Here is a 111,618-nt window from a genome sequence, read left to right as displayed (position 1 = left end):
GTCGGCGCGGACGAGGCAGTGGGCTCCGGCCTCGCCAATCTCTCCGTACCTGCGGACGAACTCGACGGCGCCGTACGGGACTTGGCGGGCGCCCTGCTGGCCGCACCCCGTGACGCCGTCATCGAGACCAAGGCGCTGCTGAGCGGCGCGTCGGCCCGTACGTACGAGGACCAGCGCACCGCCGAGCGTGCCGCCCAGGGCCGCCGGCTGCGCGATCTGGCCGGACTGAGCGACTGACCCCGTTACGACACCCGTTGCGCGCGGTGCTTGACCGCGCGCAGCCGGACCTCGGCGGGGAGCGCCGCCAGACCCGCCGACGCGCGGGCGTGCTCCAGTGCCTCCCCGGTGAGGTCGGCGACCGCGGCGGCGGGCTGGGCGTGGGCTTCGAGGAGGAGGCCGATGCGGGCCTCGGGGGCCGTACGGCGCCCCGTCAGCGTGACGCTCGCACGGTCCACTCCGGGCAGCGCCTCCGCCTCGCTCGCCAGCACCCCCTCCAGCGCGCGACCGCGCAGCCGCGCCCCGTCGCCGTCCCCGCTGTTCACCAGGACCTCGGAGAGCCGCGAGCGCCGCAACTGGGCCAGAAGCCACCACAGCGCCAGCAGGACGACGACCGCGAGCGCCGCGATGACCGCAGGCCACCACCAGCCCTCGTCGCGCCACCTGGTCCGGTCCGCCGTGCTCAGCAGAACGTCGTGACGCCCGTCCCACGGCCACCACGACGGCACCGACCAGCTGAGACCGGTCGCCAGGACCGCGCCGCCGACGACGAGCAGGACAAGTCCCGCGAGACCGAGCAGCACCCGGTTGACCGACTTCAGCATCGCGTCCTCACCCCTACTTCTTCTTGGCCGGCCGATTGACGTGCACGGAGAGCCCCGGCGGTTTCGCGAGACCCAGATCCGTGATGCCCGCGCCCAGCGCGGTGTCCAAGTCGGCCCGTACGTCGTCGAGTTCACGGAAGTGCGACACCGCGCGCACCGAGACCTTCGACCGCTTCAGGTTGATACGGACCGACTGCACCCCGGCGACCTCCATCGCCCGGTCGCGCAGTACCAGCGCCGCCGCCTCCCGGTCGAGTCCGGCCCTCACGGCCTCCGTGGTGCGCCGCATCGGCAGCACTGAGCGGAGTCCCGGCGTCGCCGCCAGGAGGATCAGCCACAGTCCCAGCGCGGCCGCGACGCCCGCACCGACCAGGACCCAGGTGTCGTCCAGCGGCCGGGTCGCCAGATCGTCGACGGCCGTCTTGCGCCAGTGCATCGCCGGGCGTCCCGCCCGGACCGCGGAGATGTCGTACAGCAGCACCCCCGCGGCGCCGATCACCACGAGGGCGAGCAGCAGGGCGGGGGTGCGGCGCGGGGACCAGAAGCGGTGGGCCTTGACGCCTCCGGGGCCCACCGGTCCGTACGCCGCCGAAGAGGCGGACTGGTCGAGGCCCGGCGAACCGGCCGTCTCCGGCGTCCGCTCGATGACCGGCAGCCGCTGCGTGCCGGCCTCGCCGGGCGCAGGTTCGTACTCGCTCATCGGATCCTCCCCAGGTCCGCCCCGCGTGTCTGCGCGGAGTGCAGCCGCTCGACCTCCACCGTCACTTCGGGCACTTCCATGCCCGCCAACGCCTTGACGCGCAGGGCGACTTGACGGCGCACCGCGCCGCACTGGCCGCCGATGTCCGACGGATAACCGAGCTCCAGACTGACGCGTACCCGCGCACGGTCGTCCTGCACCGTCACGGTGGCATGAGGTGGTGCGCCGGCGGCAGGCACCGCACCGCCGAGCGCCTCACGCGCCGCCTGGGCGGCGATCTTCGAGACGACCCGGTCGGCGATCCGGGTCGCTCCGCGGTCCGCGGGCTCCACGGAGCCGGTCATCGCCGCCGGTCGCTGTCGCGGCCGTCGCGGTTGCGGAAGAAGTCGCCGGCTTCGAGGTCGCCGTCGAGGAACTTGCCCGCCACGAAGCCGATCGCACCGAGTGCGGCCACGAGCAGGAATGCCCCGAAGCCGCCGAAGTACCCGGCGAAGCCGAGTGCCATGCCGGCCATCAGGCCGACCACAGCCATACTCATCGTGCGCTCCTCTACTGGCCGTTACTGCAGACGGGGTTCGGGCTCTTCGTCCTCTTCGTCGGGCAGCTTCACGTCGCTGACCGCGATGTTGACCTCGACGACTTCGAGGCCCGTCATACGCTCGACCGCCGCGATGACGTTCTCGCGCACGTCGCGTGCGGTGTCGGCGATCGAGACGCCGTACTCGACGACGATCTCCAGGTCGAGCGCGGTCTGGACCTCGCCCACCTCGGCCTTCACGCCGCGCGAGACGGACTTGCCGCCGCCGGGCACACGGTCGCGCACCGCTCCGAACGTACGGGAGATGCCGCTGCCCATGGCGTGGACGCCCACGACGTCACGGGCCGCGAGACCGGCGATCTTCTCGACCACGCCGTCCGCGATGGTGGTGCGGCCGCGGGAGGCGGGGTCTCCGCCGCCCCTCTTGGTCACCGGGGTCTTCTTGGGCTCTTCGCCCACGGGCTCCTTCTGCACTGCGGTGTCGCTCATCGCCGTCCGTCCCTTTCCGATTCCGAGCGGTAGTGGACTCCGCTGCCCACATTAAGTGCGCTTGCCCGGTCCCGCGCCGCAGATGCGGCAGGCTGGAGCAATGACGGACAGCTGGACGCAGGCGGTACGGACCAGGCTCGGCCTCGGCAGACTGCTGCCGCTCGGCGGGGCGGCGGACGGGGCATGGATCACGGAGCGGGCGGCCGCGGCGGCGCTGCGGGCCGCGGCGGCGGAGGTGCCGGGGGCGGTGACGGGTGTGCTCCGAGTGGCCCTGGACGATCCGGAGTCGGCCGGGCCCCCGCACTTCCCGGCACCGCCGAGCGCGCTGCCGGTGGGGCCGCTGAGGGTCTCCGGGGAAGTGGAGGTGCTGGTGGGCGAAGTGCTTCCGATGGCGGTCGGCCGTCTGCGTGACGCGTTGCTCGCGGCGGCGGACGGGATGGGGCTGGAGGTGGCCGCGGCGGATCTGCGGGTGGCGGGTCTCCTGGACGCGGCCCCCGCCCCGGTGACTCCCGCGGAGCCACCGGCGCGGGCGGAGGCCACGGGCGCGGCGGCCGAGGCGGCACAGGCGGTCCCGGGGGTCGCGTACCTCACGGGTGTGCTGGGCCGCCCGGTGCAGAGCGCCGCGGACCACGTACGGATCGAGATCGCGGTGTCCGCCGGGCACCGGGCGCTGGATGTGGCGCGGGCGGTACGGGCGGCGGTGGGTGGGGAGTTGCCGGTGGTGGTGCTGGTCACGGCGGCGGACGTCGCCTGACCCGCCCCTCAGAAGCCGTGGCGTGAGCCGCCGTCTACCGGGAGCATCAGGCCCGTCAGGTAGGACGCCGCCGGCGACAGCAGGAACGCCGCCGTCCTGCCGAACTCCTCCGGGCGGCCGTAGCGGCGCAGCGGGATGCGGGACTCGTTCGCGGCGCGCGCCGCGTCCGCGTCGCCGCCCAGCGCGTCCAGTTCCCGTACCCGGTCCGTGTCGATGCGGGCCGGCAGCAGGCCGATCACGCGGATGCCGCGCGGGCCCAGCTCGTTCGCCAGGGACTTGGCGAAGCCGGCCAGGCCCGGGCGCAGGCCGTTGGAGATCGTCAGTCCGGTGATCGGCTCGTGCACCGAGCCCGAGAGTACGAAGCCGATCACGCCGCCGTCGGAGAGTTCCGCCGCGGCCGTGCGGGCGAGACGTACCGCGCCGAGGAACACCGACTCGAACGCCGTCTGCCACTGCTCGTCCGTGTTGTCCGCCGCCGATCCGGCCGCCGGGCCGCCGACGCTGATGAGGATGCCGTCGAAGCGGCCGAAGCGCTCGCGGGCGAGGGCGATCAGGCGCGCGGCCACGGCCGGGTCGGCGTTGTCGGCGGCCACGCCCAGTGCGTTCGGGCCGAGTTCGGCGGCGGCGTCCGCCGCCTTCTTCTCGTCGCGACCGGTGATGATCACCTTCGCGCCGTCCGCGGCGAGCTCACGCGCCGAGGCGAAACCCAGGCCCCGGGTCGCTCCGGTGACGATGTAGACGCGGTCCTTCAGTCCAAGATCCATGGACCTATCCTGCCTCCTCGTCACCGGCCAGTGCGAGCGCCGTGTTGACCAGGCCGATATGGCTGAACGCCTGCGGGAAGTTGCCGAGCTGGCGGCCGGCCACCGGGTCGTACTCCTCCGCCAGCAGGCCCACGTCGTTGCGCAGGGCGAGGAGCTGCTCGAAGAGTTCCCTGGCCTCCTTGACCCGCCCCGTCAGCCGCAGCGCGTCCGCCAGCCAGAACGAGCAGACCAGGAAGGTCCCTTCGTCGCCCGGCAGCCCGTCCACCGCGGGTCCGGCCGCCGCGCTGTAGCGGCGCACCAGGCCGCCGTGGCCGAGTTCGTCCCGTACCGCGTCGACCGTGCCGATCACCCGGGGGTCGTCCGGCGGGAGGAAGCCGACCTGGGGGATGAGGAGCGTCGCGGCGTCCAGCTCGGTCGAGCCGTAGGACTGGGTGAAAGTGTTGCGTTCCGGGTCGTACCCCTTCTCGCAGACCTCTCGGTGCACCTCGTCGCGCATCCGACGCCAGCGCTCCGCGTCGCCGCGCAGCTTGGGGTCGGCTTCGAGGGTGCGTACGGCACGGTCCGCGGCGACCCAGGCCATCACCTTGGAGTGGACGAAGTGGCGGCGCGGGCCGCGTACTTCCCACAGGCCCTCGTCCGGCTCGCGCCAGCGCGACTCCAGGAAGCCGAGCACGCTCAGCTGCAGCGACCAGGCGTGCGCGTTGGACTGGAGGCCCGAACTGCGCGCCAGATAAAGGGAGTCGATGACTTCGCCGTAGACGTCGAGCTGCAGCTGGTCGACGGCCCCGTTGCCGCTGCGGACCGGGGCGGAGGACTCGTAGCCGCGCAGCCAGCCGAGTTCCGTCTCCGGCAGGCGCCGCTCGCCCGAGAGCCCGTACATGATCTGCAGGTCCGCCGGATTGCCCGCGACCGCCCGCAGCAGCCAGTCGCGCCAGGCCGCCGCCTCGTCCTGGTAGCCGCAGGCCAGGAGCGCGCCCAGCGTGAGGGTGGAGTCGCGCAGCCAGCAGAAGCGGTAGTCCCAGTTGCGGACACCGCCGATCTCCTCGGGGAGGGACGTGGTCGGCGCGGCGACGATCCCGCCGGTCGGTCGGTACGTGAGCGCCTTGAGGGTGATCAGGGAGCGGACGACGGCCTCGCGGTACGGGCCCTCGTAACGGCACGTGGCCGACCACTCCCGCCAGTCCTCCAGGGACTGGTCGAGGGCCTCGTACGCATCGATCAGCTTGGGCCGAGGCTCGTGCGAGGGGTGCCAGGTCAGCACGAACGCCACCCGCTCGCCCGCGGCGACGGTGAAGGACGACCGGGTCGCGTACTGCTGCCCCCACGTCTTGACCTCCGGGACGCTGCGCAGCCATACGGAGTCGGGGCCCGCGACCGCCACCCGGTGGCCGTCGGAGCGGCGCACCCAGGGCACCACCGAGCCGTAGTCGAAGCGCAGGCGCAGGGTGCTGCTCATGGCGACCTCGCCGCTCACGCCCTCCACGATGCGCACGACGTCGGGCGCCTGGTCGCGCTGCGGCATGAAGTCGAGGACCCTGACCGTGCCCGTCCTGGTCTCCCAGAGCGACTCCAGGACGAGGGAGTCGCCGATGTAGCGGCGGGAGGTGCAGGCGGTCGCGTCGGCGGGGGCGATCCGCCAGTGGCCGTTGTCCTCGGTCCCGAGCAGGGCTGCGAAACAGGCGGCCGAGTCGAAGCGGGGCAGGCACAGCCAGTCGATCGAGCCGTTCCTGCCGACCAGGGCCGCGGTCTGCAGATCACCGATCAGGGCGTAGTCCTCGATGCGTAGCGTCACGCATTGGCCTGTTCCCGCAAGATTGCCGCGCTAAGCGGTCGCGGGTGCGGGCTCCGGTGTGGTCTTCGCCTCCGTGGCGGCCCTGTCGCGCTTTTCGCGGCGTACGAGAATCACCCAGCCGACGGGCACCCCTGCGGTGAACAGCCACCACTGGACGGCGTACGCCATGTGCGGGCCGATGTCCGAGTGCTCGGGCTCGGGGATCAGCTCGGGGGTGTCGCCCTTGGACTCCGGGGCGGTCTGCTCGATGTACCCGCCGAGCAGCTGCTCGCCCAGGACCTGCGACATCTGCTTGCTGTTGATCAGCATGACCTGGCGCGGCGGCAGGCCCTTGAGGTCCTTGATCCCGCTGGCCGCTGTCGTCTGGTCGGCCATCAGCCGCCCGGTGACGGTGATTTGGCCCTTCGGGGCGGCCGGGACCTTGGGGAAGGTGATCTGGCTGCCGTTGTCGGGGATCCAGCCGCGGTTGATCAGGACGGTCTTGCCGTCCGTCAGGTCGAAGGGGGTCAGGACGTGGTAGCCGACCGTGCCGTCGGAGGAGGTCCTGCGGCGTACGACGACCTCGTGCGCGGTGTCGTACGTCCCCGTCGCCGTCACCCGGCGCCAGTACTGGTCGTACGGGATGGTGTGCCCCGGCGAGGTCAGCTTGTCGACCGGGACCGGCGTCGCCTTGAGGTTGTCCGCGATGAGGGCGTTCTGCGCGACCTTGTGCTGGTGGCGGTGGAGCTGCCAGAAGCCGAGCTTGACCATCGTCGGCATGAGCAGCAGGGCGATGAAGGTGACGATCACCCATTGCCGGGTCAGCAGGAAGCGGTACACGTCTTTGACGGTACCTGGGCATGAAATGGCCCCCGATCGGGGGGTCCCGTCGGGGGCTGTCAGAACGGCGCGGCGTCAGACCTTGTCGACGATGCCCACCTTCCCCTCCGCGCGGGCGCAGTGGCCGCCGCAGTACCAGTGGCCCTCGACCTCGACGCCCTGGCCGATGACCCGGACGCGGCAGTGCTCACAGATGGGCGCCATGCGGTGAATGGCGCAGGAGAAGCAGTCGAAGACGTGCACCGCGCCCTGCGCGTGCACCTCGAAGGACATGCCGTAGTCGTTTCCGCAAACCTCACAACGTGCCATGCGCCACAGGGTGCTGCTTGTAGGACCGCAGTGGTGTGCGGCACGCCCGGCGGCTCACCCGTCTGCAGGTGCGACGTCCCTCAGCAGCTGGCTGTACGCGGCCTCGTCCACGACCGGAGTGCCGTACGACTTGGCCTTGACCGTCTTGGACGTCGCCGAGTCCGGGTCGTTGGTCACCAGCAGGCTGGTCAGCCGCGAGACGCTCGTGGCGACATGCAGTCCGGCCTCGGTCGTGCGGTCCTCCAGGAGCTCGCGGTCGACGGAGGTGTCGCCGGAGAAGGCGATCCGCATGCCCTGCCGCAGCGGCCGCTCCCGGTCGTAGCGCCCCGGGTTCGGGTACGGGCAGGGGGGCCGCTTCTTCGACTGGCGCCAGGTGCCGCCGCTGTTGCCGTACGAGGACTGGTACCCGACGCGGGGTGCGGCGGGGGAGTCAGACCACTCGGTGAGCGGCAGGCACTCCAGGAGCGGGAGGCGGGCACCGCGCTGCGCGGCCGCGTGCAGGGAGGGGCGGAACGCCTCGGCGAGGACGCGGGCGTCGTCCAGCGCGTTGTGCGCGTTGCGCTGCTCGACGCCGAAGTGCGCGGCGAGGGACTCCAGCTTGTGGTTGGGCAGCGGGAGCGCCAGCTCCTTGGAGAGCGCGATCGTGCACAGCCGCTGGCGCACGGGGGCGGTGACCGCGGCGCGCGCGTACTCCCGGGAGATCATCGACCAGTCGAAGATCGCGTTGTGCGCGACCAGGACGCGGCCGTCCAGGCGCTCGGAGAACGCGGAGGCGATCTCCGGGAAGAGCGGAGCGCTGCGCAGCATGTCGCTGGTCAGCCCGTGGATCCAGACGGGGCCCGGGTCACGCTCCGGGTTGATCAGCGTGTACCAGTGGTCCTCGACATTGCCCTGGGCGTCCAGCCGGTAGACGGCGGCAGAGATTATCCGGTCGTCCCGTGCGAGGCCGGTGGTCTCCACGTCGACCACCGCGTACCCCTGCGGGTAGGCGGGCGGCCACGCTGTCGCTGCGGTCTGGCGGTCGTCGAGCATGGTCACAGAGGATACGGGCCAAGACTGACAACTCCTGAATCGTGGTGGCCGTCAGCCGGCGAGCAGGCTCTCCACCAGGGCTCGTACGGAGACGGAGAAGAGCCGTTCGGGGTCGGCGGGACGGGCCAGCGCGCGGGCCAGCGCCGGGTCGTGCTCGGAGACGGTGTCGGTCCACAGGTCGCTCTCGCCGGGGGACTGGACGGGGGCGCGCTCGCGATTGCGCTCCACCAGCAGGTACCCGACGACCTGGAACTGCACGGCCCGCACCGTCTCGGCGGCCCGCACCCCGCGCAGCCCCGCCGCGTGCACCTCGTGGACCAGGGCCTGCTGGGCGGGGAGGAACATCCGCTCGGTCAGGCCGCGTTCATGGACCATCGCGATCAGATGCGGGCGGGCGCGCAGCTCGCGGCGGAGCGTGCGGGCCACGGAGACGATGCGCTCGGCGGGGGCGGAACCGCGTGGGACGATCGCGCCCATCTCCTCGACCGTGCGCTCGACGAGGGCGTCCAGGAGCTGCTCGCGGTTGCCCACGTGCCAGTAGATCGAGGTGACCGCCGTGCCGAGCTCGGCGGCCAGCTTGCGCATGGACAGGCCGCTCGGGCCGTGCTGCTTCACGAGGTCCGCGGCAGCGTCCAGGACCTCTTCGCGGGTCAGTGATGTGCGGGGCATGAGTCCTCAACTTCCGTCCGTGCACGGCTCTTTACCCTTCATCGCGCTCGGTGTAACCCTGTTACAGACCCCCGGACATCCGTAATGAAGGGCGGTACGACATGGCACGCGTACGGTACGGAGCGCGCACCGAGGCCGAGATCGCGGCGGCGCGCACAGCGAGCTCGAAGCTCCCCGACATCTGGTCCACCGGTGTGGTGGCCGTCTGGGAGAGCGACCCCGACGCGGTGGCAGCGGTTCTTCCGCCGCCGCTGAAGCCGGCGGAGCGGCCCCTGGTGCGGGCCAACATCAGCAAGGTCGATCTGCCCGGCTACCCGCTCGGCGCCGGGTCGGTGGCGGTCGCCGCCGTCCACGACGGGCAGGAGGGCTGGTATCCGCTCGTCATGCCGATGACGCACGAGCGGGCGCTGATCGGCGGGCGCGAGGTCTTCGGCGAGCCGAAGAAGCTGGGCGAGGTGACGGTCGACCGCGACGGTCTGGTCGTACGGGCGGCGCTCGCCCGGCACGGCATCGCCTTCGTGGAGGTGCGGGGTGCCGTGGAGGGGCCGCTGCCGCTGCCCGAGCCGAAGGAGAAGGTCGACTTCTACTTCAAGTTCCTTCCCGCGGTGGACGGTTCGGGCTTCGACGCCGATCCGGTCCTGGTGCACTGCACGCGGAACGAGAAGGTCAGGAAGCTGGAGAAGATAACCGGCGACGTGGTGCTGCGCGAGTCGATGTACGACCCCATCGCCGACCTCCCGGTGCGCAAGGTCGTCGAGATCACCATCGGCGAGAAGACCACCGACCAGAAGGGCAAGGTCGTCGAGCGGGTGAGCGCGCAGGCCCTGCTGCCGTACATCCACCAGCGCTACGACGACCCGCAGCAGATCCTCGACGGACCGCCCGAGGGGAGCGTCTGATGCGCCTCGAAGCCGGGCAGACCGCCGTCGTCACGGGGGCGGCGAGCGGGATCGGGCTCGCGATGGCCCGCAAGTTTGCGTCGGAAGGGCTGAAGGTTGTCCTCGCGGATGTCGAGGAGGGAGCCCTGGAGAAGGCTGCGGCCGGGCTCAGGGAGGACGGTGCTCAGGTCCTGGCGCAGGTCGTCGACGTCAGCGAGCGCGACTCCGTGCTGGGGCTCGCGGATGCCGCGTACGACACCTTCGGCGCTGTGCACGTCCTGTGCAACAACGCGGGGGTCGGCTCCGGCGCCGAGGGCCGGATGTGGCAGCACGAGCCCAACGACTGGAAGTGGGCCTTCTCCGTCAATGTGTGGGGCGTCTTCCACGGCATCCAGGCCTTCGTGCCGCGCATGATCGAGGGCGGCGAGCCGGGCCATGTCGTCAACACCTCGTCGGGGGACGGCGGAATCGCACCGCTGCCGACCGCGTCCGTGTACGCGGTGACCAAGGCGGCCGTCGTGACGATGACCGAGTCGCTGTACGCGCATCTGAAGGCGGAGGGCGTCCAGGTGGGCGCGTCCGTGCTCTTCCCCGGGCCGCACATGCTCCGCACCGGGCTGTGGGAGTCGCACAGGAACCGGCCCGAGCGGTACGCGAAGGAGCGGCCGCGCAAGACCCCGTACCGCAGCCTCGACAAGTGGGAGGCGGCGATGAAGGAGGCCGGGCAGGAGGTGCAGTTCACGCCGGTCGAGGAGGTCGCCGAGCTGGTCGCTGAGGGGATCGGGGAGGGCCGCTTCTGGCTGCTGCCCGAGAGCGAGCACAGCGACCGGCAGATCCGGGCGAGGTCGCAGTCGATGCTGGACCGCGCCAATCCGTCGTACCTCGAGAACTTCATCCTGGACTGAGCTGAGGGGACAGAGCGATGACGAACACAGACCCGTACCTGATCATCTCCTCCGACTGCCACGCCGGACTGCCGACCGAGCAGTACCGGCCCTACCTGGACGCCCGGTTCCACCGGGACTTCGACGAATTCCTCGCGGGGCGGGAGCGCCGGCGCGAGGAGATGACCCGTCTCGGCGTACGCAACGAGGCCTTCGCCAACAAGTGGTTCGCCGACAACGAGGAAGGGCTGAAAGGCGGTTGGGACGCCGCCCAGCGCCTGAAGGAGCTCGACGGCGACGGGGTGGCGGCCGAGGTCGTCTTCCCCGACGCGGACGCCGTGGACAGCCAGACCGCGGCCCCCTTCGGGGTCGGGCTCGGGCTTTCGGGCGACCAGGACCCGGACCTCGGCATGGCGGGCGCGCAGGCGCACAACCGGTGGCTCGCGGAATTCGTGGGCCAGAACCCCGAACGGCACTGCGGTGTCGCCCTGTTGCCCATCACGGGCGAGGTCGACCGGGTGGTCGCCGAAGTGCACCGGGCCAAGGAGTCCGGGCTCGGGGCGCTGATGATCCCCTCGATGTGGGTGGACAAGGCCCCGTACCACGACCGGCGTTACGACCCCGTCTGGGCGGCCGCCGCCGAGACACAGATGCCGATCGTCACGCACTCGGGCGCCGCACCGCGCCATGAGTACGGCGACCACCTGGGCATCTACGTCAGCGAGGTCACCTGGTGGCCCGCCCGCCCCCTCTGGTTCCTGCTCTGGTCCGGGGTCTTCGAGCGCCACCCCGGCCTGAAGTTCGGCGTCGCCGAGTCCGGCTGCTGGTGGCTGCCCAACCAGCTCTGGTTCATGGACCGGCTGTACCTGGGCGCGCACGGCGGCAAGAAGCTCTCGCCGTTCGCCGAGCTGAAGCGGCCGCCGAGCGAGTACCTCGACCGCCAGGTCTTCATCTGCGCCACCAACACCAAGCGGCGCGAGCTCGCCCAGCGCTACGAGATCGGCGTCGACAACATCCTCTGGGGCAGCGACTTCCCGCACCCCGAGGGCACCTGGCCCAAGACCCGCGAGTGGCTGAAGAACACCTTCCACGACATCCCCGTCGACGAGACCCGGCGCATGCTCGGACTCGCGGCGGCCGACGTTTTCGGCTTCGACACCCAGAAGCTCGCCCCCCTCGCACAGCGCATCGGACCGACCCCGGCCGACCTGGGGCAGCCCGAGGACCAGACGGCCGTCACGGCCTCCTGGGCCAAGTCCCGTGAAGTGGGCCGCCATTGGCTCACCGACCACGACTTCCCGCAGATGGGAGTCCTGTGATGGACCGCTACACGGTCATCTCCGCCGACTGCCACGCAGGCGCCGATCTCCTCGACTACAAGCCCTATCTGGAGAAGCGCCACCACGACGACTTCGACGCCTGGGCGGCCACCTACGTCAACCCGTACGAGGACCTCCTCGCCGACACCGCCGACCGCAACTGGAACTCCGAGCGCCGCATCGCCGAACTCGAAGAGGACGGCATCGTCGCCGAGGTCGTCTTCCCCAACACCATCCCGCCGTTCTTCCCCAGCGCCTCCCTCATGGCGCCGGCCCCGTCCCAGCAGGAGTACGAACAGCGCTGGGCCGGCCTGCGCGCCCACAACCGCTGGCTCGCCGACTTCTGCGAACAGGCCCCGGGCCGCCGCGCGGGCGTCGCGCAGATCCTCCTCAACGACGTGGACGAGGCGGTACGGGAAGTGCGCCGCGTCCACGCCGCAGGCCTCACCGGCGGCGTCCTGCTGCCGGGCGCACCGCCGGGATCCGGCATCCCGGAGCTCTACTCGGCGACGTACGACCCCCTCTGGGCGGTCTGCGCCGAACTCGGCGTGCCCGTCAACCACCACGGCGGCTCGGCATCCCCGCCGCTCGGCGACGAACCGGCCGCCCGCGCGGTCTTCATGGTCGAGACGACCTGGTTCTCGCACCGGGCGCTCTGGCACCTCATCTTCGGCGGCGCCTTCCGCCGCCACCCGGACCTCAAACTGGTCCTCACCGAACAGGGCTCGGGCTGGATCCCCCGGGTCCTGGACATGCTGGACTACTACCACGGCCGCCTCGTCGCGGCCGAGTCCCGCGCCACCACCGCGGAGTCCAAGTTCGGTGCGGGGCTTGCCGATTCGATGGGGAAGGGGCCCAGCGAGGTCTGGCGCGACAACTGCTTCGTCGGGGCCAGTTTCATGCGTCCCCACGAGGTGCCGCTGCGCGAGACGATCGGCCTCGACAAGATCATGTGGGGGAGCGACTACCCGCACGACGAGGGCACGCACCCGTACACCCGCGAGGGCCTGCGGATCGCGTACGCCGGTCTGCCGCGCGAGGAGGTCGCCGCGATGGTCGGCGGCAACACGGCGCGGGTGTACGGATTCGACCTCGGCCTCCTGGACCCGATCGCGGCGAAGGTCGGCCCCACCGTCGAGGAGATCGCCGAACCGCTGACGGAGATCCCGGCGGACGCGACCAGTCCCGCCTTCGCCCGGGGAGGGTCGGTGCGCGTCTGGTGAGCGGGCGGGTGAGACCCTCCCCGGGTGACTGAAGAAACGCACGACGAAGCCCACAACGGCGGCCTCGGAGCCCGGCTCAACTGGCTCCGGGCCGCCGTGCTCGGCGCCAACGACGGCATCGTCTCCACGGCGGGCATCGTCGTCGGCGTCGCCGGTGCGACCGGTTCGCGCAACGCGCTGCTGACGGCCGGACTCGCAGGACTGCTCGCCGGATCGATGTCGATGGCAGCGGGGGAGTACGTCTCGGTCTCCACCCAGCGGGACTCCGAGAAGGCCGCCCTGGCGCAGGAGAGGCGCGAGCTGAGGGAGGCGCCGGAGGCCGAACTCATCGAGCTGACCGGGCTGTTGGAGGGCAAGGGGCTCAGTGCGGAGGTCGCCCGCGAGGCCGCCGTGCAGCTCACCGAGCGCGACGCGCTGCGCGCCCACGCGGAGGTCGAGCTCGGCATCGACCCCGACGACCTGACCAACCCCTGGCACGCTGCGCTCGCCAGCTTCCTCGCCTTCACCGCGGGCGCACTGCTGCCGCTGCTCGCGATGGTGCTGCCGCCCGCCTCCGTACGCCTGTACGTGACGGTCCTGTCGGTGCTCGGGGCGCTGGCGCTCGCGGGGTGGGGCAGTGCGCGGCTCGGGGCGGCCCCGGTGCGCCCGGCGGTCCTGCGGAATGTGTGCGGCGGGGCGCTGGCCATGGCGGTCACGTACGGGGCGGGCGCACTGCTGGGCGCGACAGGCGTTTGAATACTAGTCGGTAACAACATCTAGCCGGAGCGGATCTGCTGCCTCTACGGTGCTCGCATGGAGCCGAACCTGCCCGATGTCGTGCTGTGGTCGATCCCGGCCTTCGTCCTGCTCACCGTGGTCGAAATGGTGAGCGTCCGCTTCCATCCGGACGAGGATGCGGCGGGGTACGAGAAGAAGGACGCCGCCACCAGCGTCGGCATGGGGCTCGGCAGCCTGGTCTTCGACTTCGTGTGGAAGATCCCGATCGTCGCGGTCTACACGGCGGTGTACGAGCTCACCCCGCTGCGCATACCCGTGCTGTGGTGGACGGTCCCGCTGATGCTGCTCGGCCAGGACTTCTTCTACTACTGGTCGCACCGGGGCCACCATGTGATCCGGATCCTGTGGGCGTGCCACGTGGTGCACCACTCCAGCCGGAAGTTCAACCTGACGACGGCGCTGCGGCAGCCGTGGACGTCTCTGACGGTCTGGCCCTTCTACGTCCCGCTGATCGCGCTGGGTGTGCACCCGGCGGCGCTCGCGTTCTGCTCGTCGGCCAACCTCGTCTACCAGTTCTGGGTGCACACGGAGCGGATCGACAAGCTGCCGCGGCCCTTCGAGTACGTACTGAACACGCCGTCGCACCATCGGGTGCACCATGCGTCCCAAGGGGGGTATCTGGACCGGAACTTCGGGGGGATTCTCATCTTGTGGGACCGGTGGTTCGGGTCGTTCACGGCGGAGACGGAGCGGCCGGTGTTCGGGCTGACGAAGAACATCGCGACGCACAACCCTCTGCGGGTGGCGACGCATGAGTACGCGGCGATCTTGCGGGATGTGCGGGCGGCGAGCTCTTGGGGGGAGCGGGCGGGGCGGGTGTTCCGGGGGCCCGGGTGGGCGCCTGCGGCTGCGCCGGTCCCTGAGCCGGAGCGGGTTGCGTGACCCGGGTCGGGGGTGTGCCCACCCGTTCCGCCCTGCGGAACGACTGCCCACTGGTGGTATTCGGCGCGGCTGTTCTGGTTGATCTGGGATCCCTGCTTGCCGGGTGGGATCCCGGACACCTCATCACCAAGCCGCTGCTCATGCCGCTGCTCGCCTTCCACGCCTACACCCGTGGCGCCCCGAAGATCCTCCTCGCCGCCCTCCTCCTCGGCTGGGGCGGCGACGTCTTCCTCCTCTCCTCCGCCGACCCCGCCTTCCTCGTCGGCATGGCCTGTTTCGCGGGCGGGCACGTCTGCTATCTCGTCGCCTTCGGACGCGGCCGTACGTCACCCCTCCTCGGTGCCGCCTATGCCGCAGCCCTCGTCGCCACCGTCGCCGCGCTCTGGCCCGACCTCCCCGCCGACCTCCGTATCCCCGTCGCCGGCTACTCGCTCCTCCTCACCGCCATGGCGTACCGCTCCAGCCGCCTCGGCCTGTGGGGCGGCATCGGCGGGGCGCTCTTCCTGCTCTCCGACACCCTCATCGCCACCGGTGTCGCCGACTGGCCCCAGCTGCCCCGGCCCGACTTCTGGGTGATGGCGACCTACATCGCGGCCCAGACCCTGCTGGCCAGGGCCCTGCTCGCGGAAGCGGGGACCCCTGCGCAGGCGTACCGTGAGAGCCGTACATCTGTCTGATCAGCAAGGACTCGCACCATGCGCGCCACCACCATCCACGCCCCCCTCGACATGCGCGTCGAGGAGGTGCCGGACCCCGTCGTCCAGCAGCCCACCGACGCTGTCGTCCGCGTCCTGCGCGCCTGCATCTGCGGCAGCGACCTCTGGGCGTACCGGGGCGTGGCCGCCCGGAAGCCCGGACAGCGGATCGGGCACGAGTTCCTCGGCATCGTCGAGGAGGCGGGCTCCGGCGTGACCGGGTTCGCCGCCGGTGACCTCGTCGTGGCGCCCTTCGTCTGGTCCGACGGCACGTGCGACTTCTGTGCCGAGGGCCTCACCACCTCCTGCCCGCAGGGCGGATTCTGGGGCTCGCCCGGATCCGACGGCGGCCAGGGCGAGGCCGTCCGCGTGCCCTTCGCCGACGGCACGCTGGTGAAGCTGCCCGCCGACGCCGCCTCCGACGAGCACATGCTGACCGCTCTCCTCGCCCTCTCCGACGTCATGGGCACCGGCCACCACGCCGCGCTCGGCGCCGGTGTCGTCAAGGGCTCCACGGTCGCGGTCGTCGGCGACGGCGCGGTCGGGCTCTGCGGTGTGCTGGCCGCCAAGCGCCTGGGCGCCGAGCGCATCATCGCGATGGGCCGCCACACGGACCGCACCGACATCGCCAAGCTCTTCGGCGCCACCGACGTCGTCGCGGCGCGCGGCGACGAAGCGGTCGCCGCCGTACGGGAGTTGACCCGCGGCCAGGGCGCCCACTCCGTCATCGAGGCCGTCGGCACCGAGCAGTCGATGCGCACCGCCGTGGCGATCACCCGCGACGGCGGCGCCGTCGGCTACGTCGGCGTCCCGCACGGCAGCGGCACCGGCCTGGACCTCAGCGACATGTTCGACCGCAACGTCGCCCTGCGCGGCGGGGTCGCGCCCGTCCGTACGTACATCCCCGAGCTGCTCCCCGACGTGCTGGACGGCACGATCGACCCGTCGCCGGTCTTCGACCTCACGGTCGGGCTCGACGGGGTGCCGGACGGCTACAAGGCGATGGACGAGCGCACGGCGCTGAAGGTCCTCGTCAAGCCGTAAGTCAGAGCCAGACGGGGGAGTCGGCCCCCAGGAGGCCCGGCGGACGCGACCAGCCCGCCGGGCCTCCGTCGTAGGCGACGGGCGACGGGGCGTGCCGCAAACGCCCCAACGGGCTGTCGGTCTCGGCCAGTTGGGGTGTGTACGAGTCAGGGGAAGCCCCGGCTCCCGGCGCCAGCTCCCGTAGCCAGTGGGCCGTACGGGCCAGCGAGAGGCGCAGCCGCCGCGTGCCGCCGTGCGCGTCCTGCTCGGTCAGTGCACGCAGCACCGCCGCGGCCAGCAGATACCCCGTGCCGTGGTCGAGGGCCTGCGCTGGCAGCGCGCCCGGCTTCCCCTCGGAGCCCTCCAACTCTGCGATCCCCGTGCCCACTTGGACCAGACTGTCGAAGCCGCGCCGCTCGCGCCACGGCCCGTAGTCGCCCCACGCGGAGAGCTGGGCCGTGACCAGTCCCGGCCGCTGGAGGTCGTACACGTCCAGCGCTCCCGGCCGGTATCCGGTCACCAGGACGTCCGCCGCATCAAGGAGGTCGGCGAAGGTACGCCGGTCCGCGTGCCGGCGAAGGTCCAGCGTCGCCGAGCGCTTCCCGAAGCCCGTGTCCGCGTGCTGGTCGGGGAGTTCGGGCGACTGCGGCGCGTCGATCCGCAGGACGTCGGCGCCGAGGAGCCCCAGCGTGCGGGTGGCGACCGGCCCCGCGATGACCCGGGTCAGATCGAGGACCTTGAGCCGCTCGCCGCGCGGCTTCGGCGGGGCCTCGTCCAGCAACTCTGGTACAACCAGAGGCCGTTCAGCCACAGCGACGCACTGCGGATGCGCCGCCCACTCCTCGGGTGTACGCAGCGCCACCGCCAGCCCCCCGGCCGCGTACACCGTCTCCTCCACCTCCAGGGCCCGCCGCCCCGCCAGCTCGGCCTCCACCTTCTCCTCGGGGACGCCCAACGCGGCCAGCAGCGCCGCCCTGTGGTGCGGATAGTTGGCATGGGTGCGGACCCAGCCGTCGGCCGTACGCCAGAACCGGGACAGCGGCGCGAAGTTCACCGGTTTCCGGCCGTCCACGAGGAGATGCCGCTCGCTGGTGAAGGCCGTGGCGACCGCGCCGTCGTCCACCCGTACGCGAGGAGAACCGGCCCGCTCGGCGGCGGCCAGCGCGCACGCCGCCACCGTGGAACGGGCCAGCTCCATGACCGGGAGCCGCGAGGGCAGCAGCCCGGCGGGGTCCCCGTACTCGATCCGCGGGATCAGCGCGGGATCGCCGCCGACCGCCGCCCAGGCCTGTTCCGTACCGGAGGAGATGTGTGCGTGCGTCATGCGGGCAGCGTAAAGGGGCCGCGAGGGAGTGCATCCCCCGCGGCCCCTCGACGTACGTGCTACTTGGTGACCGCGTTCAGGGCGTTGACCAGACCCGCCCCGTAGAACCCGTTGTAGAACTTGCCGCCCTCGCAGACCGCGTCGACCTTGCCGTCCTTGTTGATGTCGTACGGCACCGGGCAGGCCAGCCCGTCGGCCTCCACCTTCAGCAGCGCCTTGACCAGCGCCGCAGAGGCGTGCGGATGCGTGGACTTGATCAGCGCCGCGACGCCCGCGACATGCGGGGACGCCATCGAGGTGCCGGCCATGTACGCCCAGCCGCCGCCCGGGACCGGGCCGAGGATCAGACCGCTGGTCGCCGGAGCGTCCGGGGTCTGGTAGGCGGTGGAGTCGCCGCCGGGGGCCGCGACGTCGATGACCCCGAGGCCGTAGTTGGAGAACGACGACTTCAGGTTTTTCGCGCCGGTCGCCGCGACCGTCACGACACCCGGCAACTGGGTCGGGATGTCATAGCACTTGGACGGGTCGATCGTCCGGCTGACCGCGGTCGAGTCGTTCGGGCTGACCGGGTCGGTGATCGAGTCCGCGGCGAAGTCGTAGTTCTCGTTGCCCGCCGCCGCGACATTGACCGTGCCCTTGGACTCCGCGTACGAGGAGGCCCGGGTGATGGCCGTGACGAGCGCCTTCTGGTCCGGGTCGTCCTTGCAGTTGAAGTACCAGGGGTCGGTGTAATAGCTGTTGTTGGTCACGTCCACACCGTGGTCGGCGGCCCACATGAAGCCGCACACCACCGACTCGGTGTAGAAGTAACTGCCGCCCTGGGTGGACACCTTGATGCCCGCGACCTTCACGCCCGGTGCGACACCGGTGATCCCGACGCCGTTCTTCGCACCGGCTATCTCACCCGCCACATGCGTACCGTGCGGGGAGCCGCCGGTCGCCCACGGCCGCCACGCGCCGTCCGTGGTGTCGGCCTTGCCGGTGACACAGCTCGCCGAGGCAGCGCGGTCGAAGTTCGGCGCGATGTCCGGGTGGGTGTCGTCGACACCCGTGTCGATCACCGCGACCGTGACCTTGCTGCTGCCGAGCGACTTCTCGTGCGCCTTGTCGGCCGAGATGGCCTTCAGGTCCCACTGCAGGGGCTCCAGCGGGTCCTGACCGGCAGCGGCGTCGGCCGTCGCGGCCTTCAGCTGCTCGGCGGTCAGCGCCTGCGGGGCGCCGACGTCCGTCGTCGACTGGGCGGGCAGCGGCGCGGTGCGGGTGGCACCGGCCGACTCCACGCCCCGTACGGTACGGATCGTCTTCGCGAAGTCGGGGTTCGACGAGTGGACGACGATCACGCCGATCTTGTCGTACGTCTCCACGATCGAACCGCCGGCCGCCTTCACGGCCCGCTCGACCTGGTGCGTCTGGCCGTACCCCTTGCGGACGTTGACCACATAGCTGAGCGAGGGCCCGTCCGTGGCGGCGGCCTTCACCGTGGTGCTGTCGGCCGTGCTGGCCGAGGCCGTCGACGGCAGGAAGGCGAGGGCCGAGACCACGGCCATGCCGACCGGGATCGCGAGGGCGCGCCGCCGGGTGCGCGAGGTGCGCAGCGTCATGGATGCTCCACTTTCGTTGGCAGGTGCGGAGTTGCGGACAGGAGCAGTGCAGGGCTACTTCTTGACCGCGTCCAGCGCGTCCACGATCCCGTAGCCGTTGTACCCGTTCACACGCTTTCCGCCCTTGCAGGTGGTCGCGTCGATCAGCTGGCCCGTCGCGTCATAGACCTGGTCCGGGCAGCCCGGGTTGTCGGCCTCGGCCTTGAGCAGCGCCTGGAGCGCCACCGGACCGGCCCACGGGTGGGCGGACTTCAGCAGTGCGGCGACGGCGGCGACGTGCGGGCTGGCCATCGAGGTGCCCTGCAGATAGCCGTACGTGTTGCCAGGGAGCGTGGCGAGGATCCGGCCGTTCTTGTCCGGGGTGTCCGGGATCTGGTACTTGTCGCCGCCCGGCGCGGTGACGTCGATGACGCCCTTGCCGTAGCTCGAGTAGTACGACTTCACGTTCTGCACGCCCGTCGCCGCGACCGTGACCACACCCGGCAGCTGGGTGGGGACGTCGAAGCACTGGTGCGGGTCGACGGTCCGCGTCACCGCGGTCGAGTCGTCCGGGCTGGAGTCGTCGATCAGCGCGTCCGAGTCGAGGTCGTCGTTCGAGTTGCCCGCGGAGGCGACATTGAGCGTGCCCTTGGACTGGGCGTACAGCGAGGCGCGGTTGACCGCGTCGTAGATCGCCTTCTGGTCCGGGTCGCTGACGCAGTTGTAGAGCCACGGGTCGACGTAGTAGCTGTTGTTGGTGACCTCGATGCCCTTGTCCGCCGCGAAGACGAAGGCGCAGACCACGTTCTCCGGGTAGAAGAGGCCGTTGACCGGATCGCTGACCTTGATGGCCGCGACCTTCACGCCCGGCGCGACACCGGCCACACCGATGCCGTTGCGCGCGGCGGCTATCTCGCCCGCGACGTGCGTGCCGTGGTAGTCCTCGGCCGGGTTGTACGGACGCCAGGCGCCCGGCGAGGTGTCGGCGACGCCGCCGACACAGTTCGCGGACTGCGAGGCGGAGAAGTTGGCCGCCAGATCGGGGTGGGTGTCGTCGACACCCGTGTCGATCACACCGACGGTGACCTTGGAGCTGCCCGGGTTGATCTTCGCGGCCTTGTCGGCGCCGATCGCCCTGAGGTCCCACTGGTTGCTCTCCAGGGGCTCCACGCCCGAGGCCGCGCTCGTGGTGGCCTTCGCCGCTGCCGCCGAGATGTACTCGGGGGAGCCCTCGTCGGTCGTCGCCGCCGAGGTGAGCGGGGTGGTGCGGGTGGCACCGGCCGACTGCACGCCCCGTACCGCACGGATCTGCTGCCCGAACTCCGGGTTGGCCGAGTGGACGACGATCACGCCGATCTTCTCGTACGCGATGACGACGGTCCCTCCGGCCCGGGATATCGCCTGCTTCACCGAGGAGATGGTGCGGTGGTCGGCCTTCGTGTTCACCACGTACGCCAGATTCGGACCGTCGGCGGCCACCGGGGAGACCTGGGGCGCGGCCGACGCCGAGGCGCCCGGCAGGATCCCGAGCGAGGCCGTGAGAGCCAGTCCGGCGGGCAGTGCGAGGGCACGCAGCCGTCTGGAGCGCAGATGAGCCATGGGTTCTCCACATCATCCGGTTCAACTGCTCATCCGCGGGTCGCGGTTGAGCTTGTACATGACGTGTGAAGTTATCGCTGATCATCAACATCGGGCAATGAATCCCTAAAGAAAATCAGGACGCCGTGAACCGCGTCGTCGCGCTCTCCGTGCCGTTGTCAGGGGGAACCGCTCTCTCGACTCTCCCTCTGTGAGGCCCTGTTGACCCCCCGCACCCCAGTACCCGCGCAGCAAGGAGAACCCGTGGCTACCGAAGTACCGCCGCCCCGAGGCGGGGCGGAGACCGGCCCCGCACAGCCCACGACAGAGCAGTTCATCGAGGTGCAGGAGAGCGCGGAGTTCGGTGAACTGCGCCGCGCCCACCGCTCCTTCGCCTTCCCGCTGACCCTCGGCTTCATCGTCTGGTACCTGCTGTACGTCCTGCTGTCGAACTACGCCGGCGGCTTCATGGACACCAAGGTCGTCGGCAACATCAACGTCGCCCTCGTCTTCGGGCTCGCCCAGTTCCTCACCACCTTCCTCATCGCCTGGTTCTACTCGCGCTACGCCACCGCCAAGCTCGACCCGAAGGGCGCGGCGATCAAGTCCCGTATGGAGGCCGACGTATGAGCCCCGCCGTCCACCACCAGGCCGCCCACTTCATCGCCGCGTCCGCCACCGAGAAGCACCGGCCGCTGATCATCACGCTCTTCGCGGTCTTTGTCGTCGCGACGCTCGTGATCACCGTCTGGGCCGGCCGCCAGACCAAGACCGCCACCGACTTCTACGCGGGCGGGCGGCAGTTCACCGCCTTCCAGAACGGCCTCGCGGTCTCCGGCGACTACATGTCCGCCGCGTCCTTCCTCGGCATCGCGGGCGCCATCGCGCTCTTCGGCTACGACGGCTTCCTCTACTCCATCGGCTTCCTGGTCGCCTGGCTGGTCGCCCTGCTCCTCGTCGCCGAACCGCTCCGCAACTCGGGCCGCTACACGATGGGCGACGTCCTCGCGTACCGCATGAGGCAGCGCCCGGTCCGTACCGCCGCCGGCGCCTCCACCATCGTCGTCTCGATCTTCTATCTGCTGGCGCAGATGGCGGGCGCGGGCGTCCTGGTCTCCCTGCTGCTCGGCATCACCACGGACGCGGGCAAGATCCTCATCGTCGCCCTCGTCGGCGTCCTGATGATCGTGTACGTCACCATCGGCGGGATGAAGGGCACCACCTGGGTGCAGATGGTCAAGGCGGTGCTGCTCATCTCCGGCACCATCCTCATCACCTTCCTGATCCTGCTGAAGTTCAACTTCAACATCTCCGACCTGCTGGGCACGGCCGCCAAGAACAGCGGCAAGGGCACCGACTTCCTCAACCCCGGCCTCAAGTACGGCAAGACGGGCACCACCAAGCTCGACTTCATCTCGCTGGGCATCGCCCTGGTGCTGGGCACCGCGGGCCTGCCGCACATCCTGATCCGCTTCTACACGGTCCCGACCGCCAAGGCCGCCCGTAAGTCCGTGAACTGGGCGATCGGCATCATCGGCGCCTTCTACCTGATGACCATCGTGCTCGGCTTCGGCGCCGCGGCCATCCTCAAGCCCGCCGACATCATCGCCTCGAACCCCGCAGGCAATACGGCGGCGCCACTCGCGGCCCTGGAGATCGGCGGCGGCGCCGACTCGACGGGCGGCGCGATCCTCCTCGCGGTGATCTCCGCGGTCGCCTTCGCCACGATCCTCGCGGTGGTCGCAGGCCTCACCCTCGCCTCGTCCTCGTCGTTCGCGCACGACATCTACGCCAACGTCATCCGCAAGGGCAAGGCCACGGAGAAGGAGGAGATGCGCGCGGCCCGCTGGTCGACGGTCGCCATCGGCGCGGTCGCCATCGTGCTCGGTGCCTTCGCCCGCGACCTGAACGTCGCAGGCCTCGTCGCCCTCGCCTTCGCGGTCGCCGCGTCCGCCAACCTCCCGACGATCCTCTACAGCCTCTTCTGGAAGCGGTTCACCACCCAGGGAGCCCTGTGGTCGATCTACGGAGGACTCGTCTCCTCCGTGGTCCTGGTGCTCTTCTCCCCGGTGGTCTCCGGCAACCCGAAGACCTCCATGTTCAAGGGAGTCGACTTCCACTGGTTCCCGCTGGAGAACCCGGGCCTCATCTCGATCCCGCTGGGCTTCCTGCTCGGCATCGTCGGCTCGCTGCTCTCCAAGGAGGAGCCGGACAAGGGCAAGTACGCCGAACTGGAGGTCAAGTCCCTCACCGGTGTGGGCGCCCACTGAGCGCACGGGCCGCGTCGTAGGGTCCTACGACGCGGCCTCGCCGCACCTCGTGGCAATCTGCCCCCCTCAATGTCGGTCCTCTCGCGTAGGCTCGGTGTGTATACACAATCCAGCGATGGGGGAGGGGACCCAAAGTGCTGATCGACACCTACGGTCGGGTCGCCACCGACCTGCGCGTTTCCCTGACGGACCGCTGCAATCTGCGGTGCACGTACTGCATGCCGGAAGAGGGACTGCAGTGGCTCGGCAAGCCTGATCTGCTCACCGACGACGAGATCGTCCGGCTCGTACGCATCGCCGTGACCGACCTCGGCATCACCGAAGTCCGCTTCACCGGCGGCGAACCGCTGCTCCGTCCCGGCCTGGTCGGGATCGTCGAGCAGTGCGCACAGCTCACCCCCCGCCCCCGGATGTCGCTCACCACCAACGGCATCGGGCTCAAGCGCACCGCGGCCGCGCTCAAGTCGGCCGGCCTGGACCGGGTCAACGTCTCGCTCGACACCCTGCGCCCCGACGTGTTCAAGACGCTCACCCGCCGCGACCGCCACCGCGACGTCCTCGAAGGACTCGAAGCGGCACGGGACGCGGGCCTCACCCCGGTGAAGGTCAACACCGTGCTGATGCCGGGGCTCAACGCCGACGAGGCCCCCGAACTCCTCGCCTGGGCCGTGGAGAACGCGTACGAGCTGCGCTTCATCGAGCAGATGCCGCTCGACGCCCAGCACGGCTGGAAGCGCGACGGAATGATCACTGCGGGTGACATCCTGGAGTCTCTGCGTACGCGCTTCACCCTGACCGAAGAGGGCGACGACGAGCGCGGTTCCGCGCCCGCCGAGCGCTGGGTCGTGGACGGCGGCCCGCACCGGGTCGGCGTCATCGCCTCCGTCACGCGCCCGTTCTGCGGAGCCTGCGACCGCACCCGCCTCACCGCCGACGGCCAGGTGCGCACCTGCCTCTTCGCCCGCGAGGAGTCCGACCTGCGGGCCGCGCTGCGTTCGGGGGCGCCGGACGAGGAGATCGCCCGCCTGTGGAAGGTGGCGATGTGGGGCAAGAAGGCCGGATCCGGCCTCGACGACCCGTCGTTCCTCCAGCCCGACCGCCCGATGTCGGCGATCGGCGGCTAGTCGCCCGCGGGCTGTTCCCGCTCCCACTCCACGAGCGTCACGACGTCCTTCAGGAAGCCGCGTACGCCGAGGAACTGGGAGAGGTGCTCCCGGTGTTCGTCACACGCGAGCCACGTCTTGCGGCGCTCCGGCGTGTGCAGCTTCGGGTTGTTCCACACCAGCACCCAGACGGCGTCGGTGCGGCAGCCCTTGGCAGAACAGACGGGTGTTTCGTCACTCAAAACGGTTCCAAACAAAGGCGACGCCGAGCAGCCACGGGGGGAGCTGCCCGGCGTCGGTCCGTCGCTCCGACGGGGGATGCGGAGCGCTTTTGAAGTATGTCATGGGGGACCGGCGCCACGGCACCGGAACTGCATGATTGATCTGAGCTTTTCTTGAGCTTTGCGGACCGTAGATTGATCAAGTCTGTCCGTACGGCCGCTCGTCCGACCCGTCGGCCTGTCGTTCCGCCGAAGGTTCCGCGACGCCCTCCAGCGGAGACGCGCCCAGCGCGGGACGGGACGGTGCGGGGATGAAGGTCGAGGGCAGCGACGGCACGTTCTCGCGGCCCGCGTTGGCGATCACCACGGCGACGTACGGAAGGAGCGCACCGAGGACCAGCGTCGCGATCGCGACCGGCCGCTCGATGTTCCAGAGGATCACGGTCAGGACCACCGAGAGCGTCCTGATCGACATGGAGATGACATAACGGCGCTGCCTGCCCCGTACGTCGTCGGCGAGGCCCTGCCTGGCCCCGGTGATCCGGAAGACCTCAGTGCTGCTCTGCTTCCGCATCACGTTTCCACCACCCGATTCCTGCGCCGGACTCTCCCCGGACCGGACGCTCCCACGGTACGCCGCCCCTGCGCCGCCTTCGAGACCGGGGCACGCCCCGCCTGGGCGGATGTACCCCGGCGTACCGCGTATGGCGCCCTCCGACATGCGCCGTACGGCCTACGGACGGAGACTGATCGCACATGCGCACACAGAAGCCGCATGAGGAGGCGACATGAGTTGGTTGTGGGCAATCATCGTGGGACTGGTGCTCGGACTGATCGCCAAGGCGATCATCCCGGGCAAGCAGCAGATCCCCCTGTGGCTGACGGCGGTGTTCGGCATCCTCGGCAGCGTGCTGGGCAACTGGGCCGCCACCGGGATGGGTGTCAACGACACCGGTGGCATCGACTGGACCAGGCATCTGCTCCAGCTGGTGGGCGCAGTGATCGTCGTTGCTCTCGGTGACGCCGCATGGTCCGCGGTCAGAGGCAAAAAACAGACAGGCTGAACGCGAGTACGCAACGAGGGGCGGCCGGGAGATCATCCCGGCCGCCCCTCGTTGCGTTGCTGTCCGCGTACTAGACGCCCGCGACCTCGACCGCGGCCAGGTTCTTCTTGCCCCGGCGCAGCACCAGCCAGCGTCCGTGCAGCAGCTCACCGGCCGCCGGTACGGCGTCCTCGCCGGCCACCTTCACGTTGTTCACGTACGCCCCGCCCTCCTTGACGGCGCGGCGGGCGGCCGACTTGCTGGGCACCAGACCCGTCTCGACGAGCAGGTCCACGACCGGCTGGAGGCCCTCGACCTTGGCGTGCGGCAGCTCGGAGAGCGAGGAGACGAGCGTCGCCTCGTCGAGCTCCGTCAGCTCGCCCTGGCCGAAGAGAGCCTTGGACGCGGCGATGACCGCGGCGCACTGATCGCCGCCGTGCACCATCGTCGTGAGCTCCTCGGCCAGCGCCCGCTGGGCGGCGCGCGCCTGAGGACGCTCCTCGGTCAGCTTCTCCAGCTCCTCGATCTCCTCGCGGGACTTGAAGCTGAAGATGCGCAGGAACTTGGAGACATCCCGGTCGTCGGCGTTCAGCCAGAACTGGTAGAAGGCGTACGGAGTGGTCCGCTCCGCGTCCAGCCAGACCGTGCCGGACTCCGTCTTGCCGAACTTCGTGCCGTCCGCCTTGGTGATCAGCGGCGTCGCCAGCGCGTGCACATCGGCTTCGGGCTCGACCCGGTGGATCAGGTCGGTGCCCGCGGTCAGATTGCCCCACTGGTCGCTGCCACCGGTCTGCAGCGTGCAGCCGTACCGGCGGTTGAGCTCCAGGAAGTCCATGCCCTGCAGGATCTGGTAGCTGAACTCGGTGTAGCTGATGCCCGCGTCGGAGTTGAGGCGCCGTGCGACGGCCTCCTTCGCGATCATCTTGTTGACCCGGAAGTACTTGCCGATGTCCCGCAGGAAGCTGATGGCCGACAGACCCGACGTCCAGTCCAGGTTGTTGACCATGGTCGCGGCGTACGGGCCCTCGAAGTCCAGGAACCGCTCGATCTGCCCGCGCAGCCGGCCCACCCAGGCGGCGACGGTCTCGGGGTCGTTGAGCGTGCGCTCCGAGTTGGGCTTCGGGTCGCCGATCAGCCCCGTGGCACCGCCGACCAGACCCAGCGGACGGTTGCCCGCCAGCTGGATCCGGCGCATGGTCAGGATCTGCACCAGATTGCCGAGGTGCAGGCTGGAGGCGGTCGGGTCGAAACCGCAATAGAACGTGACAGGACCGTCCGCGAACGCCTTGCGCAGTGCGTCCTCGTCAGTAGAGAGGGCGATCAGCCCGCGCCACTGCAGTTCGTCGACGATGTCCGTCACGGTTCTCTTGTCTCCTCGGATGTTGCTTACAGACTCCTACGAGGTTATACGCCCTGGCTGACCGAACTCATATTGAAATCCGGGACCCTCAGCGCGGGCATCGCGGCCCGGGTGAACCAGTCGCCCCACTCGCGCGGCAGCGTCTTCTCCGTGACTCCGGCCTCGGTGGCGCGCGACAGCAGATCGACGGGGGACTCGTTGAACCGGAAGTTGTTCACCTCGCCCACGACCTCGCCGTTCTCGACGAGGTAGACGCCGTCCCTGGTCAGCCCGGTGAGCAGCAGCGTCGCCGGGTCCACCTCGCGGATGTACCAGAGGCAGGTCAGCAGCAGCCCGCGCTCGGTGCCCGCCACCATCTCGTCCAGGGACTTCGTGCCGCCCCCGTCCAGGATCAGGTTGGAGATCGCGGGCGCCACCGGCATCTTGGTCAGGCCGGCGCTGTGCCGGGTGGTGACCAGGCGCTCCAGCGTTCCCTCGCGGATCCAGTCCGTGGCGGTCAGCGGCAGACCGTTGTCGAAGACGGACGCGTCGTCGCCCGAGGAGTGCGTGAGCACGAAGGGCGAGGACTCGAGCCCCGGCTCGTTCGGGTCGCTGCGCAGGGTCAGCGGGAGCGGGGAGAGCTGCTCGCCGAGACGCGTGCCGCCGCCAGGCTTGGAGAACACGGTCCGGCCCTCGGCGGCGTCCCGGGCCGCGGACGACCACAGCTGGTAGATCAGCAGGTCGGCGACGGCGGTGGGCGGCAGCAGCGTCTCGTACCGCCCGGCGGGCAGCTCGATACGGCGCTCGGCCCAGCCGAGCCGCTGCGCCAGCTCGGCGTCGAGCGCGGCGGGGTCGACGTCCTTGAAGTCCCGGGTCGCCCGGCCCGCCCAGGCGGAGCGCTTGCGGTCCGGGGACTTGGCGTTGAGCTCCAGGGTGCCGTTGGGCTGGTCGTGGCGCAGGCGCAGGCCCGTCGACGTACCGAGATAGCTGGAGGTCATCTCGTGGTTGGCGAACCCGTAGAGCTCGCGTCCGCCGGCCCGGGCGCGGGCGAAGGACTCGCCGAGCGCGGGCGCGAAGTCGGTGAAGACGGCGGAGGAGGTCTCGGCGGGGGCGTCGGTGAAGTCGGGGGAGACGGGCACCCCGGTGACCAGCGGCTGCGCGTCCTCGGCCGGCGCGCCACCGCGGGCGGCGGCCTCGGCTGCCCGTACGAGCGGCTCGAGATCGTCGGCGGTGACGGCGGACCGCGAGACGACACCGGACGCGGTGCCCTCCTTGCCGTCGACGGTCGCGATGACGGTCAGGGTGCGGCCGCGGGTGACGCCGTTGGTGGTGAGGGCGTTGCCCGCCCAGCGGAGGTTGGCGCTGGACTGCTCGTCGGCGATGACGACGCAGCCGTCGGCGGTGGAGAGCGAGAGCGCGCGCTCGACGATCTCGTAGGGCTTGGTGCTACGGCTCATCGGCGTGCCTCCTGCGGGCTGCTCGGACGGTGCGTCGGGATGGGCGCGGAAACGGCCCGCGTACGAGGGTGCTCGCGCCTCATCGGCCCGCCTCCTGCGTCGTGTTGAGACTGTGCTTTCCCGGGGGGCGACCCCCGGACCCCCAGCCGGGGGGTGTCGCGGCCGAAGCCGCACAGGGGTGCTGGCGGCTCATCGACCGGCCTCCTGCGTCGTATTGAGGATGTTGACGCCCCTGAAGAGGGCGGACGGGCAGCCGTGCGAGACCGCCGCGACCTGGCCCGGCTGGGCCTTGCCGCAGTTGAACGCGCCGCCCAGGACGTACGTCGAGGGGCCGCCGACCTTCTCCATCGATCCCCAGAAGTCGGTGGTCGTCGCCTGGTAGGCGACGTCCCGCAGCTGACCTGCGAGCTTGCCGTTCTCGATGCGGAAGAAGCGCTGACCCGTGAACTGGAAGTTGTAGCGCTGCATGTCGATCGACCACGACCGGTCGCCGACCACGTAGATGCCCCGCTCGACCCCGCCGATCAGATCCTCCGTGGAGAGCCCGCCGGGATCCGGCTGCAGCGACACATTGGCCATCCGCTGCACCGGCACATGCCCGGGGGAGTCCGCGTAGGCGCACCCGTTGGACCGCTCGAACCCCGTCAACTTGGCGATCCTGCGGTCGAGTTGATAGCCGACCAGCGTCCCGTCCTTCACCAGGTCCCAGGACTGCGCGGCCACGCCCTCGTCGTCGTACCCGATGGTCGCGAGCCCGTGCTCGGCCGTCCGGTCGCCGGTCACGTTCATGACGGGGGAGCCGTACGCCAGCTTGCCCAGCTGGTCGAAGGTGGCGAAGGAGGTTCCCGCGTACGCCGCCTCGTACCCCAGCGCGCGGTCCAGCTCCGTGGCGTGGCCGATCGACTCGTGGATCGTCAGCCAGAGGTTCGACGGGTCGACGACCAGGTCGTACGTCCCCGCCTCCACGCTCGGCGCCCGCATCTTCTCCGCGAGCAGCTCCGGGATGCGCTCCAGCTCGGAGTTCCAGTCCCAGCCGGTCCCCGTCAGGTACTCCCAGCCGCGCCCGACCGGCGGCGCGATCGTCCGCATCGAGTCGAACTCGCCCGTGGTCTCGTCGACCGCCACGGCCGTCAGCTGCGGGTGCAGCCGTACGCGCTGCTGCGTGGTGACGGTGCCTGCGGTGTCCGCGTAGAACTTGTTCTCCAGGACCGTCATCAGCGAGGCGTCCACGTGCGCGACGCCGTCGGCCGCGAGCAGCCGTGCCGACCAGTCGGCCAGCAGCCCCGTCTTCTCCTCGTCGGGCACGGAGAACGGGTCGATCTCGTACGACGAGACCCAGGTCTTCTCCGAGTGGACCGGCTCCGCCGCCAGCTCCACCCGCTCGTCCGAACCCGCCGCCTTGATCACCTTCGCGGAGAGCTTGGCCATGGCTACGGCCTGCCCCGCCACCCGGGCGGCCGCGTCCATGGACAGATCGACACCGGAGGCGAACCCCCAGCTGCCGCCGTGCACCACCCGCACCGCGTACCCGAGGTCGGTGCCGTCGGAGGAACCCGCGGGCTTGGCGTCGCGCAGCCGCCAGGACGCGCTGCGCACCCGCTCGAATCGGAAGTCGGCATGATCCACGCCGAGCGCGCGGGCCCGGGCGAGCGCCGCGTCGGCGAGGGCCCGCAGCGGCAGTGCCGTAAAGGCTGCGTCGATGGAATGGGGCACGGATGTCTCCTGTTCGTCACGACCGGTCGACCGCATCATGTCCTGTTCACAGGCCCATTGCCCAGGCCCTTTCTGTAGGGACCCGACAGGGACCGCAGGCAGGCCCTGTGGGAGGCCGATTCCCCGTAAGTGGGACGAGACCGATAGTTTGCGTGAGTACCAGACCGCTATCGAAAGGGTGATCCGTTGAGCCGCTCGGTTCTCGTCACCGGAGGAAACCGGGGCATCGGCCTCGCCATCGCCCGCGCTTTCGCCGACGCAGGCGACCAGGTCGCGATCACGTACCGCTCGGGCGAGCCTCCAGAGGGCTTCCTTGCGGTGAAGTGCGACATCACCGACACCGAGCAGGTGGAGCAGGCCTACAAGGAGATCGAGGAGAAGCACGGTCCCGTGGAGGTGCTGGTGGCCAACGCCGGCGTCACCAAGGACCAGCTCCTCATGCGGATGTCCGAAGAGGACTTCACCGCCGTACTCGACACGAACCTCACCGGTACCTTCCGGGTCGTGAAGCGCGCCAACCGCGGCATGCTGCGCGCCAAGAAGGGCCGCGTCGTCCTCATCTCCTCGGTGGTCGGGCTCCTCGGCTCCGCGGGCCAGGCGAACTACGCCGCGTCCAAGGCCGGTCTGGTCGGCTTCGCCCGCTCGCTCGCCCGCGAGCTGGGCTCCCGCAACATCACCTTCAACGTCGTCGCGCCCGGCTTCGTGGACACCGACATGACGAAGGTTCTCACCGACGACCAGCGCAAGGGCATCGTCGCCCAGGTGCCGCTCGGCCGTTACGCGCAGCCGGAGGAGATCGCCGCCACGGTGCGGTTCCTCGCCTCCGACGACGCGTCGTACATCACTGGAGCCGTCATCCCCGTTGACGGCGGATTGGGCATGGGTCACTGATCACATGAGTGGAATCCTCGAAGGCAAGCGCATCCTCATCACGGGAGTGCTGACGGAGTCCTCCATCGCTTTCCACACCGCGAAGCTGGCCCAGGAGCAGGGCGCGGAGATCATCCTCACGGCCTGGCCGCGTCCGACCCTCACCGAGCGCATCGCCAAGAAGCTGCCCCGGCCCGACGACGTCAAGGTCCTGGAGCTGGACGTCTCCAACGACGAGCACCTCGCCCGTCTCGAGGGCCAGGTGCGCGAGCACCTCGGCGACCGCCTCGACGGTGTCGTGCACTCCATCGGCTTCGCGCCGCAGGACGCGCTCGGCGGCAACTTCCTGAACACGCCGTTCGAGTCCGTGGCCACGGCCATGCACGTCTCCGCCTTCTCCCTGAAGTCGCTGACCATGGCGCTGCTGCCGCTGATGACCGAGGGCGGCTCCATCGTCGGCCTCACCTTCGACGCGCAGTTCGCCTGGCCGAAGTACGACTGGATGGGCCCGGCCAAGGCCGCCCTGGAGGCCACCAGCCGCTACATGGCGCGCGACCTCGGCGAGCGGGACATCCGCTGCAACCTGATCTCCGCGGGCCCCCTCGGCTCCATGGCCGCCAAGTCGATCCCCGGCTTCGGCGACCTGGCCGCGGTGTGGGACAGCCGTTCCCCGCTGGCGTGGAAGCTGGACGACCCGGAGCCGGCCGGCCGCGGCATCGTCGCGCTCCTGTCGGACTGGTTCCCGAAGACCACGGGCGAGATCATCCACGTGGATGGTGGCCTGCACGCGATCGGCGCCTGACGCTCTCGTACGTAACACGACGGCCGCGTCCCCACCTCCCTCCGGAGGTGGGGACGCGGCCGTCGTGCGTGATGCGCCCTTCGCCCGCAGACTGAGCGGACCGGGACTCACCCGGCGAGCCCAGGGGAGGAGGTATCGATGTGCGTCGCCCACGTCGCCGGAGCGCGGCCCTCCTGACCGCCGCCCTCGCCCTGGCCGCGCTCACCGCGGCCCCGACCGTCGCCGCCCGGCCCGCGGGCGCCCCCGCCGCCCCCGCCGCCGTCGAGACCCCCGAGCCCACAGGTTCCGAGTGCCGTACGGAGATACGGGGCTCCCACGTCGTCGCGTACTGCCACAACCCCTACCCGGACGGCGACCGCGTCCAGCTGCACGTGGAGTGTGAGCGCTGGTGGGACATCGACGCGGACGGCAGGCCCGTCGAGGTCTACCCCGCGCAGACCGTGCGCCTCACCGACCGGTGCTGGAAAGAGGTCCGCTCGGTCTGGATCACCCACGCACGCAGTTGAAGGCGTAGCTCGCGGCCTCCGTCTCCGCCGTGTCCGCGTCACCCGCCCGGATCGCGTCGATCAGCCGGGCATGGTCCATGTAGCCCTCGGGCCGCAGCACCCGCCCCACGTCGTCGCGCAGCCAGTCGCGCAGCAGATCGCCCAGGTCGGCGTAGAGCTCGGTCAGTACGTCGTTGTGCGAGGCCGCGACGATCGCCAGATGAAGCGTCGCGTCCGCGGCCACGAACGCCTCCGCGTCACCCGTTTCCCACATCTCCTCGCGCCGCTTCAGCAGCGCGTCGAGCTGCTTCAGGTCCTTCTGCGTACGCCGCTCGGCGGCCAGCCGGGCGCCCGAAGCCTCCAGCGTGGAGCGCAGCTCGGCGATGTGCCGCGGGTCGGCGGAGGCGAAGCGGCGGTGCATCACCCCGGCCAGTTCGCTGGTCGCGATGACGTACGTCCCCGAACCCTGCCGGATGTCGAGCAGCCCGTTGTGCGCGAGCGCGCGCACCGCCTCGCGGACGGTGTTGCGGGCCACGCCCAGCTGCTCGACCAGCTCGGGCTCGGTCGGAATGCGTGAGCCGACCGGCCACTCGCCCGAGGTGATCTGGTTCCGCAGCTCCGTGATCACCTGGTCGGAGAGGGCGGAACGCCGGGGGGAGGTCAGCGCCATGGTGCTCCATTCGATGACTTCGGTGATTGGACAACCAATCATCCCATGATTCTATGATGGCTCCATGCCCGACGACGAGACACAGACCCTGAGCCGCGACACCGAGCCGCGCACCGCCGCCGATTCTCCCTCCCCGGGGAAGCGGCAGGCCGGTTGGACCATCAAGCTGGTCATGGTCGGCATCGTCCTCGCGGCGCTCAACCTCCGCCCCGCCATCACCAGCCTGGGCCCGCTCCTCGAAGAGGTGCAGCACTCGCTCGGGATGAGCGACAGCGTGGCCGGTCTGCTCACCTCCGTCCCCTCGCTCTGCTTCGCGGTCTTCGGGATCCTCGCGCCCCGCCTCGCCCGCCGCTACGGCCCGGGCGCGATCGTCTGCGCGGGCATGGTCGCCATCGCGGCGGGTCTGCTGATCCGCCCGTTCGCCGGCGGCACCGTCGGCTTCCTCGCCGCCAGCGCCCTCGCGCTCATGGGCATCGCCGTCTCCAACGTCCTGATGCCGGTGATCGTCAAGCGGTACTTCCCCGACCGCGTCGGCTCCATGACCGGCCTCTACTCCATGGCACTCGCGGCCGGCACCTCCCTCGCGGCCGCCGTCACCGTGCCGCTGACCCACTCCCTGGGCGACAACTGGCACTGGGGGCTGGGGATTTGGGCGATCCTGGCCGTCGTCGCGGTGGTGCCCTGGATCGCTCTCGTACGGGACCGCAGCGCGGCCGGCGCCCAGGAGGCCACCGCCGCCGCGGCGCAGCAGGCTCCGGCGCCGGAGCTCCGTATCACCCGCTCCCGTACCGCCTGGGCGCTCGCCTGCTTCTTCGGACTCCAGGCCACCGCCGCGTACATCACCATGGGCTGGATGCCGCAGATCTTCCGCGACGCCGGGGTCTCGGCCTCCACGGCCGGGGTGCTGCTCGCCGTGACGATGGCCATGGGCGTCCCGCTCGCCTTCGTCATCCCGCGCGTCGCGACCCGGATGAAGAACCAGGGCCCGATCGTCGTCGCGCTCGGCAGCTGCGGACTCATCGGCTACGCGGGCCTGTTCATGGCCCCGGCCGGCGGCGCCTGGGCGTGGGCCCTGCTGCTCGGCATCTCCAACTGCTCGTTCCCGCTGGCCCTCACCATGATCGGCATGAGGTCGCGGACCGGCGCCGGCGTCGTACGCCTCTCCGCCTTCGCCCAGTCGACCGGCTATCTGCTCTCCATCCCCGGACCGCTGCTCGTCGGCGTCCTGTACGAGCACAGCGGCAGCTGGGGGCTGCCGATCGCGCTGATGGCGGGGCTGATGGTGCCCCAGATCGTCGTCGGGATCCTGGCAGGACGGGACCGGACGATTGAGGACGAATGCGGGATGCGAGACTGACTGTCATGCCCGTACTCGAACCGAATCCCCCCAACGGCCAGAAGAAGCTGCTGCTCGTGCTCGGCGCGATGTTCGCCGTCACGATCGTCGTCGCCATCATCGCGACGCTCGCCTCCCCGTGAGGCCCTGGAGCCGCTGAGGGGTGGGGCTAGCACCACCATCCCCTAGGGGGTCAGGGTCAGGGTGAAGTGGGTAGTTCACCGGATGGGTTCGGCCGCCCGTACTCCGTAGATTCGTGGTCATCAGCAACCGCGAACTTCACGGAGGCGGCCATGTCGGCCCACATCCCCACCAGGTCCCACACCTCGGCCCCGGGTCGTGTCGACATCAAGCTGCCCTGGTGGGCCGTCGTCCTGCCCGCGATCGCCTTCGCCGTGCTCCTGCTGCTCATCACCGCGCCCGGTCAGGCCCAGGCCGCATCCGGCGATCCGGCACTGACCCACCTGCTGGAGCGCGTGCAGGAGACCCTCTCCCAGTAGCCGTCCCCGACCCCGTTCACTCGTGCTGGGGGAGCCCTTCAACTCCCTGCGCCCCTCGGCATGATTCGTGCGAAGCTGGAGCGCATGAGCGTCGCTGCGTCCTCCGAGGGGACCGCCCCCGGAACCACCGAATCCCGCAGGATCGTCCTTCTCCGCCACGCGAAGGCGGACTGGCCCCAGGTGTCCGACCACGACCGGCCGCTCGCCGAGCGCGGCCGTGCGGACGCCCCCGTCGCAGGCCGCCGGCTGGCCGCCCTGGGCCTCACCTTCGATCTTGCCCTCTGCTCCACCGCCGCCAGGACCCGGGAGACCTGGAAGCTGGCCGTGCAGGAGCTGCCGCAGCGCCCCAAGACCGTGTACGAGGAGCGGTTGTACGAGGCTTCGCTCGGCGACCTCCTGGCGCTGCTCAACGAGACCCCCGACGAGGTGAAGAACCTCCTCCTCATCGGCCACAACCCCGGAGTGCACGCCCTCGCCGACGCACTGGCGGGCAAGGCCGAGAGCGACGCGCTCGCCCGGATGACCCGGGGCGGCTTCCCGACGGCGGCCGTCGCCGTCGTCTCCTTCACCGGAACGTGGAAGTCCGTCGAGCACGGTGTGGGCAGGCTCGAGGACTTCTGGGCCCCGCACGAGTAGGCAGTCCCTCCCGTACGTCAGAAGGCCCCGGTACGCAGCCGCGTACCGGGGCCCTTTCCGTGCGTGAGGTCAGATGTTCTCGACCAGCCCGTCGGCGGCCTCGACCTCTTCGCGGGTGATGCCGAGCAGATACAGCACGGTGTCCAGGAACGGCACGTTGACGGCGGTGTCGGCCGCCTTGCGGACCACCGGCTTGGCGTTGAAGGCGACACCCAGACCGGCCGCGTTGAGCATGTCCAGGTCGTTGGCGCCGTCGCCGATCGCGACCGTCTGGGAGAGCGGAACGCCCGCCTCGGCGGCGAAGCGGCGCAGCAGCCTGGCCTTGCCCGCCCGGTCGACGATCTCTCCGACGACGCGGCCCGTGAGCTTCCCGTCGACGATCTCCAGCGTGTTGGCGGAGGCGAAGTCGAGGCCGAGGCGCTCCTTCAGGTCGTCCGTGACCTGGGTGAACCCGCCCGACACCACGCCCACTTGGTACCCGAGACGCTTGAGGGTACGGATGAGGGTCCGGGCGCCCGGGGTGAGCCGTACCTCGGTCCGCACCTTCTCCACGACCGACTCGTCGAGCCCCTTCAGCAGCGCGACGCGTGCGTGCAGCGACTGCTCGAAGTCCAGCTCCCCGCGCATCGCCCGCGCGGTCACCTCGGCGACCTCGTCCTCGCAGCCGGCGTGCGCGGCGAAGAGCTCGATCACCTCGTCCTGGATGACGGTGGAGTCCACGTCCATGACGACCAGGCGCTGGGCGCGGCGGTGCAGCCCGGCGGCGACGACGGCCACGTCCACGCCGAGAGCGGCGGCCTCGGTCGCGAGCGCCGTGCGCAGCGGCTCGGTCTCCGTACCGGACACCGCGAACTCCACAGCGGTGACCGGGTACTTGGCGAGCCGGAAGATACGGTCGATGTTGCCGCCGGTCGAGGTGATCGCAGCCGCTATGGCCGCCGTGGACTCGGCGGTGAGCGGGTGGCCCAGGACGGTGACGTGGGAGCGTCCGCTGCCGCGGGGCCGGTTGTCGCCGATGCCGGAGATGATCTCGGCCTGCAGCCTGAGCGACTCGGCCCAGCTGTGCACGGTCGCGCGCAGCTCGCCCTCGGTGGTCCCGCCCGCGGTGGGCGAGGTGACCAGGGCGCACAGGACGATGCGCCCCCGGGTGACGACCTGCTCGATGTCCACGACATCGACGGAGTAGGCGGCGAGGGTGTCGAAGAGCCCGGCGGTGATCCCGGGCCGGTCCTTCCCGAAGATCTTGACGAGAAGGGTGGGGGTCTGCGATGCGCTCATGGTGATCCCCACCGTATAGGGCGTCACGCGCCCCCCGGCCACCCCGTCCGCTCCCCGGACACCGCCCCCTCAGCGACGGCCCCTGGGCGGACCCGGCGGGGGCGGCGGCGGAGGTCCCTCGTCGCGCGGCTCCTTCTTGGGGGGCGGGGGAGGAGGGGGCGGCGGGGTGAGCGGGCCGACCATCGTCGGGGCCCCGTGGAGTTCGCCGGGGCGCAGGTACGGGTTCGTGTCGTCGTGCGAGGGGCGGTAGGGCGCCGACGGTGTGTAGGGCCCGGGTGCGTACGCCAGGTCCGGGTACGTACGGTCGCCGCCGTGCCCTTCCCCGCCGAGTGCGAGCGCCGCCGACCGCCGCCCCGCCGCACCCGAGGCGTACGCGAGGAGCGCACCGGCCCCGCCGGCCCCCGCCCCCCACGCCAGGCCCAGGAGCAGCGCCATGCCCAGCTGCCCGTGCAGTTCGATCCCCGCCCCGAAGGCGTCGAAGCCGATCACCGAGAGCGAGGCGTTCGCCGATACGTCGGTCAGCCAGACCAGCAGCGGCAGTGCGGCCCCTGTCACCACACCGAGCCGCAGGGCGCACCGTCCGGCGAAGCCGAGGGCCGAGAGGCCTCCGACCGGCGTACGGGCGGCCGCGAGCACCCCCGCGTACAGCATCATGACCGCGGTCGCGACCGCCAACAGCCAGACGCGTCCGTCCAGTTCGGCGATCCTGCTCATGGTGATCGACTGGTTCGTGCCCACCTTCAGCAGATCGTCGATCGGATCCGGCAGGAGCTTCCCGAGCGCGCCCGTGGCCTTCCCGTCCCAGGGCACGAAGAGCCCCAGCGGGATCGCCAGCCACGTCCCGTTCGGCGCCCCGAGCAGCGCGGCGCCCGCGATCCGCTTGGGGTGGTCGTCGCCGATCATCGCGTACGCGGCCGCCGCGAGCCCCGCCGCGACCGCCACCAGCAGGACGGCGACCAGCGCGGAGGCGGCCGGCCGCACGACCCGGTGCACCGCGCCCCAGCCCGGCGGCAGCGGCGTACGGCGCGAGGCCAGCAGGGCGATCACCATCACGGCCAGCACCCAGCAGGCGCCGCCCGCCAGCGACTCACCCGTGTTGACGGTGAAGCCCACCGAGGCCTTGGCGTTGACGAGATCCCCGATCTTGTCCGGAAGCAGACCGCCGATGTCCCCGATCCCGCCCGGCAGTTTGTCCCCGATGCCGCCCGCGCCCGGGATCTTGTCGAGCCCCAGCTTGCCCCCGTCGATCGTGATGACGTCGTGCCCCGCCCAGGCGAGCCCGCCGATCACCGCGACGAAGAGCACCGCCAACGTGACCACCCGGGCGGCGAGTTCGGGACCGGGGATCGTGCGGCCGGCCGCACGGAGCGACCGCAGGAAGAAGAACGCGAGCAGCAGCGCACCGACCAGGGCCACCCCCAGCGGAGTCACGTTGAGCGCCGTCGTCGCCTCGGCCCCCGTCAGACCGAAGGCCGACACATCGCCGGACGGACTGACCGAACCGCCCACCGCCATGACCACCACGGCCGCCGTCATCGGCCCCAGCCTGGCCGACTGATCGGCCCCCAGCAGGTGCAGCCCGAGCGCGGCGGTGCCCGCCATGCCGACCAACGCCCAGCTCACCGCGGCTATGGACCCGAGAACCACATCTCCCCAGCGCGCGCCCGTACTTCCGCCTGCGTCCATCAGGACCCCCCGATCTGCGGTGAGTTGCCCCATTCGCGCATGATCCGTACGCACTCATGGGCGCTTACCACTGTCCGGGGGTGTTTCCGCCGCGTCAACGGGCTGTGGGTGTCCGCACGCACGGGGTCTTCACCGAGCCCGGCTTTCCGATACGTAACTGAGCCTGAAATAGTTCCTCAGGATGTTCACCATCCCTAGACTCCCAGTGACGGGGGTACCTCGGGGGACAATAAGTGGGGCTGGAGTGCCGGAACTCGTACTGGAATTGAATGGCAGCACCTGGACGCTCGATTCGTCCAGGTCATACACCCTTGGGCGTGATCCGCAGGGCGATCTGGCCGTCAACGACGCCCGGGTCTCGTGGCGGCACGCCACCATCAGCTGGGCCGGGCGCAGTTGGGTGATCGAGGATCACGGCTCGACCAACGGCACGTTCGTACAGGGGCAGCGGGTCCACCGGATGGAGATCGGTCCGGGCTCCGCCGTGCACCTCGGCAACGCGACCGACGGCCCGCGGCTGAATCTCTCCGGCGGTGCGGCAGCGGCGGCCCAGGCCCCGGCTCCGCAACAGACCGTGCAGGCGCAGCAGCACGGATCGCCGGGGTGGGCGGCGTCCCAGCAGGCGCCGGCGCGCGCGGAGGAGCGGCCCAACTGGCAGCAGCCGGCGCCGTTCCCGCAGCAGCAGAGCAGCGGCCCCGGCGCTGGATTCCCCGGCGGTGCCGCGGGGGCCCCGCCGGTCTACGGCGACCGCTCGCCGACCACCTTCCACCAGCTGGCGCTGGGGCGCGTCATGCGCATCGGCCGTGCGCTCGAGAACGAACTGGTCGTCGCCGACCTCCAGGTCTCGCGCCACCACGCCGAGTTCGTGGCCACGCCCGACGGCCGGTTCGAGATCCGTGACCTGGGCTCGCACAACGGCACGTACATCAACGGCCAGCCGATGACCAAGTCCGGCACGGCGCTCATCGGCCCCAACGACATCGTCGGCGTCGGCCACTCCACCTTCCGCCTCGTCGGGGACCGCCTGGAGCAGTTCGACGACATCGGTGAAGTCTCCTTCTCCGCACGCCACTTGACGGTGACGGTCGACGGCGGCAAGGACATCCTCAAGGACGTCTCCTTCGGCGTCCCCGAGAAGTCCCTCATCGCGGTCATCGGCCCCTCGGGCTCCGGCAAGTCCACCCTGCTCAAGGCGCTGACCGGCTACCGGCCCGCCAACCAGGGCGATGTCCTCTACGACAACCGAAACCTCTACAAGCAGTTCGCCGAGCTCCGCCAGCGCATCGGCCTGGTCCCGCAGGACGACATCCTGCACAAGGAACTGACGGTCCGTAAGGCACTCAAGTACGCCGCCAAACTGCGCTTCCCGTCCGACACCACCGAGGCCGAGCGCGCCCAGCGGATCGGTGAGGTCCTCGGCGAGCTCAAGCTGGACATCCACAAGGAGAAGAAGATCACTTCGCTCTCCGGTGGCCAGCGCAAGCGCGTCTCGGTCGCCCTGGAGCTGCTCACCAAGCCGTCGCTGATCTTCCTGGACGAGCCGACGTCCGGCCTCGACCCGGGCATGGACCGCGATGTGATGCAGCTGCTGCGCGGGCTCGCCGACGACGGTCGTACCGTCCTCGTCGTCACCCACTCGGTGGCCGAACTCGCCATCTGCGACAAGCTCCTGGTGATGGCACCGGGCGGCGCCGTCGCGTACTTCGGACCGCCCGAGGAGGCCCTGAACTTCTTCGGCTACGACACCTGGGCCGATGTCTTCTCCGCCTTCGAGAACTACCGCGACTACGACTGGGCGGGACGCTGGAAGGGCTCGCAGCACTACCAGATGTACGCCGCCGACATCGACGCCGTCGCCGCCCAGCCGGTGCACATGCCGCCCCCGCAGGCGATGAAGCCACCCAAGCCGCAGAGCTGGGGATCCCAGCTCTGGACGCTGATCCGCCGGTACTCCTCGGTCATCGCGTCCGACAAGGGCTTCATGGGGCTGATGGTGATCCTGCCCGCGGTCCTCGGCGTCGTCAGCGTCGTCATCCCGGCGAAGTTCGGCCTCGCGCCCCCGACGGGGGGAGCGCAGTTCAACAGCGACGCCGGCACGATCATGCTGATCCTCGCGGTCGGCATGTGCTTCTCGGGTGCGGCCAACTCCGTACGAGAACTGATCAAGGAACGGGTCATCTACGAGCGGGAGCGGGCCACCGGCCTCTCCCGGTCGGCGTACCTGATGTCCAAGGTCATCGTCCTCGGCGTGATCACGGCGATTCAGGGCGTCATCATCTGCGGCATCGGCTTCTCGACGCGCAAGCTCCCCGCCGAGGGGCTGATCATGCCGCCGGCCGTCGAGATCTGCCTGGTCATCATCGCGCTGGGCTTCACCTCGATGATGTTCGGCCTGGTCATCTCCTCGCTGGTGAAGACCGCCGAGAAGACGATGCCGCTCCTGGTGATGTTCGCGATCGTCCAGGTCGTCTTCACCGGCGTCCTTTTCAAGGTGTTCGGCTCGATCGGCCTGGAGCAGTTCGCCTGGCTGATGCCCTCCCGCTGGGCCATCGCCGGCGCAGGCGCGACGCTCGACCTGGCACATTTGATGCCGCCGTGGGACACCTCCAAACCCAATGACCTGGACCCGCTGTGGAAGCACTCGGCGAGCCAGTGGGGCATCAACATCACCGTCCTGCTGGTGATCGGTGTCATCTGCGGCGTTGCGGTGGCACGCCTGCTGCGCCGCCACGAGCCCGAGGTCATGCGCAAGTAGCGGACCCCGTACGACGCCGAAGGGCGGCACCCGCGCGATGCGGGTGCCGCCCTTCGGCGTCGTGGTGTCTGCCGGCTGCTCAGTAGGCGCCGTTGACGTTGTCGATCGAACCGTACGTGGCGGCCGCGTAGTTGGCGGCGGCGACGATGTTGGCGACCGGGTCGTACAGGTCGTTCGCGGTGCCCGCGACGTGGTACGTGTCGAAGGTCGGCTGGATGACCTGGAGCAGACCGATCGACGGGGTGCCGTTCTGGGCGTTGATGTCGTAGTTGTTGATCGCGCTCGGGTTGCCGCCCGACTCGCGGATGATGTTGCGGTACAGACCGTCGTAGGAGCCGGGGATGCCCTTCTCCTTCATGATGGCCAGCGCGTGGTTGATCCAGCCGTCCAGGTTGTTCGCGTAGACGGGCTGACGGGCGGCGGCGCGGCTCGCGGCGGCCTCGGCCTCGCGCTTCTTCGCGGCGGCGGCAGCGTCGGCCTTGGCCTTCGCATCGGCGTCCGCCTTGGCCTTGGCGGCGGCGTCGGACTTGGCCTTCGCGTCGGCCTTCGCCTTGGCGGCGGCCTTGGCCTTGGCGGCGGCGTCGGCCTTCGCCTTGGCCTCCTTGGCGGCCTTCTCGGCGTTCTCCTGCTGCTGCTGAACGCTGGCGGCCTGGATCTTGGTCTGCGTCGCGAACGCGGCGGTCGAGGCGTCGAGCGTCTTCGAGGACTCCGCGGAGGCGTTTCCGGGCACAAGGGAGAAGGCGAGGGCGGCGGCGCCAACGGCGGCCACACCGGCGATCGAGTACTTGTGGGTCTTGGTCAGACGACTGTGGCCCGGGGTGCTGGTCTCGGTCATTGCAGACGTACCTCTTCGAATAGCTGGAGTCGCTCATGCCGGGGACGGCGATGCGCCCTTGGGCGGCGACGGGAGCCATTGTTAGCGGCCGCAAAAACCTGTGGCAAAGGTGTGACGTACGATCCTGCTTAGTGGATGAGGGGAGTGCGAGAACGGGCCCGTGCCCGCGCATGCCCGGCTCACACAGCACTTATGCGTCCACTAGGGGAGTTCGTAAGTGACGTGCGTCCTATGCGCGGGCTCACATCGAACGTGTAACAAGCTCACCAATAGTTGCTGATGCAATCCGGAGCGTAATCATCCTCATTCGGAAGGATGAGATGGACGTCCCCGAACTCATGCCAGAGGTAGAGCTCCCGGAGCGCTTCCGCGTAACTGCGGCTCAGCGCCTCGCTCCCGGCGATCGCCTCGAGCATCAGCAGATGCGAGGCCTCCGGCTCGTGCAGCCCGGTCAGCAGCCCGTCCACGGCGCGCACCCCGCGCTCCGGCGTGACGACAAGATCCGTCCACCCGGAGAGCGCGCGCACCACCCCGTCGGGTCCCGTGGCGGTCTCCAGCGCGCGGACGGCCGTCGTCCCCACCGCCACGATGCGCCCGCCGCCCGCACGGGCGGCGTTCACCAGCCGGGCGGTCGCCGCCGACACCTCGAACCGCTCCGGATACGGCGTCTCGTGCGCCTCCGTCGACGCGACACCGGTGTGCAGCGTGATCGGCGCGAACTGCACGCCCCGGCTCACCAGCTCCGCCACGAGCCCCGCGGTGAAGGGCCGCGCGGCACTCGGCATCTCCGCGGACCCGGCCCCGTCGGGGGAGGGCAGCGCGAAGACGGTCTGATGCGCGGCGAGCGGCTGGTCGCGCAGTGTGTACGGGTAACGGATGGGCCGCCCGTGCCGCCGCAGTACGTCCACGACGTCGGACACGGAGGGCCGGGCCCACCAGAGCCGGTCCTCCCCGTCCCGCAACGGCCGCTCCAGCACGAGCCGCACACCCCCCGGCAGCCGCACCACGGCCCCGGCGGGCCCTCCGTGCCGCCGCCGTGTGCTCCCGCCGGCCAGTGGATGCCGCAGCTCGACGACCCACCGCCCGTCGTCGCCCCGGGTGGAGAAGTGCACGACCACCCGGGAGTCCCCTACTCGCCCGTCCACCGCTGCCGGCAAGGTCTGCGACGTATTGACGACGAGCACGTCCCCGGCCCGCAGCTGCACGGGCAGCTCCCGAAAGGAATGGTGCGAGACGGCATTCCCCCGGGACACCATCAGCCGTACGTCGTCCCGCCCGTCCCCCCGCTCCTCGGCAGGCACGGAAGCCAACAACTCCTCAGGCACCCTCAGGGCCACCGGCGCGCTCATCGCCCAGCCCCCAGCAGCGCGGGGGCGGAGTAGCGCCCACTCGCAGGCCGCACCCCTTTTGGACGCCGCCCTCGCACTGCTCCGCAGGCTTCGGGACGGCTGCGCCGGACTCCGTCCGCCGACCGTCGCTCTCCATGCGTGTTCAACGCGCTCATCGCCCCTCCTCCAGCAGCGCAGGGGCGGAGTAGCGCCCACTGACAGGCCGCTCGTCCAGCAGCCGCAGGAACCCCGGCACCACGCTCCCCGGATCCGGCCGCCCCTCCTCGTCCCCCGGCACCGCCGCCGCGTACAGGTCCGTCCCCATGTCCCCCGGGTCCACCGCCCACACCCGCAGCCCCGGCTCCTCCACCGCCAGCACCGCCGCCAGGTGGTCCAGGGCCGCCTTCGACGCCCCGTAGCCGCCCCAGGTCTCGTACGCCTCGGCCGCCGCGTCCGAGCTCACCGCGATCACCGTGCCGGTGTCACCCGCACGCAACAGCTCCAGCGACTCCTGTACGAGACCGAGCGCGGCCACCACATTCGTCTCCAGCGCCGCCCGCAGCCCGTCCAGGCCCAGTGACTCCAGCCGTACCAGCGGCTCCGCACCCAGCGCACTCGCATTGCTCACCAGCAGGTCCAGCCCCCCGAGCTCCCGGGCCGCGGCCACCAGCTCCGCCCGGTGTGCGGCGTCCGTGACGTCCCCGGCCACCGCCACCACCCGCGAGCCGTACTTCCCCAGCTCCCGCGCGGTCTCCTCCAGTACGCCGGCCGTCCTGGCGTCGAGCACCAGGTCCCAGCCCCGCTCCGCGAGCCCCGCCGCGAGCGCGCGCCCCAGCCCCTTCGAAGCTCCGGTGATGATCGCTACCGACATGACACGGTCCCCTCTTCGCTGTGTGCCTCCAACGTAGGAACGGACCCCGGCCCCCCGCGTCGGCCGCGAGCCGCACCACCGCACCCCCCATCGACCTAGTCCCTGCGGACTAATCAACTGCCGCCCACAGCCTGATCCGTACGTTCCACACCCGCCGGTACGGTGTGCCCATGTCCCACGTCCCACGATCAGGCCTGTCCGCGGTGTCCACCGCGCTGCTCGCCATGAGCCGGCATCTGGAGGTGCGCGACGTCCTCAAGACGATCGTCGCCTCGGCCCGCGAACTCCTGGACGCCGAGTACGCGGCTCTCGGCGTCCCCGACGACCACGGCGGCTTCGCCCAGTTCGTGGTCGACGGCGTCAGCGACGCCCAGTGGAAGGCGATCGGCCCGCTGCCCCGTCAGCACGGCATCCTCGCCGCGATGCTGCGCGAGGCGAAGACCGAGCGGCTGGCCGACGTGCGCAAGGACCCCCGCTTCGAGGGCTGGCCCTCCGCGCACCCCGACATGTCCGACTTCCTGGGACTGCCGATCCGCGACGGCGACGAGGTGATCGGCGCACTCTTCCTCGCCAACAAGAGGTGCCCCAAGCCCACGGACACCTGCGGCTTCACCGCCGACGACGAGGAGCTCCTGACGATCCTCGCCCAGCACGCCGCGATCGCCCTCACCAACGCCCGCCTCTACGAGCGCAGCCGCGAGCTGACCATCGCGGAGGAACGTTCCCGCCTGGCCCACGAGCTCCACGACGCGGTCAGCCAGAAGCTCTTCTCGCTCCGCCTCACCGCCCAGGCCGCGGCCACCCTCGTGGACCGCGACCCGGCCCGCGCCAAGGAGGAGCTCCACCAGGTGGCGGCCCTCGCGGCGGAGGCAGCCGACGAACTGCGCGCCGCCGTGGTCGAGTTGCGCCCCGCAGGCCTCGACGAGGACGGCCTGGCCGCCACCCTGCGCACCCAGATCCAGGTCCTGGACCGCGCCCACTCGGCGCACGTCACCTTCGACTGCTGTCAGGTACGGGCCCTGCCCGCGGCCCAGGAGGAAGCGCTGCTCCGGGTCGCCCAGGAGGCCCTGCACAACGCCCTGCGCCACTCCGGCGCGGAACACGTCGACGTCGTACTCGACCAGTGCGGCCGGGGCACCGTCCTGCGCGTCACCGACGACGGCGCCGGCTTCGAGCCCAGCACCGTCCGCCGCGCGGGAAGGCACCTGGGCCTGGTCTCGATGCGCGACCGGGCGAGCGGCGTCGGCGGGCAGCTGACCGTGGAGTCCGCGCCCGGCAAGGGAACGACAATCGAGATGGAGGTCCCCGGTGGCTGACAAGGTGATCCGCGTACTCCTGGTCGACGACCACCAGGTGGTCCGCCGCGGCCTGCGTACCTTCCTGGAGATCCAGGACGACATCGAGGTGGTCGGCGAGGCGTCCGACGGCGCCGAGGGCGTCGCCCGCGCCGAGGAGCTGCGCCCCGACGTCGTCCTGATGGACGTCAAGATGCCCGGCATGGACGGCATCGAGGCCCTGCGGAAACTCCGCGAACTGGCCAACCCCGCCAAGGTGTTGGTGGTCACCAGCTTCACCGAGAAGCGCACGGTGGTCCCCGCCCTGCGCGCGGGTGCGTCGGGTTACGTGTACAAGGACGTCGACCCCGAGGCTCTCGCCGGCGCCATCCGCTCCGTGCACGCGGGCCACGTCCTGCTCCAGCCGGAGGTGGCGGGCGCGCTCCTCTCGCAGGACGAGCACGGCAGCGGCCAGGGGAGGGGCACCACACTCACCGAGCGCGAGCGCCAGGTCCTCGGCCTGATCGCCGACGGCCGCTCCAACCGTGAGATCGCCCGCGCTCTCGTTCTCTCCGAGAAGACGGTCAAGACCCATGTGTCGAACATTCTGATGAAGCTCGATCTCGCGGACCGCACCCAAGCGGCCCTCTGGGCGGTGCGACACGGTGTGACCGGCTGAAACGCCGCAGAGCGGACTGTCGTCCTCCGGTCCGAGATTCATACCGTCGGGTGTATGTCGCCCGTCCGGCGCATCCAGATCGGGGTACGGCCGTTCTCCATGGCGTGCTGCGGCGGCTGGCCGCAGCGATTGCTAGGAGGATCCTGAAGTGAACAGCATGAAGAAGGCCACCGCCATCGCCCTCATCGCCGGTGGCGTCGTCGCCGCGGGTGCCGGTGTCGCCTCCGCCACCGACGGTGGCGCCCACGCCAACGGCAAGGCCGTCAAGTCCCCGGGCGTCGTCGCGGGCAACCTTGTTCAGGCTCCCGTGCACGTCCCGGTGAACGCCGTGGGCAACACCGTCAACGTGATCGGCGCCCTCAACCCGACCTTCGGGAACGACGGCGTCAACCGCTGACCCAGCGGAATCAACAGCTGAACGGCGCTCGCGCCGCACAGTGACCACCGGCCCCCAGGCATGCCTGGGGGCCGGTCCGGTTTTCCGGGTCTGACCTTGATTGCTCCAAATGGGCGCATCGTGCACTCGCCCCGTGTCATCCGGACGGCCCAAGCGTTTTCCAGCGTGCGACCCCGCGGCTGGGGTCGAAACGTAAATCAGCAGGAGGAACACTTCCCATGAACATCGCCAAGAAGGCCGCCCTGGTCCTCGCCGTTGCCGGTATCGCCGCCGGTGCCTCCGCGGGCGCCGCGCTCGCCGACGCCAAGGCTGACGGCAAGGCCGAGCTCTCCCCGGGTGTCGCCTCGGGCAACCAGGCTCAGGTCCCCGTCCACGTGCCGGTCAACGCCATTGGCAACACCGTCACGGCCATCGGTGGTCTGAACCCGACGTTCCACAACGCCGGCGAGAACCGCTGACACCACGCATGACAAGAGCCCCGCGGACCATCCGGTCCGCGGGGCTCTCCCGTTCCCCAGGGAGCCTCAGCCCCGCTCCCGCTCCTCCACGAACGCGTTGAACGCCGCCACCTGGGCCCGCCGCGCCACCCGCTCCACCGGCCGCAGCGCCTCACCGCGGGCCGCCATCTCCGAGGCGCTCACCGCACCGCCGTGACCGCTCTCGTACGCCACCGAGACCAGCAGCCCCACCCGCTGCGCCAGCTCCAACACCCGTACCGCACGCGGCGGATACCCCGGAGCGAGCACCTCCCCGCCGGACCCCTCCACCCGCGCCCGGTAGGCGTCGATCGCGGCCGCGGCGACCGGACCCGACCCGGCCACGTCCAGCCGGGAGAGCAGCGCCGTCGCATCCCGCAGCGCCTCCGCGAGCTCCCGCTCCGCCTCGCCCAGCGACGGCACGTCCGCGGGCGGCGCCTCGCGCACCGCCAGACAGTGCCAGACCACCTCCACATGCAGATCGCCCGCGGTCCCGGCCTCGTATATCTCCGGTACGAGTCCGTACGGAGCCCCGAAGCCGACCACGCCCTCCTCGGCCTCCAGCGCCCGCGCATTGAACTCCGGCGGGCCGCTGAGCCCCAGCGGATGCCCCGGCGCGGGCAGCGCGACACGGTATCCGGTCACCCCGAGCGTGCGCAGCCGGCCGAGCGCCAGCGTGAGTCCGACCGGGCCCGACTCGCCGGGCAGTCCGGCGACCCTGTGCACCGCATCACCCCCGACGATCGCGAGTGCCGCATCATCGGGTGAAACATTCCCGGCCAAAAGGGCATTTCCCCATGCGGCCAGCCGTCCTGAGCGTGGTTCCGAGAGCATGGGGACAGCCTAGGGACTGGACCACTTCACCGGTGGCGTAGGTTTTCCCTGGGAGCTGCGCACGCAGGCGCACGCGCGAACCGAGACTGCATGGGGAGACAACGCGCTCATGAGCGATGTACTGGAGCTGCTGGACGTATCGGTGGTCCGCGACGGACGTGCTCTGGTGGACGACGTCTCCTGGGCGGTGAAGGAAGGCGAGCGCTGGGTCATCCTCGGCCCCAACGGCGCGGGCAAGACCACCCTCCTGAACATCGCCTCCAGCTACCTCTTCCCCACCTCGGGCACCGCTTCGATCCTCGGCGAGAAGCTGGGCAAGCCGGGCACCGACGTCTTCGAACTGCGCCCCCGCATCGGCATGGCCGGCGCGGCGATGGCCGAGAAGATGCCCAAGCGCCAGACCGTTCTGCAGACGGTGCTCACCGCCGCGTACGGCATGACCGCCACCTGGCACGAGAACTACGACGAGGTCGACGAGCAGCGCGCCCGCGCCTTCCTCGACCGCCTCGGCATGACCGAGTACCTGGACCGCAAGTTCGGCACCCTCTCCGAGGGTGAGCGCAAGCGCACGCTGATCGCCCGCGCCATGATGACCGACCCCGAGCTGCTGCTCCTGGACGAGCCCGCCGCGGGCCTCGACCTCGGCGGCCGCGAGGACCTGGTCCGCCGTCTCGGCCGCCTCGCCCAGGACCCGTACGCCCCCTCGATGGTCATGGTCACGCACCATGTCGAGGAGATCGCCCCCGGCTTCACCCACGTCCTGATGATCCGCCAGGGCAAGGTGCTCGCCGCGGGCCCCATGGAGACCGAACTGACCTCGCGCAACCTCTCCCTCTGCTTCGGCCTCCCTCTCGTCGTCGAGATGCGCGGCAACCGCTGGTCGGCCCAGGGCCTCCCGCTCGGCTGACCCGCTCGGCCGGCCCTCTCGCGCCCTGTCCGGGGAGCGGTCCCGGACCTACCATTGGCCTTGTGAACATCGAGGCGTGGGTGTGGTGGCTGATCGTCGCCGTCGGGCTGGGAATCCCGCTCGTGGTGACGGCGATGCCCGAATTCGCGATGCTGGCCGTCGGAGCGGGCGCCGCCGCGGGCGTGGCAGGGCTCGGCGGGGGCATCGTCAGCCAGTTCCTCGTCTTCGTGATCGTCTCCGTGGCGCTCATCGCGGTCGTACGGCCGATCGCCAACAGACACCGCGCCCAGCGGCCCCAGCTGGCCACCGGGATAGACGCGCTCAAGGGGCGCCAGGCCGTCGTACTCGAACGGGTCGACGGCCGCGGAGGCCGGATCAAACTGGCCGGCGAGATCTGGTCCGCCCGCTCGCTCGACGCGGGCCAGACCTTCGACGAGGGCCAGCAGGTCGACGTCGTCGAGATCGAGGGGGCCACCGCCATCGTCATGTGACCTCGCCAAACGTCCCACACGGCAGACCCCGGTCTGCGAAACTCGATCACCGAGATCCGCCGGCAATCGAAGGGCACGGGAGCACGATGCCATCCGTCATCATCGTCCTGATCATTCTGGTGGTGCTGGTCTTCATCGCCCTGGTCAAGACGATTCAGGTCATCCCGCAGGCCAGCGCCGCCATCGTGGAGCGCTTCGGCCGCTACACCCGCACGCTCAACGCGGGCCTGAACATCGTCGTCCCGTTCATCGACTCGATCCGCAACCGCATCGACCTCCGTGAGCAGGTCGTCCCGTTCCCGCCCCAGCCGGTGATCACCCAGGACAACCTGGTCGTCAACATCGACACCGTCATCTACTACCAGGTGACCGACGCGCGCGCCGCGACGTACGAAGTCGCCAGCTACATCCAGGCGATCGAGCAGCTCACCGTCACCACCCTCCGCAACATCATCGGCGGCATGGACCTCGAGCGGACCCTGACCTCCCGCGAGGAGATCAACGCGGCGCTGCGCGGAGTCCTCGACGAGGCCACCGGCAAGTGGGGCATCCGCGTCAACCGCGTCGAGCTCAAGGCGATCGAACCGCCGACCTCCATCCAGGACTCGATGGAGAAGCAGATGCGCGCCGACCGCGACAAGCGCGCCGCGATCCTCCAGGCCGAAGGCGTACGGCAGTCGGAGATCCTGCGCGCCGAGGGCGAGAAGCAGTCCTCGATCCTGCGCGCCGAGGGTGACGCCAAGGCCGCAGCGCTGCGCGCCGAGGGTGAGGCCCAGGCCATCCGTACGGTCTTCGAGTCGATCCACGCGGGCGACGCGGACCAGAAGCTCCTCGCGTACCAGTACCTCCAGATGCTCCCGAAGATCGCCGAGGGCGACGCCAACAAGCTCTGGATCGTGCCCAGCGAGATCGGCGACGCACTCAAGGGTCTCAGCGGCGCCTTCGGGAACGTGGCAGGGGGAGTGCCCGGCTTCGACACGGGCAAGGAGAACAAGACCCCGCCGACCGACTGACGGACGACAGTGAAAGGGCCCGCCCCCGACAACGGGGGCGGGCCCTTTCACTGCGTACATGCGCACTCACGCGGTCTGCGGCAGCCAGTCCGGCAGCGCGTTGCGCTCGCCGGCACCGAGCGCGAGCAGCATCGCATCGGCAGGCGTCGGTACGAACGGCTTCCGCAGCAGCGGCATCCCCGCCTGCTCCGGAGTCCGGGCCGCCTTGCGGTGATTGTCCTCGGCGCACGACGCCACCGTGTTCAGCCAGGTGTCCTGACCGCCCTGCGCCCTCGGCACGACATGGTCCACGGTGCTCGCCCGCCTCCCGCAGTACGCGCACCGGTGTTGGTCCCGTATCAGGACCCCCCGCCTCGACCACGGGGCGTGTCTTCGGAACGGCACCCGTACGTACCGGCAGAGCCTGATCACCCGCGGCACCGGAATGTCGACCGCGGCACCACGCATGCGCAGTCCGGGATGGGCCTGCTCGACGACGGCCTTGTCCTGCAGCACCAGCACCACCGCACGGTTGAGAGTCACCGTCGACAGCGGCTCGAAGCTCGCGTTCAGTACCAGCGTGTCCCGCATCGTGCCCACCTCCGTAGCGCCGGCCCACCCCCTGGTGGACTGGGATCAACTCTGGCCGGGCGCGCCACAATGGACAACGTAATAAAAAAGGCCCTGCCCTGATCTCTCCAAGACCGGGGCAGGGCAAACAATCGCGGGACGCTCAACTCCCGGCAGGAGCCGTGTACTCGGCGATGAGCTGAGCTCGCGCAATGGTGTGGAAACGCAGGTTGAACCCCACGGCCGCAGGCGACGTGTCACCGTCGGTCCCGAGCTTCTCGGTGTCCACCGCATAGACGGTGAAGACATAGCGGTGCGTCTCCCCGGCGGGCGGCGCGGCACCTCCGAAGTCCTTCGACCCGTAGTCGTTACGGGCCTGAATGGCGACGTCCGGCAACCCCGGATACGCGCCGCTGCCGGCGCCCGCGGGCAGCTCGGTGACCGAGGCCGGAATGTCGACGACCGACCAGTGCCAGAACCCGCTGCCCGTGGGCGCGTCCGGGTCGTAGCACGTCACGGCGAAGCTCCTCGTCTCCGCGGGGAAGCCCTCCCACCGCAGCTGCGGCGAAGTGTTCCCGGCCGCGTACACCTGAGCGTCCTTGAGCTCCGCACCCGGTACGACGTCCTCGCTCACCACGGTGAACGACGGAACCGGCGGGTGGAAGTCGTGCGGGAGCGGCGCCCTCTTGAGCTCGGCCACCTCGGCACCTCCTGATCTGCAGATCGTTGAAACGCGTCACTCCGACCCTAGGCCACCCCTCAGCAGTGCGTACGGCGAGCCTCCCGCGTCACCAGACCGGTGTTCCCGAACGTCGAGTCGATCCAGAGCACCCGCCGCCCGGTACCGAGCACCGGCGCCTCCTGACCGCCCGCGTCGCAGCTCACCGGGGTCGCCGGGCTCCCCGACAGCGGCATCATCCACAGGTTCGGGAAGGCCCGCTCCTGTGTGTAGTCGTCGGTGTAGTAGCCGCGGTAGTCGCTGTAGACGAGATAGTCCGCATTGACGGTGATCGAGGGCGAGTACGGGGTCCGCGCAGTCCCCGCAGGGACCAGCACCCGGTCGTGGCTGCCGTCCGCCGAGGCCGCGTGGAGCTGCGTCGGATAGTCGTACAGCGACTCGGCCCAGACCACGTCGTGTCCGTTGGTGTCGACCGCCGTGGGGTACTGGGCGTCGCCGTCCGGCCCGGTGCCCGCCTTCAGCACCGTCAACTCGCCGGTCGCCGGGCGGTACGCCCCCACGTCGAGCCGGTACCCGTTGTTGCGGTCGGCGTGCACGAAGGCGATCAGCCCGTCGGAGACCCGGGGCGCGTGCGCCTCCACCTTCGAGTCCGGGGTGAGGTTGACCCAGTCCTGGTCGCCCTTCTTCATGAACAGGTCGCTGTGGTCGTACGTGCCGCCGTCCGGCACATCGCCCGTCCACACGATCGTGTCGCCGTCGATGTCGGGCGAGCCCTGCATGCCCCCGCCCGGCTCCAGGTCGGTGACAGGACCCGTACCGTCGAACTTCGCCTTCACCACATCGGCGTTGACCCAGTACGGATTGACGCGCGTCAGCCGCGTCCACACCACCGTGCCGCCGCTGATCCGCGGCGCCGTGTTGCCGATGACGCCGTTCTCCGTGGCCGATCCGGTGGCCGGCTCGGAGATCACCCGGGACCGGTCGCCGCCCTTGTCGTTCACGTAGCCGACGTGGATCTCCGGTGCGCCCGAGTACCAGTTCTCGGTACTCGCCACCCAGTGGTTCCCGGACACGTCAGGGGCGGACGCCGGGAGGATGTCGTCGAGCAGTACGTCCGCGTCGTGCGGTTGCCGCTTCTCCCAGCCCTTCACGATGCCGTGGGCGTCGAAGGCCTTCCGTACCGCCCTCAGCTGCTTCCCGTCCGCACCCAGCGCACGCGCCGCGTCGAGCACCGCGAGCCGGCCGCTGTAGAAGTCGGTGAACGGAGTGAAGTACTGGGTGAGCGCGGTGTACGCGATCCGGTCGGCCAGCGCGGGGTCGATGTGCTCGCGGACGTCCCAGAGCGCACCGGAGAAGATCGTCGAGTTGAGGTGGACACCGCCGCTGTCCACGTCGATCGGGGCAGAGACGAAGTCGCGGTCCGCACGGCGCCCGTCGTTCATGTCGCGCAGCGCGCAGTCGCGCGGCACCTTGTCCGGGCAGAGGTCCTCGCCGAGCAGTCCGGCGTCCGGATCGGACATCGCCGTGCCGGAGGCGGTCACGTCGATGGCGTTGCCCAGGTAGTCGGACATCGCCTCGTTGATGGCGCCCGACTGGTTGACGTACAGGAGCCCCGCCGTGTGCTGGGTGACGCCGTGCGTCATCTCATGGCCGACGACATCCAGGTCCGAGGCGAAGGAACGGCCGTTGGACGCCCGCCCGTAGACCATCTTGGTGCCGTCCCAGAAGGCGTTGTCGTACGCCTTCCCGCCGTAGACGACGTCGACGACCGAGGTCATCGAGCCGCCCTTCCCGTCGAGTCCGTCACGCCCCAGACTCTTGTAGAAGTCGTAGACCTGCCCCGCACCCCAGTGCGCGTCGATGGCCCCGGACGTGGTGTTCACCCCGTCGAACAAGGTGCCCGTCGACGCGGCGAGCGGGGTGTCGGCCGGCTCGCGCCGTGCTGGTCGACACCGCTGCCGGTGGCCGGCCCGTCCGCCTGGAGGTTGTCGTACCCGACGACGACCACACCGTGGTGCGCGTCGAGATACACCTCGCGCCTGCCGGGACCGCCGTCGGCGGTCGTCCCGGTCACCGTCAGGTGGTACGCGAGTGCCCCGCCCGCTGCGGACGGTACGACGACCAGCCCGTGCCCGGCGACCTTCTCGGTGCCCTCCCGGAAGTGCACGGTGTCCACCGACGGGAGCAGTGCGATCGCAGCCTCCTCGGTGAACGCGGGTTCGGTGGAGACCGTCAGCCCGGTGAACAGGTCCCCGGCGGCACTCGTCACCCGGTCGCCCCGCTCATGGACGAGATAGGCGGAGCCCAGCACAGGCACCCCGTGGCGGCGCTGGGTGAAGCGCACCGTGGCGGTGTCCCCGGCCCTGGCGGTCCCGGCGGAGTCCAGCTCGAGGCCGGCGGTGCGGTACACGTCGTCGTGGCGGGCGAGGTGGGCGCGGGCCCGCTCCACCGGCGTGGCCCCCGGGTCCCCGCCGCCGACTCCCGCCGCGTACACGGGAGTTCGCGTGAAGGAGAGCGAACCGGCCACCACATCGGGACCCGGCACCGGGTCGTCCGCATGGGCCGCGCCGGGGGAGAGGGCCAGGGGTATCGCGAGTGCGGTGGCCAGGGCGCCACCGAGCACATGCCGTCTGAGACGGGTCATGGAACGGCCTCCTTCTACGGTCGTGTGGCGGGACCGTAGAAGGAGGCCGTTACCCGCCCATTACCGGCAGGCGAGCCCCGATTCGCAGCGGCTCAGAGCCAGTTGCGGCGACCGCCGACCTGCGCGAGCCACTCGTTCAGATACGCGGCCCAGTCGGTCCCCTGGAAGTCGTTCAGCCCCACCTGGAACGCCCGGTAGGAGTCGCTGCCCTCGCTGAACAGCCCCGGCTTCTTGTCCATCTCCAGGATCACGTCCATCTCGCGGTCGTCCGCGACGAAGGTGAGCTCCACCTGGTTGAGCCCCCGGTACTGCGAGGGAGCCTGGAACTCGATCTCCTGGTAGAAGGGGAGCCGCTGACGCGTACCGCGGATGTGACCCCGCTCCATGTCCGCGCTCTTGAAGCGGAACCCGAGCCGGATGAAGGCGTCGAGAATCGCCTGCTGCGCCGGCAGCGGGTGCACGCTGATCGGGTCCAGGTCACCGGAGTCGATGGCCCGGGCGATCTCGAGCTCGGTCGTCACCCCGATGTTCATGCCGCGCAGCTGCTGGCCGTCGACGCTCGTGACGGGCGTCTCCCACGGAATCTCGAGCCCGAACGGCACCACGTGCACGGCGCCGGCCTTGACCTCGAAGGCCCCGCCGATCCGCACCTTGGTGAACTCGATGTCCTGCTTGACCTCCTGGTCACCGCCTTCGACCTCGACGCGCGCCTGCAGCCCGACGGAGAGCCCCTCGATCTGCTGGTCCACGGATCCGCCCTGGATCCGCACCTCACCCTGGACGACACCGCCCGGCACGACGTTGGCCTCGAACAGCTCGGTCTCGACCGAGGCACTGCCCGCACCCAAGCTGGCCAGCAGCTTCTTGAACCCCATATCCACTCCTCCTAGATCCTGACCCCTACATACGCGCAACGACCGCGTTCGGTTCCCCACTACGCTGGTACGCCATGATCGCGAGCCCCGACCGTACGCCGCTGCCACGGGAGTTCTTCGACCGCCCGGTCCTGGAGGTCGCTCCCGACCTGCTGGGCCGCACCCTGGTCCGCAGCACGCCCGAAGGACCCATTGAACTCCGCCTCACGGAAGTTGAGGCGTACGCAGGCGAGATCGACCCCGGCTCGCACGCCTACCGCGGCCCCACCCCGCGCAACGAGGTGATGTTCGGCCCGCCCGGACACGCGTACGTCTACTTCACCTACGGCATGTGGCACTGCCTCAACACGGTCTGCGGCCCCGAGGGCACCGCGAGCGGCGTCCTGCTCCGCGCAGGAGAGGTCCGGGTGGGCGCGGATCTGGCCCGCAAACGTCGAATCTCGGCCCGCCATGACAGAGAACTGGCCAAAGGCCCGGCCCGCCTGGCCACGGCCCTGGACGTGGACCGCACCCTCAACGGCACGGACGTCTGCGCCGCCCCGCCCACCGCCCTGTCCCTGCTCTCAGGGACCCCACCCCACCCCGACCAGGTACGCAACGGCCCGAGGACCGGAGTAGGAGGCGGCGGAGCCACCCAGCCCTGGCGCTTCTGGATCGACAACGACCCCACGGTCAGCCCTTATCGGGTCCACACCCCCCGACGCAGGCGAACTTGACCCGGCCTCGGGGAGCGCCTAACGTAGTCCGAGCCGCTTGAGACGGGTACTGCTATCGGAACGGTCCTCAGGACCCGACCTGAGCACCCGGAAGCGGCCAACCACTACTACGATCAACCCTCACGGGTTTTGTTTTCGGCATGCCGAAAATTAGAACTCAAATGCTCGATTATGAGCTGCCGGGGAAATCGTCTAAAGTAGTGAACACGCCGAAAGGGAAACGCGAAAGCGAAGAACTCGAAGCGGTCCCGCCGACCGGGAATCAGGCCCGAAAGGATCTGATAGAGTCGGAAACGCAAGACCGAAGGGAAGCGCCCGGAGGAAAGCCCCAGAAAATGTTCTGCGGGTGAGTACAAAGGAAGCGTCCGTTCCTTGAGAACTCAACAGCGTGCCAAAAGTCAACGCCAGATATGTTGATACCCCGGCCCACCTCGGTGGGTTGGTGGTTCCTTTGAAAAAGACCTTGTCCCTTGATTGAGGGCAAGGCAACACAGCGAGGACGCAGTGAACGGTCGGTCCTATTCCGACATGACCGTTCCGCTCTTTCGTGTGTCTACTCGCTTCGGCGAGAAAACATTCACGGAGAGTTTGATCCTGGCTCAGGACGAACGCTGGCGGCGTGCTTAACACATGCAAGTCGAACGATGAAGCCTTTCGGGGTGGATTAGTGGCGAACGGGTGAGTAACACGTGGGCAATCTGCCCTTCACTCTGGGACAAGCCCTGGAAACGGGGTCTAATACCGGATAACACCGGGTTCCGCATGGGACCTGGTTAAAAGCTCCGGCGGTGAAGGATGAGCCCGCGGCCTATCAGCTTGTTGGTGGGGTGATGGCCTACCAAGGCGACGACGGGTAGCCGGCCTGAGAGGGCGACCGGCCACACTGGGACTGAGACACGGCCCAGACTCCTACGGGAGGCAGCAGTGGGGAATATTGCACAATGGGCGAAAGCCTGATGCAGCGACGCCGCGTGAGGGATGACGGCCTTCGGGTTGTAAACCTCTTTCAGCAGGGAAGAAGCGAAAGTGACGGTACCTGCAGAAGAAGCACCGGCTAACTACGTGCCAGCAGCCGCGGTAATACGTAGGGTGCGAGCGTTGTCCGGAATTATTGGGCGTAAAGAGCTCGTAGGCGGCTTGTCACGTCGGTTGTGAAAGCCCGGGGCTTAACCCCGGGTCTGCAGTCGATACGGGCAGGCTAGAGTGTGGTAGGGGAGATCGGAATTCCTGGTGTAGCGGTGAAATGCGCAGATATCAGGAGGAACACCGGTGGCGAAGGCGGATCTCTGGGCCATTACTGACGCTGAGGAGCGAAAGCGTGGGGAGCGAACAGGATTAGATACCCTGGTAGTCCACGCCGTAAACGTTGGGAACTAGGTGTTGGCGACATTCCACGTCGTCGGTGCCGCAGCTAACGCATTAAGTTCCCCGCCTGGGGAGTACGGCCGCAAGGCTAAAACTCAAAGGAATTGACGGGGGCCCGCACAAGCAGCGGAGCATGTGGCTTAATTCGACGCAACGCGAAGAACCTTACCAAGGCTTGACATCGCCCGGAAAGCCGTAGAGATACGGCCCCCCTTGTGGTCGGGTGACAGGTGGTGCATGGCTGTCGTCAGCTCGTGTCGTGAGATGTTGGGTTAAGTCCCGCAACGAGCGCAACCCTTGTTCTGTGTTGCCAGCATGCCCTTCGGGGTGATGGGGACTCACAGGAGACTGCCGGGGTCAACTCGGAGGAAGGTGGGGACGACGTCAAGTCATCATGCCCCTTATGTCTTGGGCTGCACACGTGCTACAATGGCCGGTACAATGAGCTGCGATGCCGCGAGGCGGAGCGAATCTCAAAAAGCCGGTCTCAGTTCGGATTGGGGTCTGCAACTCGACCCCATGAAGTCGGAGTTGCTAGTAATCGCAGATCAGCATTGCTGCGGTGAATACGTTCCCGGGCCTTGTACACACCGCCCGTCACGTCACGAAAGTCGGTAACACCCGAAGCCGGTGGCCCAACCCCTTGTGGGAGGGAGCTGTCGAAGGTGGGACTGGCGATTGGGACGAAGTCGTAACAAGGTAGCCGTACCGGAAGGTGCGGCTGGATCACCTCCTTTCTAAGGAGCATCTAGATTCCGCAAGGAATCCAGAGCCACTACGTCGGCAAATGTTCGACGGTGGTTAGCTCATGGGTGGAACGTTGACTACTCGGCACGGTCTCTTCAGCACAACAAGTACTGCTTCGGCGTGGAACGTTGAGCGAAGAGGGATCGGGTCGGGCACGCTGTTGGGTATCTGAAGGTACGGGCTCGTTTGAGTCTGTCCTTCGGTTGCCGGCCCCAGTGCACTCGCTGAACTCAGCGGGGTGATGGGTGGTTGGTCGTTGTTTGAGAACTGCACAGTGGACGCGAGCATCTGTGGCCAAGTTTTTAAGGGCGCACGGTGGATGCCTTGGCACCAGGAACCGATGAAGGACGTGGGAGGCCACGATAGTCCCCGGGGAGCCGTCAACCAGGCTTTGATCCGGGGGTTTCCGAATGGGGAAACCCGGCAGTCGTCATGGGCTGTCACCCATACCTGAACACATAGGGTATGTGGAGGGAACGAGGGGAAGTGAAACATCTCAGTACCCTCAGGAAGAGAAAACAACCGTGATTCCGGGAGTAGTGGCGAGCGAAACCGGATGAGGCCAAACCGTATGCGTGTGATACCCGGCAGGGGTTGCGCATGCGGGGTTGTGGGATCTCTCTTTCACAGTCTGCCGGCTGTGAGACGAGTCAGAAACCGTATGGATAGGCGAAGGACATGCGAAAGGTCCGGCGTAGAGGGTAAGACCCCCGTAGCTGAAATTCATGCGGCTCGTTTGAGAGACACCCAAGTAGCACGGGGCCCGAGAAATCCCGTGTGAATCTGGCGGGACCACCCGCTAAGCCTAAATATTCCCTGGTGACCGATAGCGGATAGTACCGTGAGGGAATGGTGAAAAGTACCGCGGGAGCGGAGTGAAATAGTACCTGAAACCGTGTGCCTACAAGCCGTGGGAGCGTCGCTGGCAGCACTTGTGCTGTCAGTCGTGACTGCGTGCCTTTTGAAGAATGAGCCTGCGAGTTAGCGGTGTGTAGCGAGGTTAACCCGTGTGGGGAAGCCGTAGCGAAAGCGAGTCCGAATAGGGCGATTGAGTTGCACGCTCTAGACCCGAAGCGGAGTGATCTAGCCATGGGCAGGTTGAAGCGGCTGTAAGAGGTCGTGGAGGACCGAACCCACCAGGGTTGAAAACCTGGGGGATGACCTGTGGTTAGGGGTGAAAGGCCAATCAAACTCCGTGATAGCTGGTTCTCCCCGAAATGCATTTAGGTGCAGCGTCGTGTGTTTCTTGCCGGAGGTAGAGCACTGGATAGGCGATGGGCCCTACCGGGTTACTGACCTTAGCCAAACTCCGAATGCCGGTAAGTGAGAGCACGGCAGTGAGACTGTGGGGGATAAGCTCCATGGTCGAGAGGGAAACAGCCCAGAGCATCGACTAAGGCCCCTAAGCGTACGCTAAGTGGGAAAGGATGTGGAGTCGCAGAGACAACCAGGAGGTTGGCTTAGAAGCAGCCACCCTTGAAAGAGTGCGTAATAGCTCACTGGTCAAGTGATTCCGCGCCGACAATGTAGCGGGGCTCAAGCGTACCGCCGAAGTCGTGTCATTCCAGCACATACCCCCAACGGGGGCTGGGATGGGTAGGGGAGCGTCGTGTGCCGGGTGAAGCCGCGCCGGAAGGCAGTGGTGGACGGTTCACGAGTGAGAATGCAGGCATGAGTAGCGATACACACGTGAGAAACGTGTGCGCCGATTGACTAAGGGTTCCTGGGTCAAGCTGATCTGCCCAGGGTAAGTCGGGACCTAAGGCGAGGCCGACAGGCGTAGTCGATGGACAACCGGTTGATATTCCGGTACCCGCTTTGAAACGCCCAATACTGAGCCCATTAATGCTAAGCCCGTGAAGCCGTTCCGGACCCTTCGGGGAAAGGAAAGTGGTGGAGCCGGTGACCCAAGGTGGTAGTAGGTAAGCGATGGGGTGACGCAGGAAGGTAGTCCAGCCCGGGCGGTGGTTGTCCCGGGGTAAGGGTGTAGGCCGTGTGATAGGCAAATCCGTCACACATTAAGGCTGAGACCTGATGCCGAGCCGATTGTGGTGAAGTGGATGATCCTATGCTGTCGAGAAAAGCCTCTAGCGAGTTTCATGGCGGCCCGTACCCTAAACCGACTCAGGTGGTCAGGTAGAGAATACCGAGGCGTTCGGGTGAACTATGGTTAAGGAACTCGGCAAAATGCCCCCGTAACTTCGGGAGAAGGGGGGCCATCACCGGTGAAGGAACTTGCTTCCTGAGCTGGGGGTGGCCGCAGAGACCAGCGAGAAGCGACTGTTTACTAAAAACACAGGTCCGTGCGAAGCCGTAAGGCGATGTATACGGACTGACGCCTGCCCGGTGCTGGAACGTTAAGGGGACCGGTTAGTGACCTTTCGGGGTTGCGAAGCTGAGAACTTAAGCGCCAGTAAACGGCGGTGGTAACTATAACCATCCTAAGGTAGCGAAATTCCTTGTCGGGTAAGTTCCGACCTGCACGAATGGCGTAACGACTTCTCGACTGTCTCAACCATAGGCCCGGTGAAATTGCACTACGAGTAAAGATGCTCGTTTCGCGCAGAAGGACGGAAAGACCCCGGGACCTTTACTACAGTTTGATATTGGTGTTCGGTTCGGCTTGTGTAGGATAGGTGGGAGACTTTGAAGCTGTGACGCCAGTCATGGTGGAGTCGCCGTTGAAATACCACTCTGGTCGTGCTGGATGTCTAACCTCGGTCCGTGATCCGGATCAGGGACAGTGTCTGATGGGTAGTTTAACTGGGGCGGTTGCCTCCTAAAGAGTAACGGAGGCGCCCAAAGGTTCCCTCAGCCTGGTTGGCAATCAGGTGTTGAGTGTAAGTGCACAAGGGAGCTTGACTGTGAGACCGACGGGTCGAGCAGGGACGAAAGTCGGGACTAGTGATCCGGCAGTGGCTTGTGGAAGCGCTGTCGCTCAACGGATAAAAGGTACCCCGGGGATAACAGGCTGATCTTCCCCAAGAGTCCATATCGACGGGATGGTTTGGCACCTCGATGTCGGCTCGTCGCATCCTGGGGCTGGAGTCGGTCCCAAGGGTTGGGCTGTTCGCCCATTAAAGCGGTACGCGAGCTGGGTTTAGAACGTCGTGAGACAGTTCGGTCCCTATCCTCTGTGCGCGTAGGAATATTGAGAAGGGCTGTCCCTAGTACGAGAGGACCGGGACGGACGAACCTCTGGTGTGCCAGTTGTCCTGCCAAGGGCATGGCTGGTTGGCTACGTTCGGAAAGGATAACCGCTGAAAGCATCTAAGCGGGAAGCCTGCTTCGAGATGAGTATTCCCACCCCCTTTGAGGGGTTAAGGCTCCCAGTAGACGACTGGGTTGATAGGCCAGATGTGGAAGCCCGGTAACGGGTGGAGCTGACTGGTACTAATAGGCCGAGGGCTTGTCCTCAGTTGCTCGCGTCCACTGTGTAGTTCCCAGACTACGAACAATCTTGCCCGACTTGAACAGTTCCACTTACTTAATTGAAGAGTGTGCTTGTTCGCTAGAGGCCCATTAGGGTTTCGGTGGTCATAGCGTTAGGGAAACGCCCGGTTACATTCCGAACCCGGAAGCTAAGCCTTTCAGCGCCGATGGTACTGCAGGGGGGACCCTGTGGGAGAGTAGGACGCCGCCGAACAATCTTTGAAGGACCTTTGGTCCCAGCGATCACGCTGGGACCAAAGGTCCTTTTTTATTTCCCGAAGCGCGTCGCATCGTCGACTGCGCGAGAATGACTTGCAGTACCCGAAGACAGGAGCCCCACCCATGTCCACCAACTCTCCCGACGATCGTCCGGATCGCGATCAGCGCGGTCGTGACGACCGTGACCGTGGTCCGCGCAGGGACAGTGACCGTGGTGGCTCCAGCTTCCGCAGGGACGACCGGGGCGGTGACAACCGCGGTGGTGGTGGTTTCCGCGGCGGTGACAACCGTGGGTCCGGCGGGCCGCGTCGTGATGACCGCGGTGGCCGTCCGGCCGGCGGCGGTGGTGGCGGTGGCTACGGTCGTCGCGACGACCGGCCCAGCGGTCCCCGTCGTGACGACGACCGTGGCGGACGGCCCAGCAGCGGTGGCGGGTACCGCGGCGGTCAGCGCGACGACAACCGCGGCGGGTTCCGGCGGGACGACAACCGTGGCGGCGGCGACCGTCCCGGCTTCCGCCGTGACGACCGTGACCGTGGGCCCCGTCGTGATGACGACCGTGGTGGCCGTCCCAGCGGTGGTGGCTTTGAGCGTCGTGACGACCGCGGTGGTGACCGGCCGGGTTTCCGTCGTGATGACGACCGTGGTGGTCGCCCGTCCGGTGGTGGCTTCCGTGGTGGTCAGCGTGATGACCGTGGACCCCGTCGTGACGACGACCGCGGTGGCCGTCCCTCCGGTGGCGGCTATGGGCGTCGTGACGACCGGCCGAGCGGGCCGCGTCGTGATGACGAGCGCGGTGGCGGCTTCCGTCGTGACGACCGTGGTGGCCGTCCCAGCGGTGGTGGCTTCGAGCGTCGTGACGACCGCGGTGGCCGTCCGAGCGGTGGTGGCTTCGAGCGTCGTGACGACCGCGGCGGTGACCGGCCGAGTTTCCGTCGTGATGACGACCGTGGTGGTCGCCCCTCCGGTGGTGGCTTCCGTGGTGGTCAGCGTGATGACCGTGGACCCCGTCGTGACGACGACCGCGGTGGATACCGTGGGGGTCAGCGCGACGACCGTGGTGGCCGTCCGAGCGGTGGCGGTTTTGAGCGTCGTGACGACCGTGGCGGTGACCGGCCGAGTTTCCGTCGTGATGACGACCGGGGGGGCCGTCCGTCCGGTGGTGGCTTCCGTGGTGGTCAGCGTGATGACCGTGGACCCCGTCGTGACGACGACCGTGGGGGCCGTCCCTCCGGCGGTGGCTTCGAGCGTCGTGACGACCGGCCGAGTTTCCGTCGTGACGACGACCGTGGGGGCCGTCCCTCCGGTGGCGGCTATGGACGTCGTGACGACCGGCCGAGCGGGCCGCGTCGTGATGACGAGCGCGGTGGCGGCTTCCGTCGTGACGACCGTGGTGGCCGTCCCAGCGGTGGTGGCTTCGAGCGTCGTGACGACCGCGGCGGCGACCGCGGTGGGTACCGCGGCGGGCAGCGTGACGACCGTGGGGGCGACCGCGGCGGTTACCGCGGTGGCCAGCGCGATGACCGTGGTGGCGAGCGGGGCGGCTACCAGGGCGACCGTGACCGCGAGCCGATCCGCCGGCTGCCGATTCCCGAGGACGTCACTGGGCACGAGATCGACGGTGATGTGCGGCAGGAGCTGATGAGCCTGCCCAAGACCCTCGCCGACGACGTCGCCAAGAACCTGGTGATGGTCGCCCGGCTGATCGACGAGGACCCGGAGGAGGCCTACGCGTACTCGCGTATCGCGCTGAAGCTCGCCTCCCGCGTGGCCGCCGTCCGTGAGGCCGCCGGCTTCGCCGCGTACGCCACGCAGAAGTACTCCGAGGCGCTGGCCGAGTTCCGGGCCGCCAAGCGCATGACCGGCAGCGTGGAGCTGTGGCCCGTGATGGCCGACTGCGAGCGCGGTCTGGGCCGCCCCGAGCGCGCGATGGCCATGGCCGGCGAGCCCGAGGTGCAGAAGCTCGACAAGGCCGGTCAGGTCGAGATGCGTCTCGTCGCGGCCGGTGCCCGGCGTGACATGGGGCAGATCGACGCGGCGATCGTGACGCTGCAGAGCCCCGAACTGGCGTCGAACTCCGTACAGCCGTGGACCGCGCGACTGCGGTACGCCTACGCCGACGCGCTGCTGGCTGCCAAGCGTGAGGACGAGGCCAAGGAGTGGTTCGCCAAGGCGATCGAGGCCGACCGCGACGGGACCACCGACGCCTCTGACCGGCTCGCCGAGCTGGAGGGCGTCGAGTTCGTCGACGTCGAGGAAGAGGCCGACGACGAAGCCGACGTTGAGGCCGAGGTGGAGGTTGAGGCCGACGACGAGGTTGAGGCCGAGGTTGAAGCCGAGGCCGAGGTTGAGGCCGAAGTTGAGGTCGACGAGCAGGTTGTCGACCGCGACAAGGACTGAGTCCATGTGAAGAAGGGCGGCACCCCCTCGGGGTGCCGCCCTTCTTTGCGTACGCGTGTCAGTCGACCGTCAGGCTGCGCAGCACCAGGCCCGAGGCCGGCTTGGGGCCGAAGGACGTCGACTTGCGGGGCATCGTCACGCCCTGGCGGGCCAGGTCCCGTACGACCTCCTCGCGTACCGGATGCATCAGAACGGCCGTCGCGTTGTGGCGCTCCGCCTGCTCGACCGCCGCCTCCGTGTCATGGATGTACGCGATGTGCTCGGGGGTGTCCGGGGTGCGCCACACCTCGTCGAGCAGCGTCGAGTGCAGCACCGTCGCGTCCAGCGTGCGCCAGGCCTCCGGGCGGTCCGTGCGGATCGTGCGCGCGAGAAGAGCCCGGTCGGGGTGGGAGAGCAGGTGGAAGCGGCCGTCGCCGGCCAGCAGGAAGGCGTTGCCCTCGGCCGCTGCTTCCGCGAGCGCCGTGAGGGCCTGGGGGAGCGGGGCGTCGATCGTACGGACGTGGAAGGCACCGGCCGCAGCCTGGAGAGCCTCCGCCACCGGGAGGCGGTGCAGCAGGCGGTGGATCGCGCGGACCTGGAGCGGGTGGCGGGCCGTGTCGACCAGGAGGACCAGGCCGTACTCCCAGGGGCTGGGGGACGCGTGCTCGGTCCGCAGCCGCAGATACGTCGCCCAGCGGTGATGCCCGTCGGCGATCAGCGCCTGGCGGTGTGCGAGGTCGGCGCGGACCTCGGCCAGTTCGGTGGGGTCCGTGAGGGACCAGAGGCGGTGGCTGAAGCCGTCCTCCGTGGTGGTCGCCAGGAGCGGGTCGCGGGTGATCGTGTGCTCGATGACCGCCGTGGCGCCGGTGGTGGTGCCGTCCGAGCGGTAGGTGAGCAGGAGGGGTTCGAGGTTCGCCGCCGTCGTACGCATCAGGGCCGCGCGGTCCTCGACGATGTGCGGCATCACGTCCTCGTGGGGCAGGACCACGCCGTCCTCGGGGGCCGAGAGCGCCAGGGCGCCGACCAGGCCGCGCTGGAGGAGACCGTCCCTGCTCTGCTCGTAGACGTAGAGCGCCGGTTCGGGGTCCGGGGCGAGGACGCCCTCCGCGAGCCACTGGGTGAGGGTGGCCGCCGCCTGTTCGTTGCGGGCGGCGGGGGTACTCGCCTGGGGGAGGATCAGCCGGACGATGTTGTGCGGGTCCGCGGATTCGAGGTGGTGCAGTCCGTCGGGGCGGACCACGACGTCGTACGGGGGAGAGGTGACGGCCGCGAGGCTGCCGACCCGCTCGGGGACGTACCGCAGTCCGCGGAAGGGGAACAGGTGCAAACCGCCGGCCGCACGCCCAGTTGTGCTCATTGCTGCATCGTAGGTGTGGTGCGGCGATGGGGGATGATCGGGGGAGATCAAGCGAATGAGGAGTGCGATGAGTCAGCAGAGCAGGCAGAGCCCCGACGGCAGCGCGACCGCGCTGAGCGAGGCGTACGACACGGCTCTGCTGGATCTGGACGGGGTCGTCTACGCCGGCGGCGAGGCCATCGTGCACGCCGTCGAGTCGCTGGGGACGGCGCGGGACGGCGGGATGCATCTCGCGTACGTCACCAACAACGCGCTGCGGACCCCGGACGCGGTGGCCGGGCACCTCACCGAGCTCGGTATCCCCACCGGGGAGAGCGATGTCATCACCTCCGCCCAGGCCGCCGCCCGGCTGATCTCCGAACAAGTGCCGGAAGGATCACGGGTGTTGGTCATCGGCGGCGAGGGGCTGCGGGTCGCGCTGCGCGAGCGCGGTCTGGTGCCGGTCGACTCCGCCGACGACGATCCGGCCGCCGTGGCGCAGGGGTTCGGCGGACCCGATCTGCCCTGGTCGCGGTTTGCCGAGGCTTCGTACGCGATCCGGCGCGGGGTGCCGTGGTTCGCGTCCAACACCGACCTGACCATCCCGAGTGCGCGGGGGATCGCTCCCGGGAACGGGGCCGCGGTCGAGGTCGTACGCATCGCCACAGGCGCCGAGCCGCAGGTCGCCGGGAAGCCGCTGCCGCCGATGCACCGGGAGACCGTGCTGCGCACCGGGGCGAAGCGGCCGCTGGTGGTGGGGGACCGGCTCGACACGGACATCGAGGGCGCGTTCAACGGGGGTGTGGACTCGCTGCTCGTACTGACCGGGGTGACCGACGGGGCGCAGCTCCTGGCGGCGAAGCCCGAGCACCGGCCGACCTATGTGGACGCCGACCTGCGGGGGCTGCTGACCGGGCAGCCGGCGGTGGAGGCGCGGGACGGCGGGTTCGGGTGCGGGGGCTGGACCGCTTCCGTACGGGACGAGGCGTTTGTGCTCGACGGGGACGGGGAGGCGCTGGACGGGCTGCGGGCGCTGTGCGCGGCGGCCTGGACCGAGGCGGGCGACGGGGTGTGCGCGCTGGACGGCGGGAAGGCGCTCGCGAAGCTGGGGCTCTAGGGCCCCTGGACAGCGCCCGGTCAGGTTAGGTTAGCCTTACCAGGTGTTGGTAGAGAGTCCTCCTCAGGCGGGTGCGGCGACCGCGCCCGTGCCCCGCAGGCGTCATACGGTCCGTGCCGCCGGTCTGCTCGCGTCAACGGCCCTGCTGGTGCTGGTCGTTGTGGCGAGCATCGCGATCGGTGCCAAACAGGTGCCGGTCGCCGACGTGTGGCACGGACTGCTGCACAATTCGGGCGCGGGCACCGATGTCCTCATCCGTGAGGTTCGCATCCCGCGGACCGTGCTCGGGCTGCTCGTCGGCGCCGCGCTCGGAGTGGCCGGTGCGGTGATGCAGGCGCTCACCCGCAACCCGATCGCGGAGCCCGGCATCCTCGGGGTGAACGCAGGGTCGTCGGCCGCCGTCGTCACCGCGATCAGCCTCTTCGGGGTCTCGTCCTTCACCGGCTACGTGTGGTTCGCCTTCATCGGCGCGGCCGTCGTCTCGGTCCTCGTCTACGCACTGAGCGGCGGCCGCAGCGCGACACCGGTGCGCCTCGCGCTCGCCGGGACGGCGCTCACCGCGGCGCTGCTCGGCTATGTGAACGCCGTACAGCTGCTGAACTCGGCGGCGCTCGACCAGATGCGCTTCTGGACCGTCGGCTCGCTCGCATCGGCCGACGGGAAGGTCATCTCGGAGGTCTGGCCGTTCATCGTGGTCGGTCTGGTCCTCGCCCTGCTCATCGCGCGGCCGCTCAACGCCATGGCGATGGGTGACGACACCGCGAAGGCGCTGGGCGCCCATCTGAACCGCACGCGCGTCGTCGCGATGATCGCCGTCACCCTCCTGTGCGGGGCCGCGACGGCCGCCTGCGGGCCGATCCTCTTCATCGGGCTGATGGTGCCGCACGTGGTGCGGGCCATCACCGGGCCCGACATGCGCTGGGTCCTGCCGTACTCGGCGGTGCTCTCGCCCGTGCTGCTGCTCGGCGCCGATGTGCTCGGGCGGGTCGTCACCCGGCCCGCGGAGCTGCAGGTCGGCATCGTGACCGCGCTCGTCGGCGGGCCCGTCTTCATCTTTCTCGTACGGCGCCGGAGGATGGCCCAGCTGTGAAAGCGATACGTGGGACACGTGCGATCCGCACCTCGGGCGGGTTCTCCTTCCGGGTCGACGTCCGGGCGGCTGCGGCCGTACTGCTGCTGACCGTCGTGGCGCTGGCGGCCGGGGTCGTGCTCATCGGGGTCGGCGACTATCCGATCGCACCCGGCGACGTCGTACGGACACTCTTCGGCGGCGGGACCGTCGCGCAGGAGTTCATCGTCAACGACCTGCGCCTGCCGCGCGTGCTCGTCGGGCTGCTCGTCGGGGTCGCGCTCGGGATTTCGGGGGCGGTCTTCCAGTCCATCTCCCGCAATCCGCTGGGCAGTCCGGACGTGATCGGCTTCGGCCAGGGTTCGTCCGTGGGCGCGCTCACGGTGATCGTCCTCTTCCAGGGCGGATCCGTCGCCGTCGCGGGCGGGGCGATCGTCGGAGGCCTGGTGACCGGCGTCGCGATCTACGCGCTCGCGTGGAAGCGCGGGGTGCACGGCTACCGGCTGGTCCTGGTCGGGATCGGGGCTGCCGCCATGCTCACCGCCTGCGTCAGCTATCTGCTCACCAAGGCCAACCTCGTCGACGCCACCCGGGCCGTCGTCTGGATGACGGGCTCGCTGGACGGGCGGGACTGGTCGCAGTTCTGGCCGCTGCTCGTGGCCTGCGCGGTCCTCGTCCCGGTGGTGCTCGGCAACGGGCGCAACCTGCGGATGCTGGAGATGGGCGACGACGCGGCCTTCGCGCTGGGCGTACGGGTCGAACGGACCCGGCTCGTGCTCATGCTCGCCGCCGTGCTCCTCACCGCGATCGCCACGGCAGCGGCAGGACCCATCGCCTTCGTGGCGCTCACCGCGCCGCAGCTCGCCCGCCGGGTGACCCGCTCGGCCGGACCCAATCTTCTCGCCGCCGCCGTGATGGGCGCGGTCCTGGTCGTCGTGGCCGACTGGATCGCCCAACAGGCCTTCGGTGACCGCCAGTTGCCGGTCGGTGTGGTGACCGGTGTGCTGGGCGGCGTCTACCTGCTGTGGCTGCTGGTCACCGAACGCAAGGCAGGACGGATCTGATGACCTCGATGACCCCGTCGACTTCCAGGAATTCCAGGAGCAGGACCATGCAGCGACTGACCGCCGAAGCCGTGACCCTCGGCTACGACCAGCGGACCATCGCGGAGAACCTGTCCGTCGAGATACCGGACAACTCTTTCACGGTCATCGTCGGACCCAACGCGTGCGGCAAGTCCACCCTGCTGCGGGCCCTCTCGCGGATGCTCAAGCCGACGAAGGGGCGGGTCCTCCTCGACGGGCAGGCCATCGGCTCGATGCCCGCGAAGAAGGTCGCCAAGACGCTGGGGCTGCTGCCGCAGTCCTCGATCGCCCCGGACGGCATCACCGTCGCCGACCTGGTCGCGCGCGGGCGTTATCCGCACCAGGGGCTGCTGCGTCAGTGGTCGCCCGAGGACGAGCGGGTCGTCGAGGAGTCGATGGCCTCGACGGGCGTCGCCGAGCTGGCCGATCGCTATGTCGACGAACTCTCCGGCGGGCAGCGCCAGCGGGTGTGGATCGCGATGGCGCTGGCCCAGCAGACGCCGTTGCTGCTGCTCGACGAGCCGACGACGTACCTGGACATCCAGCACCAGATCGACGTCCTCGACCTCTGCGCCGACCTGCACGAGACGCAGGGGCGCACGCTCGTGGCCGTCCTGCACGACCTGAATCACGCGGCGCGCTACGCCACCCATCTGATCGCGATGCGCACCGGGGAGATCGTGGCGGAGGGCGCCCCGGAGGATGTGGTCACCGCAGACCTCGTGGAGCGGGTCTTCGGGGTGAAGTGCCAGGTCATCGACGATCCGGAGACCGGGACTCCGCTCGTGGTGCCGGCCGGGCGCAAGGCTCGTGCCCGTACGGCTACAGCAGTGTCCTGAGCCGCAGCAGATCGCGGAAGCCCGCCTCCAGGCGGACCCGGCCCGAGCCCCACGCCTTGGCGAAGTTCAGCTCGCCGCCGACCATCGCGACCAGGTCGTCGCCCTTCATGGCGAGGCGGATCTCGGCCTTCTCGCGGGGCGGGCCGTGCTGGGTGTCCCGCACTTCGATACGACCGTCCACCAGACGGCCGGTGAAGGTGACGTCGAGGTCCGTGATGTGGCAGCTCAGCGAGCGGTCGAGCGCGGCTGCGCTGCGGACCTGGCTGTTCGCCTGCGCCATGTTGTCCGAAAGCGTGTCGAGCGCGCTGCGGCACTCCTCTGTCGTGGCCATCGTGATCGACGGTACCTCAGTGGATCGCGGTAGCGTCTTGGCATGAGCGAGAGCGACGGCGGCCCCACCGCGGTGCAGGACCCCACAGCGCCCGTGCCCCTGGGCGTGGTGCGGACACCCACCGGAAACGCGCAGGTCGACGCGGAACTGGAGCGGCTCGGCGACGCGGACCACCTCCCGGCGGACGGACACATCGAGGTGTACGAAGATGTACACCGGGGGCTGCGTGAGGCGCTGGACGCGCTGGACGCACGCCCGGGTCCTCCGGCTCCCCCGACATCGACTCAGTACGACCGCAGGAGCTGAACGAAACGTGGCAGGAGTGGCACGCCGCCGCCTCGACGCCGAACTGGTCCGCCGCAACCTCGCGCGCTCGCGCGAGCACGCCAGTCAGCTGATCGCCGCGAAGCGGGTGACCGTCGGCGGCGCCACCGCGACCAAGGCCGCGACCCAGGTCGAGACGAGCGCGGCCGTCGTCGTGCTCAAGGACGACACCGATCCCGACTACGTCTCGCGCGGCGGGCACAAACTCGCCGGGGCCTTCGCCGCCTTCGTACCGCTCGGGCTGAAGGTCGAGGGGCGGCGCGCGCTGGACGCGGGCGCCTCCACCGGCGGCTTCACCGATGTGCTGCTGCGGGCGGGGGCGTCGGGCGTCGTCGCCGTGGACGTCGGGTACGGGCAGCTCGCCTGGTCGCTGCAGAGCGACGACCGGGTCACCGTGAAGGACCGTACGAACGTACGCGAGTTGACGCTCGAGGCGATCGACGGAATGCCGGCCGATCTGGTCGTCGGCGACCTCTCCTTCATCGCCCTTGGCCTGGTGCTTCCCGCGCTGGCCCGGTGCGCCGCGCCCGACGCCGACCTGGTCCTGATGGTCAAGCCGCAGTTCGAGATCGGCAAGGACCGGCTCGGCAGCGGCGGTGTCGTCCGCAGCCCGGAACTGCGGGCCGAGACCGTACGGACCGTGGCGCGCCAGGCGGCCGAACTCGGCCTCGGCGTACGGGGCGTGACCGCGAGCCCGCTGCCTGGACCTTCCGGGAATGTCGAGTACTTTCTGTGGCTGCGGGCGGATGCGCCCGCGCTCGATCCGGCCGATGTGGACCGTGCAGTGGCAGAGGGGCCGCAGTGACAGAAGAAGCAGCAGCGACGCGCACCGTTTTCCTGCTGGCGCACACCGGAAGGCCGGCGGCCATCCGCAGTGCCGAACTCGTCGTCGAAGGGCTGCTCAAATGCGGCCTGGGCGTACGGGTACTGGAGGCGGAGGCGGCCGACCTGCCGCTGCCCGCATCGGTGCAGCTGGTGGCCGAGGCGACGCCCGCGGCGCTCGACGACTGCGAGCTGCTGATCGTCCTCGGCGGTGACGGGACGCTGCTGCGCGGCGCCGAGTTCGCCCGCGCCTCCGGGGTGCCGATGCTCGGGGTCAACCTGGGGCGGGTCGGTTTCCTGGCCGAGGCCGAGCGCGACGACCTCGACAAGGTCGTCGACCGGGTCGTCACCCGTGCGTACGAGGTCGAGGAGCGGATGACCGTCGATGTGCTGGTGCACAACAACGGGGACGTCGTGCACCGGGACTGGGCGCTCAACGAGGCCGCCGTACAGAAGACCGAGCCCGAGCGGATGCTCGAGGTCGTCCTGGAGATCGACGGACGCCCGGTGACCGGCTTCGGCTGCGACGGGATCGTCTGCGCCACCCCGACGGGCTCGACCGCGTACGCCTTCTCGGCCGGCGGTCCTGTCGTCTGGCCCGAGGTGGAGGCGCTGCTGATGGTGCCGATCGGCGCCCATGCGCTCTTCGCCAAGCCCCTCGTCACCTCGCCGACGTCGGTGCTCGCCGTCGAGGTACAGCCGCACACCCCGCAGGGGGTGCTCTGGTGCGACGGGCGCAGGTCGGTTCCGCTGCCCGCGGGGGCGCGGGTGGAGGTGCGACGCGGGGCTGTTCCCGTACGGCTGGCGCGGCTGCACCATGCGTCGTTCACCGACCGTCTGGTCGCGAAGTTCGCGCTGCCGGTGGCGGGTTGGCGCGGGGCGCCGAACTAGACGGCGGGCCTGCGCAGAGCTGTGTGCACGGGGATTCCTGTGGCGAGCACGGTGAGTGCCGCGGTTCCCGCGACGGCGCCCGGAGGAAGTTGCCAGGGGACGTACGGGAAGGGTGATCCGTACGCGGTGCCGAGCATCGGGGCCAGCGTCAGCAGGGCGATCGCCGTACCCAGGACCAGTGCGGTGGCCGCCACGATCAGCGCCTCCCAGACCGCCATCGCGCGCACCTGGGAGGGGCTTGTGCCGACCACCCGCAGCAGCGCGATGTCGCGGCGGCGCTCGAAGGAGATCATGGCGAGGGTGTTGGCCGCGGCGATCGCGGCGAAGCCCGTGTAGAGCGCCGTGCCGAGGTACTCCAGCCATACGTCGCCGGGGCTGCCCGCGCTGCCCGTACGGTGCTGCGCGGTGGCCAGCGTCATGATCTTGATGAGCCCGAACCCCGTGGCCAGGACCAGCGGGACGACCGCCGCGGAGAAACGGCGCGGCTGCGAGCGGACGTTGAGCGCGGCCAGCTGGGCCGTGACCCCGAAGCGGCCGAAGGGCGCCGAGACGATCCGGGCCGCGGGGCCGACGAGGCGCGGGCCGAGCAGCCCCACGCCCACGCAGAACAGGATCAGTACGAAGAACGCGGCCTGGCCCGCCTCCTCCGCGTCCTGCCGGGACAGCAGTACGGAGAGGAACAGCCCGCCGGCGACCGCGATCACCCCGAGCGGCGCCCGCACCCGGCCCAGACCCCGGCGGCCCGCCGTCGCCTCGTCCAGCGCCCTGGCAGGGCGCAGCAGCGAGAAGCGCAGCGAGCTGAGCATCGCGGCGGCGGTCGAGGTCACCACGGCGACGCCCACACAGATCGGCAGGACGAGCCAGGTGAAGCCGAACGGCACGCCCTGCGGAATCAGTCCGTGCGTCACCATCGCGTCGAACCACAGCCGGGACAGCGCCGAGCCGAGCACCGCACCCACGAGCGCCGCCGGCACGGATGCCGCGAGGGCCTGGGCGGCCACGGCCCGGCGGACCTGGCGGGGCCTCGCGCCCACCGCACGGACCAGCGCGAGCTCGCGGTGCTGCTGCACCACAGCGGTCCCCATCGTCGACGCGACGACAAAAATCGACATGTAGATCGAGACCATCAGAAGGACCACGGCGGTGTCCCCGACACTGTTGGCGGTCATCGTCCTGCGCGCCTGCGCGGACACCCCGTCGCCGCCGGTCGCGATCAGCACCGTCGCCGACGCACTCACCACGATCGCCGCGAACAGCGCCGCCACCACCGTTCCTACGAAGGCGGGGCGGTGCCCGCGCAGTGCCGAGAGCGACAGTCCTGTACCCATGAATTGCATCGTGCCGGGGGAGGCGCGGCGGGTGCCATGAGGTGATCACCCCGATTGGGGTGGGGTTTTCCCCCGTGCACGGGAGAGTGACGGTGCGGGGCCCGTCGCACACCGGGCCCGGGACCTCGTAAGGTCGTGTCCGTGTTGGAGGAGATGAGGATACGGTCGCTCGGGGTCATCGACGACGCTGTCGTGGAGCTGTCACCCGGGTTCACCGCGGTGACCGGCGAGACCGGCGCGGGCAAGACCATGGTGGTGACCAGCCTGGGGCTGCTGCTGGGCGGGCGTGCGGATGCCGCGCTGGTGCGGCTCGGGGCCAAGTCGGCGGTGGTCGAGGGGCGGATCACCGTCCCGGCGGGTGCGCCCGCTGCCGTACGGGCCGAGGAGGCCGGGGCCGAACTCGACGACGGGGCGCTGCTCGTCAGCCGTACGGTCTCCGCGGAGGGGCGCTCACGGGCGTTCCTCGGCGGGCGCTCCGTGCCGGTGGGGCTCCTCGCCGAACTCGCGGACGACCTCGTCGCCGTACACGGGCAGACCGACCAGCAGGGGCTGCTGCGACCGGCCCGGCAGCGGCAGGCGCTGGACCGGTACGCGGGCGACGCGGTCTCCGGGCCGCACGCCAAGTACGCGGCGGCCTACCGGCGGCTGCGCGACGTCGTGGTCGAGCTGGACGAACTGACCACGCGGGCGCGCGAGCGGGCCCAGGAGGCGGATCTGCTGCGCTTCGGGCTCGACGAGGTCGCCGGTGTGGAGCCGCTGCCCGGCGAGGACATTGAACTTGCCGCCGAGGCCGAGCGCCTCGGCCACGCGGAGGCGCTCGCCTCCGCCGCCGCCCTCGCACACGGCGCGCTGGCCGGGAACCCCGAGGACCAGGAGGGCGTCGACGCGACGACCCTGGTCGCCGGGGCGGGCCGGGCGCTCGACGCCGTACGGTCGCACGACCCCGCCCTCGCGGCGCTCGCCGAGCGCATGGGCGAGATCGGGATCCTGCTCTCCGACGTGGCGGGGGAGCTGGCGGGCTACGCGGACAACCTGGACGCCGACCCGCTGCGGCTGGCCGCGGTGGAGGAACGGCGGGCAGCGCTGACCCAGCTGACGCGCAAGTACGGCGTGGACATCACCGGCGTGCTCGCCTGGGCCGAGGACGGCGCCGAACGGCTCACCGAGCTGGAGGGCGACGACGACCGCATCGGTGAACTCACGACGGAGCGCGATGCGCTGCGGGCCGAACTGTCCGGCCTGGCACAGGCGTTGACCGATGCGCGCACCGAGGCGGCGGAGCGGTTCGCGGCGGCGGTGACGGCGGAGCTCGCCTCGCTGGCCATGCCGCACGCGCGGGTCTCCATCGACATCCGCCAGGCCGACGACCCCGAGGGCGTCGAGGTGGGCGGCAGGCTCGTCGCGTACGGGCCGACCGGCGCGGACGAGGTCGAACTGCTCCTGGCACCGCACCCCGGGGCGCAGCCGCGGCCCATCGCCAAGGGGGCTTCGGGCGGTGAGCTGTCGCGGGTGATGCTCGCGGTGGAGGTCGTCTTCGCGGGGTCCGACCCCGTACCGACGTACCTCTTCGACGAGGTGGACGCGGGCGTCGGCGGCAAGGCGGCCGTGGAGGTCGGACGCCGGCTGGCGCGGCTCGCCAAGTCGGCGCAGGTGGTGGTGGTGACCCACCTGCCGCAGGTGGCGGCCTTCGCGGACCGCCAGCTGCTGGTGGAGAAGACGAACGACGGGTCGGTGACCAGGAGCGGCGTGACGGTCCTGGAGGGCGAGGACCGCGTGAGGGAGCTGTCCCGGATGCTGGCGGGCCAGGAGGACTCGGAGACGGCACGCGCCCACGCGGAGGAGCTGCTGGCGACGGCGCGGGGGGACGGATAGGGGCCGTACGCTGCGGGTTGAGCCGTTCGCTCACCCATGTGGGTGATCCAGGACGCGAGTTGACGCCATCGCGTACGGGATCGGAGGCACGGCAGTGCCGGAACGCGCGTGCCAACTGGCATCCTTGGGCGCAGAACCCCTCCCGCCCGACGCCGACTCAGGAGTCTCCGGCCACGTGAGCAGCACCCCCGCCCCGCTGAACGCCGTCCTCGTCCTCGGAGGCGGCAGCGCGGGCAGCAGTGCGCACGTCAGATCCCTGGCGGCCGGGCTCGTGGAGCGAGGCGTGCGCGTCACGGTCTGCGCCCCCGCCGCGCTGGAACGCTCCTACGACTTCAACGGCGCCGGCGCCCACTTCGTGCCCGTACCCCGTCGCAGCGACCCGGCCGCCGTCGCCGCACTGCGCGCCGCCTGCGCCGGAGCGGGCATCGTCCACGCGCACGGTCTGAACGCGGCCGTACGGACCACACTCGCCCTCAGTGGGCAGCGCGTTCCGCTGGTCGTCACCTGGCACACCCGGGCGCACGCCGAGGGCGCACGCGGCCATCTCATGCGGCTCATGGAGCGAAGGGCCGCCCGTGCGGCGGCCGTTGTGCTCGGCACGTCCTCCGACCTCGTCGACCGGGCGCGCAGCCGGGGCGCGCGCGACGCACGCCTCGCCCCGGTCGCCGTGCCCTCGCCGCGGCTCCCCGCGGACGGGGTCGAGAGCAAGGCGCGGGCCGAACTGGGCGCCGTGGACCGGCCGTTGCTGATGGCCGTGGGCAGCCTGGTGGCCCACCGCGGCTACGGAACGCTCCTCGACGCCGCCGGGCTGCTGCGCGGACTCGACCCCCTTCCCCTCGTGGTGATCGCGGGTGAGGGCCGGGAGCGTGACGCGCTGCAGCGCCGTATCGAGGCCGAGTCGCTGCCCGTACGGCTCATCGGCAGCCGGGACGACATCACCGAACTCCTCGCCGCGGCCGATGTCGCCGTCCTGCCCAGCCGCTGGGAGGCCAGATCCCTGCTGGCGCAGGAGGCGCTGCGCCTCGGCGTCCCGCTGGTGGCGACCGCCGTCGGTGGAGTGCCCGAACTCGTGGGCGACGCCGCGGAGCTCGTACCGTACGGAGACGCTAAAGCCCTCGCCGCACGCCTGACCGCGCTCCTCGCCGACCCCGGGCGACGCGCCGGGCTCGCGGCCGCAGGCCGGACGCAGGCGGCCGGCTGGCCGACCGAGGACGAGACGGTGGCACAAGTCCTCAGCGTCTACGACGAGTTGACCCACCACAGCTGAGTCACGACGTGTGGCGGCGGGCCCGCAGCGCCAGGCTCAGGGCCAGCACCGTCTGCGGATCGTCCAGGTCCGTGCCGAGCAGCTCCGCTATCCGGGCGAGGCGGTTGTAGAGCGTCTGGCGGTTCAGATGCAGTTCGCGCGCCGTCTCCGCCTTGCGGCCCGCATGCGCCAAGTACGTCTGAAGTGTGGGCAACAGAGGCGGCCGCGAGGTCCGGTCGTGCTCGCGCAGCGGGCCGATCGCCCGGTCCACGAAAGCCGCGAGATCGGGGTGGTCCCGCAGTCGCCACAGCAGCAGGTCGATGTCGAGGCGCCGTGCGTCGTACCAGGGCCGGTCGGACAGCCCCTGCGCCGCCGTGGCCGTCTCCGCCGCGTGCCGCAGCCCGGCGGATGCGGCCGCCCAGCCGCCCGCGACCCCGACCACGACCACCGGCGGATGCGCCCCCGCGCGTTCGAGCCCGGCCCGCTCCACACCGGCCCGCAGCGCCACGGCGACCCGGTCGGCGACCGCCGTGCGCTCCGACTCGCCGCGCAGCCCGAGCAGCAGCGGAACCCGGCCCTCCACAGGCCGTACGCCGAGGAGCACCGGCACCCCCACCGACGACAGCTCCTCCAGGACCGCCCGGGCGAGCACCGCCCAGTTCCCCGTCGGCGACAGCTCGGAGGCGAGCCGCATCACCACCGGCAGCAGCGGTCCGTCACCCGGCTTGAAGCCGAGCACCCGCGCCTGGGCGGGCGCGTCCTCCGCGCTGATACGGCCCTCCGCGAGATCGGTGAGGAAATCCCCGCGCCCGCGCGCCGCCAGCTCCTCCTCCTGACGCGCCTGCATCAGCACGACGGCCAGGATCCCCGCAGCCCGCTCGGCCGCCATGCGGTGCACCGGCGCGAGCGGTCCCGCGACCGGAATCAGCGCGATCCGAGCCCGTACGAAACCCGTCCCGGGACCCCCGCCGGGCACCTCCACCAGCACCGCACCAGCGGGCCGGTGTCCGCGCAGCCCCTCCCACACCTGGAGCGGCTCGTCCTCACCGGCGGCGTAGAGGAGCTGCCCGTCCGCCGTCTCCAGGAAAACCGGATTGGACGCGAAGTCGGCCAGGATCCGCAGGACCTGAGGCACCCCGCCCCCGCCGAGCAGCGCCTCCGTACAACGCCGGTGCACCTCTTCGGCCCGCTGCAGCAGCGCGTAGTGCCCATTGACGATCTCCGTGTGGACCTCTTCCGTCACCGAGACGAAGGGGACCTCACGGTGCAGCTGTACGAGAGGGAGCCCGGCGGCCCGCGCCGTCTCCACCAGCGTCGCGGGCAGCCTGCTGAACCGGGGCCCGAGCTCCACGACGAGCGCCGCGATGCCCCGGTCGGCGAGCCTGCGGACGAACGCCCGCTGCTCGGCGGGCCGGGTGCCGAGCCCCAGGCCCGTGGTGAGCAGCAGCTCGCCGCCCTTGAGCAGCGAGGCGATGTTCGGCACCTCGCCCGCGTGCACCCAGCGCACGGTGCGCTGAAGCCGGTCCGCGCCCGCGACGACCTCGGGAAGGCCGCCGCGCAGACCCGGCAGTTCCAGCGCCCGCTGCACAGTGATCCCGCCCTGGTTCTCCATGGCCCGGACGCTACCCGAACCGCCTGGGCCGCAGATCAGCCGCCGTACGCTCCCGAAGCGGTCAGCCGCAGGGCTGTGTCGATCAACGGCACATGGCTGAACGCCTGCGGGAAGTTGCCGACCTGCCGCTGGAGCCGCGAGTCCCACTCCTCGGCGAGGAGACCGAGGTCGTTGCGGAGCGACAGCAGCTTCTCGAAGAGCTTCCGCGCCTCGTCGACGCGCCCGATCATCGCCAGGTCGTCGGCGAGCCAGAACGAGCAGGCGAGGAAGGCGCCTTCGTCGCCCTCGAGCCCGTCGACGCCCGCGTCCTCGCCGGTGGTCGGGTAACGCAGGACGAAGCCGTCCTCCGTGGACAGCTCGCGCTGGATCGCCTCGATGGTGCCGATGACGCGCTTGTCGTCGGGCGGCAGGAAGCCCATCTGCGGGATGAGCAGCAGGGAGGCGTCCAGCTCCTTCGACCCGTAGGACTGGGTGAAGGTGTTGCGCTCCTTGTCGTAGCCCTTCTCGCAGACGTCCCGGTGGATGTCGTCGCGCAGATCGCGCCACTTCTCCAGCGGTCCGTCGGCGTCGCCCGACTCGATGAGCTTGATCGTGCGGTCGACGGCGACCCAGGCCATGACCTTGGAGTGCACGAAGTGGCGGCGCGGGCCGCGGACCTCCCAGATGCCCTCGTCGGGCTGGTCCCAGTTGTCCTCGAGGTGGCGGATCAGCTTCAGCTGGAGGAGGGCGGCGTGGTCGTTGCGGGCCAGACCTGTCATGTGCGCCAGGTGCAGGGCCTCGGTGACCTCGCCGTACACATCGAGCTGCAGCTGGCCTGCGGCGCCGTTCCCGACACGTACGGGACCAGAATTCTCATAGCCCGGCAGCCAGTCCAGCTCCGCCTCGCCGAGCTCGCGCTCACCGGCGATCCCGTACATGATCTGCAGGTTCTCCGGGTCGCCCGCGACCGCGCGCAGCAGCCACTCGCGCCAGGCACGGGCCTCCTCGCGGTAGCCGGTGCGCAGCAGCGAGGAGAGCGTGATGGCGGCGTCGCGCAGCCAGGTGTAGCGGTAGTCCCAGTTGCGGGAGCCGCCGATGTCCTCGGGCAGCGAGGTCGTGGGCGCCGCCACGATGCCGCCGGTCGGAGCGTAGGTCAGCGCCTTCAGCGTGATCAGCGAGCGGACGACGGCCTCGCGGTAGGGGCCGTGGTACGTGCACTGCTCGACCCACTCCCGCCAGAAGTCCTCCGTCAGCGTCAGCGCGCCCTCGGGGTCCGCCAGGGGAGGCGGCTCCTTGTGCGAGGGCTGCCAGCTGATCGTGAAGGCGATCCGGTCACCCGGTGCGACGGTGAATTCGGAGTACGTCGTCAGGTTCTTGCCGAAGGTCTCGGCCGAGGTGTCCAGCCAGACCGAGTCGGGGCCCGCGACGGCGACCGTACGGCTGTCGACCTTGTGGACCCAGGGCGTGACCCGGCCGTAGCTGAAGCGCATACGGAGCGCGGAGCGCATCGGCACGCGCCCGCTCACGCCCTCCACGATGCGGATCAGCTGGGGCGCGCCGTCGCGCGGCGGCATGAAATCCGTCACACGGACGGTGCCGCGCGGGGTGTCCCACTCGGACTCCAGGATCAGGGAGTCCCCGCGGTAGCGGCGCCGGTCGGCGGCCGGCGGTGGGTCGTCCGCGGCGTGCGCGGGGCCCAGTCGCCAGAAACCGTGTTCGTCGGTGCCGAGCAGTCCGGCAAAGACGGCGTGCGAGTCGAAGCGTGGGAGGCAGAGCCAGTCGGCCGTGCCGTCCCTGCAGACCAGTGCCGCGGTCTGCATGTCTCCGATGAGTGCGTAATCCTCGATGCGCCCGGCCACGTGCAATCTCCAGTCGAACGGCCACGTCCGCCCCCTCAAGGGCGCTTGCAGTCAAGGGATCGTTGACGAGCTTTGTTTCCGGGGGCTGGCGGGGATGTTGCCGTTTGCCGGAGGCTCGGCAGCGAAGTGTCCGAGCAGGATACGACGCACCCTAGTGATCCGCGCGGCCCTCCAGGCAACAGTGCTGGGCCGAACGGGTGAGCGTCGGGTGGGCGAGCGATGACCGTCCGGTGAAGCTCCGGTGAGAGCGCTCCGTGCGTGGCCGGAAGCGACCTCCCGCCGTCGCTGATACCCTGGTACCCCGTGGACCGGTGGTGATTAAGCCCCCGACCGCAGCGACGGCACCTCCGGAAGATTCCGGTCCGGTTCGCTGGCACGCACCTCAGAATCGCGACCACGGGAGCCCCCTCTTGGCCATGCAGCCCAAATCCACGACGACCAAGCACATCTTCGTCACCGGGGGTGTCGCCTCCTCCCTCGGCAAGGGTCTGACTGCCTCGAGCCTCGGAGCCCTCCTCAAGGCGCGGGGCCTGCGGGTCACCATGCAGAAGCTCGACCCGTACCTGAACGTCGACCCCGGCACGATGAACCCCTTCCAGCACGGCGAGGTGTTCGTCACCAACGACGGAGCCGAGACCGACCTCGACATCGGACACTACGAGCGCTTCCTCGACGTTGACTTGGACGGCTCCGCCAATGTCACTACAGGCCAGGTCTATTCCCAGGTCATCGCCAAGGAGCGCCGCGGCGAATACCTGGGCGACACCGTCCAGGTGATCCCGCACATCACCAACGAGATCAAGCACCGCATCCGCCGTATGGCCGCCGACGACGTCGACGTGGTCATCACGGAGGTCGGCGGCACGGTCGGCGACATCGAGTCGCTGCCCTTCCTGGAGACGGTCCGCCAGGTCCGCCACGAGGTCGGTCGCGACAACGTCTTCGTCGTGCACATCTCGCTGCTGCCCTACATCGGCCCCTCCGGCGAGCTGAAGACCAAGCCCACCCAGCACTCGGTGGCCGCCCTGCGCAACATCGGTATCCAGCCGGACGCGATCGTCCTGCGCGCCGACCGCGACGTGCCGACCGCCATCAAGCGCAAGATCTCGCTGATGTGCGACGTCGACGAGGACGCCGTGGTGGCGTGCGTCGACGCCAAGTCGATCTACGACATCCCCAAGGTCCTCCACACCGAGGGCCTCGACGCCTACGTCGTCCGCAAGCTGGACCTGCCGTTCCGCGATGTGGACTGGACGACCTGGGACGACCTCCTGGACCGTGTCCACAACCCCGACCACGAGGTCACCGTCGCGCTGGTCGGCAAGTACATCGACCTGCCCGACGCCTACCTCTCGGTCACCGAGGCGATCCGCGCGGGCGGCTTCGCCAACAAGGCCCGCGTGAAGGTGAAGTGGGTCGCTTCCGACGACTGCAAGACGCCGGCCGGCGCCGCCAAGCAGCTCGGCGACGTGGACGCGATCTGCGTGCCCGGCGGCTTCGGCGACCGCGGTGTCAACGGCAAGATCGGCGCGATCCAGTACGCCCGTGAGAACAAGGTCCCGCTGCTCGGCCTCTGCCTGGGCCTGCAGTGCATCGTGATCGAGGCTGCCAGGAACCTGGCCGGCATCCCCGACGCCAACTCCACCGAGTTCGACGCCGCCACCGCCCACCCGGTGATCTCCACCATGGAGGAGCAGCTCGCGTACGTCGAGGGCGCCGGCGACCTGGGCGGCACGATGCGCCTGGGCCTCTACCCGGCGAAGCTCGCCGAGGGCTCCATCGTCCGTGAGACCTACGACGACCAGCCGTACGTCGACGAGCGCCACCGCCACCGCTACGAGGTGAACAACGCCTACCGCGCGGAGCTCGAGAAGAAGGCCGGCATCGTCTTCTCCGGCACGTCCCCGGACAACAAGCTCGTCGAGTACGTCGAGTACCCGCGCGAGGTCCACCCCTACCTGGTCGCCACGCAGGCCCACCCGGAGCTGCGCTCGCGCCCGACCCGCCCGCACCCGCTCTTCGCCGGCCTGGTGAAGGCTGCCGTCGCGCGCAAGACGGGCAAGTAATTCCAGGAGTTAACGTTGCCGGGGTACGAGATCCTGAAGGGGATTCCGTACCCCGGTTTCTGTTTGTCGTGGGAGGACGAGGCTGCATGACCATCAAGGACACCGCCGAGGAGTGGCAGGTCACCGGAACGGTGACCCCCTTCACGGGCAACAAGACCAGCGTCCGCACCGACGAAGTGGTCATGCCCGACGGCACGGTCGCCCGCCGCGACTACCAGGTCCACCCCGGCTCGGTGGCCGTCCTCGCGCTCGACGACTCGGGCCGGGTTCTCGTACTGCGCCAGTACCGCCACCCCGTACGCCACAAGCTCTGGGAGATCCCGGCCGGACTCCTCGACATCCCCGGCGAGAACCCGCTGCACGCCGCGCAGCGCGAGCTGTACGAGGAGGCGCACGTCAAGGCCGAGGACTGGCGGGTGCTGACCGACATCTACACCTCGCCCGGCGGCTCGGACGAAGCGGTGCGGATCTTCCTCGCCCGGGACATCTCCGAGGCGGACGGCGAGCGCTTCGAGGTCTCCGAGGAGGAGGCCGACATGGAGCTGGCGCGCATTCCGCTTCCCGAGCTCGTACGGGGCGTGCTCGCCGGGGAGTTGCACAACAGCTGCACGGTGGCGGGCGTGCTTGCACTCTCCGCCGCCCTGGGCGGCGAGGGCGTCGACGCGCTGCGCCCGGCGGAGGCCCCCTGGCCCGCCCGGCCTTTCGAGGCCTGATCTCCCCGGTCTGATGATCCGTTGATCCGAACGGGCGATGTGCCCGCCGCGCTCCCCCTGGTCCGTCGCGCTGTGTGAACTACGCTCGGCGGCGTGACGGATCAGGCGGTGGATGTGAGCGGCCGGACCGGCGTCCGGGAGACCGGGCGGACGGACAGTCAGTTCTTCGGCAGACAGCGTGAGTTGAAGTCGCTGCGCGCCGACATCGAACGGGCCGGTCTCGACACCATGGCCGGTCGCAAGGGGAAACGCCCCCGTGTGCTTCTCGTCGCCGGACGGCCGGGCTCCGGCCGGACGTCCCTCGCCGACGAGCTGGCCCAAGGCCTCACCGACGACTACCCCGACGGCGTGCTGCGCGCCCGTCTGACCCTGCCCGGCGGCGAGCGCGTCCCCACCGTGGACACGGCGCGCGAACTGCTCGGCGCGCTGGCCGTCGTGGCGCCGCCCGGGGAGGGCGAGGACGAACTCACCGAGCGGGTGCGCGAAGCCCTCTCGGTGCGCCGGGTCGTGCTGCTGCTCGACGACGCCGCCGACGCCGAACAGGTCGAACCGCTGCTTCCGGACGCTGCCGACTGCCTCGTCGTGGCCACCGCGACCGGGCCGCTGACGGGGATCCCCGACGTACGGCCGTGCACGCTCGGTGGTCTCGACACCGCCGCGGGCGTCGAACTCCTCGGCCGGTTCACCGGCAATGTGCGGATCACCGTCGACCCCAGGACCGCGGAGTCGCTCGTGGAGGAGTGCGGCGGCCAGCCGTCCGCGCTCGTCCTGGTGGGCGGCTGGCTCGCGGCCCGGCCGAAGGACTCGGTCGCGGACGCGGCCAAGAAGCTCCGTGAACTGCCCGGCGACGACACCTGGTTGCCCCGGGTGGCCCCTCCCGCACCGCCGCAGTCGGATGCCGGGAGCGAGGACTCCGAGGAGCCGGGCGAGGCGCGCCGTGCCGTCCCCGCCGAGCAGCCCGCGGCGCCCCGGCAGCTCGTCCGCGCATTCCGCTTCGTGTACGAATCGCTGCCCGCGCCCGCGGCGCGGATACTGCGACTGCTCGCCCTCGCTCCCGCCGGCCTCGCCGACGCGCACATCGCCTCCGCGCTCGCCGGCTGTTCGGTCTCGGCCGCCCAGTCGACCCTGGACGACTTCGCCGCGCTCGGTCTGCTGCGGCGGCTCGGCCCCCTGTACGAGGTGCCCGGCGCGCTCGCCCCGCTGCTGCGGGCGCTGATGGAGGACCGCGACCGGCCCGCCGAGGTGCAGCTGGCCAGGGCGCGGATGCTGGAGCGGACCGTACGGCAGCTGCAGTCGTGCCGAGCGGTCACCGACCCCGACGGCTCACCGGCCCGCAAGCGGCTCGCCGGGCTGCCGAAGTCGCTGCGCTTCCCGAGCGCCCCGGCCGCGGCCGAGTGGCTGCGGGTGCGGCAGCCCGCGCTGATCGCCTCGGCGCGCATCGCCGTCGAGGACGGCGACCTCGACACGCTCGCCCGCCGTCTGGTGGCCGCGCTGGTACGGGCACTGATCGCACACCGGGGCGCCGCGGACGCGGCCGCCGAGCTGTACGGGCTGCACCAGCTGGTGCTCTCCGTCGCCGAGCGCCGCGATCTGCCCCGGGAGAAGGCCGCGGCCCTGCTGAATCTGGCCGACCTGGACGCGCGCACCGGGCGCACCGAGGAGGCGCTGGCCCGCTACCGGGCCGCGCTGGAGGCAGGACGGGCCGCGAACGACCCCTTCGCGATCAGCCGCGCGATGGAATCCGTAGGCGGCGCCTACCAGGAGCTGGGGGACTGGCAACGGGCCTCCGACTGGTACGGCCGGGCCCTCGCCCAGCGTCAGAGCCGCGGGGAGTCCGCCGACGAGGCGCGGCTCTACGGGCGGCTCGGCACCGTACTGACCTATGCGGGGAACTACGGCGAGGCGCTGCGGAACTGGCGGGCCGCAGCCGCCGGGCACCGCCGTCTCGGTGATCTGCCGGGCCAGGCGCGGGTGTTGAGCGAGGCGGCCCGGGTGCAGGAGTACGCGGGACGGCCCGAGGAGTCGCTGCGCACCTGCCGCGAGGCGGTCGAGTGGGCGCGGCAGGCCAAGGACGTGCGGCTTCAGGCGGCGCTGGAGATCCGTCTCGCGGACACGCTGGACCGGCTCGGCGACCCGGCGGCGGCCCAGCTGCACAGGGGTTCGGCCGAAAGACTGCTGGTCGATCCGGCATCTGCCTACGAAATCCGCAGTCAGTCGGCGAAAGATTGATGCATTGAAAGGCTAGACAGGGAGAAGTCCTTCCATAGACTGGGTTCACCGCGCACTTCCGTGGTGTCTCCCGCTGTGCTGTGCGCGGACGGGTATGTATGTCATTGCCCTAGTTGTCCCTCTCTGAGTCAAGGACCGTGATCGACGTGAAGGTCGGCATCCCCCGCGAGGTCAAGAACAACGAGTTCCGGGTGGCCATCACCCCCGCCGGAGTGCACGAGCTCGTGCGCCACGGTCATCAGGTCGTCGTCGAGCAGAACGCCGGCGTCGGCTCCTCGATCACGGACGCCGAGTACGTCGCGGCCGGCGCGAAGATCCTCGCCACCGCCGACGAGGTCTGGGCCACCGCCGACCTGCTCCTGAAGGTCAAGGAGCCCGTCGCCGAGGAGTACCACCGCCTCCGCAAGGACCAGACCCTCTTCACCTACCTGCACCTCGCCGCGTCGCGCGAGTGCACGGACGCCCTCCTGGAGTCCGGCACCACCGCCATCGCGTACGAGACCGTGGAGACGGCCGGCCGTCAGCTGCCGCTGCTCGCCCCGATGTCCGAGGTCGCGGGCCGGATCGCCCCGCAGGTCGGTGCGTACCACCTGATGCGTCAGGTCGGCGGCCGCGGTGTGCTCCCCGGCGGTGTCCCCGGCACGGCTGCCGGCAAGGCCGTCGTCATCGGCGGCGGTGTCTCCGGCTGGAACGCCACGCAGATCGCCGTCGGCATGGGCTTCCACGTCACGCTGCTCGACCGCGACATCAACAAGCTGCGCGAGGCGGACAAGGTCTTCGGCACCAAGGTGCAGACGATCGTCTCCAACGCCTTCGAACTGGAGAAGGCCGTCGTCGAGGCGGACCTCGTCATCGGCGCCGTTCTGATCCCCGGAGCCAAGGCCCCGAAGCTGGTCACCAACGAGCTCGTCGCCAAGATGAAGCCCGGAAGTGTACTTGTCGACATTGCAATTGATCAGGGCGGTTGCTTCGAGGACTCGCACCCGACGACGCACGCCGAGCCGACCTTCACGGTCCACAACTCGGTCTTCTACTGCGTCGCCAACATGCCCGGCGCGGTGCCCAACACCTCCACCTACGCGCTGACGAATGCGACGCTTCCGTACATCGTGGAGCTCGCCAACCGCGGCTGGGCCGAGGCGCTGCGCCGCGACCCGGCCCTTGCCCTGGGCCTCAACACCCATGACGGACAGGTGGTTTACGGTTCCGTCGCCGAAGCGCACGGCCTGGAGCATGTCGAACTGAGCACGCTGCTCGGCTGACGCGTCAACACGCGTCGTCAACCGCGCGCAACCGGCCGGATCTTGCCCAGGTGAGGTCCGGCCGGTCGCGTGTTCAGCACCCGTGCGGCCCCCATGAGCCCTTGACACAAGGGTGTTGGGTTGCCGACACATCGGGCCGGGTCCGGCGGATTGTGTTGCTGCGGAGTGGTGACACGCCATAGAGTCGCCAACCGTCGGCATGGTTCTACGCTGACGTATCGATAAATTTTCCTGGTCACGTCCAAGGAGGTAAGACGACTTGTGAATGAGTCGACATTTACTCCCGGGGGTGGTCAACCAGGAATGCCTGTGCGGGATCAGGGTCCTGCAGGGCGAGAGGCTGTCGGCTCCGTCGCTGTCCGCACCTTCGCGGCACATCAGCGCGCTCCGATCACAGCCCAGACCACAGTCCACCGGAGTGCCCACCAGAGTATGGACGGCCAACACGTGAACGCCAGGGCCGGCGACCGGAGTGGCGATACGACCACCCATGTTCTCGCCGACTACACCGAGGTTCCCCAGGGGCATTTCTACGACCCCGACGCCGAATACGAGCCCGACCCCGAGTACGCGGCCACCCTCGCACCGGACGCTGCCCGTCAGCGCCGCGAGCGGATCGGCCCGACCGGAAGGCCGTTGCCGTACTTCCCGATCCCAGGACCGCTGACCGACCACGGCCCCGCGAAGATCATCGCGATGTGCAACCAGAAGGGCGGCGTCGGCAAGACCACGTCGACCATCAACCTGGGTGCCGCGCTCGCGGAGTACGGACGCCGGGTGCTGCTCGTCGACTTCGACCCTCAGGGGGCGCTGTCGGTGGGTCTCGGCGTCAATCCGATGGAGCTCGATCTCACCGTCTACAACCTGCTCATGGAGCGGGGCATGGCGGCGGACGAGGTGCTGCTGAAGACCGCGGTCCCCAACATGGACCTGCTGCCCAGCAACATCGACCTCTCGGCCGCCGAAGTGCAGCTGGTGAGCGAGGTCGCCCGTGAGTCCACGCTGCAGCGGGCGCTCAAGCCGCTGATGCAGGACTACGACTACATCGTGATCGACTGCCAGCCGTCGCTCGGCCTGCTCACCGTGAACGCCCTGACGGCGGCTCACAAGGTGATCGTGCCGCTGGAGTGCGAGTTCTTCGCGCTGCGCGGTGTGGCCCTGCTGACGGAGACCATCGAGAAGGTCCAGGAGCGGCTCAACCCCGACCTGGAGCTCGACGGCATCCTCGCCACGATGTACGACTCGCGGACCGTGCACAGCCGTGAGGTCCTGGCCCGTGTGGTCGAGGCCTTCGACGAGCACGTCTACCACACGGTGATCGGCCGGACCGTTCGCTTCCCGGAGACCACGGTCGCCGGTGAGCCGATCACCACGTACGCCTCCAACTCCGTCGGCGCAGCCGCCTACCGTCAGCTCGCCAGGGAGGTGCTCGCCCGGTGTCACGCCGAGTGAGTCTGCCGGGGGCCGACGAACTGTTCCGTACGACCGGGGGCATGGCACTCCAGTCCTCGTCCCCGCGCCGGCCCGCCAACGGCGAGGCCAGAGTGCCGGGGCCCGCGGGCGAGAGCGACACGGGCGCCGCGGAGAAGTCCGGCGAGCCCTCGGAGCACTCCGCCGCGGAGGAGGACTCCTCCTCCGGGGAACCGCGGAGCCGCGCCGCCGACGGGGAGGCCGCAGGACGGCGTCCCCAGGCGGCTCAGGCGGCTCCTCAGCAGCAGCGGCGCCGTGGGGGCGGGCGCGGGGCCAACAGGCGCCCCAGCGGGCGTGAGCGGCACGACGAGAAGATCACGGTCTACGTCTCGGCCGAGGAGCTCATGGACCTGGAGCACGCGCGTCTGGTGCTGCGGGGCGAGCACGGGCTCGCGGTCGACCGCGGGCGGATCGTGCGCGAGGCCGTCGCCGTGGTCCTGGCCGACCTGGAGTCGCGGGGCGACGCGAGCATTCTCGTACGGCGGCTGCGCGGGCGCTGAGACGTACCTCCGTACCCTGGACCGCGATGGATCCGACGACCGACGAACCCGCGCAGCCCCGCCGCCGCAACCTCGGCCGGGGGCCCGGGGCTGCGGTGGCCCAGGAGACGGTGGTCTCCGCTGCCCCGGCTCTCCCCGTACCTGCTGAGCCGCTGCTGGAGCCTGCCCCGGAGCCGGAGCCGGAGCCGGAGCCTGCCCCGGAGCCGGAGCCGGAGCCTGCCCCGGAGCCGGAGCCGGAGCCGGAGCCGGAGCCGGAGCCCGAGCCCGAGCCCGTGGTGCCGCCCGTGCCGGAGCCTGCCCCGCCGACCGTGCCGGTCGAGGCGGAGGCCGGCGACGGGCGCTTCAAGGTACGGCTGGCCAACTTCGAGGGGCCCTTCGATCTGCTGCTGCAGCTGATCTCCAAGCACAAGCTCGATGTGACCGAGGTGGCGCTCTCCAAGGTCACCGACGAGTTCATGTCGCACATCAGGGCCATGGGGCCCGACTGGGACCTCGACCAGACCACCGAGTTCCTGGTGGTCGCCGCCACCCTCCTCGACCTCAAGGCCGCCCGGCTGCTGCCCGCAGCCGAGGTCGAGGACGAGGCCGACCTGGCCCTCTTGGAGGCGCGGGACCTGCTCTTCGCGCGGCTCCTGCAGTACCGCGCGTACAAGCAGATCGCGGACATCTTCGACAGGCGGCTCGATGCGGAGGCCCGGCGCTATCCGCGGACCGTCGGACTTGAGGCGCATCTGGCCGAACTGCTGCCCGAGGTGGTCATCAGCATCGGCGCAGAGGGGTTCGCGAAGCTGGCCGTGAAGGCCATGCAGCCCAAGGCGAAGCCCCAGGTCTACATCGACCACATCCACGCACCGCTGGTCTCCGTACGGGAGCAGGCCGAGGTGGTCGTGGCCCGGCTGCGGGAGTGCGGCGAGGCCAGTTTCCAGGCGCTCACCGCCGATGCGCCGGACACCCTGACCGTGGTGGCCCGGTTCCTGGCCCTGCTGGAGCTGTACCGGGAGAAGGCCGTCGTCCTCGACCAGGAAGAGGCGCTCGGGGAGCTGATGGTGCGCTGGACCGGGGGAGAGGGCGGGGAGCAGCCGCTCGTCACCGATGAATTCGACGCAGTCGTGGAGGAGAAGTCATGAGCACTGCGTCTTTCGGGGGGACACCCCCCGACTCCCCCCTCAAGCCCTCACTGGAGGCGGTCCTCATGGTCGTCGACGAGCCGGCCACCGAGGAGCACCTGGCCAAGGTGCTCGACTCGACCCGGCGCGAGGTGGGCGACGCCCTGCGGGAGCTGGCGGACGAGTACACCGTGCAGGGGCGCGGATTTGAGCTGCGGCTGGTGGCCGGGGGCTGGCGGTTCTACAGCCGGGCCGAGTACGCGGAGGCCGTCGAGGGCTTCGTACTGGACGGTCAGCAGGCCCGGCTCACACAGGCCGCGCTGGAGACCCTGGCGGTCGTCGCGTACCGCCAGCCGGTCAGCAGGTCGAGGGTCTCGGCCGTCCGCGGAGTCAACTGTGACGGGGTCATGCGGACCCTCCTGCAGAGGGGCCTGGTCGAGGAAGTGGGCGCGGAACCCGAAACAGGTGCGATCCTGTACAGGACGACGAACTACTTTCTGGAGCGGATGGGCCTGCGAGGCCTGGACGAGCTCCCGGAGCTCGCACCCTTCCTCCCCGAGGCGGATGCGATCGAGGCCGAGACACAAGAGGGTGTGCCGTCGTTCGATCCGGATGCACCGGACGGTCCGGACACCGACGCAGACGACGACAAGACGGAATTTTGATGCGAAGCAACGGCAGGAACAGCGGTAGCGGCAACCGGGACAACCGGGGTGCGGGCGGCAGGTCACAGTCCCCCCGGCCGAAGTCCCAGGGTGCGCGAGGCGACCAGCGCGGCGACAAGCAGGAGGAGCGCCCGCGCAAGCCCCGCCCCGAGGAGCGCCGCTACGACGTCGGCAACGACGCCCCCGGTGCGGGCCAGGGACGCCAGGGCGGCGCGAAGTCCGGCCGCGGTGCCTCGGCGCGCGGCGGCGCCAAGGGTGGCCCCAAGACCCCGCAGGGCGGCACTCCCGTGCGCCGTGGTCCGCACGGGCAGCGGATCGGCCAGGCCCAGTCGCGCGAGCTCGACGCCAAGATCGAACAGCGCAACCGGGACAGGTACGAGAACCGGCCGCAGGTCAAGACGCCCAAGACCCACCCCGGCGCCGAGGAGGAGGGCGAGCGACTGCAGAAGGTCCTCGCCCGTGCGGGCATGGGTTCGCGGCGTGCCTGTGAGGAGCTCATCGACCAGGCGCGCGTCGAGATCAACGGCGAGATCGTCATGGAGCAGGGCCGCCGTGTCCTGCCCAAGGACGAGATCAAGGTGGACGGTCTGACCGTCGCCACCCAGTCGTACCTCTTCTTCGCGCTCAACAAGCCGGCCGGCGTCGTCTCCTCCATGGAGGACCCGGACGGACGTCAGAACCTCGGCGACTACGTCAACAACCGCGAGACCCGCCTCTTCCACGTCGGTCGCCTCGACACCGAGACCGAGGGCATCATCCTCCTCACCAACCACGGCGAGCTGGCCCACCGGCTGACGCACCCGCGGTACGGCGTGAAGAAGGTCTACCTCGCGGCGATCACGGGCCCGCTCCCGCGCGACCTGGGCAAGCGGCTCAAGGACGGCATCGAGCTGGAGGACGGGTACGCCCGCGCCGACCACTTCCGGGTCGTCGAGAACACCGGCAAGAACTACCTGGTCGAGGTGACCCTCCACGAGGGCCGCAAGCACATCGTCCGCCGGATGCTGGCCGAGGCCGGTTTCCCGGTCGAGAAGCTGGTGCGCGTCTCCTTCGGGCCGATCGGTCTCGGAGACCAGAAGTCCGGCTGGCTGCGCCGTCTGACGAACACCGAGGTCGGCATGCTGATGAAGGAAGTCGGCATGTAGACGTCGTCCGTCTCCGTCGGAACCCGGTCCCCGCTTTTTTCGCGGGGGCCGGGTTTTCTTCTTGTCGGGCCGCCCCGTTCCGCTTTATAGTCAGGGTGACTATTAAGGCGGAGGCATGGCGATGACCGATCCGGTGAAGGACTACGACCCCTATGCGTTCGCGCCCTTCGCCGTCACCGTCGACCTCGCCGTATTCACCGTGCGGGACGGGCAGTTGCACGTACTGCTGATCCGGCGCGGGCAGGAGCCGTACGCGGGGTCCTGGGCGCTGCCCGGCGGTTTCGTACTGCCGAGGGAGTCCGCCGAGGAGGCCGCCCGGCGCGAACTGGCCGAGGAGACCGGGCTGTTGGAGCCGGTCGTCGAGTCGCTCCACCTGGAACAGCTGCGGACCTACAGCGGGCCCGACCGCGACCCCAGGATGCGGGTGGTCTCCGTCGCGTACACCGCTCTCGTACCCGACCTGCCCGAGCCGCACGGGGGCGGCGACGCGGCTCATGCGGAGTGGGTGCCGGCCGACGGGAATCTCGGCCAACTCGCTTTCGACCACGGGCAGATCGTCGCCGACGCGCACGACCGCATCGGCTCCAAGCTCGAGTACAGCTGCCTCGCCACGGCCTTCTGCCCGACCGCCTTCACGCTCGGCGAGCTCCAGCAGGTGTACGAGACCGTCTGGGGCACCGCCCTGGACCGGCCCAATTTCCGGCGCAAGGTCCTTGCCACGCCCGGCTTCGTCGAGCCGGTCGCCGGGGCCGCGCGCCTCACCGGGGGACGGGGGAAGCCGGCCTCGCTCTATCGAGCGGGGCCGGCCACCGCCCTCCACCCACCTCTTCTGCGCCCCGAAGGACGGATCGCATGACCAGTGGCATGAGTACGAAATGGGCGGCGACCGGATCGCTGATCGGGCTCGCGCTGGGGGATGCGCTCGGCTTCCCGACCGAGTTCAACAACGTGCCCGAGATCCTCGCCAAGTGCGGGCCGTGGCGCGAGATGGAGCTGATCAAGCCCGCGATCGTCAGCGACGACACGCAGATGACGCTCGCGCTGGGACGCGGCATGCGCACGGCCATGGACCGGGGGCTCCTCGCGCCGCTGCGGATGGCGCGGCCCGTGCGCGAGGAGTTCGTGAACTGGTACCACTCGCCGGAGAACAACCGGGCCCCCGGGCGGACCTGCCTGGTCGCCTGCCGGCTCCTCGACAGCGACCTGCCCTGGCAGGAGGCCAGCCAGATCGACTCCAAGGGGTGCGGCGCCAATATGCGGGTCGCGCCGGTCGGTCTCGTACCCGGCCTGAGCGTCGAACAGCGGGCGGGGGCCGCCCAGTTGCAGTCGGCGCTCACCCACGGGCACCCGACGGCGCTGGCCGCGAGTGACCTGACGGCCCGGGCGGTCTATCTGCTGGCGCAGGGCGCGGACCCGGCGGGGCTCGTCGGGCAGCTCCGTTCGTACGCCTTCGAGAACCGCAGCCACTACAACGAGCGCTGGCTCGGCAACCTGTGGAAGCACTCCCAGGACCCCTCGCCCGAGGCCTTCATCTCCCGGGGCTGGGACGACTGCCTGACCGCCCTCGACCGCGTCGTCAAGGCGCTGCGCTCGCCCTCGCCGGAGACGGACCCGTGCCTGGACACGGGTGAGGGCTGGATCGCCGAGGAGGCACTCGCCACCGCGCTGCTCTGCTTCCTCCTCTTCCCCGACGAGCCGGTCCTCGCCCTGCGCCGGGCCGCCTGCACCGAGGGCGACTCCGACTCGATCGCCTGTCTGACGGGGGCCTTCGCGGGGGCGCACCTGGGGGCGCGGGCGTGGCCCAAGGAGTGGGAGGAGCGCATCGAGTACCGGAGCGAGCTCCTGACGCTGGGGGCGCTCTGGGATGCTTGATCCATGATGGACATATCCGGTCTCGACCTGCGGGACGTGGTCGCGGAGCAGCCCGATCCGCTGCTCTTCGCGACCGTCTCCGGCGCACATCTCTACGGCTTCCCCTCGCGGGACTCCGACGTGGACCTGCGGGGTGTCCATCTGCTGCCCGTGGAGGCCCTCGTGGGGCTGCACGAGCCCCACGCAGTGGCGGCTCTTCGAGAAGACCGGCGAGCTGAAGCCGCTGCTGTACACCTTCAGGGTGCTGCTCACCGGCATCCATCTGATGCGCAGCGGCGAGGTGCAGGCCGATCTGCCCACGCTGGTGCGGGAGGTGGGTGAGGCTCCGGAGTATCTGCCGGAGCTGATCGCGGTGAAGGCCGAGGCCGAGCACGGGGCAGCGCCCGTCGACATCGCCCGGATGCAGGCCGATGTCGAGGCGCTGCACGGTGTTCTCGACGCGGCCCAGGCCGTGTCCGGGCTGCCCGAGGCGGCCTCAGCGCACGACGCGCTGCACGATTTCGTCGTACGGGCCCGACTGCAGCGCTGAGTCGCGCCGGACCCGGAACAGGAACGCCTCCACCCGGGCGCGGTCCGGTTCGGCCGGAAGCGGGGTGGTGGTCGCCGCCTGGTCGCACTCCTCCGCCAGGCGCGTCATGCGCTTCTCGATCTCCGGCCAGGGGACCTCGCCGCGCTTGACGGCGAGCAGGGGCTCGCGGTCCTCGCCCACGTCGATCACCAGCTCGCCGGTGCGGAGCAGATCGCGGGCGCTCGCGAGGAGACGCAGGAGGTGCATCGCGTGTTTCCAGCGCGGGGCGCCGTGGATCCGTACGTCCGCCTCCAGCTTCTTGCGCTGGCCGAGTGCGTATCGGGAGAAGGTCTTGTGCACCTCGCGGGAGAGGAACGCGTCGCGCAGGGCGAGGAGTTCGCGGCCCGTCGCATCGATGCGCTCGACGATGGGGGAGTGCAGGCACTCCAGGATGTTGGGGTTGGCGCGCAGGGCCAGTTCGCAGAAGCGCTCCAGCTCCCAGGAGAACTGCTCCTCCGCCGGTCCCTCCACGTGCGTGGGCGGCTTGTCGAAGTGCCAGAAGAGCGGGGTCGGGGCGAGGAAGACGCCCCGGCGGTCCGTGTCGCTGGTGTCCGTGGCCAGGCCGAAGGCGCGTGAGCCCATCACGCAGGAGTAGATCGTGTGGTGGGTGACGAGCGCTTCGGGAGTGACCTGCATGGACCGAGACGTTACGCGAGGCTGATCGAATCCCCCGTGACTTTTATGGCCTGGGGGGCGAGTGGACGGGGCGCCGGACCGCCGGCCACGGAGGCGTCCGCGATGCGGTACTTGGAGCCGTGGCAGGGGCAGTTGATGGTGCCGTCCGAGACGCTGGAGACCGTGCAGCCCTGGTGGGTGCAGATCGCCGAGAAGGCTTTGAACGCGCCCGCCTCGGGCTGGGTGACCACGACCTTCTTGTCGGCGAAGATCTTGCCGCCGCCGACCGGGATGTCGGTCGTCTTGGCCAGTGCCGGGGCGCCGCCGCCGCCTCCGCCGCCGCCTCCGCCTCCGGCCGGTTTCGAACTGCCGGACGCGGGCGCGGATGAGGGCGGGGCCTCCGGCTGCTGGGACTCGTCCCCGTACTTCGTGCAGCCCGCCAGGGCCGCCAGCGCTGCGCCGCCGGTCACGAGCGCCGCGCGGCGGCTCGTCACCCCGCTCATGTCGTGACTCCGAACGTACGGAAGAACCAGAGCGCCGAGGTCAGCCAGATGACGGCGAGCACGACGAGGACAAGTCCGCCGACGACGGGGATCAGCCAGCCGGGCAGCCGTTCGGCGCGCAGCAGCAGCATCTTGGCGCTGAACGCCCCGAAGAAGAAGCAGCCGAAGAGCGAGTGCCACATCACCCGGGTGCTGTACGTCTGGTAGCCCAGGGCATAGAGGCAGTGCACCGCGACGGGGACCGCCAGGAGGAAGGCGATCCGCCCCGACCAGCGGTGCAGCGGCGCGGTCCAGGTGGCGCGGGCAAGGCCCGGCAGGCGGCCGTACATCGCCAGCGCCGAGAAGAGCTGGACGAGCGCGAAGGCGATCGCCGCGGTGGCCAGCCAGGCCTTGACCGCGCTGGTGCTGCTGAAGCCCGCGAGGTTGAAGGCCGTGCCCGCGGGGTCGTGCTCCTTGCCGTACACCCCGAGAGCGACGGCGACCGCCGCGGCCACCAGCGCGGGCACCAGATAGCGGGCGGCGCCCGGGCGGGCGTGGCCGCCGTCCGGCTGGGCGGGGAACGAGGAGGTGGGGGCGTTGGGGTCGACGCTCATGGCGTACTCACTCCCTGCACTCAGGGGACGGCGGGGGCAGCGGTGATCTCGGTGCCGTTGACGGTCACGGCGCCGGTCTGCGGGTCGATCGGGGGCGCTCCGGCCGGTTTGCCGTCGGTGTCGACGATGCCGACCTGGCGGCCGTTCTGGAGGACGATCCAGCCGCCGTCGATCTTCGCGCCGCGCACCTCGGTCGTGGCGCGGTAGAGCCCGGAGGGCTTGACCGCCTTCGCCGCGGTGAACTGCCAGTTCTGCTTGCGGAGGTCGACCGTGCCGTCGACCTTGTTCCCGCGGAGCGTGCCCTCCAGCTTGGCGCCGCCGCTGCCGCTCAGCTTCATGGTGCCGTCGTCCTTGACGTCACCCTTCAGCCAGGCCTCCTGGGCGCGGCCGTCGCAGACGTACGCGATGGCCTTGCCGTCCTTGAGCGAGATGGCGACGGAGGCTCTGTCGTCCTTGGTACGGCCCGCGTACGAGGCATCGGGCGGCGGCGTCGCGGTCTTCGACGGAGTCGGTGTCGGCGACGGGGCCGGGGTGCTCGCGGTGGCCGACGGCTTCGCCGTGCCCGGTGGGGTGCTCGGTGCGGCCGGGGTGTCCCCGTACGAGGACACCCCGCTCCCCGTCGTGGCATTCAGGGACAGCATCACGAGAGCCAGCAGCAGGCCCGCGAGGAGCGTGTACAGGGGTCCGGAGCGCTTCATGGAAAGCCTCCCCCGAGGCGCCGGGTGGTACGAGAACCACCATGCAAGCGGACCCGCACCCCTGGCGTCCATAGCGCGAACAGGTCTGTGTCGCCCAAGTGGCGGCATAGGGAGGTTTACGTCAGATTGTCCAGTACTGGTGCCGGGCATTCCGCGCCCCCGCGGACCCGGTAGTCCTTCCTCGAAAGGCAGAACCATGGCGGGAAATGACCTCGGCAGTCTGCTCGGCGGCCTTCTGGGCGGCGGCAGCAAGAACGCCGAAGGCGGCACCGCGGCCGGCGGCGGGGCCGGAGACATCCTCGGCTCGCTGCTCGGCGCCTTCACCGGCAAGAGCGGCGGCAGCGGCGGCAACCCCCTCGAAGGCCTGATGGGCATGCTGACCAAGTCCGGGCTGATGGACCAGGCGCAGTCCTGGGTCGGCACCGGCGACAACAAGCAGGTCAGCGGCGAGCAGATCGCCCAGGCGCTGCCCGACGAGACCCTGCAGAAGGTCGCCGAGGACGCGGGCGTCTCCCCGCAGCAGGCGGCCGACCAGATCGCCCAGTCCCTCCCGCAGGCCGTCGACAAGCTGACCCCCGCCGGCGAGGTCCCGCACGGCGGCTCCCTCGAGGACATCATCAAGCAGCAGCAGCTCTGACCGCTGTACGGCATCGCGGCGGCCGCCCCGGGACTCGTCTCGGAGGGCGGTCGCCGCAGTGGTGTGCCGGTGGGGCTGACTACTCTTGACAGGCAGCAGAACCTCATCCGATCAAGGAGCAGCACGTGGCGGTACGAGCGGTCCGCGGAGCCGTCCAGCTGGAACGGGACGACGCCGGACACATGGAGGAGCAGGTCGGCGAGCTGCTCACCGCCGTCCTGGAGCGCAACGGGCTCGTCGCCGACGACCTGATCAGCATCTGGTTCACGGCCACCCCCGATCTGCACAGCGACTTCCCGGCCGCCGCGGCCCGCAAGCTGGGCATCGTGGACGTCCCCCTGATCTGCGCCCAGGAGCTGGACATCGCGGGCGCGATGCCGAGGGTCGTACGGATCCTGGCGCACATCGAGACGTACCTGCCCAAGTCGGAGATCGCCCACGTCTACCTGGGTGCCGCGGGCGCCCTCCGCAAGGACATCGCCCAGTGAGAACCGCAGTCGTCATCGGAACCGGCCTGATCGGCACCTCCGCCGCCCTCGCCCTCGCGGGCCGGGGCGTCGCCGTCCACCTCGTCGACCACGACCCGGGGCAGGCCCGTACGGCCGCCGCGCTCGGCGCGGGGACGGACGATCCGGCCGAGGGGCGCGTGGACCTGGCGATCGTCGCCGTACCGCCCGCCCATGTGGCCTCCACCCTCGCCGACGCGATGGGGCGCGGGGTCGCGCGCGCCTACATAGACGTCGCGAGCGTCAAGGGCGGGCCGCGGCGCGAGCTGGAGGCGCTGGGCTGCGATCTCACCTCCTACATCGGTACGCATCCGATGGCGGGCAAGGAGCGTTCGGGTCCCCTCGCGGCGACCGCCGACCTCTTCGAGGGGCGGCCCTGGGTGCTCACGCCGACCCGGGACACCGACACCGAGGTCCTCAACCTGGCGCTGGAGCTCGTCGCGCTCTGCCGTGCCGTGCCCGTCGTCATGGACGCCGACGCCCACGACCGGGCGGTGGCGCTCGTCTCGCACACCCCGCAGCTGATCTCCTCCATGGTCGCGGCCCGGCTCGAAGAAGCCGATGACACCGCTGTACGGCTGTGCGGTCAGGGCATCAGGGACGTGACCCGGATCGCCGCGTCGGACCCGCGGATGTGGGTGGAGATCCTCTCCGCCAACCCCGGTCCCGTGGCCGACGTGCTGGCCGGGGTCGCCGCCGACCTGGACGAGACCGTTCTGGCGCTGCGCGCCCTGCAGTCCTCGGACGAGGAGAAGCGGCGCGGCGGGGCCGAGGGCATCGAGGACGTCCTGCGGCGGGGCAACGCCGGGCGGGTGCGGGTGCCGGGCAAGCACGGAGCGGCCCCGGCGACGTACGAGATCGTGGCGGTCCTCATCAGCGACCAGCCGGGCGAGCTGGCCCGGATCTTCGCCGACGCGGGACGGGCCGGGGTCAACATCGAGGACGTACGGATCGAGCACGCGACCGGGCAGCAGGCGGGTCTGGTCCAGCTCATGGTCGATCCCGCCGCGGTGCCGGGGCTCTCGGCGTCGCTCCGGGAGCGGGGCTGGGCGCTGCGGCAGTAGGGGCTCCACGGGCGGCGTAACGGAGAGGCCGGGTCGGCCGGTAACCTGGTGCGGGGCACTTCTGCGCCCTGATGTCTCTGTCCCGTGAACCAGGAAGGTGCCCGTCACCGTGGAAACCGCCGCCCGGACCGCTCCGGCAGCAGTGATTGTCGCCATCGACGGCCCCTCCGGCACGGGCAAGTCCAGCACCTCCAAGGCCGTCGCCGCCAAGCTCGGCCTGAGCTACCTGGACACCGGCGCCCAGTACCGCGCCATCACCTGGTGGATGCTGAACAACGGCATCGACGTCTCCGACGCCGCAGCCGTGGCCAACGCCTCGGGCAAGCCCGCCATCGAATCCGGCACCGACCCGTCCGCCCCGACGATCACCGTCGACGGACAGGACGCCTCCGGGCCGATCCGTACGCAGGAAGTCACCTCCAAGGTCAGCGCGGTCAGCGCCGTCCCCGAGGTGCGGGCCCTGATCACCGAGCTGCAGCGGTCCATCGCCGCGGGCGCGGAGGGCGGGATCGTCGTCGAGGGGCGTGACATCGGCACCACGGTGCTGCCCGACGCCGACCTCAAGGTCTTCCTGACCGCCTCCCCGGAGGCGCGCGCCGCCCGGCGCAGCGGCGAGCTCAAGGGTGCCGATGTCGCGGCCACCCGGGAGGCGCTGGTCAAGCGGGACGCGGCCGACTCCAGCCGCAAGACCTCGCCGCTCGCCAAGGCGGACGACGCGGTCGAGGTGGACACCACGGAACTGACCCTTGACCAGGTCATCGAGTGCGTCGTCACCCTCATCGAGGAGAAGCGGGCAGCCAAGTGACCGCTCCCGCCCAGCGCGGTGCGGCGGTCGGACGGTCCATCGGAATCGGGCTCATGTACGGGCTGTGGAAGCCCCGGGTGCTCGGCGCCTGGCGGGTTCCGGCGAGCGGCCCGGTGATTCTCGCCGTCAACCACTCGCACAACATCGACGGTCCCATGGTGATGGGGACCGCCCCGCGGCCGGTGCACTTCCTGATCAAAAAGGAAGCGTTCGTGGGCCCGCTCGATCCGTTCCTGCGCGGAATCGGTCAGGTCAAGGTCGACCGGACGAGCGTGGACCGGAACGCGATCGGTGATGCGCTCGGTGTGCTGGATGATGGAGGGGTGCTGGGGATTTTTCCCGAGGGCACCAGGGGCGAAGGAGACTTCGCCTCACTGCGCGCCGGGCTCGCGTACTTCGCGGTACGCAGCGGGGCTCGAATCGTGCCGGTGGCGGTGCTGGGAAGTACGGAGCGCCGCGGCCGGTTGATAGGTGGGCTGCCTCCGCTGCGCAGCCGCGTCGACGTCGTCTTCGGTGACGCCTTCGACGCGGGGGACGGAAGCGGACGGCGTACGCGAAAGGCGCTGGACGAGGCCACCGTGCGCATCCAGGCGCGGCTGACCGCCCACCTGGACAGCGCCAGGCGCCTGACCGGGCGCTGAGCGAGACTTGAGTAGTGGACGCGTGGGATCACGGGTCCACCGACGATGAGCAACAAAGAGGAACGGACTTCATGAACGACCAGCTGGATCCCGAGTATGCAGAGTTCATGGAGCTCGCCGCGGAAGAGGGCTTCGACATCGAGGATGTCGAAGGCGCTCTTGAGGAGGCCGTCGGGCCGCCGCTTCCCACCCTTGCCGTCGTCGGCCGCCCGAACGTGGGCAAGTCGACCCTGGTGAACCGCATCATCGGCCGCCGCGAAGCCGTCGTCCAGGACAAGCCGGGCGTCACCCGCGACCGGGTCTCGTACGAGGCCGAGTGGGCGGGCCGCCGCTTCAAGGTCATGGACACCGGCGGCTGGGAGCAGGACGTCCTCGGGCTCGACGCCTCCGTCGCCGCCCAGGCCGAGTACGCCATCGAGACCGCCGACGCCGTCGTCTTCGTCGTCGACTCCACGGTCGGCGCCACCGACACCGACGAGGCCGTCGTCAAGCTGCTGCGCCGGGCCGGCAAGCCCGTCGTGCTCTGCGCCAACAAGGTCGACGGCCTGAGCGGCGAGGCGGACGCCACCGCCCTGTGGTCGCTCGGTCTCGGCACCCCGCACCCCGTCTCCTCGCTGCACGGCCGCGGTACGGGCGACATGCTCGACGCCGTCCTGGAGGCGCTCCCCGAGGCGCCCGAGCAGCGTTTCGGCACGGCCGTCGGCGGTCCGCGCCGGATCGCCCTCATCGGGCGCCCGAACGTCGGCAAGTCCTCGCTGCTGAACAAGGTGGCGAAGGAGGACCGTGTCGTCGTCAACGAGCAGGCCGGCACCACCCGTGACCCGGTCGACGAGCTGATCACCCTCGGCGGCGTCACCTGGAAGTTCATCGACACCGCCGGTATCCGCCGCAAGGTCCACCTCCAGGAAGGTGCGGACTACTACGCCTCGCTGCGTACCGCCGCCGCCCTGGAGAAGGCCGAGGTCGCGGTCGTACTGATCGACACCAGCGAGTCCATCAGCGTCCAGGACCAGCGCATCGTGACGATGGCCGTGGAGGCCGGGCGCGCGCTCGTCATCGCGTACAACAAGTGGGACACGCTCGACGAGGAGCGCCGCTACTACCTCGAGCGCGAGATCGAGACCGAGTTCGGGCAGATCGCCTGGGCGCCGCGCGTCAACGTCTCCGCGCTGACCGGCCGCCACATGGAGAAGCTGGTTCCGGCGATCGAGACGGCCATCGAGGGCTGGGAGACGCGCATTCCGACCGGGCGGCTCAACGCCTTCCTCGGTGAGATCGTCGCCGCGCACCCGCACCCGGTCCGCGGCGGCAAGCAGCCCCGCATCCTCTTCGGTACGCAGGCGGGCACCAAGCCGCCGCGCTTCGTCCTCTTCGCCTCGGGCTTCCTGGAGGCCGGCTACCGGCGCTTCGTCGAGCGCCGGCTGCGCGAGGAGTTCGGCTTCGAGGGCACCCCGATCCACATCTCCGTGCGGGTGCGCGAGAAGCGCGGGCGGAACAAGTAGTCCTACGCGGTCCTACGCGGACTCACAGGCCCCTTCGGGGCCCGGGCGGCAGCGCTGCCGGGAGATGGTTCCCGGTGTGCTGCCGCCCTGTTGTGTGTCCGGGGGTGTGGCCGGTCCCGTGGGCCGGTGCGTGCCAGGACCCGGTGTGGCCCGGGTAGCGGCCGCTGTTGTGCACTCCGCTGCCGAACGCCGTGAAGCCCAGGTTCTCCTCACCGCTCCGGTCGCCCGGGAGCGCCCGGAAGGATCTGCGGTACTCGGAGTACAGGGCGTCGTAGATCGGGGTGGGGGAGTGGGGCTGCGAAGGGTCCTGTGACGGGCGCATGGCAGGGATCTGATTCTGATACGGCTGGCGGCTGGAGTCGTATGAGTGCACGTACCTGCCAACGACACCACCGCCCGTCGGATGCGGGCACGGCAAAGAAATCGCTGATCGGCGGGGGTGCGAGCGGGGGCGCGTGGGGTGCGCGGGGTGTGACTCAGGTGCCTGCGAGCGGGAGTGCGGCCGCCACCAGGAAGCCGCCCGCCGCTGCCTTCTCCAGTGCGCCGCGCAGCAGGTCCTCGCGGGGCTGCTGGCCGATGGAACCCACCGGGGCGGCGAAGATCAGCACGGTGTGCGACTTGTTGGCCGCCGCGCGCCAGCTGTCGGTGACCTGGAGCGGCTGATGGGCCTGCCACCAGGAGACCGGGCTGCCGCCGCCGGTGCCCGGCTGGAGGATGGCGTGCAGCTGGCCCATCGCGAGCAGTACGGACCAGCCGGGGAGCGGGGCGGGCGGGCGGTTCACGTCGGACACCGGCTGGAAACCCTGCTCGATGAGGAGCGGCAGGAACTCGTCGACGCCCGCGGTCGAGCCGGGGCGGGAGATCGGGGCGGTCGGTTCCACGACCAGCGCCGGGCGGAGCTCGCCCTCGATGAGGACCAGTCCGCTGGTGATACCGAGGACGGCCTGCTCGGGGCCGGCGGGGGCGGCCGGGTCGCCGTCGGCGGCGAACGACCGTACGGCTCCCTGGAGTTGGTCCTCGGAGACCTGGACCACCTGGGAGGGGATGCAGGTGGCGTGCGCGAAGGCGAGCACGGCGGTCTCGTCGCCGACGAACAGCACCGTGCTGGTGCGCTCCTGGTCGGAATCGCCTGGGGTGCGGCAGGAGGTGCAGTCGTAGCTGCCCGGGGCGTTCTCGCCGGCGAGCAGCAGGTCGGCTTCTTCGTCGCCGATCTCGGCGCGTACGTCCTGGCTGACGTCGAGCATGCGCGGCACGGGTGGCTCCTCGAACTCGGTTCGTGCGCCGGGCAGTTCCCGGCTCATAAAGAGAACAACGGATGATCTGTGGCCGGAGTCACGCGCAGAGGCGAACGGAATCGAACCATCCTCAGCACACGGTGAGAGGGCCGGCGGAAGCTCTTACTCCCTGTCAACTCATGGCGAGTGCATGGAAGTTGATGCGGTGAGCTGAGTCACAGATCACTTCGGGTCGAGGTCGACAAATGCTGAAATCTGGCGATCAAATGGGTGGCCGAATTTCGCCGATACTCCCGGTAACAGTCAACTGGCCTGGAATGACAAGCAATTGGTTGATACCACCGGCCCGACGTCCATAGATTCCACCGCCGTGTGCACCGAGCGCACCCCGGGAGCCCCGCAGCCAGTGGGACCCGGGTCCTGCGAGAGGGAAACCATGTCCGAATGTTCCAGTTCCATACGCAGTCGTGAGAAAGCAGTGCTCGTAGGGGTCGCCGCCCTGGTGGCCCCACTGGCCCTGCTCGCCGCCACGGCCGTACCGGCCCAGGCAGCAGACAACGGAATGTGGGACCGCATCGCCCAGTGCGAGAGCGGCGGAAACTGGCACATCAACACCGGCAACGGCTACTACGGCGGGCTGCAGTTCTCCGCCGGTACGTGGCGGGCGCACGGCGGCGGGGCGTACGCGTCCACCGCCGACCGGGCCAGCCGGGCCGAGCAGATCGCCGTCGCCACCAAGGTGCAGCGGGCCCAGGGCTGGGGGGCCTGGCCCACCTGCTCCGCGAGGGCGGGGGCGTACGGAAGTGCGCCGGCGTCCGGTACGCCCAAGGCGCACAAGGCCGCCAAGGCGCCGAAGTCCGTCAAGGCGCACAAGGCGCCCAGGGCACCCAAGGCGCCTGTGACCACCGAATCCACCCCGTCCGCCCCGGCAACGACGCCGGACCGCGGGAACGGTACGTACAAGGTCAGGAGCGGCGACACCCTGAGTGCCATCGCCGCTCTCCACGGCACTTCCTGGGGCGCGCTGTACGCCGCCAACAAGGCCGTCATCGGCAGTGATCCGGACCTCATCCTGCCCGGCCAGCGGCTCGCGCTCTGAGCAGCGGGGAGGTTCCGTCCGGTCACCCGACCGGGTGGGACCTCCCCGTCCGCCGCGCGGCATGATCACCACCGGGTCCGCCGCTGCTTAGCGTGACCCGATGCAAAGCCCCCGCTCCCGTCTGTGGCCCGCAGCCCTGCTGGCCCTCCTGCTCGCCCTCGTGCCGATCGGCGCGCAGGCCGCAGTCCCGCCCCCGCCCGCCCCCGGATCCCCTGCCGCCAATGCGGGCTTCGGTCCGTACGGCTGTGCGGCCAGCCAGTGGCCCTGGAGCTGTCTCGCCGAGTGCGAGAGCAGCGGCCGCTGGGACGTCAACACCGGCAACGCCTACTACGGCGGACTGCAGTTCTGGCAGCCCACCTGGGAGGAGCACGGCGGCCTCGCGTACGCCCCGCGCGCCGACCTCGCCACCCGTGCCGAGCAGATCGCGGTCGCCCAGCGGGTGCTGGCCGACCAGGGGTGGGAGGCCTGGCCCGTCTGCTCGAAGAAGTACCGGCTCAAGGGGCGCATCCACACCGTGCGGAACGGGGACACGCTCTCCTCGATCGCCCGCAAGTACAAGATCAAGGGCGGCTGGCAGGCGCTCTACAAGGCCAACGCCCAGATGATCGGCTCCCACCCGGACCGGCTGAACGTCGGGACCCTGCTGGTCATTCCGCCGCCCTCGAAGTGAACTCGTACGGCTCTCCGCTGAACACCACGGCTCCGCGCCGGAGTTGATGCACGATCACCGCCACACCCGCTGCCGTCCGGCCTTCGAGGCCGGGCGGCAGTCTCTGTTCCGCGACCACCACGGCGGCTGCCGAGCGGGCGGCGAGCTCGGTGAGCATCGTGTACGTGGCGGCCGCGACCGGGGGTGACATGCCGAGGGCGGGCTCGTCGACCAGGACGACACGGGCGTCGGCCAGTACCGCGCGCGAGAGCGCGAGCATGCGCTGCTCGCCGCCGGAGAGGGTGCCGGCGAGGCGAGGGAGGAGCGGGCCCAGGGCCGGATAGACGGTGAGGGCCCGGGTGAAGTCGGCGCCATGGACGGCCAGTTGGAGGTTCTCGGCGACGGTGAAGGTGGGGTGGACCGCCTGCTGGTCCGGTACGGAGCACACGCCGGCGCGGGCGCGGACATGGGCGGGGGTGCGGGTGATGTCCTCGCCTCGCCGCAGGACACGGCCCGCGGCGAGGGGCACGGTTCCGGCGAGGGCGCGCAGGGCGGTCGTACGGCCCGAACCGTTGCGGCCGAGCAGGACGGTCACCGCGCCCGCCGGGGCGGGGAGGCGCACGCCGTGCAGGGCTTCGAGGGGGCCGTACCGCACCCGGGCGTCGCAGAGCTCGATCTCGACGCTCATGGGGCGATCCGCCCTGCTGTCATGGTGTGCACGGTGTCGGCGATGTCCGCGACCAGGTCGAGGTCGTGTTCGACGACGAGGACGGCCGTGCCGTGCGCGGCGAGGTCGGCGAGCAGCCCCGCCAGGTGGTGGGCCTCGGCCGTGTCCAGGCCCGCGGCGGGCTCGTCCAGGAGGAGGACGTACGGCTGCCCGGCGAGGGCCCTGGCGAGCTCGACGCGGCGCAGGACGCCGGTGGGGAGCCCGGCGGCGTACCGGTTCCGTACGGGACCGTCCAGATCGAGGAGGTGCAGTACGGACTCGACGGTGCGGCCGGGGTCGCGGACCCGGCCCTGCTCGGCGCCGATCCGTACCTGCTCCGCGACCGTCAACGACGGGAAAACGGCGAGCTGTTGGAACGTCCTGGCGACACCGAGCCGAGTCCGGGCGTGGGCGCTGCGGCGGGTGATGTCGGTCCCGGCGAGGGTGACGCGGCCCGATGCGGGGCGGAGCGTGCCGCAGAGGCAGTGGAAGAGGGTGCTCTTGCCGGCGCCGTTGGGGCCGATCAGGGCGGTGACGCGGCCGGGCTCGACGGTGAGGTCGACGCCGTCGAGGGCGGTGAACGCGCCGTAGGCGAGGCGGAGTTGGTGGGCGACGAGGGGGCTCGGGGGGTCGAGGTCGGGCATCGAGGGGGCGGGCGCTCTGCGGGCGGCAGGGGGAGATCCGGGGGCGGGGAGCCGCAGCCGGGCCCGTGCGCGCTCGCCCAGCGGGGTCGGGGTGCGGGGGCGGGGCGGGCGCAGGGCGGGCCGGAAGCGGGTGAGGAGGAGGGCCAGGGCGCCGACCGCGGTGGCCGCGAGCCCCGTACGGGATCCGGAGTCCAGGACGGTGAGGAGTGCGGCCGCCACGGGCGCGGCGAGCAGGGTGTCCGCGCCGAGGATCATCAGGGCCGCGAACCAGAGGAGACTGCGCACCGGTTCGTACGCCGTCGGATCGAAGGCGTTGGCCCCCAGCGACAGCAGCGCGCCGCCGAGCGCGGCGAGGGCGGCGCCGAGGGTGAACGCCAGGAGCTTGAGCCGCGGCACCGGAACACCGGAGGCCGCCGCACCCTGCTCGTGGTCGCGCATGGCCGCCAGGGCCCGCCCCGTACGGCCGCGGCGCAGAGCGGCGACGGAGAGCAACGCGGCGACGAGGGCGAGGAGTTCGAGGAGATAGAAGGCGCGGTCCGACCCGAACCCGGCGGGCCGGGCGACCGTCACGCCCGAGGTCGCGTACGGCTGATCAAGAACGAAGCGACTGACGGCCGTCCCCACGGCGAGGGTGGTGAGCGCCAGCGCAAGACCGCGGCGCCGGATCGCGGGCCAGCCGGTGAGAAGACCGAGCGGAGCGACGAGGGCGACGGCCAGGAGGAGCGCGACGAGCACGGGCAGGTGCCCGGAGAGCCGGGCGGCGAAGAGGGCGCCGAGCCCGGCGTACGCGGCCTGCCCCAGGGCGAGTTGACCACTGCGACCGGCGACGACGACGAGGGAGAGCAGGACGACGGCGAGGGCGGGGACGGGAAGGGCGGCGTGCGGGGACTTGATGAGCGGGAGCAGGAGCAGCGCGAAAACGGGGACCCAAGCGAGGGTGCGGAGGCGGGGGGCCGCACCCGATGTCGCGGACCTGGTGCGGGACGCCGTGAGCGGCCTTGGGGCCGCCGCGGCGTGGGTCGAAAGTGCGGCGTGGGTGCGGCGGCCCGGTGCCGCGGTTCTGGTCCGGTGCGGCGCAAGCGTGCGCAGCGCCTCGCGTACCCGCCGCAACGCCCGTGCCCCGGACGCTGCCCGTGGGTTCCGTCTCCGGTCCGTGCGTGACGTCGTGCCGGTCTGCCATGGCGTCGGGTCCGGCGCTGCGATTCCCGGAGCCGACTGCGCTCGCTCCGTGTCCTGGGGGCGGGCCCGGCCTCTGGCCCGGAGGTGCGGCCGGGGCCGAGGTGGCGTCCGGCGGCGGAAAACAGACCGCCCCCAAGCGCTTGTCGGCGCTGAAGTGCCCGCCCCGCGTACCGTCGGTGCCGCAATCGGCGGCTCGCTTCGGCGCAGGCGCCGCACAACGCCCTTACCCCGATCGGTGGTTGGCGGCACGCTGTCGCCCACGCCCCGCACCGCCAGTGCCGCGATCAGCAGTGCCACCACGAACAGGTTCGAGCCCACCGCCTGGAGCAGTGGGTCCAGGCTGCCCGGTGGGTGGAAGCGGGTCAGCTGGGACTGGGTGACGCCCAGCGCCAGTGCCGTTCCCACCGCCACCGGCATGCTCCTCATGCGCGCCGCCACCGCCACCGCCATCACCTCCATGACCAGCAGCGGGAGTCCGTACGGATCCAGGCGTACGTACGGGGCCAGGAGCACCCCCGTCAGGCCCGCCGTGAACGCCCCGAACGCCCAGCCCGCCGCCGCCACCCGGCCCGCGTCGATGCCGCCCAGCTCGGCCAGTGCGCGGTTGTCGACCACCGCCCTGAGGTGCCGGCCGAAGCGGGTCCTGTGCGTCACCGCTGTCACCGCGCCCGCCAGTACGCACACCGTCGCGAGCTGGATCCACGGGTCGTCGGGGAGCAGCGCCGGTGCGTCCGGGCGCGCTCCCGTGCCCCACACCAGGCCCGCGACACCGATCAGCAGCACAAAAGCGCCGATCGACGCGACCAGTGCGCGCGTGGGGTCCGTGGCCAGGAGCGACATCAGCAGGCCCAGGCCCGGAGCCGCGATCAGCAGCGTCACGCAGGCCGCGAGGGGCAGTGGCCAGCCCCAGCCGACCGCCAGTTGGCGAAGGAGGAAGGCGCAGATCATCGCGATCGCGCCGTGCGCGAGGTTGAGCACGCCCGTCGCCCGGTACGTGACGATCAGGCCGATTCCCGTCAGGGCCGCGGCACTTCCCACCGCCAGGCCCGCCAGGACGAGGTCGTACGTCAGCGAGTCCACGGCGTCAGGGTTCGCACACCGGGCACGGCGCGAGCTCCCGGCCCTCCGCCGGTACCGCCTCCGGTTTGCCCGCGACCAGCAGGCAGCCCGGGCGGTGGGCGAGGGTCCCGTCCGGGAGGCAGAGGAGCGGGCCTTCGGCGTCAACGGGGGTCAACACAAGCGGAGTTGGGGCGTCCTCCGCCAGGAGTGCGTACACCTCCGCCAGCGCCAGCAGCACCGCCCCCGCGACGATCAGCGCTGCGCCCGGCACCGTACAGGAGGCGAGATACGGGACCTGGCGTGCGGTGAAGCGCTCGCCGGAGACCCCGTACCAGCCCGCCGCGCACAGCAGCGCGCCGCAGCAGAGGGCCGCCAGGCCCGCCCAGAGCAGTCGGGAGGTGCGCATCCGGCCCCCGTAGGTCCCCGTAGGTCTGTGCAAGGACGCCAATCCCTTGCACTATGCCCCCTATGGACCTCTTCAGGTACCCACGTGCCGCACTGGGGGTGGCCGTCGCAGCGCTGCTGCTCGCCGGGTGCTCGGACAGCTCGCCGTCCAAGCCCGCCCCGAGCACGGGCAGTTCGAGCAGTCCGAGTACGAGCGCGGCTCCCACCACGTCCGCACCCGCAGCCGGCGCCCCTGCGGACCAGGCCGCCGCCAAGCAGCAGATCGAGAAGAACTGGGCCGTCTTCTTCGACCCCAAGACCCCCACCGACGACAAGGTCAAAGTCCTGGAGAACGGCAACACCCTGCGCCCCCTGCTCGCCCTCTTCAGCGGCGACAAGAACGCCACACAGGCCAAGGCCAAGGTCACCGCCGTGGCGTTCACCTCGGCGACGTCCGCCACCGTCACGTACGACCTGATGGTCGGCACCACCACCGCGCTGCCGGGCAGCAAGGGCACCTCGGTCCTCCAGGACCGGACCTGGAAGGTCTCCGTGAAGTCCCTCTGCGCGCTGGTCGCCCTGAGCGGCAATGCGGCGGCACCGGGCTGCTGAGCGGGCTCTCGCGGCGGTGCTCCTCCTGCTGAGCGCCGCCTGCGGCAGCCGGCTGCCCGAGCGCGACTTCGAGCAGGGCCCCTCGCCGACGGCCGCCACTGCTCCGATACGTATCGGCATCATCACCAGCGTCACCAGCCCCGTCGGCGGCTCCGCCTTCACCGGGACCCGCGACGGCGCACAGGCCTACTTCCGGAAGGCCGACGCCGAGGGCGGCATCGCGGGCCGCCCCGTCACAGTCCTCACCTGCGACGACGGCGGAAGCCCCCTCGGCAACACCGAGTGCGTGCACCAACTCCTCGACGAGAAGAAGGTGTTCGCGCTCGTTGCCACGACCGCCCTCGACTACGCGGGGGCACCGCTGGTCTCCCGGGCCGCCGTCCCCGACATCGGCGGCCAGCCGATCGGCCCCGCGTACGACACCTATCCGCACCTGTACGGCATCTACGGCAGCCAGGCCCCCCGCACCGGGACCCCCGGCTGGCACGGCGAGCTCTACGGCGGCACCGAGGTCTACCGCTACTTCAGACTGACCCAGGGCGCCCGCACCGCCGCCGTCGTCTCCTACAACCAGGCGTCGTCGGCCGCGTATGCCCGCCTCATCGCCCAGGGACTGCGCAAGGAGGGGTACGAAGTCGTCCCCGAGCAGGTCGACTTCGCCCTCCCCAACTTCCGCGCCGTCGCCGCCGACCTGCGCGACCAGCACGCCGACCTCGTCTTCGACGCCCTCGACACCCACGGCAACGCCCGGCTCTGCGAGGCGATGGACGCGGTCGGCGCCACGGTCACCGCCAAGGTCACCAACGTCCAGAACTGGACCGACTCCGTTCCCCAGGACTACAAGAAATCCCCGCGCTGCCGCAACGCCCTCTGGGTGACCGGATCCAGCCGCAACTACGACGACACCACCGACCCCCAGGTCCGCGCCTTCCGCGCCGCCCTGCGAGGAAAGCCGCTCTCCCAGTGGCAGCTGGAGGGCTGGGCCGCCGCGATGTGGTTCACGGACGCCGCCCGCTCCTGCGCCGCGCACCTCACCCGCGCCTGCGTCGAGGGCTACGTCGGCCGTCCGCAGCCGTACACGGCCCGGGGCCTGCTGCTCCCCGTCGTATACGAGAACCTCCCGCAGCCTCCGGCGACCCGGCGCACCTGTCTGTCGGTCGCCCGGTGGAAGGACGGAGCGGGCTGGGTGACCCAGAGTGCCCCCATGACCTCGAACTGTTTCACCGTCCCCCAGCTTCCGTACCGGCCCTGATCCCCCTAGTACGCTCCACAGAAGACTCACATGTTGACCGCATGGAGAACCGGGGGATCGGGCACAGTCATGCACATTTCATTTCTGCTCCATAACGGGTACGGGATCGGCGGCACGATCCGTACGACGTTCAATCTCGCCGAGACCCTCGCCGAGCACCACGACGTGGAGATCGTCTCCGTCTTCCGCCACCGGGACCAGCCGGTCCTGGGAGCCCCCGCCGGTGTGACCCTGCGCCACCTCGTCGACATGCGCAAGGCCGGCGCGACGTTCGACGGGGACGACCCGGAGCACGCCCGCCCCGCGACGGTCTTCCCGCGCGGCGACGGGCGCCACCGGCAGTACAGCCGGCTCACCGACGCCCGCATCGGCGCCCATCTGAAGGCGCTGCGGTGCGATGTCGTCGTCGGCACCAGGCCCGGGCTCAATGTGCAGATCACCCGGCAGGCCCGGAAGGGACCCGTCCGCGTCGGCCAGGAGCACCTCACCCTGGACAGCCACAGCTACCGGCTGCGCCGCGAGATAGCCCACCGCTATCCGCTCCTCGACGCGGTCACGACCGTCACCGAGGCCGACGCGAACGCCTACCGCACGCGGCTGAAGCTCCCCGGCGTACGGATCGACGCCGTCCCCAACAGCGTCCCCGCCCCCCGGACACCGCCCGCCGACTCCACCGGCAAGTGGGTGATCGCGGCGGGCCGCCTCACCGACGTCAAGCGCTACGACCTCCTCGTACGGGCCTTCGCCCAGGTCGTCGTGGCCCGCCCCGACTGGCGGCTGCGCATCTACGGAAGCGGGGACGCCAGCGGCGACGAGAGGGGTGCCCTGCGCGCCCTCATCAATGAACTCGGCCTCTACAACCATGTGTTCCTGATGGGATCGGCCCACCCCATCGAGCCCGAGTGGACCAAGGGCTCCATCGCCGCGGTCACCTCGCGCCTGGAGTCCTTCGGCATGACCATCGTCGAGGCGATGCGCTCCGGGCTCCCCGTCGTCTCCACGGACTGCCCGCACGGCCCCGGCGAGATCATCGCCGACGGCGTCGACGGACGGCTCGTCCCGGTCGGCGACGTCGACGCGATCGCCGGCGGACTGCTCTCGCTCATCGCGGACGACGAACTCCGGCGCAGGATGGGGCAGTCGGCGGTCGCGAACGCCGCCCGCTTCGACCCGTCCCGCATCGCCGAACGGCACGAGACGCTCTTCGGCGAACTCGTCACCGCCGCAGGCTCGGGACACTCCCGCAGCGGACTGCGCGACACCGTGCACCGCACGCGCGCAACGGTCTTCGACGGGGCGTACGGGCTCCGCCACAGGGCAGCTGCCGTGCTCCGGAAGGGCAAGTCCTCATGACGACCGACACCAGCACACCCCTGCGCGCGCACTGCACGGCCGCCGCCGACGGCTCGATCACCTTCGTGCTCGCGGACGACGCACACGCCACGGCGCTCGTGCTCAAGCACCGCAAGACCGGCGAGCGCCTCCGCCTGGAACTCGCCCCCGACGCCGTACTGGCCGCGAAAACCCCTCTCGCACCAGGCCGTTGGGACGTGTTCGCCGACTGCGGCGAGTACGGCTCGCGACGCGTCGAGTCCGGCATCCGGGACCTGAGCACCCTCGTCGACCGCACCCCGGAGCCCGCGTCCGCGCCCGTCGCCGTCCGTATCCCCTACCCCGCCAAGGGCGGCGCCCTCGCCGTCCGCAGCTGGCTGCGCGCCCCGCACGCGGAGGCCGGCGCGATCGTCTTCGCCGAGCGCGGGATGACGGTCGAGGGACGGCTGTACGGCACCTCGCTCGGCCCCGGCGCGGTCGTCGAGGCCCGGCTGCGCGGGACGCCGGGCACGGTGCATCACGAGCCCGCCACCGGGGAGTCCGGGGCCTTCGCCTTCACGCTGCCCTACGGCCCGCTGGCCGCCGTCGGCGTCCCGAAGGACACGTACTGGGACCTGTGGCTGCTGCCCTCGGGCGAGCGGCAGGGCGCGGTACGGATCGCCCGCATCCTCGACGACATCGCCGAACGCAAGGGCATCTACGTCTATCCGGCGGGCCCCGCGGACGCGGAGGGACGGGTCACGGCGGTCCCGTACTACACCGTCGACAACGATCTCAGTCTGCGTCTGGACCCGGTTTCGGCCCCACGGGTTCCGGGGCCGCGCTGAGCGCCGCGAACTCCGGGTGATGGAGGTCGAAGGCGGGGGACTCGGA

The 111,618-nt window shown here is 70.3% G+C and carries 109 protein-coding genes, 3 rRNA genes and 2 pseudogenes (2 of these 114 running past the window's edge); 68 read left to right on the top strand and 46 right to left on the bottom strand.

Translation table 11 applies throughout. The features are described 5' to 3' along the window. A protein-coding gene (locus OG707_RS06420; protein ID WP_329115280.1) for an enoyl-CoA hydratase/isomerase family protein crosses the window boundary here: on the top strand, positions 1–237 show its end. It extends 555 nt beyond the left edge of the window; only the last 237 of its 792 coding nucleotides appear in the window; its start codon lies off the left edge, out of view; it ends in the stop codon at positions 235–237. Positions 238–242: 5 nt separating this feature from the next. On the opposite strand, the gene amaP is transcribed toward OG707_RS06420, so the two are convergent. From amaP to OG707_RS06395, 5 genes are read right to left on the bottom strand one after another with little or no spacing between them, the layout of a single operon-like run. After that, positions 243–821, bottom strand: a complete 579-nt coding sequence (amaP, locus tag OG707_RS06415; RefSeq protein ID WP_329115278.1) for an alkaline shock response membrane anchor protein AmaP — start codon at positions 819–821, stop codon at positions 243–245. A 13-nt stretch (positions 822–834) separates the two neighbouring features. After that, positions 835–1,521, bottom strand: coding sequence for a DUF6286 domain-containing protein (locus OG707_RS06410; RefSeq protein WP_329115276.1), 687 nt, complete (start codon positions 1,519–1,521; stop codon positions 835–837). Continuing rightward, the gene (locus tag OG707_RS06405) at positions 1,518–1,865 is read right to left on the bottom strand and encodes a hypothetical protein (protein ID WP_329115274.1); all 348 of its coding nucleotides are present in this window, start codon (positions 1,863–1,865) and stop codon (positions 1,518–1,520) included. The genes OG707_RS06410 and OG707_RS06405 overlap by 4 nt, the downstream gene beginning before the upstream one ends. Beyond that, positions 1,862–2,059, bottom strand: coding sequence for a hypothetical protein (locus tag OG707_RS06400; protein ID WP_329115272.1), 198 nt, complete (start codon positions 2,057–2,059; stop codon positions 1,862–1,864). Before OG707_RS06400 ends, OG707_RS06405 begins: the two co-directional genes overlap by 4 nt. Positions 2,060–2,080: 21 nt before the next feature. After that, complete coding sequence (locus tag OG707_RS06395) at positions 2,081–2,548, bottom strand: Asp23/Gls24 family envelope stress response protein (protein ID WP_329115270.1); 468 nt, start codon at positions 2,546–2,548, stop codon at positions 2,081–2,083. A gap of 100 nt (positions 2,549–2,648) precedes the next feature. Between OG707_RS06395 and OG707_RS06390 the strand changes: the two genes are divergently transcribed. Further along, positions 2,649–3,302, top strand: a complete 654-nt coding sequence (locus tag OG707_RS06390) for a hypothetical protein (RefSeq protein WP_329115268.1) — start codon at positions 2,649–2,651, stop codon at positions 3,300–3,302. 8 nt (positions 3,303–3,310) lie between these two features. On the opposite strand, the gene OG707_RS06385 is transcribed toward OG707_RS06390, so the two are convergent. The 6 genes from OG707_RS06385 to OG707_RS06360 form a co-directional block, all read right to left on the bottom strand. Further along, positions 3,311–4,066, bottom strand: a complete 756-nt coding sequence (locus OG707_RS06385; RefSeq protein WP_329115267.1) for an SDR family oxidoreductase — start codon at positions 4,064–4,066, stop codon at positions 3,311–3,313. 4 nt (positions 4,067–4,070) lie between these two features. Continuing rightward, positions 4,071–5,858 (bottom strand): glycoside hydrolase family 15 protein, encoded by a 1,788-nt coding sequence (locus OG707_RS06380; RefSeq protein ID WP_329115265.1) that lies wholly within the window; start codon positions 5,856–5,858, stop codon positions 4,071–4,073. Positions 5,859–5,888: 30 nt separating this feature from the next. Next, positions 5,889–6,677 (bottom strand): SURF1 family cytochrome oxidase biogenesis protein, encoded by a 789-nt coding sequence (locus OG707_RS06375; protein ID WP_329115263.1) that lies wholly within the window; start codon positions 6,675–6,677, stop codon positions 5,889–5,891. Positions 6,678–6,752: 75 nt separating this feature from the next. After that, complete coding sequence (locus OG707_RS06370) at positions 6,753–6,986, bottom strand: hypothetical protein (protein WP_329115261.1); 234 nt, start codon at positions 6,984–6,986, stop codon at positions 6,753–6,755. 54 nt (positions 6,987–7,040) lie between these two features. Beyond that, on the bottom strand, positions 7,041–8,024 hold the full coding sequence (locus OG707_RS06365; RefSeq protein WP_329115259.1) for a DEDDh family exonuclease: 984 nt from the start codon (positions 8,022–8,024) through the stop codon (positions 7,041–7,043). A gap of 45 nt (positions 8,025–8,069) precedes the next feature. Beyond that, complete coding sequence (locus OG707_RS06360; protein ID WP_329115257.1) at positions 8,070–8,687, bottom strand: TetR/AcrR family transcriptional regulator; 618 nt, start codon at positions 8,685–8,687, stop codon at positions 8,070–8,072. Positions 8,688–8,788: 101 nt separating this feature from the next. Here OG707_RS06360 and OG707_RS06355 point away from each other — a divergent pair, with 101 nt between their 5' ends. The 8 genes from OG707_RS06355 to OG707_RS06320 are packed head-to-tail and all read left to right on the top strand — an operon-like array spanning position 8,789 to position 16,389. After that, positions 8,789–9,586, top strand: coding sequence for an acetoacetate decarboxylase family protein (locus OG707_RS06355; RefSeq protein WP_329115255.1), 798 nt, complete (start codon positions 8,789–8,791; stop codon positions 9,584–9,586). Beyond that, the gene (locus OG707_RS06350) at positions 9,586–10,470 is read left to right on the top strand and encodes an SDR family NAD(P)-dependent oxidoreductase (RefSeq protein WP_329115253.1); all 885 of its coding nucleotides are present in this window, start codon (positions 9,586–9,588) and stop codon (positions 10,468–10,470) included. Before OG707_RS06355 ends, OG707_RS06350 begins: the two co-directional genes overlap by 1 nt. A 17-nt stretch (positions 10,471–10,487) precedes the next feature. Next, positions 10,488–11,768 (top strand): amidohydrolase family protein, encoded by a 1,281-nt coding sequence (locus tag OG707_RS06345; protein WP_329115251.1) that lies wholly within the window; start codon positions 10,488–10,490, stop codon positions 11,766–11,768. Continuing rightward, positions 11,768–12,991, top strand: coding sequence for an amidohydrolase family protein (locus OG707_RS06340; protein ID WP_329115249.1), 1,224 nt, complete (start codon positions 11,768–11,770; stop codon positions 12,989–12,991). Before OG707_RS06345 ends, OG707_RS06340 begins: the two co-directional genes overlap by 1 nt. Before the next feature lie 24 nt (positions 12,992–13,015). Beyond that, positions 13,016–13,726: a VIT1/CCC1 transporter family protein gene (locus OG707_RS06335; protein WP_329115247.1), complete on the top strand. Its 711-nt coding sequence runs from the start codon at positions 13,016–13,018 to the stop codon at positions 13,724–13,726. Between the two features lie 57 nt (positions 13,727–13,783). Then, the gene (locus OG707_RS06330; RefSeq protein WP_329115245.1) at positions 13,784–14,650 is read left to right on the top strand and encodes a sterol desaturase family protein; all 867 of its coding nucleotides are present in this window, start codon (positions 13,784–13,786) and stop codon (positions 14,648–14,650) included. Then, positions 14,647–15,327, top strand: coding sequence for a lysoplasmalogenase (locus OG707_RS06325; protein WP_443071273.1), 681 nt, complete (start codon positions 14,647–14,649; stop codon positions 15,325–15,327). Before OG707_RS06330 ends, OG707_RS06325 begins: the two co-directional genes overlap by 4 nt. Positions 15,328–15,345: 18 nt before the next feature. Further along, entirely contained in the window at positions 15,346–16,389 is a 1,044-nt protein-coding gene (locus tag OG707_RS06320) for a zinc-dependent alcohol dehydrogenase family protein (protein WP_329115243.1), read from the top strand. A gap of 1 nt (position 16,390) precedes the next feature. Here OG707_RS06320 and OG707_RS06315 read toward each other — a convergent pair whose 3' ends face one another. From OG707_RS06315 to OG707_RS06305, 3 genes are read right to left on the bottom strand one after another with little or no spacing between them, the layout of a single operon-like run. Next, entirely contained in the window at positions 16,391–17,692 is a 1,302-nt protein-coding gene (locus tag OG707_RS06315; protein WP_329115241.1) for a CoA transferase, read from the bottom strand. Positions 17,693–17,751: 59 nt separating this feature from the next. Beyond that, positions 17,752–19,293 (bottom strand): S8 family peptidase, encoded by a 1,542-nt coding sequence (locus OG707_RS06310; RefSeq protein WP_329115239.1) that lies wholly within the window; start codon positions 19,291–19,293, stop codon positions 17,752–17,754. A gap of 54 nt (positions 19,294–19,347) precedes the next feature. After that, entirely contained in the window at positions 19,348–20,871 is a 1,524-nt protein-coding gene (locus tag OG707_RS06305) for a S8 family serine peptidase (protein WP_329115236.1), read from the bottom strand. A 243-nt stretch (positions 20,872–21,114) separates the two neighbouring features. Here OG707_RS06305 and OG707_RS06300 point away from each other — a divergent pair, with 243 nt between their 5' ends. The 3 genes from OG707_RS06300 (at position 21,115) to moaA (ending at position 24,244) form a co-directional block, all read left to right on the top strand. Further along, complete coding sequence (locus OG707_RS06300) at positions 21,115–21,480, top strand: DUF485 domain-containing protein (protein ID WP_329115234.1); 366 nt, start codon at positions 21,115–21,117, stop codon at positions 21,478–21,480. Further along, complete coding sequence (locus tag OG707_RS06295; RefSeq protein ID WP_329115232.1) at positions 21,477–23,120, top strand: solute symporter family protein; 1,644 nt, start codon at positions 21,477–21,479, stop codon at positions 23,118–23,120. The genes OG707_RS06300 and OG707_RS06295 overlap by 4 nt, the downstream gene beginning before the upstream one ends. Before the next feature lie 134 nt (positions 23,121–23,254). Continuing rightward, positions 23,255–24,244 (top strand): GTP 3',8-cyclase MoaA, encoded by a 990-nt coding sequence (moaA, locus tag OG707_RS06290; protein WP_329115230.1) that lies wholly within the window; start codon positions 23,255–23,257, stop codon positions 24,242–24,244. Here moaA and OG707_RS06285 read toward each other — a convergent pair. After that, entirely contained in the window at positions 24,241–24,465 is a 225-nt protein-coding gene (locus OG707_RS06285) for a hypothetical protein (RefSeq protein ID WP_329115228.1), read from the bottom strand. The genes moaA and OG707_RS06285 overlap by 4 nt on opposite strands. A gap of 178 nt (positions 24,466–24,643) precedes the next feature. After that, positions 24,644–25,018, bottom strand: coding sequence for a DUF3099 domain-containing protein (locus OG707_RS06280; RefSeq protein WP_329115226.1), 375 nt, complete (start codon positions 25,016–25,018; stop codon positions 24,644–24,646). A 214-nt stretch (positions 25,019–25,232) separates the two neighbouring features. Here OG707_RS06280 and OG707_RS06275 point away from each other — a divergent pair, with 214 nt between their 5' ends. Next, on the top strand, positions 25,233–25,508 hold the full coding sequence (locus OG707_RS06275) for a GlsB/YeaQ/YmgE family stress response membrane protein (protein ID WP_329115224.1): 276 nt from the start codon (positions 25,233–25,235) through the stop codon (positions 25,506–25,508). Positions 25,509–25,578: 70 nt separating this feature from the next. Here the strand turns inward: OG707_RS06275 and tyrS are convergent, their stop codons facing one another. The 3 genes from tyrS to OG707_RS06260 form a co-directional block, all read right to left on the bottom strand. Further along, complete coding sequence (gene tyrS / locus OG707_RS06270) at positions 25,579–26,847, bottom strand: tyrosine--tRNA ligase (protein ID WP_329115222.1); 1,269 nt, start codon at positions 26,845–26,847, stop codon at positions 25,579–25,581. 44 nt (positions 26,848–26,891) lie between these two features. Beyond that, on the bottom strand, positions 26,892–28,283 hold the full coding sequence (locus OG707_RS06265) for a metallopeptidase TldD-related protein (protein ID WP_329115220.1): 1,392 nt from the start codon (positions 28,281–28,283) through the stop codon (positions 26,892–26,894). A 189-nt stretch (positions 28,284–28,472) separates the two neighbouring features. Continuing rightward, positions 28,473–30,032 (bottom strand): TldD/PmbA family protein, encoded by a 1,560-nt coding sequence (locus tag OG707_RS06260; RefSeq protein WP_443071473.1) that lies wholly within the window; start codon positions 30,030–30,032, stop codon positions 28,473–28,475. Positions 30,033–30,182: 150 nt separating this feature from the next. Here OG707_RS06260 and fabG point away from each other — a divergent pair, with 150 nt between their 5' ends. The 3 genes from fabG (at position 30,183) to OG707_RS06245 (ending at position 32,174) form a co-directional block, all read left to right on the top strand. Beyond that, the gene (gene fabG / locus OG707_RS06255) at positions 30,183–30,887 is read left to right on the top strand and encodes a 3-oxoacyl-[acyl-carrier-protein] reductase (protein WP_329115216.1); all 705 of its coding nucleotides are present in this window, start codon (positions 30,183–30,185) and stop codon (positions 30,885–30,887) included. A 4-nt stretch (positions 30,888–30,891) separates the two neighbouring features. Next, the gene (fabI, locus tag OG707_RS06250) at positions 30,892–31,668 is read left to right on the top strand and encodes an enoyl-ACP reductase FabI (protein ID WP_329115214.1); all 777 of its coding nucleotides are present in this window, start codon (positions 30,892–30,894) and stop codon (positions 31,666–31,668) included. 140 nt (positions 31,669–31,808) lie between these two features. After that, positions 31,809–32,174 (top strand): hypothetical protein, encoded by a 366-nt coding sequence (locus tag OG707_RS06245; RefSeq protein WP_329115212.1) that lies wholly within the window; start codon positions 31,809–31,811, stop codon positions 32,172–32,174. Here OG707_RS06245 and OG707_RS06240 read toward each other — a convergent pair. Further along, positions 32,155–32,823, bottom strand: a complete 669-nt coding sequence (locus OG707_RS06240) for a FadR/GntR family transcriptional regulator (protein WP_329127637.1) — start codon at positions 32,821–32,823, stop codon at positions 32,155–32,157. The two genes, OG707_RS06245 and OG707_RS06240, sit on opposite strands and share 20 nt — an antisense overlap. Before the next feature lie 64 nt (positions 32,824–32,887). On the opposite strand from OG707_RS06240, the gene OG707_RS06235 reads away from it, so the two are divergent. From OG707_RS06235 to OG707_RS06220, 4 genes are all read left to right on the top strand, one after another. Further along, positions 32,888–34,180, top strand: a complete 1,293-nt coding sequence (locus OG707_RS06235; RefSeq protein ID WP_329115211.1) for a CynX/NimT family MFS transporter — start codon at positions 32,888–32,890, stop codon at positions 34,178–34,180. 5 nt (positions 34,181–34,185) lie between these two features. Beyond that, positions 34,186–34,302: an SGM_5486 family transporter-associated protein gene (locus OG707_RS06230; protein WP_277990027.1), complete on the top strand. Its 117-nt coding sequence runs from the start codon at positions 34,186–34,188 to the stop codon at positions 34,300–34,302. A 150-nt stretch (positions 34,303–34,452) separates the two neighbouring features. Next, on the top strand, positions 34,453–34,659 hold the full coding sequence (locus tag OG707_RS06225) for a hypothetical protein (protein WP_329115209.1): 207 nt from the start codon (positions 34,453–34,455) through the stop codon (positions 34,657–34,659). An 84-nt stretch (positions 34,660–34,743) separates the two neighbouring features. Then, on the top strand, positions 34,744–35,295 hold the full coding sequence (locus OG707_RS06220) for a SixA phosphatase family protein (protein ID WP_329115207.1): 552 nt from the start codon (positions 34,744–34,746) through the stop codon (positions 35,293–35,295). Positions 35,296–35,364: 69 nt separating this feature from the next. On the opposite strand, the gene serB is transcribed toward OG707_RS06220, so the two are convergent. Together serB and OG707_RS06210 are read right to left on the bottom strand one after the other, a co-directional pair. Beyond that, on the bottom strand, positions 35,365–36,573 hold the full coding sequence (gene serB / locus OG707_RS06215) for a phosphoserine phosphatase SerB (RefSeq protein WP_329115205.1): 1,209 nt from the start codon (positions 36,571–36,573) through the stop codon (positions 35,365–35,367). Positions 36,574–36,642: 69 nt separating this feature from the next. Continuing rightward, positions 36,643–38,259 carry a streptophobe family protein gene (locus OG707_RS06210; protein WP_329115202.1) on the bottom strand — a complete coding sequence of 539 codons (1,617 nt, stop codon included), beginning with the start codon at positions 38,257–38,259 and terminating at the stop codon, positions 36,643–36,645. Positions 38,260–38,503: 244 nt separating this feature from the next. On the opposite strand from OG707_RS06210, the gene OG707_RS06205 reads away from it, so the two are divergent. Next, positions 38,504–41,014 carry an FHA domain-containing protein gene (locus tag OG707_RS06205; RefSeq protein ID WP_443071272.1) on the top strand — a complete coding sequence of 837 codons (2,511 nt, stop codon included), beginning with the start codon at positions 38,504–38,506 and terminating at the stop codon, positions 41,012–41,014. A 79-nt stretch (positions 41,015–41,093) separates the two neighbouring features. Here the strand turns inward: OG707_RS06205 and OG707_RS06200 are convergent, their stop codons facing one another. The 3 genes from OG707_RS06200 to OG707_RS06190 all read right to left on the bottom strand — a co-directional run bounded on the left by OG707_RS06200 (position 41,094) and on the right by OG707_RS06190 (position 44,048). Then, positions 41,094–41,849, bottom strand: a complete 756-nt coding sequence (locus tag OG707_RS06200; RefSeq protein ID WP_329115197.1) for a transglycosylase SLT domain-containing protein — start codon at positions 41,847–41,849, stop codon at positions 41,094–41,096. A 263-nt stretch (positions 41,850–42,112) separates the two neighbouring features. Then, a complete protein-coding gene (locus tag OG707_RS06195) occupies positions 42,113–43,198 on the bottom strand; it encodes an S-adenosylmethionine:tRNA ribosyltransferase-isomerase (protein ID WP_329115195.1) in 1,086 nt (361 codons plus the stop codon). 151 nt (positions 43,199–43,349) lie between these two features. Continuing rightward, positions 43,350–44,048, bottom strand: a complete 699-nt coding sequence (locus OG707_RS06190; protein ID WP_329115193.1) for an SDR family NAD(P)-dependent oxidoreductase — start codon at positions 44,046–44,048, stop codon at positions 43,350–43,352. Between the two features lie 170 nt (positions 44,049–44,218). Here OG707_RS06190 and OG707_RS06185 point away from each other — a divergent pair, with 170 nt between their 5' ends. The 4 genes from OG707_RS06185 to OG707_RS06170 all read left to right on the top strand — a co-directional run bounded on the left by OG707_RS06185 (position 44,219) and on the right by OG707_RS06170 (position 46,856). After that, complete coding sequence (locus OG707_RS06185; protein WP_329115191.1) at positions 44,219–45,364, top strand: GAF domain-containing sensor histidine kinase; 1,146 nt, start codon at positions 44,219–44,221, stop codon at positions 45,362–45,364. Continuing rightward, positions 45,357–46,001, top strand: coding sequence for a response regulator transcription factor (locus OG707_RS06180; protein ID WP_329115189.1), 645 nt, complete (start codon positions 45,357–45,359; stop codon positions 45,999–46,001). The genes OG707_RS06185 and OG707_RS06180 overlap by 8 nt, the downstream gene beginning before the upstream one ends. A 148-nt stretch (positions 46,002–46,149) precedes the next feature. Continuing rightward, positions 46,150–46,398 carry a chaplin gene (locus OG707_RS06175; protein ID WP_329115187.1) on the top strand — a complete coding sequence of 83 codons (249 nt, stop codon included), beginning with the start codon at positions 46,150–46,152 and terminating at the stop codon, positions 46,396–46,398. Positions 46,399–46,616: 218 nt separating this feature from the next. After that, complete coding sequence (locus OG707_RS06170) at positions 46,617–46,856, top strand: chaplin (protein WP_329115185.1); 240 nt, start codon at positions 46,617–46,619, stop codon at positions 46,854–46,856. Between the two features lie 66 nt (positions 46,857–46,922). On the opposite strand, the gene OG707_RS06165 is transcribed toward OG707_RS06170, so the two are convergent. Then, a complete protein-coding gene (locus tag OG707_RS06165) occupies positions 46,923–47,708 on the bottom strand; it encodes a hypothetical protein (RefSeq protein ID WP_329115183.1) in 786 nt (261 codons plus the stop codon). A gap of 109 nt (positions 47,709–47,817) precedes the next feature. On the opposite strand from OG707_RS06165, the gene OG707_RS06160 reads away from it, so the two are divergent. The 3 genes from OG707_RS06160 (at position 47,818) to OG707_RS06150 (ending at position 50,119) form a co-directional block, all read left to right on the top strand. Further along, positions 47,818–48,615, top strand: a complete 798-nt coding sequence (locus OG707_RS06160) for an ABC transporter ATP-binding protein (protein WP_329115181.1) — start codon at positions 47,818–47,820, stop codon at positions 48,613–48,615. Between the two features lie 62 nt (positions 48,616–48,677). Continuing rightward, complete coding sequence (locus tag OG707_RS06155) at positions 48,678–49,106, top strand: NfeD family protein (protein WP_443071271.1); 429 nt, start codon at positions 48,678–48,680, stop codon at positions 49,104–49,106. Between the two features lie 86 nt (positions 49,107–49,192). Next, complete coding sequence (locus OG707_RS06150; RefSeq protein ID WP_329115179.1) at positions 49,193–50,119, top strand: SPFH domain-containing protein; 927 nt, start codon at positions 49,193–49,195, stop codon at positions 50,117–50,119. 66 nt (positions 50,120–50,185) lie between these two features. Here OG707_RS06150 and OG707_RS06145 read toward each other — a convergent pair whose 3' ends face one another. From OG707_RS06145 to OG707_RS06125, 5 genes are all read right to left on the bottom strand, one after another. Continuing rightward, positions 50,186–50,689: an HNH endonuclease gene (locus tag OG707_RS06145; protein ID WP_329115177.1), complete on the bottom strand. Its 504-nt coding sequence runs from the start codon at positions 50,687–50,689 to the stop codon at positions 50,186–50,188. A 142-nt stretch (positions 50,690–50,831) separates the two neighbouring features. Then, the gene (locus OG707_RS06140) at positions 50,832–51,368 is read right to left on the bottom strand and encodes a YbhB/YbcL family Raf kinase inhibitor-like protein (RefSeq protein ID WP_329115176.1); all 537 of its coding nucleotides are present in this window, start codon (positions 51,366–51,368) and stop codon (positions 50,832–50,834) included. A gap of 59 nt (positions 51,369–51,427) precedes the next feature. Then, positions 51,428–53,230 (bottom strand): M4 family metallopeptidase, encoded by a 1,803-nt coding sequence (locus tag OG707_RS06135; protein ID WP_329115174.1) that lies wholly within the window; start codon positions 53,228–53,230, stop codon positions 51,428–51,430. Next, the gene (locus OG707_RS06130; protein WP_329115172.1) at positions 53,227–53,991 is read right to left on the bottom strand and encodes a hypothetical protein; all 765 of its coding nucleotides are present in this window, start codon (positions 53,989–53,991) and stop codon (positions 53,227–53,229) included. Before OG707_RS06130 ends, OG707_RS06135 begins: the two co-directional genes overlap by 4 nt. Positions 53,992–54,083: 92 nt before the next feature. Continuing rightward, positions 54,084–54,866: a sporulation protein gene (locus OG707_RS06125; RefSeq protein WP_329115170.1), complete on the bottom strand. Its 783-nt coding sequence runs from the start codon at positions 54,864–54,866 to the stop codon at positions 54,084–54,086. 74 nt (positions 54,867–54,940) lie between these two features. On the opposite strand from OG707_RS06125, the gene OG707_RS06120 reads away from it, so the two are divergent. The 6 genes and pseudogenes from OG707_RS06120 to OG707_RS06095 all read left to right on the top strand — a co-directional run bounded on the left by OG707_RS06120 (position 54,941) and on the right by OG707_RS06095 (position 63,745). Further along, entirely contained in the window at positions 54,941–55,582 is a 642-nt protein-coding gene (locus tag OG707_RS06120) for a DNA-3-methyladenine glycosylase (protein ID WP_329115168.1), read from the top strand. 576 nt (positions 55,583–56,158) lie between these two features. Then, a 16S ribosomal RNA gene (locus OG707_RS06115) occupies positions 56,159–57,684 on the top strand. A gap of 302 nt (positions 57,685–57,986) precedes the next feature. Beyond that, positions 57,987–61,111, top strand: a 23S ribosomal RNA gene (locus OG707_RS06110). Between the two features lie 112 nt (positions 61,112–61,223). Beyond that, a 5S ribosomal RNA gene (rrf, locus tag OG707_RS06105) occupies positions 61,224–61,340 on the top strand. Together the 16S, 23S and 5S rRNA genes form the textbook arrangement of a ribosomal RNA operon. 212 nt (positions 61,341–61,552) lie before the next feature. Further along, positions 61,553–62,608: pseudogene (locus tag OG707_RS42430) on the top strand (hypothetical protein); the annotation flags it as partial. Positions 62,609–62,986: 378 nt separating this feature from the next. Further along, on the top strand, positions 62,987–63,745 hold the full coding sequence (locus tag OG707_RS06095) for a hypothetical protein (protein ID WP_329115162.1): 759 nt from the start codon (positions 62,987–62,989) through the stop codon (positions 63,743–63,745). 58 nt (positions 63,746–63,803) lie between these two features. Here the strand turns inward: OG707_RS06095 and OG707_RS06090 are convergent, their stop codons facing one another. Continuing rightward, on the bottom strand, positions 63,804–65,081 hold the full coding sequence (locus OG707_RS06090) for a DUF1015 domain-containing protein (RefSeq protein WP_329115160.1): 1,278 nt from the start codon (positions 65,079–65,081) through the stop codon (positions 63,804–63,806). A gap of 67 nt (positions 65,082–65,148) precedes the next feature. On the opposite strand from OG707_RS06090, the gene OG707_RS06085 reads away from it, so the two are divergent. Genes OG707_RS06085 through OG707_RS06070 form a run of 4 tightly spaced genes read left to right on the top strand, consistent with a single transcriptional unit; the run spans position 65,149 to position 69,170 of the window. Continuing rightward, positions 65,149–66,177 carry an HAD-IIA family hydrolase gene (locus OG707_RS06085; protein ID WP_329115158.1) on the top strand — a complete coding sequence of 343 codons (1,029 nt, stop codon included), beginning with the start codon at positions 65,149–65,151 and terminating at the stop codon, positions 66,175–66,177. 43 nt (positions 66,178–66,220) lie between these two features. Continuing rightward, positions 66,221–67,267, top strand: coding sequence for a FecCD family ABC transporter permease (locus OG707_RS06080; protein ID WP_329115156.1), 1,047 nt, complete (start codon positions 66,221–66,223; stop codon positions 67,265–67,267). Next, positions 67,264–68,310, top strand: coding sequence for a FecCD family ABC transporter permease (locus OG707_RS06075; RefSeq protein ID WP_443071270.1), 1,047 nt, complete (start codon positions 67,264–67,266; stop codon positions 68,308–68,310). Before OG707_RS06080 ends, OG707_RS06075 begins: the two co-directional genes overlap by 4 nt. Before the next feature lie 47 nt (positions 68,311–68,357). Beyond that, complete coding sequence (locus OG707_RS06070; protein WP_329115154.1) at positions 68,358–69,170, top strand: ABC transporter ATP-binding protein; 813 nt, start codon at positions 68,358–68,360, stop codon at positions 69,168–69,170. Here the strand turns inward: OG707_RS06070 and OG707_RS06065 are convergent. After that, complete coding sequence (locus OG707_RS06065; RefSeq protein WP_329115152.1) at positions 69,154–69,501, bottom strand: SCP2 sterol-binding domain-containing protein; 348 nt, start codon at positions 69,499–69,501, stop codon at positions 69,154–69,156. The genes OG707_RS06070 and OG707_RS06065 overlap by 17 nt on opposite strands. A 42-nt stretch (positions 69,502–69,543) precedes the next feature. Here OG707_RS06065 and OG707_RS06060 point away from each other — a divergent pair, with 42 nt between their 5' ends. Genes OG707_RS06060 through OG707_RS06050 form a run of 3 tightly spaced genes read left to right on the top strand, consistent with a single transcriptional unit; the run spans position 69,544 to position 71,538 of the window. Continuing rightward, positions 69,544–69,807 (top strand): hypothetical protein, encoded by a 264-nt coding sequence (locus tag OG707_RS06060; RefSeq protein WP_329115150.1) that lies wholly within the window; start codon positions 69,544–69,546, stop codon positions 69,805–69,807. A 7-nt stretch (positions 69,808–69,814) separates the two neighbouring features. Further along, positions 69,815–70,630, top strand: a complete 816-nt coding sequence (locus OG707_RS06055) for a TlyA family RNA methyltransferase (protein ID WP_329115148.1) — start codon at positions 69,815–69,817, stop codon at positions 70,628–70,630. Next, on the top strand, positions 70,627–71,538 hold the full coding sequence (locus OG707_RS06050) for an NAD kinase (RefSeq protein ID WP_329115146.1): 912 nt from the start codon (positions 70,627–70,629) through the stop codon (positions 71,536–71,538). The genes OG707_RS06055 and OG707_RS06050 overlap by 4 nt, the downstream gene beginning before the upstream one ends. Here OG707_RS06050 and OG707_RS06045 read toward each other — a convergent pair. Beyond that, on the bottom strand, positions 71,535–72,866 hold the full coding sequence (locus OG707_RS06045) for an ABC transporter permease (protein ID WP_329115144.1): 1,332 nt from the start codon (positions 72,864–72,866) through the stop codon (positions 71,535–71,537). The two genes, OG707_RS06050 and OG707_RS06045, sit on opposite strands and share 4 nt — an antisense overlap. Positions 72,867–73,019: 153 nt before the next feature. On the opposite strand from OG707_RS06045, the gene recN reads away from it, so the two are divergent. Continuing rightward, positions 73,020–74,738, top strand: coding sequence for a DNA repair protein RecN (gene recN / locus OG707_RS06040; protein ID WP_329115142.1), 1,719 nt, complete (start codon positions 73,020–73,022; stop codon positions 74,736–74,738). 175 nt (positions 74,739–74,913) lie between these two features. Next, complete coding sequence (locus OG707_RS06035) at positions 74,914–76,005, top strand: glycosyltransferase family 4 protein (RefSeq protein ID WP_329115140.1); 1,092 nt, start codon at positions 74,914–74,916, stop codon at positions 76,003–76,005. 1 nt (position 76,006) lies between these two features. On the opposite strand, the gene OG707_RS06030 is transcribed toward OG707_RS06035, so the two are convergent. Next, positions 76,007–77,596, bottom strand: coding sequence for a PucR family transcriptional regulator (locus tag OG707_RS06030; protein WP_329115138.1), 1,590 nt, complete (start codon positions 77,594–77,596; stop codon positions 76,007–76,009). 35 nt (positions 77,597–77,631) lie between these two features. Then, positions 77,632–79,434, bottom strand: a complete 1,803-nt coding sequence (locus tag OG707_RS06025) for a glycoside hydrolase family 15 protein (protein WP_329115136.1) — start codon at positions 79,432–79,434, stop codon at positions 77,632–77,634. A 416-nt stretch (positions 79,435–79,850) separates the two neighbouring features. Here OG707_RS06025 and OG707_RS06020 point away from each other — a divergent pair, with 416 nt between their 5' ends. The 12 genes and pseudogenes from OG707_RS06020 (at position 79,851) to OG707_RS05965 (ending at position 92,991) form a co-directional block, all read left to right on the top strand. Next, positions 79,851–81,500, top strand: a complete 1,650-nt coding sequence (locus OG707_RS06020; RefSeq protein ID WP_329115135.1) for a CTP synthase — start codon at positions 79,851–79,853, stop codon at positions 81,498–81,500. A gap of 86 nt (positions 81,501–81,586) precedes the next feature. Then, positions 81,587–82,213, top strand: a complete 627-nt coding sequence (locus OG707_RS06015) for an NUDIX hydrolase (RefSeq protein ID WP_329115133.1) — start codon at positions 81,587–81,589, stop codon at positions 82,211–82,213. 93 nt (positions 82,214–82,306) lie between these two features. Further along, positions 82,307–84,442: a tetratricopeptide repeat protein gene (locus OG707_RS06010; protein WP_329115131.1), complete on the top strand. Its 2,136-nt coding sequence runs from the start codon at positions 82,307–82,309 to the stop codon at positions 84,440–84,442. A 146-nt stretch (positions 84,443–84,588) separates the two neighbouring features. Next, complete coding sequence (ald, locus tag OG707_RS06005) at positions 84,589–85,704, top strand: alanine dehydrogenase (protein WP_329127632.1); 1,116 nt, start codon at positions 84,589–84,591, stop codon at positions 85,702–85,704. 303 nt (positions 85,705–86,007) lie between these two features. Next, positions 86,008–87,156 carry a ParA family protein gene (locus OG707_RS06000; RefSeq protein WP_329115129.1) on the top strand — a complete coding sequence of 383 codons (1,149 nt, stop codon included), beginning with the start codon at positions 86,008–86,010 and terminating at the stop codon, positions 87,154–87,156. Further along, positions 87,141–87,674, top strand: coding sequence for a hypothetical protein (locus OG707_RS05995; protein ID WP_329115127.1), 534 nt, complete (start codon positions 87,141–87,143; stop codon positions 87,672–87,674). The genes OG707_RS06000 and OG707_RS05995 overlap by 16 nt, the downstream gene beginning before the upstream one ends. Before the next feature lie 26 nt (positions 87,675–87,700). Next, positions 87,701–88,801, top strand: a complete 1,101-nt coding sequence (locus tag OG707_RS05990) for a segregation and condensation protein A (RefSeq protein ID WP_329115125.1) — start codon at positions 87,701–87,703, stop codon at positions 88,799–88,801. Next, positions 88,798–89,445, top strand: coding sequence for an SMC-Scp complex subunit ScpB (gene scpB / locus OG707_RS05985; protein WP_329115123.1), 648 nt, complete (start codon positions 88,798–88,800; stop codon positions 89,443–89,445). The genes OG707_RS05990 and scpB overlap by 4 nt, the downstream gene beginning before the upstream one ends. After that, complete coding sequence (locus OG707_RS05980) at positions 89,445–90,590, top strand: pseudouridine synthase (RefSeq protein ID WP_329115121.1); 1,146 nt, start codon at positions 89,445–89,447, stop codon at positions 90,588–90,590. The genes scpB and OG707_RS05980 overlap by 1 nt, the downstream gene beginning before the upstream one ends. Positions 90,591–90,711: 121 nt before the next feature. After that, on the top strand, positions 90,712–91,446 hold the full coding sequence (locus OG707_RS05975; protein ID WP_329127631.1) for an NUDIX hydrolase: 735 nt from the start codon (positions 90,712–90,714) through the stop codon (positions 91,444–91,446). Further along, positions 91,443–92,462, top strand: a complete 1,020-nt coding sequence (locus tag OG707_RS05970) for an ADP-ribosylglycohydrolase family protein (RefSeq protein WP_329115119.1) — start codon at positions 91,443–91,445, stop codon at positions 92,460–92,462. Before OG707_RS05975 ends, OG707_RS05970 begins: the two co-directional genes overlap by 4 nt. Positions 92,463–92,465: 3 nt before the next feature. Further along, positions 92,466–92,991, top strand: a pseudogene (locus tag OG707_RS05965) (nucleotidyltransferase domain-containing protein). Here the strand turns inward: OG707_RS05965 and OG707_RS05960 are convergent. From OG707_RS05960 to OG707_RS05945, 4 genes are read right to left on the bottom strand one after another with little or no spacing between them, the layout of a single operon-like run. After that, positions 92,938–93,666: a nucleotidyltransferase domain-containing protein gene (locus OG707_RS05960; RefSeq protein ID WP_329115116.1), complete on the bottom strand. Its 729-nt coding sequence runs from the start codon at positions 93,664–93,666 to the stop codon at positions 92,938–92,940. The pseudogene OG707_RS05965 and the gene OG707_RS05960 sit on opposite strands and share 54 nt — an antisense overlap. A gap of 11 nt (positions 93,667–93,677) precedes the next feature. Further along, positions 93,678–94,148 carry a Rieske (2Fe-2S) protein gene (locus OG707_RS05955; protein WP_329115115.1) on the bottom strand — a complete coding sequence of 157 codons (471 nt, stop codon included), beginning with the start codon at positions 94,146–94,148 and terminating at the stop codon, positions 93,678–93,680. Then, entirely contained in the window at positions 94,145–94,741 is a 597-nt protein-coding gene (locus tag OG707_RS05950; RefSeq protein WP_329115113.1) for a DUF6529 family protein, read from the bottom strand. The genes OG707_RS05955 and OG707_RS05950 overlap by 4 nt, the downstream gene beginning before the upstream one ends. Before the next feature lie 20 nt (positions 94,742–94,761). Beyond that, complete coding sequence (locus OG707_RS05945) at positions 94,762–95,439, bottom strand: hypothetical protein (protein WP_329115111.1); 678 nt, start codon at positions 95,437–95,439, stop codon at positions 94,762–94,764. Positions 95,440–95,578: 139 nt separating this feature from the next. On the opposite strand from OG707_RS05945, the gene OG707_RS05940 reads away from it, so the two are divergent. From OG707_RS05940 to der, 6 genes are all read left to right on the top strand, one after another. Continuing rightward, positions 95,579–96,076 carry a YidB family protein gene (locus OG707_RS05940; RefSeq protein ID WP_443071269.1) on the top strand — a complete coding sequence of 166 codons (498 nt, stop codon included), beginning with the start codon at positions 95,579–95,581 and terminating at the stop codon, positions 96,074–96,076. Positions 96,077–96,201: 125 nt separating this feature from the next. After that, complete coding sequence (gene aroH / locus OG707_RS05935; protein ID WP_329115108.1) at positions 96,202–96,564, top strand: chorismate mutase; 363 nt, start codon at positions 96,202–96,204, stop codon at positions 96,562–96,564. Continuing rightward, on the top strand, positions 96,561–97,646 hold the full coding sequence (locus OG707_RS05930; protein ID WP_329115106.1) for a prephenate dehydrogenase: 1,086 nt from the start codon (positions 96,561–96,563) through the stop codon (positions 97,644–97,646). Before aroH ends, OG707_RS05930 begins: the two co-directional genes overlap by 4 nt. A 97-nt stretch (positions 97,647–97,743) precedes the next feature. Next, a complete protein-coding gene (gene cmk, locus OG707_RS05925; protein WP_329115104.1) occupies positions 97,744–98,451 on the top strand; it encodes a (d)CMP kinase in 708 nt (235 codons plus the stop codon). 53 nt (positions 98,452–98,504) lie between these two features. Continuing rightward, on the top strand, positions 98,505–99,092 hold the full coding sequence (locus tag OG707_RS05920; protein ID WP_329127630.1) for a lysophospholipid acyltransferase family protein: 588 nt from the start codon (positions 98,505–98,507) through the stop codon (positions 99,090–99,092). A 71-nt stretch (positions 99,093–99,163) separates the two neighbouring features. Further along, entirely contained in the window at positions 99,164–100,594 is a 1,431-nt protein-coding gene (gene der / locus OG707_RS05915) for a ribosome biogenesis GTPase Der (RefSeq protein WP_329115102.1), read from the top strand. Between the two features lie 22 nt (positions 100,595–100,616). Here the strand turns inward: der and OG707_RS05910 are convergent, their stop codons facing one another. Further along, complete coding sequence (locus OG707_RS05910) at positions 100,617–100,916, bottom strand: hypothetical protein (protein WP_443071268.1); 300 nt, start codon at positions 100,914–100,916, stop codon at positions 100,617–100,619. 154 nt (positions 100,917–101,070) lie between these two features. Next, on the bottom strand, positions 101,071–101,847 hold the full coding sequence (locus OG707_RS05905) for a hypothetical protein (RefSeq protein WP_329115098.1): 777 nt from the start codon (positions 101,845–101,847) through the stop codon (positions 101,071–101,073). 418 nt (positions 101,848–102,265) lie between these two features. Between OG707_RS05905 and OG707_RS05900 the strand changes: the two genes are divergently transcribed. Continuing rightward, a complete protein-coding gene (locus OG707_RS05900) occupies positions 102,266–102,928 on the top strand; it encodes a transglycosylase family protein (protein WP_329115096.1) in 663 nt (220 codons plus the stop codon). A gap of 100 nt (positions 102,929–103,028) precedes the next feature. Continuing rightward, entirely contained in the window at positions 103,029–103,598 is a 570-nt protein-coding gene (locus tag OG707_RS05895) for a transglycosylase family protein (protein WP_329115094.1), read from the top strand. Here the strand turns inward: OG707_RS05895 and OG707_RS05890 are convergent. The 3 genes from OG707_RS05890 to OG707_RS05880 are packed head-to-tail and all read right to left on the bottom strand — an operon-like array spanning position 103,576 to position 107,571. Next, positions 103,576–104,265 (bottom strand): ATP-binding cassette domain-containing protein, encoded by a 690-nt coding sequence (locus tag OG707_RS05890; protein WP_329115092.1) that lies wholly within the window; start codon positions 104,263–104,265, stop codon positions 103,576–103,578. The genes OG707_RS05895 and OG707_RS05890 overlap by 23 nt on opposite strands. Next, positions 104,262–107,186: an ABC transporter permease subunit gene (locus OG707_RS05885; RefSeq protein WP_329115090.1), complete on the bottom strand. Its 2,925-nt coding sequence runs from the start codon at positions 107,184–107,186 to the stop codon at positions 104,262–104,264. The genes OG707_RS05890 and OG707_RS05885 overlap by 4 nt, the downstream gene beginning before the upstream one ends. Positions 107,187–107,190: 4 nt before the next feature. Next, entirely contained in the window at positions 107,191–107,571 is a 381-nt protein-coding gene (locus OG707_RS05880; RefSeq protein WP_329115088.1) for a hypothetical protein, read from the bottom strand. A gap of 62 nt (positions 107,572–107,633) precedes the next feature. Here OG707_RS05880 and OG707_RS05875 point away from each other — a divergent pair, with 62 nt between their 5' ends. The 4 genes from OG707_RS05875 (at position 107,634) to OG707_RS05860 (ending at position 111,572) form a co-directional block, all read left to right on the top strand. Continuing rightward, on the top strand, positions 107,634–108,161 hold the full coding sequence (locus tag OG707_RS05875; protein ID WP_329115086.1) for a hypothetical protein: 528 nt from the start codon (positions 107,634–107,636) through the stop codon (positions 108,159–108,161). Beyond that, positions 108,139–109,413 (top strand): ABC transporter substrate-binding protein, encoded by a 1,275-nt coding sequence (locus OG707_RS05870; protein ID WP_329115084.1) that lies wholly within the window; start codon positions 108,139–108,141, stop codon positions 109,411–109,413. Before OG707_RS05875 ends, OG707_RS05870 begins: the two co-directional genes overlap by 23 nt. 69 nt (positions 109,414–109,482) lie before the next feature. After that, positions 109,483–110,766 carry a glycosyltransferase family 4 protein gene (locus OG707_RS05865; protein WP_329115081.1) on the top strand — a complete coding sequence of 428 codons (1,284 nt, stop codon included), beginning with the start codon at positions 109,483–109,485 and terminating at the stop codon, positions 110,764–110,766. Further along, a complete protein-coding gene (locus tag OG707_RS05860; RefSeq protein ID WP_329115080.1) occupies positions 110,763–111,572 on the top strand; it encodes a hypothetical protein in 810 nt (269 codons plus the stop codon). Before OG707_RS05865 ends, OG707_RS05860 begins: the two co-directional genes overlap by 4 nt. Here OG707_RS05860 and ctaD read toward each other — a convergent pair. After that, on the bottom strand, positions 111,520–111,618 hold the 3' end of the coding sequence (gene ctaD, locus OG707_RS05855) for an aa3-type cytochrome oxidase subunit I (RefSeq protein ID WP_329115077.1). Its footprint extends 1,596 nt past the window's final position; only the last 99 of its 1,695 coding nucleotides appear in the window; its start codon lies beyond the right edge, outside the window; it ends in the stop codon at positions 111,520–111,522. The genes OG707_RS05860 and ctaD overlap by 53 nt on opposite strands.

Source organism: Streptomyces sp. NBC_01465 (genome assembly GCF_036227325.1).
Classification (GTDB): Bacteria; Actinomycetota; Actinomycetes; order Streptomycetales; family Streptomycetaceae; genus Streptomyces.
Note: the sequence above shows the minus strand (reverse complement) of the source record. Positions and strands in the feature narration are given on the sequence as shown.

Excerpts from the sequence above, each read along its gene's own strand:
- amaP (WP_329115278.1), bottom strand. The coding sequence starts at position 821 with ATGCTGAAGTCGGTCAACCGGGTGCTGCTCGGTCTCGCGGGACTTGTC.
- OG707_RS06410 (WP_329115276.1), bottom strand. The coding sequence starts at position 1,521 with ATGAGCGAGTACGAACCTGCGCCCGGCGAGGCCGGCACGCAGCGGCTG.
- OG707_RS06405 (WP_329115274.1), bottom strand. The coding sequence starts at position 1,865 with ATGACCGGCTCCGTGGAGCCCGCGGACCGCGGAGCGACCCGGATCGCC.
- OG707_RS06400 (WP_329115272.1), bottom strand. The coding sequence starts at position 2,059 with ATGAGTATGGCTGTGGTCGGCCTGATGGCCGGCATGGCACTCGGCTTC.
- OG707_RS06395 (WP_329115270.1), bottom strand. The coding sequence starts at position 2,548 with ATGAGCGACACCGCAGTGCAGAAGGAGCCCGTGGGCGAAGAGCCCAAG.
- OG707_RS06390 (WP_329115268.1), top strand. The coding sequence starts at position 2,649 with ATGACGGACAGCTGGACGCAGGCGGTACGGACCAGGCTCGGCCTCGGC.
- OG707_RS06385 (WP_329115267.1), bottom strand. The coding sequence starts at position 4,066 with ATGGATCTTGGACTGAAGGACCGCGTCTACATCGTCACCGGAGCGACC.
- OG707_RS06370 (WP_329115261.1), bottom strand. The coding sequence starts at position 6,986 with ATGGCACGTTGTGAGGTTTGCGGAAACGACTACGGCATGTCCTTCGAG.
- OG707_RS06360 (WP_329115257.1), bottom strand. The coding sequence starts at position 8,687 with ATGCCCCGCACATCACTGACCCGCGAAGAGGTCCTGGACGCTGCCGCG.
- OG707_RS06355 (WP_329115255.1), top strand. The coding sequence starts at position 8,789 with ATGGCACGCGTACGGTACGGAGCGCGCACCGAGGCCGAGATCGCGGCG.
- OG707_RS06350 (WP_329115253.1), top strand. The coding sequence starts at position 9,586 with ATGCGCCTCGAAGCCGGGCAGACCGCCGTCGTCACGGGGGCGGCGAGC.
- OG707_RS06345 (WP_329115251.1), top strand. The coding sequence starts at position 10,488 with ATGACGAACACAGACCCGTACCTGATCATCTCCTCCGACTGCCACGCC.
- OG707_RS06340 (WP_329115249.1), top strand. The coding sequence starts at position 11,768 with ATGGACCGCTACACGGTCATCTCCGCCGACTGCCACGCAGGCGCCGAT.
- OG707_RS06330 (WP_329115245.1), top strand. The coding sequence starts at position 13,784 with ATGGAGCCGAACCTGCCCGATGTCGTGCTGTGGTCGATCCCGGCCTTC.
- OG707_RS06320 (WP_329115243.1), top strand. The coding sequence starts at position 15,346 with ATGCGCGCCACCACCATCCACGCCCCCCTCGACATGCGCGTCGAGGAG.
- OG707_RS06315 (WP_329115241.1), bottom strand. The coding sequence starts at position 17,692 with ATGACGCACGCACACATCTCCTCCGGTACGGAACAGGCCTGGGCGGCG.
- OG707_RS06310 (WP_329115239.1), bottom strand. The coding sequence starts at position 19,293 with ATGACGCTGCGCACCTCGCGCACCCGGCGGCGCGCCCTCGCGATCCCG.
- OG707_RS06305 (WP_329115236.1), bottom strand. The coding sequence starts at position 20,871 with ATGGCTCATCTGCGCTCCAGACGGCTGCGTGCCCTCGCACTGCCCGCC.
- OG707_RS06295 (WP_329115232.1), top strand. The coding sequence starts at position 21,477 with ATGAGCCCCGCCGTCCACCACCAGGCCGCCCACTTCATCGCCGCGTCC.
- OG707_RS06280 (WP_329115226.1), bottom strand. The coding sequence starts at position 25,018 with ATGCGGAAGCAGAGCAGCACTGAGGTCTTCCGGATCACCGGGGCCAGG.
- OG707_RS06275 (WP_329115224.1), top strand. The coding sequence starts at position 25,233 with ATGAGTTGGTTGTGGGCAATCATCGTGGGACTGGTGCTCGGACTGATC.
- OG707_RS06265 (WP_329115220.1), bottom strand. The coding sequence starts at position 28,283 with ATGAGCCGTAGCACCAAGCCCTACGAGATCGTCGAGCGCGCGCTCTCG.
- OG707_RS06260 (WP_443071473.1), bottom strand. The coding sequence starts at position 30,032 with ATGCGGTCGACCGGTCGTGACGAACAGGAGACATCCGTGCCCCATTCC.
- fabI (WP_329115214.1), top strand. The coding sequence starts at position 30,892 with ATGAGTGGAATCCTCGAAGGCAAGCGCATCCTCATCACGGGAGTGCTG.
- OG707_RS06240 (WP_329127637.1), bottom strand. The coding sequence starts at position 32,823 with ATGGCGCTGACCTCCCCCCGGCGTTCCGCCCTCTCCGACCAGGTGATC.
- OG707_RS06235 (WP_329115211.1), top strand. The coding sequence starts at position 32,888 with ATGCCCGACGACGAGACACAGACCCTGAGCCGCGACACCGAGCCGCGC.
- OG707_RS06230 (WP_277990027.1), top strand. The coding sequence starts at position 34,186 with ATGCCCGTACTCGAACCGAATCCCCCCAACGGCCAGAAGAAGCTGCTG.
- OG707_RS06225 (WP_329115209.1), top strand. The coding sequence starts at position 34,453 with ATGTCGGCCCACATCCCCACCAGGTCCCACACCTCGGCCCCGGGTCGT.
- OG707_RS06220 (WP_329115207.1), top strand. The coding sequence starts at position 34,744 with ATGAGCGTCGCTGCGTCCTCCGAGGGGACCGCCCCCGGAACCACCGAA.
- serB (WP_329115205.1), bottom strand. The coding sequence starts at position 36,573 with ATGAGCGCATCGCAGACCCCCACCCTTCTCGTCAAGATCTTCGGGAAG.
- OG707_RS06210 (WP_329115202.1), bottom strand. The coding sequence starts at position 38,259 with ATGGACGCAGGCGGAAGTACGGGCGCGCGCTGGGGAGATGTGGTTCTC.
- OG707_RS06200 (WP_329115197.1), bottom strand. The coding sequence starts at position 41,849 with ATGACCGAGACCAGCACCCCGGGCCACAGTCGTCTGACCAAGACCCAC.
- OG707_RS06195 (WP_329115195.1), bottom strand. The coding sequence starts at position 43,198 with ATGAGCGCGCCGGTGGCCCTGAGGGTGCCTGAGGAGTTGTTGGCTTCC.
- OG707_RS06190 (WP_329115193.1), bottom strand. The coding sequence starts at position 44,048 with ATGTCGGTAGCGATCATCACCGGAGCTTCGAAGGGGCTGGGGCGCGCG.
- OG707_RS06185 (WP_329115191.1), top strand. The coding sequence starts at position 44,219 with ATGTCCCACGTCCCACGATCAGGCCTGTCCGCGGTGTCCACCGCGCTG.
- OG707_RS06170 (WP_329115185.1), top strand. The coding sequence starts at position 46,617 with ATGAACATCGCCAAGAAGGCCGCCCTGGTCCTCGCCGTTGCCGGTATC.
- OG707_RS06165 (WP_329115183.1), bottom strand. The coding sequence starts at position 47,708 with ATGCTCTCGGAACCACGCTCAGGACGGCTGGCCGCATGGGGAAATGCC.
- OG707_RS06160 (WP_329115181.1), top strand. The coding sequence starts at position 47,818 with ATGAGCGATGTACTGGAGCTGCTGGACGTATCGGTGGTCCGCGACGGA.
- OG707_RS06150 (WP_329115179.1), top strand. The coding sequence starts at position 49,193 with ATGCCATCCGTCATCATCGTCCTGATCATTCTGGTGGTGCTGGTCTTC.
- OG707_RS06145 (WP_329115177.1), bottom strand. The coding sequence starts at position 50,689 with ATGCGGGACACGCTGGTACTGAACGCGAGCTTCGAGCCGCTGTCGACG.
- OG707_RS06130 (WP_329115172.1), bottom strand. The coding sequence starts at position 53,991 with ATGACCCGTCTCAGACGGCATGTGCTCGGTGGCGCCCTGGCCACCGCA.
- OG707_RS06125 (WP_329115170.1), bottom strand. The coding sequence starts at position 54,866 with ATGGGGTTCAAGAAGCTGCTGGCCAGCTTGGGTGCGGGCAGTGCCTCG.
- OG707_RS06120 (WP_329115168.1), top strand. The coding sequence starts at position 54,941 with ATGATCGCGAGCCCCGACCGTACGCCGCTGCCACGGGAGTTCTTCGAC.
- OG707_RS06095 (WP_329115162.1), top strand. The coding sequence starts at position 62,987 with ATGAGCCTGCCCAAGACCCTCGCCGACGACGTCGCCAAGAACCTGGTG.
- OG707_RS06090 (WP_329115160.1), bottom strand. The coding sequence starts at position 65,081 with ATGAGCACAACTGGGCGTGCGGCCGGCGGTTTGCACCTGTTCCCCTTC.
- OG707_RS06085 (WP_329115158.1), top strand. The coding sequence starts at position 65,149 with ATGAGTCAGCAGAGCAGGCAGAGCCCCGACGGCAGCGCGACCGCGCTG.
- OG707_RS06070 (WP_329115154.1), top strand. The coding sequence starts at position 68,358 with ATGCAGCGACTGACCGCCGAAGCCGTGACCCTCGGCTACGACCAGCGG.
- OG707_RS06065 (WP_329115152.1), bottom strand. The coding sequence starts at position 69,501 with ATGGCCACGACAGAGGAGTGCCGCAGCGCGCTCGACACGCTTTCGGAC.
- OG707_RS06060 (WP_329115150.1), top strand. The coding sequence starts at position 69,544 with ATGAGCGAGAGCGACGGCGGCCCCACCGCGGTGCAGGACCCCACAGCG.
- OG707_RS06045 (WP_329115144.1), bottom strand. The coding sequence starts at position 72,866 with ATGGGTACAGGACTGTCGCTCTCGGCACTGCGCGGGCACCGCCCCGCC.
- recN (WP_329115142.1), top strand. The coding sequence starts at position 73,020 with ATGAGGATACGGTCGCTCGGGGTCATCGACGACGCTGTCGTGGAGCTG.
- OG707_RS06030 (WP_329115138.1), bottom strand. The coding sequence starts at position 77,596 with ATGGAGAACCAGGGCGGGATCACTGTGCAGCGGGCGCTGGAACTGCCG.
- OG707_RS06020 (WP_329115135.1), top strand. The coding sequence starts at position 79,851 with ATGCAGCCCAAATCCACGACGACCAAGCACATCTTCGTCACCGGGGGT.
- OG707_RS06015 (WP_329115133.1), top strand. The coding sequence starts at position 81,587 with ATGACCATCAAGGACACCGCCGAGGAGTGGCAGGTCACCGGAACGGTG.
- OG707_RS06000 (WP_329115129.1), top strand. The coding sequence starts at position 86,008 with ATGCCTGTGCGGGATCAGGGTCCTGCAGGGCGAGAGGCTGTCGGCTCC.
- OG707_RS05990 (WP_329115125.1), top strand. The coding sequence starts at position 87,701 with ATGGATCCGACGACCGACGAACCCGCGCAGCCCCGCCGCCGCAACCTC.
- scpB (WP_329115123.1), top strand. The coding sequence starts at position 88,798 with ATGAGCACTGCGTCTTTCGGGGGGACACCCCCCGACTCCCCCCTCAAG.
- OG707_RS05980 (WP_329115121.1), top strand. The coding sequence starts at position 89,445 with ATGCGAAGCAACGGCAGGAACAGCGGTAGCGGCAACCGGGACAACCGG.
- OG707_RS05975 (WP_329127631.1), top strand. The coding sequence starts at position 90,712 with ATGACCGATCCGGTGAAGGACTACGACCCCTATGCGTTCGCGCCCTTC.
- OG707_RS05970 (WP_329115119.1), top strand. The coding sequence starts at position 91,443 with ATGACCAGTGGCATGAGTACGAAATGGGCGGCGACCGGATCGCTGATC.
- OG707_RS05960 (WP_329115116.1), bottom strand. The coding sequence starts at position 93,666 with ATGCAGGTCACTCCCGAAGCGCTCGTCACCCACCACACGATCTACTCC.
- OG707_RS05955 (WP_329115115.1), bottom strand. The coding sequence starts at position 94,148 with ATGAGCGGGGTGACGAGCCGCCGCGCGGCGCTCGTGACCGGCGGCGCA.
- OG707_RS05950 (WP_329115113.1), bottom strand. The coding sequence starts at position 94,741 with ATGAGCGTCGACCCCAACGCCCCCACCTCCTCGTTCCCCGCCCAGCCG.
- OG707_RS05945 (WP_329115111.1), bottom strand. The coding sequence starts at position 95,439 with ATGAAGCGCTCCGGACCCCTGTACACGCTCCTCGCGGGCCTGCTGCTG.
- OG707_RS05920 (WP_329127630.1), top strand. The coding sequence starts at position 98,505 with ATGTACGGGCTGTGGAAGCCCCGGGTGCTCGGCGCCTGGCGGGTTCCG.
- der (WP_329115102.1), top strand. The coding sequence starts at position 99,164 with ATGAACGACCAGCTGGATCCCGAGTATGCAGAGTTCATGGAGCTCGCC.
- OG707_RS05910 (WP_443071268.1), bottom strand. The coding sequence starts at position 100,916 with ATGCGCCCGTCACAGGACCCTTCGCAGCCCCACTCCCCCACCCCGATC.
- OG707_RS05900 (WP_329115096.1), top strand. The coding sequence starts at position 102,266 with ATGTCCGAATGTTCCAGTTCCATACGCAGTCGTGAGAAAGCAGTGCTC.
- OG707_RS05895 (WP_329115094.1), top strand. The coding sequence starts at position 103,029 with ATGCAAAGCCCCCGCTCCCGTCTGTGGCCCGCAGCCCTGCTGGCCCTC.
- OG707_RS05890 (WP_329115092.1), bottom strand. The coding sequence starts at position 104,265 with ATGAGCGTCGAGATCGAGCTCTGCGACGCCCGGGTGCGGTACGGCCCC.
- OG707_RS05880 (WP_329115088.1), bottom strand. The coding sequence starts at position 107,571 with ATGCGCACCTCCCGACTGCTCTGGGCGGGCCTGGCGGCCCTCTGCTGC.
- OG707_RS05875 (WP_329115086.1), top strand. The coding sequence starts at position 107,634 with ATGGACCTCTTCAGGTACCCACGTGCCGCACTGGGGGTGGCCGTCGCA.
- OG707_RS05870 (WP_329115084.1), top strand. The coding sequence starts at position 108,139 with ATGCGGCGGCACCGGGCTGCTGAGCGGGCTCTCGCGGCGGTGCTCCTC.
- OG707_RS05865 (WP_329115081.1), top strand. The coding sequence starts at position 109,483 with ATGCACATTTCATTTCTGCTCCATAACGGGTACGGGATCGGCGGCACG.
- OG707_RS05860 (WP_329115080.1), top strand. The coding sequence starts at position 110,763 with ATGACGACCGACACCAGCACACCCCTGCGCGCGCACTGCACGGCCGCC.